A 115,343-nucleotide genomic window follows, 5' to 3' on the forward strand; every position below is an offset into this window, starting at 1 on the left:
GCCCGGCGTCGACCAGGTGCTCGGCGATGCGGACGACGGAGTGCGCGACGCCGTTGACGTCCGGGGCGAACGACTCCGTAATGATCGCGATTCGCATGCGCTCACCGTGCGGGCGGCGCGGGTGCGGCAGGCTACGCCCGGCTGACGCATCGGCGAACAGTGGCGCACAAGTTCAGATCTCGTACCGGGATCCAGGCCGGACGATCTCGATCGGGCCCGAAAAGGCCGCTGACGCGGCATCCCAGGTGTCGGCCTCGCTGCCCCACGCCGCCACCAGATGGGTGAGCAGTAGCTGGCCGACTCCGGCCTTGGTCGCCACCTCGCCCGCCTCGCGGCCAGTGAGGTGCAGGTCAGGCGGGTTGTCGACGCCGTCGATGTAGCTCGCCTCGCACAGGAACAGGTCGGCACCCATGGCCAGGCGGACCAGCGCCTCGCACGGGGCGGTGTCCGACGAGTACGTGAGCACGCTCCCGTTGCTCTCCAGGCGCACGCCGTACGTCTCGACGGGGTGGTTGACCCTGTCGACGGTCACGGTGAACGGGCCGATCGGGAACGTGCCCGGCTGCAGCCCGTAGAACGTGTAGACGTCGTCGACCGGGCCCTCTTCCTGGCTGTACGCCGCGGCGATGCGGTCGGGCGCGCCGGCTGGCGCGTACACCGGCAGGGCCGGCAGGGGGCCACTCGGGTCGTAGCGTCGCACGACGACGTACGTGCAGGCGTCGAGCATGTGGTCGCAGTGCAGGTGGGTCAGCAGGATCGCGTCCACGGCGCGCAAGCCCGCGTACCGCTGGAGGGCCGACAACGAACCGGAGCCGAAGTCGATCAGCAGACGGAAGCCGTCTTCCTCGACGAGATACGCCGAGCACGCTGATTCAGGCCCCGGAAAGCTACCGGCGCAGCCGAGCACAGTCAGTCGCATCCAGTAGCCCCGAAATCACGCACTGCTATCGAGAGTCGCTCGTCGGCGCGACCGAAGATCCGTGCCGACCAGTGTGCCACGGTGCGCAGCCTACGCCGTGACCTGCTCCCGACAGAAAGAACTGATCCAACATGTCGGCAAGGCGACATGTTCCGTGGGGATGGTGCGTTCTGCGAGACAAGTGAGGTCCACCGTTACGAGGAGTGACACGCAACAGTTGCACACAGTGTGAGCGAAGCCGACGAGATGTCCCTTGCCGAAGGTCTCGGCCTCCGGATCCAGCGCGACGCCGTACGCGAGCCGACGCCCGCCCCGACGGGCCTGGCCCGGATCTTCCGGCTGCCCGGCTGGGACGACCCGGCGCCGCCGACCACCCGACTCGCGGCGATGTGCGGGTGGGCCGCGGTGCTCGGGCTCATCGGCCTGGCGATCGCGATCCGGGGCTTCCTCGCCGTACTGGGCGGCACCGCTCCGGCCTGGTACGAGCCCGCGATGGCGGGCATCGGCGTGACCGGTATCGGGCTGACCGTGGGCGCCTTCATGTCAATCCAGCGCCGGCTGCTGCCGTGGTTCATGCTCGCGGCGGCGACCATCCCGCTGATCGCCGCCGTGATCCTAAGCGTCCGCGCCCTCTAGCCCTCCATGATCAGGGCGTCCCTCAAGCTGTTAGAGCGACTTGAGGGACGCCCTGATCATGAGAAACGCGCTAGGCCCAGAGCTGGCCTTCCAGCGCGTCTTCGGCCTCGGCCAGCGTGCCGCCGTACGCGCCCGTGGACAGGTATTTCCAGCCGCCGTCGGCCACGATGAACGCCACGTCGGCCCGCCGCCCCGCCTTGACCGCCTCGTGTGCGACGGCCAGCGCAGCGTGCAGCACCGCCCCGGTCGAGAACCCGACGAAGATGCCTTCGACCTCGACGAGCTGCCGTGTGCGCAGTACCGCGTCGCGGGTGCCGACCGAGAACCGCCGGCTCAGCACGCTCGCGTCGTACAGCTCCGGCACGTAGCCCTCGTCGATGTTGCGCAGCCCGTACACCAGCTCGCCGTATCGCGGCTCGGCCGCCACGATCTCGATGCCCTCGACCTTTTCCCGCAGGTACCGCCCGGTGCCCATGAGCGTGCCGGTGGTGCCGAGCCCGCCGACGAAGTGGGTGATCGTGGGCAGGTCACGCAGCAGCTCGGGCCCGGTCGTCTCGTAGTGGGCTCGGGCGTTCGCCTCGTTGCCGTACTGGAAGAGCATCACCCAGTCGGGGTGCTCGGCCGCGATCTGCTTGGCCGTGGCGACCGCCTGGTTCGATCCGCCCGCCGCTGGCGAGAAGATGATCTCCGCGCCGTACATGCGGAGCAGTTGAACCCGCTCGGTCGAGACGTTCTCCGGCATCACGCACACCAACCGGTACCCCCGCAGCTTCGCCACCATGGCGAGCGAGATGCCGGTGTTGCCGCTGGTGGGCTCCAAGATCGTGTCGCCGGGCCGGAGCCGGCCGGCCGCCTCGGCGGCCCGGACCATGAACAGCGCGGCCCGATCCTTGACCGACCCGGTCGGGTTGCGATCTTCGAGCTTGGCCCACAGCCGCACCGGCGGCGCCCCTTCGGGCACCACCGGTGACAGGCGTGGCAGGCCAACGAGCGGCGTGTTGCCGCATGCGTCGAGCAAGCTTTCGTACCGCGTCATCGCGGCCAACCCCTACAGGCGGTTGCCGAGCATCGCGGCGGCCGCGGCGAAGCCGAAGGCGCCACCGGCGACGGCCGGCAGGATGGTGACGGTGTCACCGTCGGACAGCTTGGCGTCCAGCGCGCCCAGGAAGCGCACGTCTTCGTCATTGACGTAGACGTTGACGAAACGGTGCAGACCGCCCTCGGGCGTCACCAGGCGACCACGCAATCCGGAGTACTTGGCGTCCAGGTCGGAGAGCAGATCGGCGAGCGACTCACCGGAGCCCTCGACGGCCTTCGCGCCGCCGGTGAAATTGCGCAGGATGGTGGGGATGCGAACCTCGATGGCCATGACAGAAAAACTCCTCGGAAAGGATCTCGACAACGGATTGGGGACTGTGAGCGCTCAGCGCGAACACTCGTAGTCGACCGTCGTCGGGCTCTGCCCGAACATGTACGTCTGAACGGCGTGCGGGTCCACGGTCGCATCAACGATCCGGACCGGCTCTTCGGTTACGGCCCCGTCCACGATGCGGAACGACCGGATCTCCTCGACGTCTGGCTCGCGGGTGGAGACCAGCACGTAATGCGCGCCGGGCTCGCCAGCGAGCGAGATGTCGGTGCGCGACGGATATGCCTCGGTGGCGGTGTGCGAGTGGTAGATCACGACCGGCTCCTCGTCACGGTCGTCCATCTCGCGCCACACGCGCAGCTGCTCCATCGAATCGAATCGATAGAACGTCGGCGACCGCTCGGCGTTTTCCATGGCGATGTGCCGGAGCGGCTGGTCGCTGCCGGCCGGGCCCGCGATCACACCGCACGCCTCATCCGGGTGGTCCCGGCGAGCGTGGGCGATGATCGCGTCAACGATCGCCCGGTCGATGGTCAGCACGGCGCCAGCCTACCTCGTGGGGGCGTCAGTCCGTGATGAGCTGTGCCTGGCGCAACAGCGCCGCGGCGGGCGGGCTGGTCGCGCGGCCGGCGGCCAGTGCCACGCAGACGCGCCACGTGTACGCGGACAGCCCGGCCAGCGGCACGGCCCTGACCTGGGTGGGGCGTTTGTGAGCGATGGGACGCGGCACCACGGCTACGCCGAGTCCCTGGCCAACGAAGTCGAGCAGGCTGTGCACGTCGTTGACCTCCACGCCCACCCGCCGCGTGATTTGCCGAGCGATGCACTCCTGCTCGGTGACCTCGCGGGCGCCGAACCCCCGGTGAAAGTCGACGAACGCCTCGCCGGCCAGGTCGTCCCAGTCGACCGAGGCGGCCTCGGCGAGCCGGTGCCCCGGGTGGCACACCAGCATCATCGGCTCGGCGGCGAGCGGGATGAGGTCGAGCTGCTCCGGTGGCTTGCCGTCGACCGCGACCAGGGCCAGGTCGAGGCGACCGGCGCGCAGCTCGGCGCACAGGTCAGCGGTGGCACCCTGGCGCAGCACGATCTCGACATCGGGGTGCCGGTTGCGGAAGTCGGCCAGCAGCTTCGCCACGTCGACCACGCCAAGGCACTGCTCGGCGCCGACCGCGAGGCTGCCCCGGAGCAGCCCTTTGACCGCGGCGACCGCCTGGCGGGCGGCGTCGGCGCTGGCCAGCGTCCGCCGGGCTTCAGCCAGCAGCGCCCGTCCGGCTTCGGTCAGCTCCACCCGTCGGGTACTGCGGACGAAGAGCGAGGCGCCCAGCTCGCGTTCCAGGCTGCGCACCGACGCGGACAGCCCGGACTGGGCGACGCGCATGCGTTCGGCTGCCCGGGTGAAGTGCTGCTCCTCGGCGACCGCTACGAAGTACTCGAGATGTCGCAACTCCACGATTCAGCAGTCTATGCGCTGAATCTGAGCACTTTCTTCTGTTGGACCGCCCTGTGGCAGCGCGCGAGGGTTGAGCCCATGAGGTTCCGCAGCATCGGAGATTTCCAGGTCAGCGCGATCGGCCTCGGCGGCATGCCGATGTCCATCGAGGGGCGCCCCGACGAGGACCGGTCCGTACGCACCATCCACGCCGCGCTGGACGCCGGCATCAACCTGATCGACACCGCCGACGCCTACCACCTGTACGCCGACGAGGTGGGGCACAACGAGTCGCTGATCGCCCGGGCGGTCGCCAGCTATGGCGGCGACTCGTCCGAGGTACTGGTCGCGACCAAGGGTGGCCACCTGCGCCCGGGCGACGGCAGCTGGACGATCGACGGCTCGCCCGAGTACATCAAGTCGGCCTGCGAGGCGTCGCTCAAGCGGTTGGGGGTCGACGCGATCGGCCTGTACCAGCACCACCGGCCCGACCCGAAGGTCCCGTACGCCGACTCGATCGGCGCGATCCGCGACCTGCTCGACGCCGGCAAGATCCGGATGGCGGGCATCTCGAACGCCAACCCGGAGCAGATCCGGCAGGCGGTCGACATTCTCGGTGGGCGCCTGGTGTCGGTACAGAACCAGTTCTCGCCCGCGTTCCGCAGCTCCGAGCCGGAGTTGGCCCTCTGCGACGAGCTCGGCATCGCCTTCCTGCCGTGGTCGCCCCTCGGCGGCATCTCGCGGGCCGGCGAGCTGGGTGGCCGGTTCGCACAGTTCGCGCTGGTGGCCGAGGGGCGCGGCGTCAGCCCACAGCGCGTCTGCCTCGCGTGGATGCTCGCGAAGTCGCCCGTGGTCGTGCCGATCCCGGGCTCCAGCCGTCCGGAGACCATCGAGGACTCCGCCGCCGCGGTCGACCTGGACCTCTCGGCCGACGAGCTAGCGAGCCTGAACTAGCGAGCCTGAACTAGGGCGTTGAGCAGGGACTCCTGCAGGTAACCGAGGTAGGCGTAGACGCTGAGCTGGAAGACGCGGCTCGACGTGGGGTCACGAAGGACCGCGTCGTCCAGCTCCTCGCCGAGGTCGGTGTCGGCCTTGATCTCCAGCCGCACCCCCATCGCCAGCCGCGCGTCGTTGAGCGCGCGCAGCCACGCCTCGGCCTCCTCACCGTCGAGCCGGACCTCCCCGCCGCCGTCGCCGGGCAGTACCGCGAGGATCGCGCCGGCCTGGTCGATCTTGCTGGTCTTGAGGTCGCCCTCGGTGTATCGCCGGAACTCCGCGGAGTTGTGCGGATCCTCCGGGTAGATGTCTGGAAAGAGCCGCTCGACGACCGGATCCTCGTGGTCAAAACCCTCGCTGAGCAGGCCGACGACCTCGGACGCGACCTTTCTCAGCACACGCACCTCGTCGGCGGCGAAGGTCGCCACGCAGTGCGTGCCATTCCGGCGGAACATGCTCACAAAAGCCCCTTCAGGCCTTGTCGACGGTGGCCCACAACCCGTACGCGTGCAGCTGCGACGCGTCGTGCTCCATGCGTTCGCGGGCACCGCTCGACACCACGGCCTTGCCCTTGTGGTGCACGTCCAGCATCAGCTTCTCAGCCTTGTCGCGGCTGTAGCCGAACAGTTTTTGGAAGACCCACGTTACATAGGACATCAGGTTGACCGGGTCGTCCCAGACGATCGTCACCCATGCCCGGTCCGCGACCGGCATCTCGTCAGTGCCCGGGGTCTCGACCGGTGCCACCTGTGGAGCTGCCATGCCCACCATCGTGCCACCGGTTTCGGGCAATCGAGGAACCATACGACTCCCGGTATGCCCCGTCGTGTGGCGAATCCTGTGATTAGATCAGCAAGATCCCATGGTCGATCGCCTCGGCGATCACGCCACCAAGCGACCGGTGAAGCATGTCGAACCGGCGCGAGACCTCCTTGAGCAGATCCAGCTCCACTCCTCGGATCGCCTGCTGCAGCCAGCTCCGGGCACGGTTCGGGTCGGAATTCGCCGGGCTGCGCCAGTGCTGGTAGCAGGCGCCGGACAGGCCGAGCCCGAGCGGCGGGAGCACCGCGTGCCCCGGGTCGGTGTCGTACGCCGCCAGGGCGGCCACGGCGCCATCACCAGTCACAGCGGCCACTCCGGCGGTACTCGTGACGAGCAGTACCCGTTCCAACTCGCCGCCGTCGTCGCTGTCGTCGACGAAGCTCCGGCGGACGGCGATCGTGACCCGGCGGCGGACGCCGGCCACCGGCGCCTCGCCCAGCACGAGCGTGAGCATCTCGTCGAGGACACGATCGGCGGCCGCGTCGCACTCGGCCACCGTGCGCAGCGACAGCGCGTGCATCTCCCGGTCGAGCGCGGCCGGCAGGCCCTCGCAGCCAGCGCCAAAGACGATGTCGTGCACGCAGCGCAGGTGGATGTTGGCCAGCTCGATCGCCAGCCGCTGCCGGACCAGGCGGGCTGAGCTCCGGCACATCCGGTCGAGCCGAGCGGCCCAGTCGGACTCGTGGGCGCTCGGCCCGACCGGGATGCGCCCCTCGGCACCGGGCAGCACCGGCGGGTTGATGCTCGCCCGGTGCAGACCCTCGACGCCCGCCCACGCCACCAGGGCGCGGCGCAGGTAGGCCGGTTCGGCGTCGACGGTGAACCAGGATGCCGCCTCGAACTCCGTCAGGCCCTCCCGCACGGCCTCCACCTCGCTGGTTGGACCGTCGACCGCGAAGAAGAGCGCCACCGGCAGGTCAGACACCGCGGCCAGTACATCGCGCTCGGCGCGATCGGGCGGCTGGTCGCCCACCGCGTAGACCAGCGCGCCGCCGCGTCGCACCACGTCGAGGAAGACGCGGGTGCCGGCGACACCGAGGGTGCGCAGGTCTGGCCCTTCGATCAGCGAGAAGTGCCGCAGCAACGGCTCGGACCTGCCCACCTCGATCCGGCGCGGTGGCCGGGCGGGCGCGGCGCTGCCGTTCGACGGCTTGACGGGGTACGGCTGGGGGTGGCGGGCGCCTGGCAGATAGGCGCGCGCCTCCACCGGCTGCCCCGGTCGTATCACGAGGTAGCTGCCGGTCGGGGTGGCGAGAACAGGAGCGTCTCGTCCCAACAGGGCGCCGATGAGCCGGCCGCGCCCAGGACCCGCGACGACGACCGCGGTCGGCTCGTCGGGCAGGGGCTCAATCAGTGTCGCGCGCATCCGAATCTTGCGCCGTTGCCGCACCCCTCCCGCTGTCGCAGACGTCATCGCCAGGGCCTCCAACTGTGCGTGCGCCCCGCCACTCGTAGCGTTACCGTGCCGGGCCATCGAACCGTACGGGAGCGGCCGCCGAAGTCGACAGGAGGACGACTACTCAGCGCCGACCACTCCGCTACTCAACTTCCACCGTTAGGCGGTCAGCGGGCTGCGGCGCCCATCGATATCCTGACCGGATGGGCCCGTGGCACTTCGTCGGCCGGGCCGATGAGCTGCGCCGTCTCATAATGGCAGCCACGAGTGGCACCGGCCGCGGCCTCATCCTCAGCGGCACCGCAGGCATCGGCAAGAGCCGTCTGCTACGCGAGGGCGTCGCGAGCCTGCCCACCGACAGGTACGCGGTGTGGACAGCCGCCGCCAACATCGCCGCCGCCGGGCTGCCGTTCGGCGGGCTCGCCCAGGTGCTGCCGGCCGATCAGCCGGCGGGAGTGTCGCCGGCAGGGCTGCTGCGCTGGGCCGTCGATGCCCTGCACCGCCAGGCCGCGGGCCGGCCGATCGTGCTCGCGGTCGACGACGCGCACCTGCTCGACGCCTCCTCCGCCACGCTCGTCTACCTGATCGCCCGCGACCAGCACGCCACCGTACTGGGCACGCTGCGCAGCGGCGAGCAGGTGCCGGTACCGATCCGCGCACTGTGGACAGACGATCTCGTCGACCACGCCGAGCTGGCTCCGCTCACCGCCGCCGACAACAAGGCGCTGCTCGCCGAGATGCTCGGCGGGCCGGTCGACTCCTCCTCGGCCGAGCGGCTGTGGCGGCTCTCCGCCGGCAATCCGCTGCTGTTGCGCGAGCTGGTCATCGCGGCTTCCGACTCGGGCGAGCTGACCCGGCTGTACGGGATGTGGCGGTGGACCGGGCAGTTCGAGCTGGCGCCCCGGCTGACCGACCTGATCGACGCCCGCATCGGCGATCTCAGCGACGAGGTGCGCGAGGTCGTCGAGCTGGTGGCGTTCGGCGAGCCGATCGGGCTGCCGCTGCTCATCCGTGCCACCGGCGACGCCGCTGTCGAGAGCGCCGAGGATCGCGGCCTGATCCGGCTGGCGCAGAGCGATCGGCGGCGCAACGTACGGCTGGCGCACCCGCTGTACGGCGAGGTGGTGCGCCAGCGCTGCCCGGCCACGCGCACCATGCGGCTCAAGGCCCGGCTCGCCGCGCTGGTCGAAGAGGCCGGTGCCCGCCGCCGCGAGGACCTGCTGCGGGTGGCCGTGTGGCGGCTCGACTCCGGCACCGCGCAAGACCCGAGGATGCTGCTGGAGGCGGCCGCGCAGGCGTTCAGCCGGTTCAACGTGCACCTGGCGGCCCGGCTGGCGCGTGCCGCCCTGGAGACCGGTGGCGGTTTCGAGGCGGGCGAGTTGCTGGCCACGATATTGATGTTCAGCGAGCAGCCCGACGCGGCGCTGTCCGTTGTGGAGTCGGTGCGCGACGAGATCGACTCGGATCAGCGGCGCAGCCGTTGGCTGACCGTGCGCGGGCTGGTCTCGTACTGGGGACTGGGCCGGGAGTCGGCAGTACACGAATTGGCGAAGGAAACGCCAACGGTGACCGACCCCGGGCACCGTGCGCGGGTCCTGGCTTTCGAGGCAATCATGCGCCTGCACCGGCGCGACAGCGCGGACGCGCTGCGGCTCTCCCGCGAGATCATCGACAGGCCCGCGGCGGCCGTGTCCGCGCGGGCGCTAGCACAGTGCGTGATCGCGCACCTCCAGGCGGCGCAGGGCAAGCTCACGCGCAGCGGCCGCGCGATCGAGGGTGTGGTGGCCGACGCGCCACAGTGGCGGGTCGAGATGCCGTACCTGCAGCTCGCCCTCGAACTCGCCCGTGGCACCCGCCTGACGATCGCCGGCGACCTGGAAGCCATCGACGCGCTGGTCGCCGACGAGTTCGCCGACCTTGCCGACGCGGGCGACTTCCGGCTCGGATCCGGATACCTCTCGGTCATCCGGGCTCAGGGCGCGCGGCTGCGCGGCCAGAGCGGCGAGGCGCTGCGCGGCAGCCTCCAGGCGTGTGCGGCGCTGGCCACCAGCCGGGTCTTCGCCGGTCTCGCGCACGCCGAGCGGGCCTACGCGGCCGCGCTGCGCGGCGAAGCGGCCGAGGCCGCCACCGCGCTCGCCGACTCCGATCGCACGCAGACCCCGGGCATGGCGGTGCTGTACCCGTGGCGCGAGCAGGCGCGCGCGTGGGTGGCCGCGTGCGCGGGCGATGTCGAGGTGGCGATCAAGCTGCTGAGCGACCTGGTCGCACGGCTGCGCGCCGACGGGTTCGCTGGGCACGAGGTGCTCGCGCTGCACGACCTGGTCCGGCTGGGCTGCGCCAACCTCCCCGTCGCATGGCAGTCCGATGCCGCGCCCTCGCTTGGGGCGGACGCTGAGGCGCAGACCGTCGCGCAGCGGCTGGCCGAGCTGACCGGGGTGGTCGACGGCCCGCTGGTCGAGCTGATGGCGCTGCACGCCCGGGCCACCGCCGACGGCGCCGAGCTGATGGCGGTGTCGAGCGCGTTCGCGCGGCGCGGGCTGCTTCTCTACGCGGCCGACGCGGCGGCGATGGCCGCGCTGCGACTGCGAACGACCAAGTCCCCCCTCGCGCCGGAGGCCAGCGCCCACCTCGGCGACCTCCTCGGCCGGTGCGACACGCTGCACACCCCGGCGCTGCGGGCCGCCCGGCCACCGCTGACCGAGCGGGAACGCGAGGTCGCCCGCCTCGCGGCGGCCGGCGTGGCCAGCAAGCAGATCGCGGAACAGCTATTCCTCTCCGCGCGCACCGTCGAAAATCACCTTCAGCGGGTGTACCGGAAGCTCGGGATCACCAACCGGAGCGAGCTGTCTCACGCCCTACAGGCGCGCGCCGAGCCATAGGCTTAGGTGCGTGACGATCGCCCTCCTCACCGACCACTACGAGCTGACGATGCTGCGCGCGGCGCTGCAGGACGGCACCGCTGACCGGCGCTGCGTCTTCGAGGTGTTCGCGCGGCGGCTGCCGACCGGCCGCCGGTACGGCGTGGTCGCCGGCACCGGCCGGCTCATGGACCTCGTGCGCGACTTCCGGTTTCCCGAGGAAGAGGTCGCCCACCTGCGCGAACGCGGCGTCGTCGACGACGAGACCGCCGCGTGGCTGTCCAGCTACCGGTTCCGCGGCGACATCGACGGATACGCCGAGGGCGAGCTGTACTTTCCCGGGTCACCGATCCTGACCGTCTCGGGCACGTTCGCGGAGTGCGTGATCCTGGAGACCCTGGTGCTGTCGGTGCTCAACCACGACTGCGCCATCGCCGCGGCCGCCGCCCGCATGGTCACCGCCGCACGCGGCCGCCCGGTGATAGAGATGGGCTCGCGGCGCACGCACGAAGAAGCCGCCGTCGCGTCGGCGCGCGCCTCCTACCTGGCCGGATTCGAGTACACGTCGAACCTGGCCGCCGGATACCGGTACGGGATACCGACAGCGGGTACCGCCGCGCACGCGTTCACGCTCCTGCACGACGACGAGCCGGCCGCGTTCGCCTCGCAGGTGGCCGCGCTCGGCAAGCAGACCACACTGCTCGTCGACACGTACGACATCAGCCAGGGCATCCGCAACGCCATCGCGGTCGCCGGGCCGGAGCTACGGGCCATCCGCCTCGACTCGGGCGACCTGTCGGTACTGGCGCAGCAGTCCCGCGAGCTGCTCAACTCGCTCGGCGCCACCGACACGAAGATCATCGTTTCCGGCGACCTCGACGAGCACGCGATCGCCGCGCTGGCCGCTGAGCCGGTCGACATGTACGGCGCGGGCACCGCCGTGGTGGTCGGCTCGGGTGCGCCCACGGCAGGGTTGGTCTACAAGCTGGTCGAGGTCGAGGGGCGGCCGGTGGTGAAGCGGTCGGAAAACAAGGCAACGGTCGGCGGCCGCAAGACCGCCATCCGCCGGCACAAGCCGACCGGCACGGCCATCGAGGAGATCGTGGTATCGCAGGGAGTGCCCGACCACAGGCTGGGTGACCGGCTGCTCCAGCACTCGTACGTGGTGGCCGGCGAGCCGGTCGCTCTGCCGACGCTGGAAGAGTCGCGCGCCCACCTGCGCGCCTGCCTGATCTCCATCCCCTGGGAGGGCCTGAAGCTCAGCGCCGGCGACCCAGCCGTCCCCGTGACAGTGGTCCCCGCCGTATAACAAGGGCCTAGCAGCTACAGGGAGCTACAGGGAGGTATCGGGTGGGACGGGCGCTGATCATCGTGGACGTGCAGAACGACTTCTGTGAGGGGGGTTCGCTCGCTGTCGAGGGTGGAGCCGGCGTGGCCGCGGGGATCTCCGCCGCGCTCGCCGCGGGCTCCTGGGACCACGTGGTCGCCACGAAGGACTACCACGTCGACCCGGGCGCGCACTTCGGCAACCCCCCGGATTTCGTCGACTCGTGGCCGGCTCACTGTGTCGTGGGCACACCTGGGTCCGACTTCCATCCCGCGCTGGCCACCGACCGGATCGAGGCGGTGTTCCACAAGGGCGAGCACGCGGCGGCGTACTCGGGCTTCGAGGGTCACGATCGCGATGGTGCCGGGCTGGCCGAGTGGCTGCGGGCACGCGATGTCACCGAGGTCGATGTGGTCGGCATCGCGACCGACTATTGCGTGAAGGCCACGGCGCTCGACGCGGCGCGGGAAGGGTTCGCCACCACGGTGCTGCTCGACCTGACGGCCGGTGTCACCCCCGCGACGGCTGAGGCCGCCCGCAGCGAGCTGCGAGCGGCCGGGGTCAGCCTCGACGGTAGTTAGCGGTCGATCTCGGTGGAGGTGTCTTCCTCGTAGGTGGCGCCTCCGCGTGACTCGCTGGTCAGCGGCTTGGCACCGCCCTCCGGCGGGCCGGCGAGCGTCTGGCCGGCGGCGAGGTGCGGGTACTTCACGTCGAACGCCGGGCGCTCCGAGCGGATACGCGGCATCCGGTCGAAGTTGCGCAGCGGCGGCGGGCAGCTCGTGGCCCACTCGAGCGAGTTGCCGTGACCCCACGGGTCGTCGACGTCGACCACCTGACCGGCCTTGTACGACTTCCACACGTTGAACAGGAACGGCAGTGTCGAGGCGCCGAGCACGAACGACCCGATCGTGGAGATCGTGTTGAGCGTGGTGAAGCCGTCGCCGGGCAGGTAGTCGGCGTACCGGCGGGGGAAGCCCTCGTTGCCCAGCCAGTGCTGCACCAGGAATGTGGTGTGGAAGCCCAGGAACGTGAGCCAGAAGTGCACCTTGCCGAGCCGGTCGTCGAGCATCCGGCCGGTCATCTTCGGGAACCAGAAGTAGATGCCGGCGAAGACCGCGAAGACGATCGTGCCGAAGAGCACGTAGTGGAAGTGGGCGACCACGAAGTACGAGTCGGAGACGTGGAAGTCGATCGGCGGGCTGGCCAGCAGCACGCCGGACAGGCCACCGAACAGGAACGTCACCAGGAAGCCGATCGAGAAGAGCATCGGCGTCTCGAACGTGATCTGGCCGCGCCACATCGTGCCGATCCAGTTGAAGAACTTCATGCCGGTCGGCACGGCGATGAGGAAGCTCAGGAAGCTGAAGAACGGCAGCAGCACCTGGCCGGTGGCGAACATGTGGTGCGCCCACACGCTCATCGACAGGGCCGCGATCGCGATCGTGGCGCCGACCAGGCCCTTGTACCCGAAGATCGGCTTGCGGCTGAAGACCGGGATGACCTCGCTGATGATGCCGAAGAACGGCAGCGCGACGATGTACACCTCGGGGTGGCCGAAGAACCAGAAGAGGTGCTGCCAGAGCAGCGGCCCGCCGGTGGCTGGGTCGTAGACGTGGGCGCCGAGGATGCGGTCGGCGGCCAGCGCGAAGAGCGCGGCGGCCAGCAGCGGGAAGACCAGGATCACCAGGAGGCTGGTGACCAGGATGTTCCACGTGAAGATCGGCATCCGGAACATGGTCATGCCGGGCGCGCGGAGCGTCAGGATCGTGGTGATCATGTTGACGCCACCGAGGATGGTGCCCAGACCCGAGATGGCCAGGCCCACGATCCACATGTTGGCGCCGACGCCCGGTGAGTGCGCGACGTCGCTCAGCGGGGTGTAGGCGAACCAGCCGAAGTCGGCCGCGCCGTTCGGCGTCAGGAAGCCGCACATGGCGAGCGTGCCGCCGAAGGCGTACATCCAGTACGCGAAGGAGTTGAGCCGCGGGAACGACACGTCGGGGGCGCCGATCTGCAGCGGCACGATGTAGTTCGCGAACGCGAACACGATCGGCGTCGCGAAGAACAGCAGCATGATCGTGCCGTGCATCGTGAACAGCTGGTTGTACTGCTCCGGGGAGAGGAACTGGAGCCCCGGACGAGCCAGCTCGGCACGCATGATCAGCGCCATCAGGCCGCCAACCATGAAGAACACGAACGACGTGACCAGGTACATGAGCCCGATCTGCTTCGCGTCCGTGGTCCGAAGCAGGCGCGCGATGGCGGAGCCCTTGACCGGCTCGTGGACCGGCCATGGCCGTGTCACGATCGGCTTCGGTGCGACGGTGGTCACGCGTGGCCTCCGAGGTGCTCGCTCTTGATCTGGTCTGCTCCGACGCAGAATAGTCCTCCCCGCAGACCCACCTACGACGGGGGCTAGTAGGGCTCGCGTCAAGCCCTAGTAAGGCTCGACCAGGCCCCGGTAGTGGTCGGCGAAGAGGCGGGCGCCACGGCGGCGAAGCAGGGGATCGCGCAGCGCGGGAGCCATGTCGCGCAGCTCGTCGCGGTCGCGGGTGCGGGCGAGCACCCATTCGGTACGCGGGCGCCGCCGCTGCTCGTACGCGCGGAGCGCCTCGGCCACGCCCGCGGCCTTGCGCAGCTCGGCGGCGAGCACGACGGCGTCTTCGAAAGCCATGGCGGCACCCTGCGCGAGCGTCGGTGAGGTCGCGTGGGCGGCGTCGCCGACCAGTACCACGGGTGGCCGCGCCCACGAGCCGATCTCGACCTCGTCGGTGAGCGCGACCTGCACCCGCTCGACGGCTTCGAGCACGGCGGGCACCGGGCCGCCGAGGCCACCGAAGACCTCGCAGAGCCGGGCCAGCGGGTCGGCGGGCGCACCCGTGCCGGGCTCCTCCGCCTGGCAGAAGAGCCGGCCGGAGCCCATCGGCATGATCGTGAACAGCGAGCGCTTGCCCAGTACGGCCGTCCAGCCGGCCACCTTCGGGCCGCCGGTGACCACGCTGCGGTACATGATCTGCCCGACCGGGCGCGCGGCGCCACCGAGCGAGGCGAGCGTGCGCACCGGTGAACGCCGGCCGTCGGCTCCTACCACCAGGTCGTACTCGGCGCTGGAGCCGTCACCGAACTCGACCTTGGCCGAGCCGTCGACGATCTCCAGCCCTTTCAACTCCGTCTCGTGGCGCACCTCGCCGCCGGCGCCGCTCAACATGACCTGGTGCAGGTCGGCACGGGGCAGCACCCGGCACTCGCCGACGTCTTGCCACAACTCGGTCAGGTCGACGTCGCACAGCTGCTGTCCACGCGCGTCGAGGAACCGCTGCCGCTCGACCACCTCGCCGTACGGCCGGACCGGTGCCTCCAGATCGAGCTCGCGAAGCGCTCGCCCGGCGTTGCCGGGCAGGTAGATGCCCGCGCCGGCCACTGTGGACGCCGGCAGCTTGTCGATCACCTCCGGACGGAAGCCGGCCAGCCGCAGCGCACGGGCAACCGATAGCCCGGCAATGCCTGCGCCGACGACCAGAATCCGTAGGGTGGTACGGAGCATGGCGTAAAGCCTCCGGAGGTATCGAACCCCCGCTCAGGGGTGAGGGCAACACGCGTCGAAGCCACGACACTACTCGGAGCAACCGGCCAAGGATAGTGCCCCAAAGTAGAGTTTCCCACCTACCGTTGCACGCGTGCGCCAGCTCCCTTGACGAGCGCCTCGACCTCCTTGAGGTTCGCCATCGACGTGTCACCGGGTGTGGTCATCGCGAGCGCACCGTGCGCGGCGCCGTATTCCACCGCTTTTTCCAGGTCTCCAGAGGTCAGCAGGCCATAGATGAGGCCGGACGCGAAGCTGTCGCCGCCGCCGACCCGATCCAGAATCTCCAGGTTTGGCCGATGAGTCGCCTCGGCGAACACGCCATCGGACCACGCGATCGCGCCCCAGTCGTTGACCGTGGCGCTGCGAACGGTACGCAGGGTCGTGGCGACCACCTTGAAGTTCGAATACTCCTTGGTGACTTCCTCAATCATGCGGCGGAAGTTGGCGACTTCCAGTTCGGACAGTGACTCGTCGGTGCCGGGCACCTCGAAGCCGAGCGAGGCGGTGAAGTCCTCCTCGTTGCCGATCATCACGTCGACGTACCGGGCGAGCCGCCGGTTGACCTCCTGCGCCCGCTCCTTGCCACCGATCGCTTTCCACAGGCTGGGCCGGTAGTTCAGGTCGTACGAGATGAGCGTGCCGTGCCGGCGCGCCGCGGCCATCGCGGCCTCGATGACGTCGGGCGTGGTCTCGGACAGCGCGGCGTAGATGCCGCCCGTGTGCAACCACCGGGCGCCCAGGGTGCCGAAGAGGTGGTCCCAGTCGACGTCGTCGGGGCGCAGCTGGCTGGCAGCGGTGTGGCCACGGTCGGACGTGCCGACGGCGCCGCGTACCCCGAAACCACGCTCGGTGAAGTTGAGCCCGTTCCGCACGGTGCGGCCGATGCCGTCGTACCCGACCCACTTCACGAACGACGTGTCCACGCCGCCCTGCAGGATCAGGTCTTCGAGCAGCCGCCCCACCTCGTTGTCCGCGAACGCGGTCACGACGGCGGTGCGCATGCCGAAGCAGCGTCGCAGCCCGCGAGCCACGTTGTACTCGCCGCCGCCCTCCCAGGCCCGGAAGCTGCGCGCGGTGCGCACGCGCCCCTCGCCCGGGTCGAGCCGGAGCATGACCTCGCCGAGCGACACCAGGTCGTACCGGCACTCGTCGGCCGGACGGATCGCGAGCGTCATAGCTCTCCCTTGGTCAGTGCGACAGCCGCGGCCGTCAGGCGGGTGACCTCGTCCCACTTCCCGGCGGCGAGCAGGTCGGGCGCCACCATCCAGGTGCCGCCGACCGCGAAGACCGCGGGCAGCGCGAGATAGTCGGGCAGGTTGGCGGTGTTGACGCCGCCGGTCGGTATGAACCGGACGTTCTTGAACGGTGCCGCCAACGCCTTGATCATCTTGGCGCCACCGACCTGCTCGGCGGGGAAGAACTTGACGATCTCCAGCCCCGCGTCGAGCGCCATCTGGATCTCGGTGGCGGTAGCCGCGCCCGGATAGACCGGTATGCCCAGCTCCTGGCAGTAGTTCACCACACGCGGGCTGAACCCGGGGCTCACCACGAACTTCGCGCCGGACGCGACAGCCGCGTCGACCTGGGTCGTGGTCAGTACCGTGCCCGCGCCGACGAGCAGGTCCGGGTTTTCCGCCATGATCCGGATGGCCTCGGCGGCGGCGTCGGTCCGGAAAGTCACCTCTACGCTGCGCAGACCGCCGGCGGTCAGGGCGGCGGCGAGCGGCTCCGCGTCGGCCGCGCTCTGCAGCACCACCACCGGCAGCAGGCGGTTCTGGCCGATTGCCTGTTCAGTATCGTGAACGCTGGTCACGTACATGACCATAATGGAAGGCATGACCGCCGTCCAACCCCCCGTGAAGTCGGCCGACCGGACCCTGGAAGTGCTCGAAGCCCTCGCGGCGTCGCGCGAGCGCCGCTCGTTGGTCGAGCTCTCCCGCGCGCTCGACATCCCCAAGAGCAGCCTGCACGGCATCCTGCGCACGATGGCCCGCCGGCACTGGGTCGAGGTCGATCCCACCGGTACCCGCTTCGGGCTCGGCGTCCGCGCGCTGGAGGTCGGCGCCGCGTACCTCGACGCCGACGACGCGGTCGGCCTGGTGTCCTCCGTACTCGACGACCTGTCCCGGCAGTTCGGCGAGGCGGTGCACCTGGGCCGGCTCGACGGTTCGAACGTGGTCTACCTCGCCAAGCGGGAGTCGGCGCACCGGCTGCGGCTGTACAGCGCGATCGGGCGGCGGCTGCCCGCGCACGCGACCGCGCTGGGCAAGGCACTGCTGGCGCACCAGCCAGGCATTTTGGACGGTCCTCTCCCGCGCTTGACACCGAACACGATCACCGACCCCGACGCCCTGCTCGTCGAGTTGGAAAAGACGCGGGAGCGCGGCTACGCCGTCGACCGGGAGGAGAACACCGAGGGCATCGTGTGCTTCGCGATGGCGGTGCCGCTCGCCGACCCGCCCACCGACGCGATCAGCCTGTCCGTGCCGGTGCCCCGCGTGGCGCCGGACAGCGAGGAACGGATCACCACCGCACTCGGCCGCTCGATGACCCAGATCCGCGCCGCGCGCAGCATGTTTTCATAAGCGTGAATATGTCTTAGCCTCATGGGAGCGCTCCCGTCATCCCACCACGTTGCAAGGAGCACCCCATGAGACGCTCGATCCGTGCGATCGCGGCGGCCGGCCTGTTACTCACAGGCACGGTCGCTGTCGTCGTAGCCGCCGGCCCGGCACAGGCCGACGTGCGCATCTGTGAGCAGTTCGGCTCCACCACGATCCAGGGCCGCTACGTGGTCCAGAACAACCGCTGGGGTTCCAACGCCGAGCAGTGCATCAACGTCACCAACACCGGCTTCTCGATCGTGAGCCAGCAGGGCAGCGCCGCCACCAACGGCGCGCCGCTGTCGTACCCGTCGGTCTTCTTCGGCTGCCACTACACCAACTGCTCACCCGGCACCAACCTGCCGCTGCAGGTCAGCCAGATCAGCAGCGCCACCAGCAGCATCAACTACGCGTACGCGGGCGGCACCTTCAACGCCTCGTACGACATCTGGCTCGACCCGACGCCCCGGCGTGACGGTGTCAACCAGCAGGAAATCATGATCTGGTTCAACCGTCAGGGCCCGATCCAGCCCATCGGCTCCGTCGTCGGCAACACCAACATCGGCGGCCGGACATGGGAGGTCTGGCGCGGCAGCAACGGCTCCAACAACGTGATCTCCTACGTGGCGCCGTCCGCGATCAGCAGCTGGAGCTTCAGCGTGCTGGACTTCATCAACGACACGCGCAACCGCGGCCTGATCAACAACTCCTGGTACCTGACCAGCATCCAGGCCGGCTTCGAACCGTGGAACGGCGGCACCGGACTCGGGGTCAACTCGTTCTCCGCGGCCGTCAACCAGGGCACCCCGCCGACCACCCCGGGCACCAGCCCGCCGCCCGCCACGACGCCGCCGCCAAGCGGCTCGGGCGCCTGCCGGGTCGCGTACACCGCGAACTCGTGGAACAACGGCTTTACCGGCAACGTCACGGTCACCAACACCGGCTCCGGCACGGTCAATGGCTGGACGCTCGGCTTCACGTTCCCCAGTGGACAGCAGATCACCAACGCGTGGAACGCGACAGTATCGCAGAGCGGTTCGTCGGTGACGGCCCGCAACGTGGGTCACAACGGCACGCTCGCGCCCGGCGCCAACACGTCCTTCGGCTTCCAGGGCACGCACGGCGGCACCAACCAGTCACCCACAGGCTGGACACTGAACGGTTCCGCCTGCACCACCTGATTCAAGTGATCAGGGCGTCCCTCAAGTCGTTAGAACAGCTTGAGGGACGCCCTGATCATGCTGCGGAACGTCGGGGTGTGCGCACAATGGAGTCATGGCCGACCGCCTCGACGAGTACCGGCGCAAGAGAGACGCGCGCCGCACCCCGGAGCCGGTGCCGTCGAAGACACCAACGGCCAGCGACGACCGCGTGTTCGTCATCCAGCAGCATCACGCCCGGCGGCTGCACTGGGACCTGCGGCTGGAGCGCGATGGCGTATTGGTCTCGTGGGCGGTGCCGCGCGGCATACCGCGCGATCCGGCCCGCAACAACCTCGCCGTGCAGACCGAGGACCACCCGATGGAGTACCTCGACTTCCACGGCGAGATCCCGGCTGGCGAGTACGGCGGCGGCCGGATGACCATCTTCGACCGGGGCACCTACGTCACCGAGAAGTGGCGTGACGGCGAAGTGATCGTCGTGCTCGACGGTGAACGGGTGTCCGGCCGGTACGTCCTCTTCCGCACCGACGGCAAGAACTGGATGATCCACCGGATGGACCCGCCCGAGCCCGGGTGGAGCCCGATGCCGGACACCGTACGGCCGATGCGGCCGGCGCCCGCCGCGCGGCTGCCCGCCGACGACGAGGCGTGGGGGTACGAGCTGGAGTGGCCGGGCGTGCGCGCGGTCGGCTACGTCTTGGGCGGCCGGCTGCGGCTGCTGTCCGGCGACGACATCGACATCACCGAGTCGTACCCGGAACTGCGCGAACTGGCCGAGGCGCTGGCGCCAACGGAGTGCCTCGTCGACGGCATGGTCGTGGCGTTCGACGGCAACGGACGGGTCAGCGCGGAGGCCCTGCACCCGCGTTCCCGAGTCACCGACGCCAGTGCGGCCCGGCGGCTGGTCGCCCGCACACCGGTGCAGTACCTGCTCTTCGACGTCCTCTGGCTGGAGGGGCGGTCGACAGTGGACCTGCCGTACGCCGAACGCCGCGAGCTACTGGCGGCCCTGGACCTGGCCGGCCGGTACTGGCAGACGCCGCCCCACTTCGAGGGAGGCGGCGACGCCGTCCGGCAGGCGAGCCGGGAGCAGGGCCTCGGCGGTGTGGTGGCGAAGCGCCTGGACTCGCCGTACCTGCCGGGCAAGCGATCCCGCACCTGGCTCAGGATTCGTTAGGCACGCCCACTTCCAACCAGTGCGCGATCGCCGCCATGTCACGGGAGCCCATGCCCACGTCGAGCGCGGCCAGCACCGCCGCCCGGTTGGCGGCCGCCTGGGGCATCACCGCCCCGACTCGCTCGGCGAGCTGGCCGATCAGGCCGAGGTCCTTTGCCACCAGGTCGAGGCTGAACGCGACCGGGGTCTGGTCAGGACGCTCGAAGGCGGCCCGCTTGTACGCCACGAACGGCGAGGCGATCGCGCTGTTGACCAGTACCTCGTAGGTGGTCTCGCGGGGCACCTCGGCCCGCTCGGCGAGCACCAGCGCCTCGGCGACCGCCTGGTTGATGGCGAGCAGCACCGTGTTGACCGCGAGCTTGACCACCGCGCCGGAGCCGAGCGGCCCGACGTGGAAGATCTGTGCGGCGAGCGTGTCGAGCACGGGGCGCACCTGGTCGAGCGCGTCTGCCGGACCGCCCACCAGAAACGTCAGCTTGCCCTGCTCGACCAGCGGCACGCTGCCCGATACCGGCCCGTCGAGCAGCGCGGCGCCGCGCTCGCCAACCAACTCGGCCACCCGGTGCACCGTTTCCGGGTCGAGCGTGCTGGTCTCCACCACGACGCTGCCGCCGCGGAGCCCCGCGGCGATGCCGTCGGGCCCGCCGTACGCGTGCAGCACCGCCGCGTCGTCGGCCAGCGACACGAGTATGGTGTCGGCCCACGCGGCCGCCTCGCGGGCGGTCTCAGCGACCGCGGCGCCCACGGCTTCGGCCTTTTCGCGGGTGCGGTTGTAGACAACCACATCGTTGCCGGCCTGCTGGAGCCGTGCTGCCATCGCGCTGCCCATCCGGCCAGCCCCGACGATCGCCACCTTCATTTCAGCAACCATCCTCCATCCACGGGCAGGTTGACCCCGTTGACCGACGAGTTGCGCAGCAAAAAGACCACCGCGTCGCGGACGTCGACCATCGTGGGTAGCCGGCCGGTGGGAGTACGGGACACGACGGCGTCGAGCGGCTTGCCGGTCCAGTACGGGCTGTCGCCGACGATGCCGGGGTGGACGCCGTTCACCCGGATCGGTGCCAGCTCGCAGGCGAGCGTGTGCACGAGGCCGGTCACGCCACCGTTCACTGTGGACACCGTGGTGGAGCCCGGATAGGGGCGCTGCAGGGCCTGCCCGCCGAACAGCACGATCGAGCTGTCGGGGTGCATCTTCGGCAGTAACGCGTGCACCACCTCGGTGTACCCGACGAGCTTGAGCGTCACGAGCCGCACCGCCCGGTCGATCGCGTAGTCGGCCGCGGTGTTGTGGTCCCGCTCGATCGCCGCGAGCACCAGGTGGTCGACCCGCTCGACGCTCGCGAGCGCGGCGGCGATGCCCTCGGGTTCGGCCAGCTCAAGGGCGGCGCCACGGGCACCGATCTCCTTGGCTATCCCTTCGGTGCGACCCGCGTCCCGACCGGTCAGCACCACGTCGTCGCCGGCACCGGCGAAATAGCGCGCCACCTCCAGCCCGATGCCGGAGGTGCCGCCGACAACCACCACACTCATGGAGCCTCCCGGTCCACAGTCTCCCGCAGGTACGTCCAGTCGCGGGCGAAACGGTAGGAATGGCGGGACGGTGGCTGCGGTGCCTGAGTCTCCAGCCAGCGCACCGGTCCGTTGCCCGCGTTGGTGAAGGAGTGCACGCAGCCCACCCCGGCGAACGCCACGTCACCCGGCTCCAGCCGGTACGTGGTGCCGTCGAACGTGGCGTCCGTCGCGCCTTCGAGGATCAGGTACGTCTCCTCGAACGGGTGGTCGTGCGGCCCAGCGACGCCGTCCGGCTCGTACTGCACCATGAACATCGTGGACAGTTCGGCGCCGAGGTCGCTGTCGACCATCATCTTCACGGTGATGCCGCTGTAGACGAGCAGCGCGGTGCGCATGCTGGCCGATACCGCGAGCAGGTCCTGGCTCTGCTTGCCCGGCTCCATGTGCGCCGGCGAGATGTGCCCGAAGGAGCGGTTGCGCGGGTCGCGTGGATCGACGGGTCGCACCGGCCCGTGCCGCAGTGGCGGGACGGCGATGGTGTCTCCGTCGAACCGCCCTCGCGGCTGCGGCGCCTGCATCCGCGCCCACCGGGCAGGCTCCGAGCCGGGGTTGCGCCACCCGTACGGCACACCGGTCGCCACGACGCCGTAGTCGCCCTCGCCGAGCAGGTACGCGCCGTCCGGGGTGTCGAGCACCGCCGAGCCGGACAGCACGTACACGCTCTCCTCGAACCAGTTGACGTGAGTCGGCACCGAGGCGCCCGGTGCCAGGGCGCAGATCGCGAACCCGGTGTGCACCGCACCCGGCACCGTCTCGTCCACGATGGACCACCGCGTGTACCCATCGCCCAACCCGACGAGGGCCTCCTCAGAGGCCCGCCGCACGACGTGCCGAGAACTCATGCCGGCTGCTTCCTGGCCGCGACGGCGGCGAGCAGGTGGTCGCGGGAGTTCTCGACGAGCCCGCGCGCCCGGTCGACATCCGCCAGCAGCTTGCCGTCGCGCTTGCGGAACTGGCCGGCCACGAGCACCGACTCCACGTTGGACACGTCGGCGCAGAGCGTCACCGCGGTGACCGCGTCGTGCACGGGCGTCACGTTGATGCCGCGGGTGTCGATGAGCACGATGTCGGCCTGCTTGCCCGGTGTCAGCGATCCGATCTTGTCTTCGAGCCCGACGACGTGCGCCCCGTTGAGGGTCGCCATCTCCAGCATCCGCTCGGCCGTGAGCAGCCCCTCGGCGGGTTCGTTGCGCTCCCAGAAGGACGCCAGCGCCCGCACCCGCTCCACGCCGAACGCGCTACGTATCTGGGTGAACATGTCGCCCGGCACGGTGGTCACCACGTCGATCGACAGGCTGGGGCGCAGGCCGTACTCCATCGACTTGACGATCGGCGGCCAGCCGTGCCCCATCTGGACCTCGACCTGAGGCGCGATGGAGATCGTGCCGCCGGTGTCGGCGACGAGTTGCCACTCCTCGTCGCTGAAGTAGCAGCAGTGGATGTACGTCGTGTCGGAACCGAGCATGTTCATCGCGTCGAGCATCTTGACCATGCCGAACCGGCCGGCCAGCCGTCCCATGCCGACGTGCACGGTGATCGGCAGCCCCAACTCGCGGGCCATCTCCCACTCGGCTTTCACCACGTCGTCGACGCAGAAGCCGGGACCGCGGGTGGCCACCGCCATCGTGAGCAGGCCGTCCGAGGACGAGAAGTACGTGTCTCGGACCCGCCGCACATCGTCCTTCGGAATCACTATCTTGCTTTCGAACCAGTAGTCGGCCAGCGCGAGGTTGGCGCTTCCGTAGGCGTACTGCGCCCGGATGCCGGCTTCCTGCAGCCCGCGTACCGCCGCGTCGGGGTGCTCGGGCGTGTTGTTGATGTGCGACCAGTCGACGAGGGTGGTGATGCCGGCGTTCAGGCATTCGAGAGAGCCGGCCAGGTTGCTCGCGTACACGTCTTCCGGCCGGTACACCGGAGCGAACGTGTCGAGCACCTCCACGAAGTAGTCGTCGAGGGTGGCGTTCGGCGCGCAGCCGCGGATCGCGGCCTCCCACGTGTGTCTGTGGGTGTCGACGAAGCCCGGAATCACGATCCGGCCGGACGCGTCGACGACCTCGGCGTCGGCGTCGATGTGCCGGTCGACGGCGACGATCCGCTCGCCCTCGATGAGGATGTCGCCCTCGGGGATCTCGCCGAGGGTCGGGTCCATGCTGAGTATGTGGCCGCCACGAAGAAGAATTCGGTCAGGCATCGTTGCCTCCTACTAGTAAGCGGAAAGCCGGCGTACCGCCTCGGTGACCTTGTCGACGGTCGGAATCACCTCGGCCTCGAGCGCGTCGGCGAACGGCAGCGGCACGCACGCCCCGGCGACGCGCTTGATCGGGGCGTCCAGCATCTCGAAGCCTTCATCGGCGACGACCGAGACGACGGTGCCGCCCCAGCCGCCCTGATACGGGTTCTCCTCCACGACCAGGAGGTGCGATGTGCGCTCCACAGAGGACAGCACGGTGCGCATGTCGAGCGGCACCAGGCAGCGCAGGTCGATCACCTCGACCGAGATGGCCTCGCCGGCGAGCTGTTCGGCGGCCTTCAGCGCCACCGGTACCGTCGAGGCCAGCCCCACGACCGTGATGTCGGTGCCTTCGCGCGCCACCGTGGCCTTGCCCAGCTCGACGACGTGGTCGTCCGGCGGGCGCGCGCCGGAGCCGGCGAGCAGCGCCTTGTGCTCGAAGAAGACCACCGGGTCGTCGCTGCGGATGGCCGACGCCATCAGGCCGATCACGTCAGCGGGCGTCGACGGTGCGGCGATCTTCAGTCCGGGTACCGTCAGCGCCCAGTTCTCCACCGCCTGCGAGTGCTGCGCGCCGAAGCCCAGCCCGCCGCCGTTGGCCGTACGGATGACGAGTGGCACGGTCACCTGCCCGCCGGTCATGTACCGCGCCTTCGGTATCTCGTTGGCCAGGTAGTCCCAGCAACAGGCGAGGAAGTCGCTGAACATGATCTCGGCGACCGGTCGCATCCCGGTCATCGCGGCACCCATCGCGGCGCCCACGATGGCCTGCTCGGAGATCGGGGTGTCCCAGATCCGCTGCGGCCCGAACTCCTTGAACAGCCCCACCGTCGTCTTGAAGACTCCTTCGGCCGCGCCGATGTCCTCGCCGAGACAGACCACAGTGGAGTCGCGCCGCATCTCCCGCGCGATACCCTCGGCGACGGCCTCGCGATAGCTGATCACGTCCGCCACGTCGCGCTCCCGTCCGCCCACACGTCGGTGAACGCCAGCTCCCGGTCGGGCTCCGGCGCGTTCTTCGCGGCGGCAACGGCCGCCTCCACGACCTGTGCCACGCGCCGGTCCCGCTCCGCGATGGTTTCCGGTGGTACGCCGGCAGCCTCCAGCCGCGCCCTGGCCACGTCGAGCGGGTCGTGCTTGAGCCACCGCTCGACCTCTTCCGCCGGGCGGTACTTGGCCGGGTCGGACCGGCTGTGTCCAAAGTGGCGGTACGTCTGCGCCTCGATCAGTGTCGGGCCATCCCCTTTGCGGGCCCGCTCGGCCGCGCGCGCCACCGCTTCGTGCACCACGGTCACGTCGTTGCCGTCGATCACCTCGCCGGGGATGTTGTATCCGCCAGCACGGTCCGCCGCCGGGTTGGGCACCGCGGTCACGTCGGCGATCGGCGTGTACTCCATGTAGAGGTTGTTTTCGCAGACGAACAGGGCCGGCAGGCGCCACACCGCGGCCAGGTTGAGCGCCTCGTGAAACGCGCCGATGTTGGTCGCGCCGTCGCCGAAGAAGGCGACGGCCACCTGGCCGGACCCCCGCAGCTTCGCGGACCACGCCGCGCCGGCCGCCATCGGCAGGTGCGCGCCGACGATGGCGTACGAGCCGAGCATCCCGGTCGACGCCTTGGTCAGGTGCATCGAGCCACCCTTGGCCTGGCACAGCCCAGTCGCCTTGCTCATCAGCTCGGCGAGGCACTCCTCGGGTGTCGCGCCGCGCGCCATCGCGTGGTGGTGCCCGCGGTACGTGGCGAAGACGTAGTCGTCGGGGCGCAGCGCCGCGCTCGCACCCACCGCCACCGCTTCGTGGCCAGCCGCCAGGTGCGTGGTGCCTTTGACGAAACCCGCCATGAAGAGGTCGTGCGCGGCCTTCTCGGTGCGCCGGATCAGCGCCATCTCCTCGTAGGCGTCGAGCAGCTCGTCAGGAGTCATTGGGCGGCCCCATTTGATGTGTTCAGGTGTGACTGCGCGTGGCGCACCGTCTTCAGTGGACCACCAGCGGCGAAGTACCGGCGCCCGGCGATCAGCAGCTCCTCGGCGGGAAACTTCGTGATCAGCTCGCAGCCGTCGGCGGTCACCACGACCTCCTCCTCGATGCGCGCCGCGGAGTACCCGTCGCCGGCTGGCCAGTACGTCTCCAGGGCGAAGACCATGCCCTCTTCGAGCACCTCCGGATGGTCCAGCGACACCAGGCGACTGAACACCGGCTTCTCCCAGATGGAGAGTCCGACGCCGTGGCCGTACTGGAGGGCGAACGCGGCCATCTCGTCGGGGAAGCCGAACTCTTCCGCACGAGGCCACACCGACACGATGTCGGCCGTCGTGGCACCCGGTTTCACGAGCGCGATGGCCCGGTCCATGTACTCCCGGCAGCGCACGTACGCGTCGCGCATCTGGGGCGAGGCGCTGCCCACCGCGAAGCACCGGTAGTAGCAGGTGCGGTAGCCGAGGTGGCTATGCAGGATGTCGAAGAACGCCGGGTCGCCAGGGCGCAGCAGGCGATCGCTGTAGACGTGCGGGTGGGGGGCGCAGCGCTCACCGGAGATGGCGTTGACGCCTTCGACGTACTCGCTGCCGAGGTCGTAGAGCACCTTGCTGACCAACCCGACGCACTCGTTCTCGCGTACTCCCGGGCGGAGGAACTCGTACAGCTCCTCGTAGGCGGCGTCGACCATCGCGCACGCCTGCGCGAGCAGGCTGATCTCGTCGCGGGTCTTGATGCGCCGCGCCTCCAGAAACACCTGCTGTCCGTCCACGATGGTCAGACCCTCGGCCTGGAGCGCCGCGAGGACCGGCATCTCGACGAGGTCGACGCCGACCGGGGCGTCGGCGAGCCCGTGCTCGCGCAGCACGGTAGCGACCTTCGTGGCCACGTCGGCGGCGATCCCCGCGTCAGGGTGGAAGGCGCCGCGCAGCGTGGAGATGCCGGCGCGGGCGCGCTCGGTGCCGTCGAGCCACGGGTTGTAGAGCTGGTGGTGCCGGGCAGCCGAGCCGAAGTCCCAGATGACCGGCTCGCCGCCGCGCGGCAGCACCGCGAAGCGGATCAGCTTGTCCATCGCCCACGTGCCGATGTGGGTCGACGTCATGTACCGGATGTTGGCGAAGTCGAAGGTGAGCAGCGCGCCCAGCTCGGACGCTTCCAGATGGGTCTTCAGGCGGGACAGGCGCTCGGTGCGCAACCGGTCGAGATCGACGCGCTCTTCCCAGTCGACGGCGTTGGTCCCGAACGTACGAATTGCCATCGCGACCTCCTGTGACGGAGGACACCAGTCAACGACATGTCAAGGACGCGTGTCAAGCGTCACTTAACAGTGAATTGTCTTGGACAAACCAGACACCAACGGCGGGCACCACGCCATCGTTGCGGTACCGGTGCGGCGTGCTCGACGGGAACGACACCGCGTCACCCGGGCCCAGGTGGTGCTCCTCGAAGCCCAGCGTCAGCGTCAACTCGCCCTCGACCAGATACCCGTACTCCACACCGGAGTGCCGCATCAGCGCGGTGCCACTCGACGATGTGCCGCCCGGCGCGTAGGTGACGAGCAGGAAGTCGAGGTGCGTGCCCGGCAGGTGGCCGAGCCGCTCCCACGTCACACCCGAGTCGAGCCGGAGGATCTCGCGCGCCGCCGGCCGCACGATCGGCCCGATCCGATGCAACACGGTCTGGGCGAGCGCGGCCGTCGTGGACCGCGGCGGTGGCGCCTCGTCGGCCGCGTCGAAAACGTCTTCGACCGAGATGCCGAGCGCCTTGGTGATCGAGTACAGCGTGCTGACCGATGGGCGGCTCTTGCCGGTCTCGATCTGGGAGATCAGGCTCGCGGAGACACCCACCGCACGGGCCAGCCCGCGCAGGCTCATCCCGCCACGCAGCCGCGCCTCGCGGATGCGCTCACCGACCGGCGGCAGATCTGACGACACGCCCGCATCGTACAGTGTCGGTGAACAGTGCATCATATATGTCGTGGCCTATCCTCCACCTTCCGCTCTTCCCACCCCTCCCAAGAAGAACAACGGTCTTCTCATCGGCTTGCTCGTAGCCGGTGCGGTGGCAGTGGTCATGCTCTCCGCCTGCGGTGTCGGCGGCTTCCTGATCTACCGCGAGTACAACGACTCCGAGGAGGCCGGCACCGACCTCGGCACCTCCGCGGAGATCGACGGTCTGGTCAACTACCGGACGTCGAATCCCGCCGCGCTTTCCCAGAGCCACGTCACCAGCCCGGTGACGTACCCCATGACCCCGCCCGCCGGCGGCCCGCACTTCGGCCAGTGGCAGAACTGCGTCGGCGACGTCTACAACGCACCCATCGTGGACGGGAACGCCGTACACAGCCTCGAACACGGCGCGGTGTGGATCACGTACCAGCCCAGCCTCGGGTCCTCCGATGTGGAGAAGCTCGCCGCCAAGGTGCGCGGGCAGGCATACATGATGATGAGCCCCTATCCCGGCCAGACCTCGCCGATCTCCCTGCAGGCGTGGGGCTACCAGGTCACCGTCGATGACGCGGACGACGACCGGATCGACGAGTTCATCCGGCGGTTCCGCCAGACCGCCACCATGGAGCCCGGCGCCACGTGTGCGTCCGGCATCACGACCACCACCGGATGAAACCTAGCCGCTAACTGATCACTAAAGAGATCACAGTCATTACAAGTGGCACAATGATTGTCTTCTCGAAGTCTTTCATGGCCGACACCTCACCCTATACTCCCTTTAAGCGTCTCGCTGACGGAGCGCTTCGCCGGCGCGGTTCGTGATCATAGCCGCCTACGCGACGGCAGATGCGAATCCGCGTCCTGGGTCGGAGGTGCGGTGTTCTACTTCTTTGTCAGTTATGCGCGGGGAAACGAAGACGACCTTGTTCGTAAGTTCTGCGCCGACCTGAGTATCGAGGTGCGCGTTCTCGCCGGCCTCCCTCGCGACGCCGAGGTCGGGTTCATCGACGCCGAGATGAGCCCCGGCACACGGTGGTCACGGCGGCTGGTCGACGCTCTCTCGACGTGCCGATCCTTCATCGCCCTGATGTCACCCCGCTACTTCTTGAGCCAGCACTGCGGCCAGGAATGGCAGATCTTCGCCGAACGATCGTTGCGGTACGAGCAAGCAACGGGAACTGATCCCTCGTTGCTGAAGCCGCTCTTCTGGGTGCCGGTTCCGCGCGGCAAGATGCACCCAGCGGCGCTTCGCATACAGTTCGCCGATCAAGAGGACGACACCTGCCTGCGGCAGATGATGCGGCTAAAACGCCACGAAGACGCGTACAAGGAATTTCTCTTCAATCTGGCGAGCCAGATCGTCAACGCAGCCGATCAACATGACATTCCCAACGGCGTCACCTATTCCGATCTCGAGTCCGTGCCGAGCGTCTTCCACCATACGCAGGCGGTCATCAACGGGGTCCCCGCCAACGAACTGATCGACGCGACGACCGTCCACTTCGTCGTGGCGGCCCCTACACGCAACGAGGCCATGGCGATTCGCGCGGAATCCACCACCTACGGCGACCGGCGGCGCGACTGGGCGCCCTACCACCCTTCGTGGCCCGATCCACTGAGCGACTACGCGATCAGCATCGCCGCGAGCCGGAACTTCCTCACGCGCGTGGCGGACCTGGAGGAACTGGGCGAGCGCGCGGCGATCGCCAGTCAGCAGAACCACATCGTCGTGCTACTGGTCGACGCGTGGATCACCCGCCTGCTCGGCCCACTTGGTCTGCTCACTGCGTACGGGGGCCGTCCCGGAGCACCACGGAACCCCACGACGGTGGTGCTGGGGCCTGCCTCGGACGGTGACGAGGAGACCCGCGACCAGTGGCCAGCGCTGTCAGAGACCTGGACGGCGACCGCCGGCGGTCTGGCACCGGCCAACGACCTGTCCCGCTGGGGGATCTCCACGTACCACGACTTCGCCCGCGACCTACCGGCGGCGCTCGAAGTAGCCATGAACCGGGTCTTCGCTAGCGGCAACGTCCGCCGTCAGCCCCTGAACACCTTCCACATCGAGCGGCCCACGCTCGACCCACCTTGATCGAGATCGCGAGGTCCACCACCTGAGGAGGCCCGGCCGTGACCGCACGCGCAACCGCCTCGCCAGCCGACTCCGCACCGGCCGGCGGCACCATCATCACCTTTTACTCGTACAAGGGTGGCACCGGGCGCACCATGGCCATGGCCAACGTCGCGTGGATTCTCGCCAGCAACGGCCTGCGCGTGCTCATTGTCGACTGGGACCTGGAGTCGCCTGGCCTTCACAAGTACTTCCACCCCTTCCTCACTGACAAAGACCTGCGCGCCTCCGCCGGTGTCATCGACATGATCCGCGGTCACGCGGAGGCGATGATGCGGCCGATACACGACACCGAGACCACGCAGTGGTTGGAGACCCACGCCGACGTGCTGTCCTACGTCCTCCCCGTGGAATGGTCCTTCCGGGACAAGGGATTCATCGAGCTGCTGCCGGCCGGCCAACAGGACAGTTCCTATACCGAGACGGTGCGGACGTTCGACTGGACGGCCTTCTATGAACGCCTGGCCGGAAACGCCTTTCTGGAGGCTTTGGCCCGCAACATGCGCGCCAACTACGACTACATCCTCATCGACAGCCGCACCGGAGTGAGCGACGCCGCGGGCATCTGCACCGTCCTACTTCCGGACTCTGTCGTGGATTGCTTCACCATGAACGCGCAGAGCATCGACGGCGCGGTCGCTATCGCTCACTCCATCGTCCGTCAGCGGGTCGAGCGACCGGTGCGGATACTGCCGGTGCCCATGCGCGTCGAGGATGCCGAACAGGTCAAGTTGGACGCCGGTCGCGATCACGCTCGGCAGAACTTCGCGCCCTTCCTGGGACGCGACCCGGAGGAGGTCAACCGGTACTGGGGTGACATCGAGATCCCCTACAAGTCCTTCTATGCCTACGAGGAGATACTCGCTCCGTTCGGCGACCGGTCACACCAGGAAGGATCGCTCCTTGCCGCGTACGAACGGCTGACCCGGATCATCACCAGGAGCCAGGTGCAGCAGGTCGACGCGATCGAAGAGCGGGTACGCCGCCGGTGGCTGGCTGCGTTCGAACGCCGCCGCACCGCCGGCGCGCTGGACATCTTCATCAGTTACGCGGCCGTCGACCGAATGTGGGCGGAATGGATCGCCGGGGAGGCGAACGACGCCGGCCTCCGAGCGAGTATGCGGGAGATCGACTCCCAGCCGTTCCCCGAGCCGGGCAACGATCCGCCGAGCTTCCTGAGCAACACCAGCCGCGCGATCGTGCTGCTCAGCGAGGATTACATCGCGTCGGTGAAGTCGGCCACGACGTGGAAGACCCTCGCGGCTCGCGAGCCCGTGGGCGGTCGCCCGTTCATCGTTCCGCTCCGTCTGGACAACGTGCGCCTGGAGGCGCCGTTCGACGAGCACATACCCATCGACCTCAGCGGACTGCACGAGCAGCGAGCCATCGACGTCGTACGCGAGGCGCTCCAGCAGCCCGTATACCCGCGATCCGCGACGCCGACCGAACCAGACGCACCGCGACGCCGCTTCCCTGCGACAGAGCCCCCACTGTGGAGCGTTCCCCAGCGCAACGGCACGTTCACGGGCCGGCGACGTGCGTTGGAGGCGCTGCGCAACCGGATGGCTGCGTCTGGCTCGATGGCGAATCCTCAGGCGCTCCACGGCCTTGGCGGCGTCGGAAAGACCCAGATCGCCCTCGAATACGCGCACCGCTTCAAGGCGGACTACGACATCGTCTGGTGGGTCTCGGCTCAGCAGACGAGCCTCGTGCGCGCCTCGCTGTCGAACCTCGCGGATGCGCTCGGTCGACGCGCGGGCGAGAGCGTGACGGAACGGATCCGGTCCGCGCTAGAGGCGCTCCGGCAAGGTGTCCCGTATCGACGCTGGCTGATCATCTTCGACAACGCGGACGATCCCGACGAGCTTCGCGAGTACGTGCCTCAGGGGCATGGCCACGTCCTGGTCACCACCCGGGACAACGCCTGGTCACGCGTGGCGCAGATGGTGGACATCGGCGTGTTCGGACGCGAGGAGAGCGTGGCTCTCCTCCAGCGCCGGATTCCCAATCTTCCCACCGCCGACGCGGAGACGGTCGCGGAGCGGCTGGGCGACCTGCCACTCGCCATCGAGCAGGCTGGTGCCTGGCTTGCAGCGACAGCGATGCCGGTGTCCCACTACCTCGAACTGCTCGAAACGCAACCCCTCCGGATGTTGGAGGAGGACCTACCGTCCGACTACCAGCAGAGCGCGGCCCAGCCATGGCTCGTCTCGCTCGACAGCCTGCGCCAGCGCAGTCCCGCCGCCGCCAAGTTGCTGGAGGTGTGCGCGTTCTTCGCTTCCGAACCAATCCCAATCTCACTGCTCTACAGTGACCGCTTCATCAGCATGCTTCTCCCGTTCGACCCCTCGTTACGCGAGCGAATGCTGATGGCCAAGGCGATCAGAGAGATCAGCCGGTACGCGCTCGCACGCGTCGACACGGGTAGACCAGCTGTTGGATCACAGCGCCGGGCGAGCGACCGGAGTGACGAGGGTGGGCAGAGTATCCAACTGCACCGTCTCATGCAGGCCGTCATCCGCGCGCGACTCAGTCCCGACGAGCGTGACGAGAACCGCAAGCACGTCCATGAGATCCTGGCAGCCGCCAATCCGGACGGCCCCGACGAGCCTGAGAACTGGCCAACCTACGCCGAGCTGTGGCCACACCTGCTGCCGTCCAAGACGCTCGACTCGGACCTGCCGGACGTCCGGCAACTCGTCTACGACATGTGTCGCTACATGTGGAAGAGCTACGACTACCCGACCAGCCAATTCCTTGCCGAGCAGGCCGTCGAGAAGTGGGAGGAGGCATTCGGCGCCGATGACCCGCTCACCCTCATGATGCGCTTCAACCTGGCCACCGCCCTTCGCCTCCAGGCCAACTACACGCCTGCCTACGAGATCGACCGGGACATCTATGCCCGGCTCGGTCGTGTCGTCGGCGAGGACCATCCATACACGCTGATGGCGGGCGGCAACCTTGCCGCCGACCTACGCGCCCGCGGTGAGTTGCACGAGGCGCACAGGCTCGATGAGGCGATCGAGGCGCGGTGGCGGGAGACCTTCGGCGACGACTATCCACGCACCCTGATCGCGGGACACAACCTCGCGGTCTCACTCCGCCTCATCGGCAACCTGCAGGACGCGCTGCGGCTTCAGGAACGGATCCTGCGACTCCGCCGCGCGGTGCACGGCGATCAGCATCCGTACACGCTGTACTCGTCCAGCAACTACGGACGGGATCTGCGCGACACGGGCGATCTGCGGGAGTCGCACCGCGTACTTGAGACTGCGTTGGAACGGCACCGGCGTGTGCTCGGCGAGGATCATCCGGAGACCCTCCGGACGGCGAAGAACCTCGCGGTGACGCTACGCAAGCTGGGCGAGTTCGAGCGGGCGCACGCACTGAGCGCCGAAACCCTGGAAGGGTCGCAAAGGCTGTTCGGTCCTCACCACCCCGACACCCTGGCGTGCGGCATGAACCTCGCCTGCGACGAAGCGGCTCTCGGCCACGACCGGAACGCACGACGACGCGCCACACCCATCGTCGACCTCTCCCGCCAGACCGGCGGCGAAAACCACTTTGCCACCTTGGCCTACGCCAACAACCTGGCGATCTTCATGCGTAAGACCGGTGACGCCGCCGGCGCACACAGCATCACGACCGATGTGATCAACCGTTTTATGGCGACGGTCGGCCACGAACATCCCTACACACTCGCTGCCCTGCTCAACAACGGCAACGACGACTACGACCTGGGCAACTATGCCGAGGCCCGGTCGTCCGACGAACGCGCCTACGCGGAGTTCACGCGGGTCCTGGGGCCCGAGCATCCGGACACGCTGGCGGCCGCCAGCAATCTCGTGGCCAGCCGCAGGGCCGATGGCGATCCGGGCGCGGCACGCGAACTGTTGGCCGGGATACTGAACACCTACGATCGCGTGCTAGGTGCGCACCACCCCAATACCATCGCCGCGCGGGAAGGTCGCCGGCTCAGCTGCGATCTGGAACCACCACCTACCTGACCCGTCAAACCGCCAGACACTCCACTGGCTCCAGCCAGGTCGCAAGCTCCAAAGGGTCGACCGTCCCGTCGCCCGTGCCGCTGAGTTCGCGATGGACCGCCATGCAGAGCTCCGGAAAGCGCAGTCGGGGGGCGTCGGGATCGCGTTGGCAGGCGAGAGCCAGCCCGATCCACGCGTCCACGCGATCGGTCGCCACGATCTCGGCCGCGTACGCCCGACGCGCCGCGGGCAGATCACCCGCCGCCAACGCAATGTCGCCAACCGTCGCGTTCTCCCCCGCGGACAGCGCGGCGAACCGCGCGGGCTCGACGATCCGCAACCGAGCCAGATCCAGGCGGGCGCTGCGCGTCAGCATCCGCCCGGCGCGCACCGTTTCCGTCGGCACCGGATCGCGAGGGCAGGGCATGCTCGCCTGCCAGGCAGACGCCAACCGCCGCACGGCGGCCGTCTCCGGCAGCCGGTTCCGTAGCTGCCAACCCACCCTGTGGTCGTCGGCGGCCTCCGCCGCCATCGCCACAGTCACGGCATCGGCTGCCTCCTGCTGCCACGGCGATTGCGCGGCCCGCATCCCAGCAAGGAATTCCAGACCCAAGGACGTGAAGCGCCCCGACGCTTCGAGGATGTCGAGCGTCCGCCACACGCGATCCCGCCAGCGTACGAACTCGACCTGGGCGAGCTGGCCGGGCCCTTCGGTCAGCAACCGCCGCTGCACCCGCCAGAAATCCACGACACCGTGGAAGGCATACGCGCCTTGCAACAAAGCGCCGAGCGGACGGGGATCGTCGCGCCAGGGCGCATAGTGCCGTGGCCGGTCGTCCCTCTCGTACAGCGGCTGTATGTCGAGCAGCCCGCCGAGCTTCGCGTGCTGGAACTCGTGCAACAAGCCCAAGGCGAGCGCACGGCCGTTGACGGGCGGCGTCAGCGACACCGCCCCGAACGCCTCCATGCTCGTGACGTTCATGCCGTGATCGGGCCGCTCGCTGTGCAGCGGGACGATCGTCGTCAGGCCCGCGGCGATCGCCTCGGCGTACGAGCGGTGGTGCTCCACCAGAATGGGCCACGCGTCGTCCAAGAGCCGCTGCCAATGGCGGATGTCATCGTCGCTCAGCCGTCCCTCGGCGCCTAGTTGGTGGCAGTCGCGAAACGGATCGACATCGTCCACGGACAGCTCGATGCGCAGATCGGTGGCGGCACAGCGCAGGCGACGGACTGCCTGCCAGCCGCCCGCACTGTGCTCGATATGTTCCGGTACGACCACGGTCCCCAGCTGAGTGCGCCCGCCGATGTGCTCCAGACTGGCGGTGTGCGCATCACCCAGGATCGCACGCCCGAGCCCCGGCAGGGTGACGCTGCCGCCGTACACCTTGACCTCGAACTTCGCGTCGACACCCGCCGTCATGGCGGCCACGAGCGCGACGCCGGCCATGTATTCGAGGCGTGCTTCCAGGCCGCCTTGGGCCTCGGATCCACCGCGGACCGCGCGCAGTGTGGCCGTCAACCACGCGCCAACATGCGGCTGGAGCAGCAGTAGGCGTACGGCGGCCGGGGACCGGCGCTCGGCCGCCACCAGCACGTCGAAGTACTCGGCGATTCTGGCCGACCGCGCAGCGGCCACCAGCTGGCCGAGCATCAGTTGTCGCCTGCTCACCTGCGCGGCGCGGAGTCTGCCCACGATCCGGCCATCGCCGAGGCCGCTGGCAAGGGCCGCGAAGTCGGCGCTATCGAGGCGATGCGTCGTTTCCGGCGTCAGGAGTTCCATCTTGGAGTCGTCCTTTGAGTACAGCGGCAAGATCGGCGTGAACGCGAGGAAGCACGTGACGAATGAGGCGACCAAGGTCAGCGCAGTAGACCGATGGATTACGGAAGCCCGTCTCCGCACGGTACCGGTGCGGATAGTAGCCGCCACCACATATCCGATGCAGCGGACAGGCCAGACAATCGTCGGAAAGTGCGTCTAGGCCGATCTGCCGGTCTTGGATCTCGGGGTGCTCCAGCACCTCGTCAAGGCTGTGGTCGAAGACGTTCATGCCGGTGTCGACAGCGCCTGGATACGTGGACCGCAGGGTGTCGATCTGCTCGTACGCGCCGTCGACGTCCACGACGACGGTCGCCACGGGGCTGAGGCCGATCGTCTCGATGCGGCTTGTGCCGCCCAGCGCTAGGCTGATTACTTCTTCGAAGAATCGAACGCGCGTTTCCCGAACTGGCGCGTCGTACCAACGATCGAAGGCGGCCACCAGCCAGTCGCCGTAGAGCGTGTCCCCCGCCGACCATCGCGGCGGAGGACTCGTCCAGTTCCCGTGCGGCAGCAGAAAGTCGATGGCGGGCGGATCATACTGGAGCAGACTGTCGAATGTAGATACCGGGTCGTTGTCCAGGTCGATGACGCTGAGGATGCCAGCGAAGTGTTCCGGACGAAGGCGCAACGAGCGCAGTGCCCGGTCCACCGCATCGAAGGAACTGCGACCGTTGGCGTACCGCCGATGCCGGTCGTTCGCCCGGCGGTCTCCGTCCAGGCTTACGCCGATGCGGATGCCTGCCTGGCACAAGCGATCGATCACGCGGTCGTCGAGCAGGACGCCGTTGGTCTGGACTGTGATGTCCACAATGGCCTGTGGTGCGACGGCGGCACGCACCCGGTCGGAAGCGCGCACAAGAGCGTCCACACCGACCATCATGGGCTCACCGCCGTGCAGCACGACCCGAAGCGGTCGCCCCGTATCGCCGACATGGTCGGCAATCCGTTCGCATACCCGATCTAGCACGCGGTCCGACATGGCCGAATTGACCTGTCGCCAAGCCGTGTCGGCCAGTTCGTACATGTAGCAGTAGTCGCAAGCCAGGTTGCACCGGGTGTGGAGCTTGAGCACGAACTCACGGAACGGCGTCCGCCGACGGTCGTGGGCTCGGACCAGTGGCACAGCTACATGGCCGAGTTCCAACCAGCGACCGCGTCCTGCGGCCGGTCAATATCTTCTAGGATCCGGCGCAGGGAATGAGCGACGACTGAACCGCCCAGCCTGGATAAGTCAGACAGACTGAGACCACTCAGATCAACCAGCTCAGGCTGGTTGTCATCAACCGTTGCATCCACCCGGGGCCCTTACTAGTCGCAAACATTAAATAGTTGTTCGCGCCGGGGCCCGCAGAGGGCCTGCGGTGGCGCCGCTTGACATTAGCACTTCAAGCCGTCGCGCGCGCCATTTTAGCACCCGATCGATGACCGCGCCACTGGGCCATTTGCACCAATGCACCCAATCGGCCGCCGAACGGGGAATAGCAGACAGGCGCCATTACAGATCACGGTCGTTCCGTTGCATACTGCTATCATCACGCCCGCATCGGATGCGACCCGGAGCGTTGCCGTGGCCCAGCCGAACGACCCGACCCAGCATCGTCCCGCCATCAACGCGCTCAGGCTCGGAATCACCGTGACGGCAGTCGTGTCCCTCCTGCTCGGCTATCTGGGACTGGACGCGTTCCTCAGCGGCTCTGATCAATACGGAAATAGGCCGATCGACCTCCTGTACTACGACGTCCAACTCTTCGTCCTGGGTGCCGACCCGCTCCAGCAACCCGGTCCCTACCCCTTGCTCCTTGAGATAGCTCGCCTGACAGCACCGCTGGCGACCATCACCGCTCTCGTGGAGGCGGCGCGGCTGCTCTTCGCCACCGAACTGCGAAGACTCCGCGCCCGGCGTGCTCGCGGTCACGTCATCGTGTGCGGCGACACCTCGCTGGCCGGAATCCTCTCCCGCCGTCTCCATGCCGCTGGCCGGCGAGTCGTTCACGTACGAGCACAAGCCGAAGCCGTCCCGCCGAGTCCGTCGTATCCATTGATCGTGGTTGGCGACGCCCGGGACGCGGGCACCCTGACCGCCGCGGGGCTGAGCCGCGCCACCGCCCTGTACGCCTGCGCGCACGAAAGCGCGACCAACATCGCCATCGGCCTGGCTGCTGGCCGTGAACGCCGCCTCCAGGGGCCGTCGCTGCCGATCTATACGCATGTGCCAGACCCGGACCTGTGCCTTACCCTGCAGGCCAGGTATCTCGGACTGCCGAATCCGCCCGGGGCTCGGCTCGACTTTTTCAACGTCGACGATCTGGCGGCCCGCAAGGTATTTCTGGAAGATCCGCTCGAGCCGGAGGTCAGGCCCCGGCAGTACATCCTGGTGGCTGGAACGACGCCGTTCGGACAAGCGCTCGCTGTGGAGGCTGCCCGCCATTGGCGACGAAGGCTCGCTCCGGATCCGAGTACCCGCCTCCGCATCGCGATCGTGGCCAGGAACGCCACCGAGACGCTCGCCAATCTCGCCCACCGCTATCCGTTTCTTCGACTCTCCTGTCGTCTCGACGCATACGACGCCGACCTCGTGGACATCCTGGCCACCGAGCTGGATGAGGCGCCCGACCGCGCCTACATCTGTTACGCCAACGAAGAACGCGCCCTGAAAGCGGCACTTACCGCAGACCGGTACTGGCGAGGACGGAAGAACTGTGTCGTAGTGCGACTGGACCAGCTCGCGGATTTCTCCGACGACGGTGGACTCGCCAGCCAGCTGCTCGACGACGGCCCTGCGCGGCTGCGGGTGTACGGCGTTCTGCGCGCCGCCTGCGATCCCGGGATGATCGCCGAAGATCTCGTGGAGCGCTTGGCTCGCGTCATCCACGACCGCTACCTGGTCGCGCGTCGCTCGCACGGCCAAGCCGACAACTCCAGCCCGTCGATCGTTTCGTGGGAACGGTTGCCGCCGGAGCTGCGGCAGACCAACCGGGCACAGGCGGAGGACATCGGGCGGAAGTTGAGGGCCATCGGTTATGTGCTCGTGCCACGGATGCGTGAGTCAGCAGATGAGGAAAGCATGAACGAGAACGAGATCGAACGGCTGGCGATGATGGAGCACGAACGGTGGTGCCTCGACCGCTTGGCGGCGGGTTGGCGCTACGGCGAGCGCCGTGATGACATCCGCAAGCTGCATCCGGCGCTTTGCGATTGGAGCAATCTCCCGCCGGACATCCGGGAGCGCAACCACGACGCCGTGCGAGAGGTACCTCTGATCCTCTCGGACGCCGGCTTCCAGCTGGTTCGGATCTGAGGAAAACCCATGGTCACGATCGGCGTCACAGGGCACGTCCATCTGAGCGAAGCCTCGGAGCAATTGATCTTCGATGCGGTGCTGGAAGCCACACGTTACTTCGCCTCCGAGAGGCCACACGGCATCACCTGCCTCGCGCGCGGCGCCGATCAAATCTTCGCCCGCGCAATGGTGGCTCTAGGCGGCACGTTCGAGGTGGTGCTGCCGGCACGCGACTATCGCCGGCGCATTATCACGGCCGAGGAACGCCAGAACTTCGATCTGTTGATGGAGCAAGCCAGCAGGGTACGCGTTATGCACGCCCGGCGGTCGGGGCGGCCCGCGTACGTCGCGGCGAGCAGGTACATGTTGAACCGATCGACAGTGCTGTTCGCCGTCTGGGATGGGCAACCGACCAAAGGCCCGGGAGACACCGCTCACGTCGTATCGCTGGCGGAGGAGCGCGGCCTGCCGGTGAAGGTGTTGTGGCCGGCTGGGGCCGGCCGCCGGTAAACGGTGAATCGCAGCTGGGTCGGGATAGCGTTGAGCCCATGGCTTTGATCCTGATCACGGGGGCTTCGGATGGATTGGGGCGCGCGCTCGCCGTAGCGCTCGCCGAGCAGGGCCACCATCTCCTCCTCCACGGACGAAACGCGGCGCGCCTGTCTGAGGTCGCCGCGCAGACCGGCGCCACGCCCATCCGGGCCGACCTGTCGTCGCTGGCAGAGGTACGGCGGCTGGCCGATGCCGTGCCGGAGGGGCTCGACGTACTCGTCAACAACGCGGGCGTCGGCTTCGGCGCGCCCGGTGCCGGCCGCGAACTCTCCGCGGACGGGTACGAGCTGCGCCTCGCCGTCAACTACCTGGCTCCGTACCTGCTGACCAAGCTGCTGCTGCCTCGCATGGCGCGCGAGACGCCGGCCCGGATCGTCAACGTGGCGTCCGTTGGCCAGCGCCCGTTCGACCTGGCCGACCCGATGCTGGAACGCGGCTACGACGGTGTCGAGGCGTACCGCCGGTCGAAGCTGGCGCTGATCGCACACACCTTCGACCTGGCCGAGGAGCTGGCGGGCACCCTGATCACGGCGAACTGCCTGCATCCCGCCTCGCTGATGCCGACGACGATGGTGCGCCAGGCCGGCTGGGGCGAGATCGACACGCTGGAGAAGGGGCTGCGGGCCACCCTCCGGCTGGTCGTAGACCGGGACCTGACCGAGGTCACCGGCCGGTACTTCGACGGCGAGCGGGAGGCACGGGCGCTCGACCAGGCGTACGACCCGGAGTTCCGCAAGCAACTGCGCGAACTCACCGAATCTCTGATAGGCAGATAGCTATGCCTAGCTTCACGCTGTCCGGTGTCGTGCTCGGCGCGCCGAAGGCCCGCGACCTCGCCGACTTCTACCACCGGCTGCTCGGCTGGCCGTTCGGCGACGACGATGACGACTGGTCGACGCTGATCCCGCCCGACGGCGGGACGAAGCTGTCGTTCCAGACCGAGGTCGGCCACGTGCCTCCGGTGTGGCCGGCCGGCCCCGACGACCAGCAGATGATGCTGCACCTCGACATCCGGGTCGACGACCTGGAGACGGCGGGCGCGCACGCGGTGTCCTGCGGTGCGGTACTGGCGCAGTTCCAGCCGCAGAAGGACGTGCGGGTGTATCTCGACCCGGCCGGCCACCCGTTCTGCCTGTTCCTCCCGGGCGCCTAGCTAGCTGGACGGCGGCTCGTCCTTGCCGGCTTCCTCCAGCTCGTCGGCTTCCTCCTTGGTGCGGTGCACCGCGTCGGTGGCGTGCTCGGGAGGTCCGTAGACGGTGTAGAGGACCAGCGGATTCGGCCCGGTGTTGACGAAGTTGTGCTTGGTGCCGGCGGGGACGGCCACCAGGTCGCCCTGCGCCACCTTCCTCGTCCTACCGCCCACACGCGCCTCTCCGACCCCACTGACGAACGTCAGGATCTGGTCGACGTCGTCGTGGACCTCCTCGCCGATCTCGCCGCCGGCCGGGATTGTCATGATCACGAGCTGGGAATGCTTGCCGGTCCACAGCACGCGGCGGAAGTCCGGGTTCTGCTCGGCGACGGTCGCGATCGTGAAGTGCTCCATGAGCCCGGTGTTACCCAGCTCCACCGCTGCTCATGCCTCGCCCACTATGGTGTAGGCGTGCCAGCACGAGGACCGCTGTGATTCACCTACCCACCGCAGCACGGGGACCACTCCGGGCACTCGCGCTGCGCCTGGTCGCCGCCATCGGACTGGTCCTCTTCATCGTCTTCGTGGTCTATCTCGACCGAGACGGATATCGTGACGGCGACGACACGAGCGGTTTGACCCTGCTCGACTGCTTCTACTACACGGTGGTGTCGCTGTCGACCACCGGTTACGGCGACATCACGCCAATCACGCCCCAGGCCCGGCTGGTAAACGTCCTCGTGGTCACGCCGGCACGAGTACTGTTTCTGATCATCCTGGTCGGCACCACACTCGAGGTGCTGACCGAGCAGTACCGGACCAACGCACGCCTCGCGCGGTGGAGAAGGCATTTGAAGGACCACGTCATCGTCTGCGGGTACGGGACGAAAGGGCGCAGCGCCGTGGGCGCACTGCGCGAGAGCGGCTTCGACGTCAAGCGCATCGTCGTGGTCGAGTCGGACCGCCCGTCGGTGCGGCGAGCCGCCGCCGACGGCCTGGTCGCCATCGAGGGATCGGCAACCCAGTCGACCGTGCTGACGGACGCGCACATCAAGGACGCCAAGGCGGTCATTGTCGCGACCGACACCGACGAGGCTTCGGTACTGGTCACCCTGACCGCGCGGCAGCTCACGGCCGGCAAGGTGCGCATCATCGCGGCGGCTCGGGAGGCGGAGAACGCACCGCTGCTCAAGCAGAGCGGCGCTCACCAGGTGATCGTCTCGTCGGCGACGGCCGGGCGCCTGCTGGGCCTCTCGACGTCGGCGCCGCCGCTCATCGACGTCGTCGAAGACCTGCTGACCCCGGGCGCGGGCATGGCGCTCGCGCTGCGCTCGGCGGCCCGCGACGAGGTGGGGCGCTCGCCGCGCGAGGTGACCGAGCCGGTCATCGCGCTGGTGCGGCTGGGCCGGATCATCTCGCTGGCCATGCCCGAAAGCGCCAAGATCGAGACTGGTGACCTGCTGGTCTACATCCGCGACGACCGCCCGAGCCCGGTGACCGCCTCAGCCTGACCCTCGGCGGCCTCGCCGGGCGCGGATGTAGTCGGCCACGACGTATCGGCTGAGGTCTTCCGCGTCGGGGGTGAAGACCCGGCCGCCTGAGCGCTTCGCCACCGCGTCGACGAACCGGCGCAGCGCCTCGTCTTCGCCGAGCATGAAGAGGTTGAGCGTGGCGCCGTACCGCGTCAGGTGGTCGACCTCCGTGATCGTCGCCTCGACCGTCTCGCGCAGGGGCGGCCAGAAGAAGACCGCCTCGCCGTCGGCTTCGAGGTGGGCGGTCGGCTCGCCGTCGGTCACCACCAGCACGACCGGCTCGGAGCCGGAGTGCTTGCGCAGGTGCCGGCCGGCCAGCTTGAGCGCGTGGTGCAGGTTGGTGCCCTGCACGTAGTCGGGCTCGACGGCGGCCAGCTCGGTCGGAGACAGCGGCATCGCGTACCGGCCAAAGCCGATGATCTGCAGCGCGTCCTGCGGAAACTTCGTGGCGACCAGATGCGACAGCGCGAGCGCGGTCTGCTTCATGGGCCCCCAGCGGCCATCGGCGGCCATCGAGAACGACAGGTCGACGCAGAGCGCCACCGCGGCTGACGCCCGACGCTCGGTCTCGACCACCTCGAAGTCGTCGACGGTCAGCTCGACCGGCACCATCTCACCGCGACGGCGTACCGCGTTGCCGACCGTTCGCACCACGTCGATCGGCTGCTCGTCGCCGTACGCCCACGCCCGCGACGCGCCGGTGATCTCGCCAGCCGCCCCCGCGTCGCGCAGGTCGTGCTCGCCGCGCCGCCGGCCGGACAGGTCGGCGAACACGGTACGCAGAGCCGTGGCACCGAGCCGGCGTAGCGCCTTGGGGCTCAGCGTCAGCCCATCGGCGCCCCGAGTCACCCAGCCCTGCCGGCGCAGCTCCCGCTCCAGCTCCTGGAGCCGGCGCACGTCGGCCGCCGCGTCACGCCCCAGGACGCGCTCGACCGACTCCACGTCGACGTCGTCGAGGGTGGCGCCCGGATGCTCCTGGCCCAGCTGGTCGAGCAGGTCGTCGAGGTCACCGATCTCCGCCAGGGCGCCCGCCGCCTCGCCGTACCCGAGCCCCTCCCGGCCGCGGACCTGAGCCCGCCGATCCCATGCCAGGTCGGGCCGGAGCGTCCGGAGGTTCGCCGTCAGGCGCGCCATCTCTCCGGCGAGGCCGGCGTTGCCGAGCGCCTGCGCCATGAGCCGCGACAGTTCCTCCTGCTGCTGCGGCGACAGGGAACGCATCAGGCGCTCGGCGGCAGCCGCCCGGCGGGCGAGCGCGTCGATCAGCTCGTCGACCGTGGCCGGTTTCTCGGGGAAGAAGTCGCCGTGCCGCCGCATGAACTCGGCGAACGTGTCGGTGGTGTCCTCGCCCCGGGCGTGCCGGTCGAGCAGGTCGTTGAGGTCGCGGAGCATCTCGGCCATCCGCTGCTGCGCGGCCGGGTCGCTGAGCCCTTCGCGGAGGCCGGCGAACCGCTGCTCCAGTACCTCGTCGCGGAGCCCGTCGAGGATCTGCTGGTACAGGGCGCGGGCCTCGTCGCTGGCCCACTCGTAGTCGGACAGCTCCTCGACGGCTCGCGCGGTAGACCGGGGCAGGTTGTCGAGGCGTGCCTCGGCGAACCGCGCGTCGTCGCCCGGGCGGCCGGACAGCTCGTCGCGCTCGGCGGCGAGCGCCTGGTCGAGCAGCGCCTGGGATCGGGTGACCGCGCCGTCGAGGTTGCCCCGGCGCATCGCCTCTCGCCGCAGCCGCCGGGCGCGGGCGGCCAGCTCGTCGAGGCCGCGACCGCCGTCGGGGCCGCGCCGGAGCAGGTTGCGCAGCGCGTCGCGCAGGCTGCCGCCGCCGAGCACCTCGGAGCCGACCCGGTCGACCGCGGCGCGCACGTCGTACGGCGGCGCGAGCGGGTCGGGCCCACCACGCCACGCGCCGTACCGGTACCGGTTCATTCCCGACTGCCGTAGAGGGTGCGGCCCTCGTCGGTCATCGCCTTGGAGAGCCGGCGGGTCAGGTGCAGGCCCTCCAGCACGAACTCGATCCCGGCCGCGGCCTGCCCGGCGTTGGGCGCGTCGTCGAAGCCCAGCCGCTCCAGCACCTTGGCCAGGCCGGGCACGGTGCCCACCTGGCGCAGCAGGTCGGCCGCACCCACCAGATCGCCGGTCTCGACGATCGCGCCGTCGGCGACCAGATCGGTGAAGCCCGACAGGTCGAGCCCGCCGAGCCTGGCCCGGAACGTCTCGGCGCTGGCCGTGCGCAGCAGGTGCGCCAGTACCTCGATCTCGCGGCCCTCTTCGCCGCTCTCGAACTCGACCTTGCCGCGCAGCGTGCTCACCACGGACGAGGTGTCGCCCACGCGCGCCACCGCCTCGCGCTCGCCGAGCAGGCCCGCGCGGCGCAGCGCGGAGGCGGCCACGGTCTCGGCGCCGGCGATCGCGAACCGTGCCGACACCCCGGAGCGGGCGTCGACCGAGGGCGAGTCGCGAACCGCGCGGGCGAACCGCGCCACCACCTCCAGGACGTGCTCGGGCACCTCGGCGACGAGCTGCGCCTCCTGGCGTACCAGAGCCAGCTCCAGATCGAGTTCGAGCGGGTAGTGAGTGCGGACCTCGGCACCGAACCGGTCCTTCAACGGCGTGATGATCCGGCCGCGGTTGGTGTAGTCCTCGGGGTTGGCGCTCGCGACGAGCAACAGGTCGAGCGGCAGCCGGAGCTGGTACCCGCGCACCTGGATGTCGCGCTCCTCCAGCACGTTGAGCAGCGACACCTGGATGCGCTCGGCGAGGTCGGGCAGCTCGTTGACGGCGAAGATGCCGCGGTTGGTGCGGGGTACGAGTCCGAAGTGGATGGTCTCCGGGTCGCCGAGGGTGCGGCCCTGTGCCACCCGGATCGGGTCGACGTCGCCGATCAGGTCGCCCACGCTGGTGTCGGGCGTGGCCAGCTTCTCGCCGTATCGCATCGAGCGGTGCAGCCAGCTCACCGGCAGCTCGTCGCCTAGCTCCTCGACCAGCCGCCGGGACGCCGGGGTGAGCGGGTGGTACGGGTGCTCGTTGAGCTCGGAGCCGGCGATCACCGGCGTCCACTCGTCCAGCAGCTCGACCAGTGAGCGGATGACCCGGGTCTTGCCCTGACCGCGCTCGCCGAGCAGGACCAGGTCGTGGCCGGCGAGCAGGGCCCGCTCGACCTCGGGCAGCACGGTGCCGTCGTATCCGACGATGCCCGGGAACCGGGGCGTGCCGTCGCGCATCCGGGCCAGCAGGTTTTCGCGCAGCTCCTGCTTGACCGTGCGGTGCTCGTGGCCGCTCGCGCGCAGCTCACCCAGGGTGCGGACCGTGTTTGGCAATGAGGTCACCGGCCAACGCTAGCTCGCTGGTGTTACGAGGCTGGTGGGCCCGCGGAAAAGCGGACCCACCAGCGGCTCTCAGACTGCCGGGATGTCGCCGGGCAGGCCCCACTGCACGTTGAACAGAGTCCGGACATACCAGACACCGTCGGACGGACGCCACACCGCGACGTCGGCCACGCCGTCTCCGTTGTAGTCACCCGGCACCGGCACGTCGCCGTTCAGCCCCCACTGCACATTCCAGAAGCCCCGGACGAACCAGGTCCCGTTCGACGGTCGCCACACGGCCACCTCAGTGAAACCGTCGCCGTTGAAGTCAGCGGGCACCGGCACGTCACCGTTCAAACCCCACTGCACATTCCACAGTCCACGGACATACCAGACACCATCCGACGGGCGCCACACCGCGACATCCGTGTACCCGTCAGCGTTGTAGTCACCCGGCACGGGCACGTCACCACTCAGACCCCATTGGACATTCCACAGTCCACGGACGTACCAGACACCGTCCGAGGGCCGCCAGACGGCGATGTCGGTGATACCGTCCCGGTTGTAGTCGCCAGGCACCGGAATGTCACCACTGAGTCCCCATTGGACGTTGAACTGGCCGCGCACGTACCAGACACCATCCGACGGACGCCACACCGCGACGTCGGTGATCCCGTCGCCGTTGTAGTCACCGGGCACCGGCACGTCGCCGTTGAGGCCCCACTGCACCGTAAACAGGTTCCGGGCGAACCACGTCCCGTTCGACGGGCGCCACACCGTCGTGTCGGTGGCACCGTCTCCGTTGAAATCACCATTGGCGTCGAGTGTCGAGTTCAGCAGCAGGTTCGGCGACCCTTGCACGTCCGTGATCAAGCCCGGAGTGGCGTTGCGCACGATCGCGTCCCGGACCTGCTGGGGGCTGGCCGTGGAGTGGCGGGTCAGGTAGAGCGCCGCGACGCCGGCCACGTGTGGAGACGCCATCGAGGTACCGCGCAGCGACCGCGTGCCGGTGTCGTTGGTGTTGATCGCGGAGATGATGTCGGTACCCGGCGCGAAGAGGTCCACGCAGGCGCCGAAGTTCGACGGGACGTCCGCGCCGCTGTACCGCGCGTCGTTGATCGTCGAGTTGGCCACCGTGATGGCCCGGGGCACCCGCGCCGGCGAGACGTTGCAGGCGTTCTGGCCCTCGTTGCCGGCCGCGACCACGACCGTGATGCCGTTGTTGATGGCCGCGTTCACCGCGTCGTCCATCGCGGTCGACGCCGGGCCACCGAGGCTCATGTTGACCACCGCGGGGCGCTGGGCGTTGGCGTTCACCCAGTTGACCGCGGCGATCACGGTGGCCGTTGGCGTCCCACCGGCACACGGGAACACCCGTACCCCGTGGATGCGGGTGTTGCGGGCGACGCCGAAGGTGGCACCGCCGACCGTGCCCGAGACGTGCGTGCCGTGGCCGATCGAGTTGCAGTCGTCGCTGCGCCCGTCGCCGACGAAGTTGGCGTCGAGGGTCGCCCGCCCGCCGAAGTCGGTGTGCGTCGTGCGCACGCCCGAGTCGATGACGTACACGCGGACGCCGGTGCCGTTCTGGTTGGCACCGTAGACGCCGTCGAGCGGCCGGTTGCGTTGGTTGATCCGGTCGACGCCCCAACTCGCGGTGGCGTCGGGATACACCATCGAGTCGGTTTCGACGTAGGCGATGGTCGAGTCACGGCGCACCTCGTCGAGCGCCGTGGCGGTGAGCTTTGCCGAGAATCCCTGCAACGCCGAGCCGTACCGGTGACCGATCTGACCACCCCGGGATCGCGCCCGCGCCTCCACGCGGCTCTTCGCCGCAGACGCCGTGCCCTGCTTGTAGACGACGATGTAGCTGCCTTCGATCACGTCCGCCGAAGCGGTCCGCAACGGTGCGCTCGGCTCGGCGGGAGCCCCGTGCGCGCCCGCTGGCAGCGCGGTCGCGGCCGCCACCATGGCGATCGCTCCGGCGGCCAAACGCCACGACAGGACTCTTCGGGTGACCGGCATTTTGCCTCCTCGTACTCGATAAGGTGCATCGAGTTACGCGAATTTTTCGCCGGAGTGCCCGCGAAAATGGACACTACTGAACACGGTCGGACAAGACTTTGTCGGCCATACGATGCTTCAAGCGAAACTCCATCAACGCGTCTCTATCCTTTTGCAGGGGCCGGGCGATGGGTGGGGCGTTGACCGAGATCGAGACACGCGATGACCTGGCGCGAGCGCTGCGGCATCTGCGCCGCCGTGAGGCGCACGAGCGGTGCCTTCCAGAGCTGACCTATCGGGAGCTTGCGACCAAGACCGGCTGGTCGGTCGGCGTGATCGGGGGCTACTTCTCCGGCAAGGTGCTCCCGTCGACCAACCGGTTCGACACGCTGGTCAGGCTGCTCGGCGCCACTCCGGCCGAGCAGGGCGCGCTGGCGACCGCCCGAGACCGGGTGGCCGACCGCGACCGGCTGGCGGTGGATGTGCCGCCCCGGCCCGCCTCGCCATCGGCGCCACGGCAACTGCCCGCCGACGTACCCGGCTTCACCGGCCGCACCGACCAACTGGCCGAGCTGGACAAGCTGCTGGACGAGCCCGGCCGCCTGGTCGCGGCGGTGTCGGGCACCGCGGGCGTTGGCAAGACCACCTTGGCCGTGCACTGGGCGCACCGGGTGGCCGATCGGTTTCCCGACGGCCAGCTCTACGTCAACCTGCGCGGATTCGACGCGGGCGGCGCGCCACTCGATCCCTCGGCCGCCCTTCGCGGGTTCCTCGTCGCACTGGGCGTACCCGTCGGGCAGATACCGGCGGACCTGGACGAGCAGACCGCGCAGTACCGCAGCCTCCTGGCCGCACGGCGCGTGCTCGTCCTGCTCGACAACGCGCACGACGCGGCCCAGGTCCGGCCGCTCCTGCCCGGTTCGCCCGGCTGCGTCGTGGTGACAACGAGCCGTAACCGGCTGACCGGCCTGGTGGTGACGGACGGCGCCCGGCCGGTACCGCTGCATCTGATGTCGGCCGACGAGGCGCGCGAGCTGATCGCGCGGCGGCTGTCCGCCGACCGCGTGGCCGCCGAGCCGGCGGCCGTGGCGGAGATCGTGGCGCGGTGCAGCGGGCTGCCGCTCGCGCTGGCCATAGCCGCGGCCAGGGCGGCGACCGACAGCGACCTGCCGCTGGCGCGCCTGGCGGCCGAGCTCGACGGAGCCAGCGATCGCCTCGACGCACTTGACGTCGGCGATGCCGCCTCAGACGTGCGCACGGTGTTCTCGTGGTCGTACCGGATGCTGCCGGAACGCACCGCGCGGCTGTTCCGCCTCCTCGGCCTGCACCCCGGGCCCGACCTCGGCGTCGCGGCGGCGGCGAGCCTGGCCGGCGTGCGCCCGGCCGCCGCCCGGGCGGCGCTCGTCGAGCTGGCGCGGGCGCATCTGATCAGCGAGACCGCGTCGGGCAGGTTCGCCTTTCACGACCTGCTCCGCGCGTACGCGGCCGAGTTGTCGCAGGCCGACGACGGCCATACCGCCCTGTCGCGCCTCCTCGACCACTACGCGCTCACGGCGTACACGGCCGCGACGCTGATCGACCCGCAACGCGAGGAGGCGCCGCCATCGACACCGGCTCCGGGCGTGGCGGTCGACGACCTCGCTGGGCGCACGGAGGCCCTGGCCTGGTTCGCGGCCGAGCATCAGGTCCTGCTCGGGGCGGTCACGCTGGCGGCGGAGCAGGGCTTTCCGGAGCACGCTTGCCAGGTCGCGTGGCGGCTCGGCGGGTTCCAGCAGCTCAACGCGCACATGCCGGAGTGGTTGGACATGCTGCGGACCGGGCTGGCAGCGGCCCAGCGCCTGGACGACCGGCTCTGGCTGGCGCGAATGCACCGGCAGCTCATCGGCGCCTACGCGTGGTCGGCCCAGTGGGAGGAGAGCGAGCGGCACGCCGGGTTGGCCATCGCCCTGTTCCGCGAGCTCGGCGACGAGGCCGGGCAGGCCCGCTGCCACCGGAGCCTGTGCCTGACCCTGGAACGCCAGCACCGGTACCGGGACGCGCTGGAGCACGCCCGCCAGAGCCGAGACCTGCTCGACGGCACCGCCGACCGGGCCGGGCTGGCGTACGCGTTCAACTCCGTCGGCTGGTACAGCGCGCTGGTCGGCGACTTCGAGTCGGCTCTCGACAACTGCTCGCAGGCGGTGCCGCTGCTCCAGGAGTGCGGCGATCCGGTCGGCGAGGCCACCACCTGGGACAGCCTGGGATACGCGCATCACCATCTGGGCCGGTACGAGGAGGCGGTGGCCTGCTACGAGCGGGCGTTGTCGACCTTCCGCGAGTACGGCGACCGGTACTACGAGGCCGATACGCTTGATCATCTCGGCGACACCTACCACGCGACGGGCGACCACCGCGCCGCCCGTACCGCATGGCGGGACGCGCTGACGATCTTCAAAGAACTACAGCGATCCGAGGCGGAGGCGGTCTCCGCCAAGCTCGTGGCCGATCGGAGGACCCCTGGTCAACCGGCTGGCCAGCAATGAAATAGCGGCGCGGGTGTAACGCCTCATCCGCCGGTTTTGCGCAACTGACCGGACACTCAGCTTGGCCAAGTACCCCTACGTATTACGCGCATTACGACTTTTCCCCACGAGGTCGGCAAATCAGCCGCTACTCGTGGCCAGCAGGAACGATCCGGTCACCGTCGGTGTTGAGAGCGCTCCCAAACGCGAACAGTCCATTACTGGCTGTTTCGCCATTGGCTACGCCGCCTTAGGTTCTCGACGATGGCGTCGCGACCCCGTGGGGGTCGCGTTGAGCTTGTTGGGGGCCCGCCATCAATCCCGTCGTTGCCGCCGGAGGGTGGACCATGACCTCTCCCACTTCTAGTGGGCCCGTGCGGGCACAGCTCCTGCGCTCACTGCTCGCTCTTGCCGTACTCGTACCGGTTGGAGTGCTCTTCGGGCAGTTGTGGCAGGAACAGTCCGATCGGCTGTCATTCGCCGCCAAGGAGCGCGACGGCATCGAGTACCTCACCACTCTGAGCCAGGTGACGACCGCGCTGACGGACGCGCAGTCCGACGCCATCGCCGGTAGCGAGATCGACCAGACCGCCCTGGCACGGGCGGTGGACGCGGCGAGCGCCGTGGACGCGCGGCTCGGCGACGACCTGCGCACGCACGACCGCTGGTCCGGACTGCGAGCGAAGATCGAAGCGCTTCCCACGGCCGCCAGCGCGGACCGGGAGGACCTCTACACGGCGTACGGCGAGGCCACCGACCTGCTGCTCGCCCTGTACGGCAAGGTCCGCGAGAACTCACAGCTCATCCGGGACCCGGAAGGCGACACGTACTTCCTCCAGGACGGCGCCGCCGAAGAGCTCCCCGAATCGGTGGTCGCCGCAGGCCGCTTCGCCGACCTCGTGGTGCTCGCCGGCAGCCGGCCGGCCGCTGAGCGCGCCCAGGCGATCGCCGAGCTGACCGGCGCCAGGCAGGGCGTACTCGACCCCGCCAGCGACCTCGCCGACGGCCTCCAGTCCGCTGTGGACAGTACGGACAGCCGGACCATGGGTGGCAACCTGTTGAGCCGCCTCGACCGCTTCCGCCGCGGCATGGACGTGCTCGCCAACTCGGCCGGCTCGCTGACCGGACGGGCCACGCTCCCCCGCGCCGACCAGCTGACCGCCGCGCGGGCGGAGGTACAGGCGGCCGCCACCGAGCTGTCCAACGCCATCCTCGCGGAACTCGACCTGCTGATCGAAGACCGGATCTCCGGCCTCAGCACCGAGCGCTGGCTTGCCGTCGGGACCCTGGCCGTGGTCGTACTCCTGGCGGCCTCACCGATGGCGTTGACGCTCGTGGACGGGCGCAGGCGACGCCGCAGACCGTTCGGCGGCGTACCGGACTCCGTGCCTTCCGAGTGGGAGCCTGCCGGTGCTGCTCGGTAGGTTACGCATCCGCGGCAAGCTCGCCGTACTCGTCACGATCCCACTCCTGCTCGTCGCGGCGCTGACCGTCCCGCTGGCCTTCAACCGGGTCGGTCTCGCCGGCCGCGCCGCCGAGACCGCCCACGCGGTCAACCTCGGCAGCGATGTCGGTGCCCTCGTCGGTGACCTGCAGCAGGAGCGACTCCTTTCGGTCGGCTTCCTGCTGGGCGTCGTCGACCAGAGCGACCTGGTGCTGCAGACCACCGCGGTGCACGACCGGATCGCCGATGTGCTCGCCGAGCATGGCGCGCACGGAGATCTCGAGGGTGACCTCATCCCGGCCATCGACTTCGTCGACGACCTGGATCCCGTGCGCGCGTCCGTGCTGGCCGGCACCGCGCGGCCGACCGAGGTGGTGACCGGGTTCAGCAAGGTCACGACGCGGCTCATCAACGCGCTCCGGCTGATCGACAGCATCGACGTGGAGAGCACCGAGGGCCGGCAGGTGGTCGCGCTGGACGCGGTACTGCGCATGAACGACCTGATCAGCGCGGGCGCCACGTACATGATCATCATGGTGGGCGAGCGCGGCAACGCGGGTGCGCTCATGTCGTACATCGCCACCTCGGCCGCGCTGCAGGCAACCGTGTCGCGCTTCGAGGGGTACGCCTCACCGGATCAGGCCGCCCTCTACGGCCTCGTGCAGCAGGCGCTCGGCCAGCGTGTCGGTGAGGTCTTCGCCGCCGGTACCGTGGCCGACCCCGCCAAGGCACTCGCGCGGTTCAACCTGGCCACGCTCTTCCCGTCGCTGGAGTCGTTCATCTCGCTGGGCCGGTTCGTCGAACGAAAGATCGTCACCGACGTCACCAACCTGGTCAACAACCAGCAGCAGACCGTCCTCGCGACCGCGTACGGTGCCATCTCGCTGGCGATCCTGGTGCTCATCGCGGTCGTGCTGATGAGCGTCGCGGTGGCCCGCGCCGTGGCCCGTCCCCTGAGCCGGCTGACCGTATCGGCCGACCGCGTGGCCACCGTCGCCGAGACCGAACTGCGGCGGGTCGCCGACGAGGACGCACACGACGACGCCGAACCGGTGCATCTCGAACCGGTCGAGGTGCACTCCAACGACGAGATCGGCGATCTGGCGCGCGCCTTCGACCGGGTACAGCTCACCGCCGCCCGCCTCGTCGAACGGCAGGTCTCCAGCCGCCGCAACGTGGCGCAGATGTTCGGGCACGTCGGCCGCCGTACGCAGAACCTGGTCGGCCGCCAGCTCGCCCTCATCGACCGCCTGGAACAGCAGGAGACCGACCCGCAGCGGCTCCAGCAGCTGTACCGGCTCGACCACGTGTCCAGCCGCCTCCGGCGGAACGCGGGCAGCCTCGTGGTGCTCTCCGGCACGGCTGAGCCGCTCGGCGGTGCCGGTGGTGGCGCCGACGAGTTCACCAGCCCGCTTCCGCTCGGCGACGTGGTCCGGCTCGCGCTCGGTGAGATCGAGGAGTTCACGCGGGTCGACGTGCAGGTACCGGACGGGCCGGCCATCACGCCCGCCGTCACCGCCGACCTCATCCTGCTGCTCGCGGAGGTGATGGAGAACGCCACCGTGTTCTCGCCGCCGCACACGCGGGTCACCGTCACCGCCTTCGCCGCCGGCCAGGGCCTGCGGCTCCAGGTCGTCGACCACGGCCTCGGCCTGACGCCGGAACGGATGGCGGAGGAGAACGACCGGCTGGCCCACCGCGAGCGGCTCGACCTGGCCCCGACCGAGGTGCTTGGCCTCTTCGTGGTCGGCCGGCTGGCCCGCAAGCACGGGTTCGGCGTGGCGCTCACCGGTACTCCTGGCGGTGGTGTGACGGTCACCGTCGACATCCGGCCGGAACTGATCGTGCACCACGCGGTGCCGGCGATGGTGCCACCCGCACCGCCGCAGCCGCCGCAGCCGGCGCGCGGGCTGGCACCGGTGCGGCAGTTGCACGCGACGGCTCCGGTCGCCGAGCTGCAGCCCGCACCCGTGGCCGCACCCGCGGGTCCCCCGCTCGACCGTGCCGTGGCCCGCGCGATCGTCGCGACCACCAACGATCAGGATCCGGCGTTCAACGTGGTCGCGCTCAACCGCGCGACCCGCACCATCGGCTCGGGGCGTTCCTGGAACGCGTTCGCGCCGTCCCGTACCCCGGCGCCGGTCCCCCCGCCGGCGCCGGCCCTACCTCCCGCACCACCGGTCGCCCCGCCGGCCGCGGCTGTCCCCACCGCTGTTCCTCTCGCACCCGTGCCGCGTCCGGCTCCCCCGCCGCCTCCGCCACCACCGGTGGCGCCGGCGCCGGTGATGCCGGACGCCATCCCAGCCGCGCCCGTGCCTGGCGGGCCGGCGGCGGCACCGGTATCGCCTGGTGCCGTGGGCTCCGCGCCCGTCGTCCCGGCGGCGCCGCGCCCCGCTCCACCGCTGTCCTCGCTACCGGCCGGGCTGCGCCAGCGGGTACCCGGCGCGCAGTTGCCGGAGGGCGTGTCGGTCGCGCCTCCCGCGACAGCACCCCCGGCGCCGTCGGGCGAGGCCGCCGCGTCGGCCCGAGCGCTGGTCGAAGAGTTCGAAGCAGGGGTACGCCGAGCGCAAGCGGCCAATGTGGACACCTCGGAGAAGCCGGCCGTGATCGAGCAGCCGGGTCCCGGTCCACGCTCCTCCTTGACCCGCCGAGTACCCGGTGCGACGCTCCCCACGTCGTTGCCACCGAGCCGACCCGCGCAAGCGCTACCCGATCAGTGGTCGCCCGATCCTGAGGCGGCCAGAGACCTGATCGAGGAGTTCGAGTCGGGCGTCGCGCGCGCCCTCCAGGAAGGACCACAGCACCCATGAGCAGCTCTCTCCAGCTCAGCGCCGAGGCACAGACGTTCAACTGGCTACTGGACTCGTTCACGTCCAGCACGGCCGGCGTACGCGAGGCGATCGCGGTCTCCTCCGACGGCCTGCTGATGGCCAAGTCGAACATCGCCGACCGGGCGAACGCCGAACGGCTCGCCGCTGTGGTCTCCGGCATGACGAGCCTCGCCGGCGGCGCGGCCAACTGGTACTCGCTGGGCGGGCTGAACCGGGTGGTGATCGACATGACCGGCGGGTATCTGCTGGTCACCTCGATCAGCGCGGGATCCGTGCTCGGCGTGATCGCCGACCGCACCGCCAGCCTCGGCACCGTCGCCTACGAGATGACCCTCTTCGCCAGCCGGGCCGGCGGCGCGCTCACCCCCCGACTGATCGCCGAACTGAAGAACGCCGCTCAGTCGTGAGACCGTCGTCGCCCGAGGATGGGCCGGCACCGGCCCGCATCCGCCCTTACCTGAGCCAGTCCGGTTTGGGACCGGCGGCCGAGGCGGCGCCCAGCGGGCTGCGGCCGTTCGTGCTCACATCCGGCCGGGTCGACGGTGTCGACCCGAACATCAGCCTGGAGACGCAGGTGACCGCGCGACCGGACGGTGCGGCCCGGGGCGGGATCGCCGTATCGAACCTCGCACCCGAACTGCGGACCATCCTCGCGCTGTGCGCCGAGCCGGTCTCGGTCGCGGAGATCTCCGCCCGTGCCCGGCTGCACCTCGGCGTGACCCGCATCCTGGTCGGCGACCTGCGCGCCGCCGGCTACCTCGACGTACACGCGCGGGACGCCGCGCGCCCATACGACCCCGAAACCATCATGCGAGTGATCCGTGGACTACGTGCCATCTCCTGAGCCGGCGCCGCCGGCCGGTTCCGCGCCCATCCCGGTGAAGATCGTGGTCGCCGGCGGCTTCGGCGTGGGCAAGACCACCACCGTGGGTTCGATCAGCGAGATTTCGCCGCTGACCACCGAGGCCGAGATGACCTCGGCCGGCGTCGGCATCGACGACCCGGGCCCGGCCACCGGCAAGACCACCACGACCGTCGCCATGGACTTCGGCTGCGTCACCATCGACCGCAGCCTCAAGCTGTACCTGTTCGGCACGCCCGGCCAGTCGCGGTTCGGCTTCATGTGGGACGACCTCGCACACGGCGCGCTGGGCGCTCTGGTCGTCGTCGACAGCGGCCGCCTCGACGACTGCTACCCGGCCGTGGACTACTTCGAGCGGCTCAAGCTGCCGTTCGTGGTGGCTGTCAACGCTTTCGACGGGCGGCTCGCGCACGATCTGGACGCGGTACGGTGGGCGCTGGCGATCGACGAGAGGATCCCGATCGTCGCGTTCGACGCCCGCAACAAGCTCTCGGTCCGCGATACTCTGCTCGTCCTGCTCGATCGCGCGTTGGCTGACGCCGTCCGCAGCCAACACGTCTAGGAGGTAGCCGGGTGCGAGGTGGACTCGACGACGCGCTGGAGCGGCTGGCCCGGCGTGATCAGCTACGCAAGCGTGTCGTGCCTTCCGACGGCTCCTCGGCCAGCAACGGCGTCTACGGCTCTCCCAGCGGCAACGGCTCGTCGGGCGGCATTGGCTCGTCGGGCGGGATCGGCGAGGTGGTCGAGGCCGTGCGGCGGATCGTCGAGCGCCACCCCGAGCTGTCGGTGACCGTGTACGGCGAAGAGGGCGAGGTCAGCGCCGAGATCCGGATCGCGCGCCGGGAAGGCGTCGTGGAGGCGACCGTCGTGGCCGCCGAGGGCCCGATCTCCGCCACCGCATCGGTGCCGGCCCCACCGCCAGCGCTTCCCGGCCCGCCCGCCTGGCCACTCGCGACGGAGAGCAACCCGGGCGCGGCCGCACGGCTCGCCGAGCTGATCCGGCAGGACCCTTCGCTGCTCACCGGCCCGGAAGAGCGCTGACCGCACTGCCCTAGCCCTTGATTGCCCTAGCCTGTACCAGTGCCGTTGATCTCGCGCTGGGTGCCGGTCCTGCTCGCCTCGCTGATCGGTGCCGCCCTCGTCGCGGCGCCCGCCCGCGCGGACTCGCCTATGCGCCTCGACGGGCAGGTCACCGACGAGGTGGGCGCCCTCGACGGCCGCGAGCCGGAGGTCACCGCCGCGCTCGACCGGCTGCGCGACGCCAACGGGCTCCAGCTCTTCGTGGTCTACGTGCGGTCGTTCGACGGTACGCCGGCGCAGGAGTGGGCCGACGAGACCGCCACCCGCAGCGATCTTGGCCAGCGCGACGCGGTACTCGCCGTCGCCACCCGCGACCGGTCCTACGCGTACGCCTTCGACGCCGGCTACCCGCTGACGGACGCGCAGCTCGACAGCGTGGCCGCGGTCGCCATCGAGCCGGCGCTGCGCGAGAACGACTGGGCCGGCGCGGCCATCGGAGCCGCCGACGGGTACCGGGCGGTGCTCGCCGGCCAGCCGGTGCGCGCCCCAGCGATCACGCCGGGCGACCCCGATCCCAACGGCGGTGGTAGCGGCAGTTTCGCTCTCGGTGCGGTGATCTGTCTGGTGATCCCCGCCGTCCTGATCGGACTGGTGGTGTGGCTGGTGATCCGCGCGCGCCGTCGCCGGCCGCAGGCCACTCCAACCGGCCCGCCGCCCGTGAGCACCGCCGAGCTGACCACGCGCGCCAACGCGCTGCTCGTCGAGCTGGACAACGACCTGCGCGCCAGCGAGCAGGAGCTGTCGCTCGCCACCGGCCGGTACGGTGCCGAGGCGACCGCCTCGTTCACGGCGGCGCTGGAGAGCGCGCGCCAGGATGTGGCCGAGGCGTTCCGGCTGCGGCTCACGCTCGACGAGACGCCCGAGCCGGACGAGCCCGCCCGGCGCGCGGCGCTCGAAGAGATCATCCGGCGGTGCGAGGCCGCCGACCAGCGGCTGGACGCGGAGTCGGAGGCGTTCGACGAGCTGCGCGGCTTGGAGTCGAGGATCGAGCCGGAGCGCCTGGAGCTGTCGGAGCGCTGTGCCGCCGCGGAGGCGAAGCTGCCCACGACGGGTACGACCATCGAGGCGCTGCGGGGCAGGTACACCGGGCCGGTGGTAGCTGGCGTGCTGGGAAACGCGGACCAGGCGCGCGAGCGGCTCGAGTTCGCCGAAACGACGCTCGCGGGCGTCCAGCTCGCTGACCCACCCCGTGCGGCGCTCGCGTTGCGGGCGGCCGAAGAGGCGGTCGCCCAGGCGGAGACGCTGATCGACACCGTGTCGCGTACACAGTCCGATCTGGACAGTGCGCGGGCAGGGATCGACGCGCTCATAGCTGAGGTGGAGTCGGAACTCGCCGCCGTCCCACCGGACGCCGGTGCCGCGGTCGCCGCCGCTCAGCAGGCGCTCGCGTCGACCCGTGCGGCGCTCGCCCAGCCCACGATGGATCCGCTGTCGGCGGTACAGGCGCTGGAGCAAGCCGACGCGGCGCTGGACCGTGCGCTCGCGGAGCAGCGCGACGCCGCCGAACGTGCCGCGCGGGCCCGCGGCATGCTCGATCACGCCCTGCCGGCGGCGCGTGCCGAGGTGTCGGCGGCCGGCAGCTTCATCGCGACCCGGCGCGGTGCGGTGGCCAGCCAGGCACGGGCCTCGCTCGGCGAAGCGCAGCGGCTGCTCGCCCGCGCGGAGGCGCTCGCCACCACCGATCCCGTGGCCGCCGTCGCCGACGCGCAGCGCGCCCAGCAGTTGGCCGCCGAAGCCGGCAGGTCGGCACAGTCCGATGTGCACAGTTGGTCCTCGGGAAGCACCAGCGACCTGCTGACGGGCATCCTGCTGGGCGGCATCATGTCCGGTGGGGGTCACCGGTCGGGTGGCGGATTCCGGGGTGGTGGATTCGGCGGCAGCGGCAGCCGGGCGCGGCGTACCGGTGGCGGGCGCTTCTGAAGGTCATCCAGACATTCGAATATTGAGTACGATGGGTGTCCATGACTGATACCCAGCGTGTAGTTCACGCCTACCCGTTCAGTCCACCCGACCGGTTCAAGCTCGATCCGTTCTACGCTGAGCTGCGCCGGCGCGAGCCACTCACCCGCGTGCGAATGCCGTACGGCGAGGAAGCCTGGTTGGCCACCCGCTATGCCGACGTGCGCACCGTGCTCGGCGACGCGCGGTTCAGCCGGGCCGCGAGCGCCGACCGCGACGAGCCCCGCATCTCTCCGCGCAAGCTCGAAGCCGGCCTCCTGCTGATGGATCCGCCCGAGCACACCCGGCTCCGTCGCCTCGTGGCAAAGGCGTTCACCGCGCGCCGCGTCGAGCAGCTCCGCCCGCGCACCCAGGAAGTCGCCAACGAGCTCGTCGACCGCATGATCGCCACCGGCCCACCCGCCGATCTGGTGCAGCATTTCGCTACGCCGCTGCCGATCACGGTCATTTGCGAGCTGCTGGGCGTGCCCGTCGAAGACCAGGACCGGTTCCACGTCTGGTCAGAAGCGGTCGTCTCCACCACCTCGCTGTCCGTCGAGCAGATCGCCGGATACATCCAGAACCTCTTCGCGTACATGCGCGGTCTCATCGCCCAACGCCGCCAGGAACCCACCGAAGACCTCATCAGCGCACTGGTACGCGTCCGCGACGAGGACAACCAGCGGCTCAGCGAAGACGAGTTGGTGCGGCTCCTCACCGGCCTGCTCGCGGCGGGACACGAAACCACCGTCACGCAGATCCCCAACTTCACGTACGTCCTGCTCACCAACCCCGACAAGCTGGCCGAGCTGCGCGCCGACCCGTCGTTGGTGCCCGCCGCCGTCGAAGAGCTGATGCGATACGTACCGCTGGGTGTGGCATCGTCGTTCGCGCGGTACGCCACCGAAGACGTCGAGCTCGGCGGCGTACTGGTGCGCGCGGGTGAGCCCGTCATCGGGTCGCTGTCGTCGGCCAACCGCGACGAAGAGGTCTTCCCCGACCCCGACTCGCTCGACTTTGGACGGTCGGCCAACCCGCACATCGGCTTCGGCCACGGCGCCCACCACTGCGTCGGCGCTCAGCTCGCTCGCATGGAGCTTCAGGTGGCCATCGACGTGCTCGTACGACGCTTCCCTGAGCTGCGGTTCGCCGTCCCGGAGGAGGAGTTGGAGTGGAAGAGCGGCATGCTCGTACGCGGGCTGAAGCGGATGCCGGTGGCGTGGTAGGCGACGATTGGCGGATCTCCGTAGACGGCGGCACCTGCATCGGCGCGGGCATCTGCGCCGGCACCGCGCCAACGGCGTTCCGCCTCGTCAATGGCGTGTCCACGCCCACACACGACACGGTCGAGGCCGACGACGCGATACGGGCCGCAGCCGAATCCTGCCCGGTCGAGGCGATCACGGTGCGAGACAGGGAAGGCACCGTGATCGCCCCCGAGCCATAGGGTCAGGCGCGCTCGATGAGGGCTCGGCGGATGAGGAACTTGCCGGGCTCGCGCACCTGCTCGAACGCGGCGTTGTTGAGCAGTACGCAGCTGCCCGAAGGCCCGGTCACCTCGACGACGATCGAGCGGTTGTTGTCCACATTGGTCACCCGCAGGCGCGTGCCGGCCGGGAACTGGTTGCTGGAAGCGGCCGGTGCGCCCGCCTCGCCGGAGAGGGTCACGGTGGATCCGGCACAGACCCGCTCGCCGTTGCCGGCCGGGGCGGCAGGAGTGGTCTCCGGTGCCTGCGGCTGTGCCGGTGCTGGTGCTGCCGGGTTGTCGGCGGCCACGGTGGCCGTACAGCCGGCGGTTGCGCGGCGTTGTTGGATGAGGTCGACGACGGCTTGGCGGTTGGCGATTCTGGCAGTGGACAGTGCGTCCGGGTTGCGCTGCTGGTCTGCGATGAAGTTGAGATTGTTGCGCAGCGCGGTATCGAGACCGGCGCACGATTCACCAGCCTGGCCCATGCCGGTGCCGACCGCCAGCGCACCACCGAGAACGACGGCCGACCCGGCGAGCAGGGCGATCCGGCGTCGACTCCAAGTAAACCGTCGCATCATCGTTAACAAACCTTTCTATCGATGTGCGAGGTGGTACGGGTCAGCTGTCCGAGCAGTTCAACGGGAGCGTTTCCACATTGTGCCGACGACCACGGTCGCGTTCAGGTCCTGGTCGCTGGCGACCTCCGGCGCGAGCCCAGCATCGGCGAACGCCTCCACGGCGTGCGGCGCCTGGCCTTCGCTGGTCTCGACGAGCAGGTGACCGCCCGGCGCCAGCCATTGTCCGGCGGCCGCGGCCACCCGCCGCAACACGTCCAACCCGTCGGGACCGCCGTCCAGCGCCACGCGCGGCTCATGGTCACGGGCTTCGGGCGGCAGCAGCGCCACCGCCTCGGTCGGCACGTACGGCACGTTGGCGACCAGAATGTCGATCCTGCCACGCAGGTCGGCGGGGAGCGGCGCGAAGAGGTCGCCCTCGTACACGCGCCCGCCGACCGAAGCGAGGTTGCGGCGCGCGCACCGCACCGCCACCGGTTCGACGTCCACGGCGTACAACTCGATGCCACCGTCACGAGCGGCGGCTACGGCGGCGCCCAGCGCGCCCGAGCCGCAGCACATGTCGACCACGACAGCCGGAGTCGGGCATCGGGCGATCGCCTGGGTGGCGAGGAACTCGGTGCGTCGACGCGGCACGAACACCCCGGGTTCGACGGCTATCCGTAGGCCATGGAACCGCACCCAGCCGAGAACATGTTCGAGCGGCTGGCCAGCGACCCTCCGATCGACCATCGCGACGAGATCGGCCGGGGTGGTGGCCGTTGACATGAGCAGGTGCGCCTCGTCTTCGGCGAAGACACAGCCGGCAGCGCGGAGCCGGGCGACGATGGCGGACTGGTGCGAAGCTGACAAGGAGTACCTTCCGGAGCGCCGGTGGGCACTCCCGGCGTCACCTCGCGGCGAAGGACCGCCCGATGGTGAGGTGGGAGCACCCGGCCTGTACTGGCGAAATGGGTCTCACCTCCTCGACGCTGGCGGGGTCGCGCCCCATTCTGCCACTCAGCGGCGGTTACTCGGCCATGGGTCCGGCAGGTGGCCCGTCTCCCAACGCGGATCCGGCCCGCCGGCGTACTGGGGCTGCTGGTCCTGCAACCCTTCGGCGCCCAGCGGGCGGTTCTCCGGCAACGCGAGCGGAGCGGGCTCGGGCGCGGTGTCCTCGGGTACCGGCCAGCGCCGCCACCGGCTGACGCTGACGATCGCCACGAGCAGTAGAGCGCCCAGCACCATCGTCATCCCGGTCCGCAGCGGCGTGGACGGGTCCGCGTCCCGGCCGCCCAGCGAAACGTTGTTCGGCAACAGGTCCATGACCGTGTCCGGCTCCACCAGCAGCGCCAGATAGCTCGCCGAGTAGAAAAGGCCGGTCGCCGTGGCGCCGAGTGGCGAGAACCGGAGGGTGGCGAGCAGACCGAGCAGCAGGCCGGCGGCGGCGAGACACGCCACGGGCCGCACGAAGTCACCGGTGTCGAACGAGCCGGCGCTGTCCTCGTTGACGAACGCCTGGATCGACCTGTCCTGCCCGTACGCCAGCAGCAACCACGTGAGCGGTGCGATGACGGCGGCGGCGATCAGGGTCCAGAGATGTCGCATGAGTCCTCGTTCTCCCTCTAGGTGATCGCTAGGCGATCGTTAGGCGACCTAGGCGATCGCGGCGATGATCGAGTCGACGATGTTCAGCGCGTTGAATCCGGAGCGGCTCACCTTGCCGTCTTCCAGCAGCTCGCTGAGGCGCGCGTCGACCTCGCGGAGCCTCTCCACTGCCTTGCTGTCCCGTCCGCCCTTGAGCCAGTTCGCCGCCCTGTCCACCTGCCTGAGCAGGTCTCGGCCGGCCGCCGCGTCCAGTTCGCCGTTGTCGACCTGGCGCCGGATGAGGCTCGCCAGGCTGGTGACCCGCTCCATCGGCGTGGCGGCGGGCGCGCTGGGAGCTGGCGCCGAGAGCGTGACCTTTGGGCTGGCCGCCGGATCGGGCAGCGTGTCCGACGGCTCCAAGCGCGCCTGGGAACTCACCGTGACCGGACCGGGGACCGGAGCGCCAGCAGGTGTCGTGCCCGCCTCTTCACCCGCCATGACCACCGCCACGGTCGCCACCGTCGCCAGGATCGCGGCGGCGGAGAGCGCGGCTATCCAGTACTGCCGCAGCGACATCGCTGCGCGCGACACCCACGCGGGCAACGCGACCCGCATCCGGTGCCGGCCGATCGGCCGGGATGACGTCCGGGGAAGCACGACCGTGGTGGGATCCGCCTCTGGCGCCGCGCGGATCGCGGCGAGCGCATCGCGTACGTCCGCGGCGCTGGCCGGCCGATCCGCCTGGCTCTTCGCGAGCATCCGCCCGATCAGATCATCAAGCTCCATCGGCACGTCACTGCGCAGCGCCCGTACCGGTACCGGTGGCCGGTCGAGCTGCTGATGGAGAACGGACATAGCGGTCTCGCCGAGAAACGGCGGCCGGCCGGTCAGCATCGCGTGCAGGACGCAGCCGAGGGCGTACAGGTCCGTGCGGGCGTCCACCGGCTCACCGGTCGCCTGCTCCGGCGCCATGTACTCGCAGGTGCCCACCGTCTCGCTGTGGCTGGTCAACGCGGCGCTGCCATCCCTCAACTGAAGCCTTGCGATGCCGAAGTCGCACACCTTCACGACACCCGCGCCGTCGACGAGCAGATTGCCCGGCTTGATGTCGCGGTGGATGACACCGGCGGCGTGCGCGGCCGCGAGCGCGTCGCTGACCTGTTCGGCGATCGCCACCGCGCGTTCGACGGGCAACTGCCCATGCACGCTCAACAGGTCGGCGACCGTGGGCCCGTCGACCAGTTCCATCGCGAGAAACCCGCCGTCATCGTCGACGCCCACGGCGTGGCTGGCCACGATGTTCGGATGATCCAGGTGCGCGACCGTTTGCGCCTCTCGCCGCAGTCGCTCGACCACCACCGGTCGCGCCGCCTGCTCAGGATCCAGCACCTTTACGGCAACTTGGTCACCGGTGTCCAGATCGACCCCGCGCCACACCGTGGCCGTACCACCACGGCCGAGCCGCTTCTCCAGCCGGTACCGTTCACCGACGATGCGGTCCGCCACGCGCCTAGATCCTTCCCTGGCCCGGTCTTCCGCCTGAAAGGGCGCACGGCGGCGCACGGGCGTTACGCCCGCGCGGTGACCTGCGACTCCTTCGGCTGCGCGAGGTCGAGGCGCGGACGGCCACGCGCCCGGATCCTGGCGAGCAGGCCGTGCCGGGGAGCGAAGCCCCAGCTCAGCAGGAAGATGCCGGTGGTGACGAGGACGATCAAACCGCCGGCGGCCAGGTTGAACCAGTACGAAAGGTAGAGGCCGGCGACCGCGGAGATCGCGGCGATGGCCGGGGCGAGCAGCATCATGGCACCGAGCCGATCGGTGAGCAGTCGAGCGCACGCGGCCGGTGTGATCAGCAGCGCCAGGACCAGGATGTTGCCGACCGCCTGGAGCGAGATGACGATCGCGATGGTGACCATGGTGTAGAGCGCCAGGTCCAGGGCGAACACGGGCAGGCCGAGGGCGCGGGCGGTCTCCCGGTCGAGGCCGACCGCGACCAACTCCTTGCGTAGACCGAGGGCGATCAGTAGCAGGGCACCACCGGCGATGGCGACGGTTACCACGTCGCGGTCGCTGATGCCCAGGATCTGTCCGAACAGGAACGACTCCAGTGAGCCGCTGTAGCCCGGCGCGGAGCTGAGCACCACGATGCCGAGGCCAAACGCGGCCGCGAACAGGACCCCGATGACGGTGTCTTCCTTCAGGCGCCGGTTCTGCGCGAAGACTCCAATGAGGACGGCGGTGAGCACACCGGCGACCGCGCCGCCGAGTACGAGGTTGGCCTGGAAGACGAACGCGATCGCGACGCCGGGAAAGACGGCGTGCGCGATGGTGTCGCCGATGAACGCGACGCCGCGCAGCACCACGTGGCTGCCGACCACACCGCACACGATTCCGGACATGACCGCGACCAGAAGCGCGCGCTGCATGAACACGTGCTGCCACGGCTCGGTGAGTAGCTCCATCATGCCGCGTCGGCCTTTCCGAGAGTGCGCGACAGCGCATCGGAGCCGCCGACACCGAACGCGCGCAGCCACACGTCGGGATCGGTGAGCTCAGCGGGCGGGGCGTCGGCGACGACGACGCCGTTGAGCAGGCAGAGCCGCCCGCAAACGGCGGCCGCGGCGGGGAGGTCGTGCGTGGTTATCACGATCGCCTTGCCCTCCTCGCCGAGTTGCCGCAGCAGATCGGTGAGCAGGCTCTGGGTGGGGTTGTCCAGGCCGGTGAACGGCTCGTCGAGCAGCATCAGCTCGGGTCGCAACGCGAGAGCGCGCGCGACGAGTACCCTCTGCCGCTGCCCGCCTGACAGCTCCCCGATCGGGCGGCGCCGCAGCTGTGCCATCCCGACCCGCTCCAGTGCCTCGGCGACCGCGATCCGGTCGGCCCGCCCAGGTGATCGCATCCACCCGATCCGCCGGGCCAGCCCGGCGAGCACCGCCTTCTCGACGTCGATCGGGAAGTCCCAGGCGAACTCGTGCCGCTGCGGCACGTACCCCACCGTGCCGCGAACCTGCGCAGGTGTACGGCCGACGAGCCGGATCTGGCCGGCGGCCAGCGGGAGCAGGCCGAGTACGGCGCGCAGCAGGGTGGTCTTGCCGGCACCGTTGGGCCCGATGAGCCCGACAAGCTCGCCAGCGGCCACCTTCAGGGTGACGTCGGTGAGCACCTGCCGGCCGGCTAGCCGTACCGCCACACCGGAGACGTCCAGCACGGTCATTCCCCCGTCCGGGATGAGGCACGGCGGCGGGTGAGCAGGCCTCCGGCGAGGATGACGAGCAGCACGGCGCCCCCACCGGCCAGCAATGGCCAGACCACAGTGGACTCCTGGACGTCGCGGGTCGCGTGGGCGGGAGTGGGGGGATTGGTGGCGAACGCCGCGGTCGCGTCACCGGCACCCACGAACACGCGCAGGGTGTCACGATCGGACACCTCTCGCCCGTCTGTGGTGGTGCCGGACATCTCCACGTCGAGCAGGTAGCTGCCCGGCGCGGTGAACACCCAGTTGCCGTGCACGTGGGTGTTCACTTCGACGCCGGTGCGTTGGGGCATCGGCTTGGCGCCGTCGAAAACGACCTGTGGCTCGCCGAAGTTTCCGTTGAGGAACAGCACGAAGTGGCCCGGGCCGGTCAGTCCGTGCAGTGTCCAGGTGGCCTCCCGGTTGACGGTCGTGGCCACCCGCGGATCCTGGGTGTTCCAGCCCGGCCAGAGCATGCCAGGCTGTTGGGCTTGCGGCAGCACCCATAGCGGTGCCCCGGTCGCGCCCAGGAATGCGAACCGTTCGTCGGCCGGTACCGTGGTGCGCGCCGCCTCCGCGACCTGGAGCACCACATCGGACAGTGGACGCCAGACCGACGGCCGCGCCGTGTCGTCGCGCAGTTGGAGGGTCCAGGCCCCGTCCACGAAGCGAGGGCCGAGGTCGACATGCCCTTCGTCCAGCACCGTCCGGCCCGTCACCGTGGGCTCATCGGGCTGGACGCTGCTGCCGACCGTCGGTGTCGGGGCGAGGGCAACCACCAGCGCGAGCAGCATCCGCATCATCACGGGCCTCCGAGGCAGTCACGCAACTCGTCCGCGTTGTGCCGCATCATGTCCACATAGGATCGCGCGTGCTCGTCGAACGAGTCGCCGTACAGCTTGCAGATCCGTACCCCTTGGTCCTTGGCGACCTGCGTGAGCACCGCGGCCCGGTTGGCCAGGTGCGGCTCCACGAACACCGCGGGCACGCGCAGGTTTCGGATCGTCTCGGTGAGCTTGGTGACCTGCGCGGCACTGGGCTCCTGGGCGGGGTTGGGCACCACGAAGCCAGCCACCGTCATGTCGTACGCCTTGGCCAGGTACCCGAACGCGTCATGCGTCGTGATCAGCTGGCGCCGGTCAGCGGGGATCCGTCCGATCTGCCCGCGCACGTACTCGTCCAGCTCGTCCAATGTGGCCAGGTACCGCCGTGCGTTGTCCCGGTACGTGGCGGCGCTGTCCGGGTCGGCCTTGACCAGCGCGTCCCGGATCAGCTGGGCGTACGCCTTGGCGTTGCGCACGTCCTCCCACAGGTGCGGGTCGATCTCGCCGTGCACGTGCTTGCCCAGTACCGCCTGCGGGAGCTGGTGGATCCGGGTGCCGGGCGCGCCGATGAAGCCGAACCGCGGATCGTCGGGCACGGTCTCGATCGCCTTGTTCGGCACGTCGATGACCACGTCACCGGCCGGCAGCGAAGCCTGCTTCCGGGCGGCGTCCCCGGAGGCACTCGCGACGTCGCTGTAGGCGTAGATCTGGCCGCTGTCGAGGTCCACTGCGATGTCGGTGTGCCCGTCGCCCAGGATGGTGGCTCCACTGCGGACACTGTGCGGGTCGACGCCCACCGCGAACGTGAACGTGCCCTCCCCCGCCGGTTCGGATACGCCACCGCCGGTACGCAGCGCGGCGCGCAGTGTCAGCCGGTAGATCCCGGGCTTGCTGAACGCCCAGTTGACGTGGGTGTGCGCCGCCGGCGGCAGGCTGACGCTGTCTTTGGCGTCCAGGCCATCGGCGGAGTTGACGTACACCTCCGGCTCACCGAGCGTCTGGGTCAGGTAGACGGCCAGGTGACCGGGGCCGTCAAGCGCGGTTGCCGACAGCAGGATGTCCGAGGACCGGGTGGCGCCGCGCTGCTCGCCGTCGCCACGCACCGCCAGCCCGAGCCAGAGCACGTCCAGCCCGATGTTCTCCACCAACGGAATCACGGTGGCGCCGTACGACTCGGACACCTCGGCGAGGGAGACGTTCGACGCGCCGTCCTTGATGTTCGTGTCGATCGTCTTGATCAGCCCGTGCGGCTCCAGCAGCAGATGGTTGGTGAACGTGACGTCCGCTTTGGACACCTTGACCGCGTCCCCAGGGTTCGGCTCGTACGAATGCGGGTCGCCACCGGACGGCACGATCGAGTCCACCGTGACCTTGTCGCCGCCGACCTGGCGTACCAGGTCGGCGAGGATCTCGGTCGTGGTCACCACCCGCAGCCCGCCGTCACCGGCACCAGCGGCCCGGTCGCATCCCGCGCCGATCAGCAGGGTGACGGCCAGCGCCGCTGACAGGTGCCGCCTCACGACGACCTCCGGCGCCGGTAGGTCAGGGCCACCACGATGCCGCCCGCCAGAAGCAGGCCGGCACCGGCTGTCACCGGCCCCACCAGTGAGGTACCGGTCAACGCCAGCGGCCCGCCGCAACTGTTGCCGGTGTACGTGTACACGCGGCTGCTGACACGCCGCGCCAGTCCGTTGGGGTCGGTGCCGCCCACCGCGAACGTCACCGTGCTGGTGTCGCTGACCGACCGTCCATTCGCGAGGGTGGCACGGTGTGTAAAGGTCAGTTTGTAGGCGCCTTCCCTGGTGAATGCCCAGTTGCCATGCGCGTGCGTGCCGGTCGAGATGGTGTATCGGTCGGGCAGTCCGTCGCCGCTGTTGAAGACGACCCGCGGCTGACCGAACGTCTCGAACAGGTAGATCACCAGCTTGCCGGGACCTTCCACTTTGTCCAGTGACCAGGTGAGGGAGCCACCACGGAGCTGCGCGGCCTGGATCTCCTCGGTGTTCCATCCCAGCCACAGCAGGTTCGAGTTCTGGGTCTGCGGTATCTGCCAGATCCGTGCCCCGGTCGCGCCGAGGAAGCCGAAGTTCCCCGCCGGCACGGCGGTGGCACCGCCCGGCTTCAGGTGCAGGACGACGTCGGCCGGGTCACGCCAGCTGGCGCGGCCAGCCACGGTGCCGTCCTTGATCTGCGCGACGAGGTTGCCGTCGACAAGCCGGGCGGCGTAGTCGACGTGGCCCTGTGCGAGCACGGCGGCGTTGGTGGTGGACGTGCTGGTCGAGGTGTGCGTCGTTGGTGTGCAGTTCGGCGACGGGCTGGTCGCCGGCGAAGTGGTCGTACTCGAAGGGGCTGTACTCGACGGCGCCGCGCTCGTCCTCGAAGGTGCCACGGTGGTACGCGAAGGGGCCGCTGTCGCTGGCGCGGAAGCGGTGGGAGTCGGCGTCGGACTCGACGAGGGCGTGCCCGTTCCCGCTACCACGAGGGTGATCGGCGGCGACGTCGACGGCGTGTGGTCGTTGGCATAGGTCGGCGTGTACCGCGCCGTCAGCGGGTGCGAGCCGCCGGCCAGCGCGGACGTGGTCAGCACCGCCTGGCCCGCGGTGACCGCCGTGAAGCCGAGCGATGCGGTGCCGTCGAAGAACTCCACCCAACCGGCCGCGGTGACCGGAGACACCGCCGCGGTGAGCGTGACCTTGTCACCGACGGAAGGTTCTGTCGGGTTCACCGACAGCGTGACCTGGGCCTGCTCCGGCGCCACGTCTCCGACGTACCAGGTGTAGGTGGCGCGTGCCGGCGCCAGCGGGGTGCCGTTCGCGGTACTCGCCCGCGCCTCGAAGGTGAGCTGGTACCTGCCCAGCGCGGAGAACGCCCAGTTGGCATGGGTGTGCGAGGAGACCGACTGGCGCAGCGTGCGGATGTTGGCGTCGGTGCCGCTGAACATCCGCACCGGCATGCCGGCCACGTCGTTCCCGAAAATCTCCACCCGACCCGGCCCGGTGACGTCGACCAGGCTGAGGTCGACGGCGTCGCCGGCCAGGACGCCGGGCAGGATGGACTCGGTATCCCATCCGGCGAACACCAGCTCATCCGCCTCGGTCTGCGGAGCGATCCACACTGGATCGCCCGGGCCGCCGAGGAACGCGAACTCCGGCATGTCAGGCACCGAAAACCGGGAGACCTGGTCGATGTCCTTGAGCTGGAAGAGCACGTCGGGCGGTTCGTAGAGGTCGTACGGCAACTCGCCACCGCGACTGCGCATCCGCAGCGCGCCATCGGCGTACTCGACGTGGATGACGTCGGTGTGCACGTCGTTGAGCACCGTCCGAAGTCCGCTGTCCGGCGGTGCACCGGCGGCGCCGCCCGCCACCACCAGCGGTGCCGCGGCCACCGCTGCCAGCAGACCCAGCAGTGCCGCGACCCATCGCCGCCGTCTCGCATATCGCATGAGAAGCTCCCCGCCCACAATTTGAACATGATTATCGTTAGCTTCTTCTACTCTGTCCAGTCCGGCATATCCGGCGAAACCGAGCGGTCCTATGTGGACGTTGACAGCTAGATGAAAATCGTTATCGTTTCGATCTAGCCGGTCGACGGCTCACAGAGACCCAGGAGGATCTACATGCGTGCGAGAGCCACGCTGCTGACCGCGGCCACCGCGGTTGCCACCGCCGCCACCTTGGCCTGGGCGGCACCCGCCCAGGCCGGATCGCTGGTGGTGCTGTCACAGGGACACGTCGACATCGTCGATGTCGCTTACGAAGACGGCGCATTCGAAATCGCCGTACACGACGAGACCGTGGAGCCGGGCGTCGAGCGCGACCCCGACGACGTGCTCTTCTGGGCCAAGCCGGAGTCGGCCGTCACGGTGCCCGACGACACCCGGTACGCGTTCCTCGGCAGCCCAGGCGCTTCCGTCTACGTCCTGCCGGAGGTCGAGAACGAGACCCTGCTCTTCCCCGGCCTCGCGACCGAGGAACTGGAGCCGGGCGTCTTCGCGGGCGACACCGTGCAGATCCGGTTCAAGAAGGTGATCGGCCCGGACGGGGTCAGCCTCTTCACCACCGACCCCGCCGGCAACCCCGTCGTCCTGGTGGACAGCGAAGACGGCCTGCCAGACAGCATCACGCTGGCGACGGGCACGCACATGCACGAGAACTGGGCTTTCGAGAAGCCCGGCTACTACCTCATCAAGGTCGACGTGACCGGCGTACTGGCCGGCACGGGAGCGACCGTCACCTCGGAGCCGGCCTGGCTCAGGTTCAAGGTCGGGAGCTGACACCCATGCGTAGATTCACCAGCCGGCTGCTCACCACGGCGGCGGCCGCCACCGCGGTCGTTGTCGGATTCACGACCGCACCGGCACACGCGGCCACCATCTCCACCGGCCACATCGACGCGCTCGACGTCGACCTGTCCGGCACCACCGTCACGCTCGACATCAAGACGTACGGCACCGGGGCTGACGATGACGTCTCTCCGGCCGGCAACACCATCCAACTCACCCCGCTCACCGACTACGACCTCGTCGTACCGAGCAGCCCGTCCTCGTGGGCGTGTGTCGGCACAGCCGGATCCACCGTCTATGTCGCACCGGCCTCGGTGAGCGGAAGCGACACTCGGGTCTGGCCCGGCTGGAACGCCGAAGACGTGGCCAGCGGCAACCGCCCGGTCACGTTGGAGCTGGTCAGCGTCTCCGGACCCGGCCACGTCACGCTCTACACCACCTCCGGCTTTCCCGCCGCTCCCACCGTCACGTTGAGCAACAGCACGGCCAGCGGTTGCGCGAAGTCCACCGCGGCCGTCGGCAGCGGAACCCCGCACGGGCACGCCAATTGGGCATTCTCCGCCGCCGGGGATTACACGCTGACCTTCAAAGCCACCGTCACCGGCGGTTACACCTCAGGCAACGTCGCCTACACCTTCAAGATCGGACCCTGACGCCTCGGTCCCTGGCCGGCCCGGGCTGCCGGCCAGGGACAGGTAACAGAACCTGCGTGTGGCCTGTGTTTTCGGTGATCCGCGTGCGATCATGCCCACACCCCCACGCGCCGAATTTGCGCTGACCGGTGATGCCGCCAGGCGCGAACAAGGCGCGTAACGCTTTCCCTTGGAGGGGATCGGATGCGCCAAAAGAAGTGGCTGCGGGCCGGATTCGCGGCCGCTCTTGCCGTGCCGCTAGTGGTGGTGTCCGGGGCCAGCCCCGGTGCCGCCGCCCCGAGCGGCGATCTCAGCGTGAAGCAGAGTCTCCAACCGACCGACCGCGTGTCCGCCGCGAAGGCGCCCACCAGCCGGCTGGCCCAGACCGACCCGACGCTGCTGAGCCGTACCGAGTCCACACGAATCCCGGTTCTGGTCAAGATGGACTACGACCCGGTCGCCACATACAGCGGCGGCATCGCCGGTCTGGCCGCGACGAGCCCCGGCGAGACCGGTCGCAAGCTCGGCCGCGGCGCCACTGAGCAGGCGTACGAAAAGCACATCGCGCGACGCGAGCAGGAGATCGTCGCCGACCTCACCAAGGCCGTGCCCAGCACCACCGTGCGGCAGCGGCTGCGCACCGTGTACGGCGGCGTGTCGGCCATCGTGCCGGCCAACAAGGTCGGCGACCTGCTGAAGGTCGACGGCGTGGTCGCGGTGCAGAAGGACGAGCTGCGGCAGCCGCTGACCGACTCCAGCGCCGCGTTCATCGGTGCCACCAGCACGTACGGCGCGCTGGGCGGCGCGAAGAACGCGGGTGCCGGAATCATCATCGGTGTCATCGACACCGGCGCCTGGCCGGAGCACCCCTCGTTCGCCGACAAGGGCAACCTGAACGCCCCGCCGGCCAAGGCCGACGGCACGCCGCGCAAGTGCGACTTCGGCGACAACCCGCTGACGTCGCAGAACGACGTGTTCGCGTGCAACAACAAGCTCATCGGCGGCGCGCCGTTCCTGGACACGTACCTCGCCCTCAACGGCGGCGAGGACTACGTGTCCGCGCGCGACAGCGGCGGCCACGGTACCCACACGGCGTCGACCGCGGCGGGCAACGTACTCGAATCGGCGCCGGTCTTCGGCGTGGAGCGCGGTCCGGTCCAGGGCATCGCGCCGGGCGCGTGGCTGTCGGTCTACAAGGCCCTCGGCGAGCAGGGCGGATACTCCTCCGACCTCTCGGCCGCGATCGGGCAGGCGGTACTCGACGGCGTCGACGTCATCAACTACTCGATCTCGGGTGGCAGCAGCCCGTTCACCGACCCGGCAGAACTGGCGTTCCTCGACGCGTACGCGGCCGGCGTCTTCGTCTCCGCGTCCGCGGGCAACTCCGGGCCCGGCTCGGCGACCACCGACCACGTCTCGCCGTGGGTCACCACCGTCGCCGCCTCGACACAGACCCGCGAGTTCAACTCCACGCTGACCCTCCACGCCGGTGCCGACACGCTGACCCTCAAGGGCGCCTCGATCACCGCTGGCGTCACCGCGGAGACCCCGGTCGTGATGGCCGAGTCGGCAGCCGGCTACGCGGCCCTGTGCAACGCTCCCGCACCGGCCGGTACCTTCACCGGCAAGATCGTCGCCTGTCAGCGGGGTGGCAACGCCCGCGTCGACAAGGGCTACAACGTCAAGCAGGGCGGCGCGGTCGGCATGGTGCTCTACAACCCCACGCTGGCCGACATCGAGACCGACAACCACTGGCTGCCCGCGGTGCACCTGGCCGACGGCACCCAGTTCAAGGCGTTCATGGCCGCTCACACCGGCGTCACGGGCACGTTCACCGCAGGCCAGAAGGAGAACGGGCAGGCCGACGTGATGGCCGCCTTCTCCTCGCGTGGACCGGGTGGGTTCGGCATCAAGCCGGACATCACGGGCCCTGGTGTGCAGATCCTGGCGGGTAACTCCCCGACCCCGGACGCGATCGAGAACGGCCCGCCCGGCGAGTACTTCCAGGCGATCGCCGGTACGTCGATGTCGGCACCGCACATCGCCGGCGCGGCGGTACTGCTCAAGGCCCTGCACCCCGGCTGGAGCCCCGGACAGATCAAGTCGGCGATGATGACCACGGCCTTCCAGGACGTAGTCAAGGAAGACCTGACCACGCCGGCCGACCCGTTCGACTACGGCAGTGGCCGCATCGACCTGAAGAAGGCCCAGAAGCCGGGCCTGACCTTCGACGAGTCGGCGGAACGGATGCTGGCCCTCGGCAACGACCCGGTCAACGCGGTGCACCTGAACCTGCCGTCGATCAACGCGCCGACCATGCCCGGCCGGCTCACCACGGTCCGCACCGCGAAGAACGTGACCAGCGGCAGCCAGACGTACCGCGTACACGTCAAGGCACCGGCCGGCAGCAAGATCACTGTTACGCCGAACGTTTTCACGCTGGGCGCCGGCAAGTCCAAGAACCTGACGATCACGATCACCTCGACGACCGCGAGCGGTCAGCAGTTCGGTCAGGTGATCCTCGACCCGACCCAGGCCAACCTGCCGACGCTGCACCTGCCGGTGGCCTTCGTGCCGCAGCAGGGCGACGTCACGCTGGCCAGCGACTGCGCCCCGGCGCAGCTGACGCTGGGCGGCACGGCCGACTGCACGATCACGGCGACCAACGAGTCGTCCGGTGACGCCGTGGTCGACCTGGAGACCACCGTCAACCAGAACCTCAAGGTCTCCGGCGTCGAGGGCGCGACCGCCGCCGGCCAGCGCCGCGTGGTGAAGAACGACGTGCCGCTCGCCGGCTCCAGGGCAGGCGTGCCGTCGCTCGACCCGGGCACCATCGCCGGGTACCTCCCGCTGGCCGACTTCGGTGTCGCGCCGTCGCCAATCGGCGATGAAGAGATCATCAACTTCAACGTGCCGGCGTTCGTCTACGGTGGACAGACGTACACCAGGATCGGTGTCGACTCCAACGGGTACGCGGTCGTCGGCGGCGGCACGTCGGAGGACAACAACTGCTGCGAGCTGACCCAGATCCCGGACCCGGCACGGCCGAACAACGTTCTGGCGCCGTTCTGGACCGACCTGGACGGCTCCAACGACCACGGCATCCTGGCCACCGTCCTCAGCGACGGGGTCAGCGACTGGCTGGTCGTGGAGTGGCAGGTCGACGTCTGGGGTACCGACTCCAACCGGCACTTCCAGCTCTGGATCGGGCTCAACGGCGAAGAGGACATCGTCTTCGCCTACGACCCGGACGCCCTGCCCGCCGCTCCCGGCGCGCAGGCACTGATCGTCGGCGCCGAAAACGTCGACGGCAGCGGCGGCGAGCAGCTCCCGGCCGGCACCCTGCCGACCGAAGACCTGCGCATCACCAGCAGCGCTCCCACACCGGGCGCCAAGGTATCGTACGTCGTCCAGGTCACCGGGGTCGGCCTTGGCAAGGGCGTGGTCACCAGCGAAATGACCGCGACCACGGTCCCCGGCGTCACGGTGGTGAGCTCGGAGCTGCCGATCAGGGTCCGCTCTGGCGGCACCGTCCAGTAACACCCAACGGAACCATCTGAGCGCCGTGACCGGTATCCCGGTCACGGCGCTCACCCGTTCAGGCGGTCTGACTCGCGACCATAAAGATCAACGCCCTGGCCTAGGGAGAAGAACTCCCGACCAGGGCGTTACTCGTGCTTACGGTTTGGGTGGAGCCGAGGGGACTCGAACCCCTGACCCCCACACTGCCAGTGTGGTGCGCTACCAGCTGCGCCACGGCCCCAAAACATCCCCGGTCTCCCGGGCACCCGCGCAATATTACACATCCCGCGGTCGCCGGTCACATCCGAGGGTCAGTTGAGCGCTACGTCGGGCGGGAAGTGGGCGACCGCCGCCAGGATGCCGCCCTGCCGGCGCAGCACCATGGACCAGAGGTCCTCCGGCCGCTCGACGAAGGCGTCTCCCGGCAGGGCGTCGAAGACGAACCATGAGCCGCTGGAGATCTCGTCTTCCAACTGCCCGGCGGACCAGCCCGAGTACCCGGCGAACACCCGGATGCCGACCAGGCTGTCCTGGAGCGTCTCCGGGTCGACAGACAGGTCGACCGTGCCCACCGAACCGGACACCGGGTGGAACCCGCGCGCCTTGCGGGCCTCGGGGCGCATCCGGGCCAGGCAGATCGCCGACTCGGGCTGCACCGGGCCACCCTCGAAGAGCACCGCGGGCTCGCGCGCCATCGTGCCCCAGTTGCCCAGCACCTCGGAGACCGGCACTTCGGTCGCCCGGTTGAGCACAACGCCCAGCGCGCCGCCCGCCTCGTGGGCAACGAGCAGGACGACGGTGCGGTCGAAGTTTGGATCCTTCAGGGCGGGGGTCGCGACCAGTAGCTGCCCGGTCATCGACTCCATCGACCGCCCCCCGATTCGCTGCCCCTCTCCGTACATAGCGCCCCGCTACCCGTGCGCGCCTAGTGTCCGGAGCTGATTACCCTCTGGGTCGGTGCGATCGGTGCCGACCATGCGCGCAGTGAACGCCATGCACGCACGATAGCCTGCGGCAAGGGCCATGGTTAAGGTCTCAATCGTGAGCCCTCACGCAGAGTTTGCCGTCATCGGCGGGTCCGGCCTCTACGCCTTACTGGACGGCGCCACCGAGCACGTGGTCGAGACGCCCTACGGGGCACCGTCCGACGCGATCACGATCGCCGAGGTGGGCGGCCGATCGGTGGCGTTCCTGCCGCGCCACGGGCGAGACCACCGGCACCCACCGCACCTCATCCCGTACCGGGCCAACCTGTGGGCGCTGCGGTCGCTCGGGGTACGCCAGATTCTGGCGCCGTGCGCGGTCGGCGGGTTGCGGTCCGACCTGGGGCCGGGCAGCTTCGTCGTACCGGATCAGCTCATCGATCGCACCAGCAGCCGCGTGCAAACGTACTACGACCGGGGCGCCGTCCACGTCTCGTTCGCCGACCCGTACTGCCCCGTGGGCCGCTCGACGGTGCTCGCGACGGCGAGCGGGCACGGGATCGAGGCGGAGAGCCGCGGCACGATGGTCGTCATCGAAGGCCCGCGCTTCTCCACCCGGGCGGAGTCACGTTGGTACGCCAGCATGGGCGGCACTGTCGTCAATATGACTGGGCACCCGGAGGCGGTGCTCGCCCGCGAGCTCGCCCTCTGTTACACGGCGATCGCTCTGGTGACCGACCTGGATGCCGGAGTCGAGGGCGGGCACAGCGTCACGCAGGACGAGGTCTTCCGGGTCTTCGGGGAAAACACGGAGCGCCTCCGCGCGGTACTCCTGGACACGCTGGCGGCGCTCCCGCAAGAGCGCGACTGCCCGTGCCCGTCGGTGCTGGACGGGATCAAGCTGCCGATCGAGCTGCCCTAGGACCGCTCAGGTCTCGCCACCGATGTCGGTCTCGTATGCCTCGTAGACCAGGTCGGCGCCGCGCTGCCGGTGCCGGCTGAGATCGCGCAGCAGGTCGCTCGCCCACGCGCGCAGGTCGTCGACCGTGGTCTCCAGGGCATCGACCCGCCGCTGCAGGGCGCCGAGGGCGGCGGCCACTGCCGCGTGCTCATGCACGAGTACCCGCACCGCGCGTGCCAGCCGCGGCGAGTGGTCGAGCAGTTCGGCGTACAGCCCGTCGGCGCCCTCGGTCACCACGATGTGCTCGGCGAAGGCCCCGCGCAGCGCGTGCAACCGGCTGCTCACGCGCGCCCGCCACCCCGGGTCGCCCGCCGGCGCGGCGAGTGCCTGCTCGAAGCCGTGAATGCTCTCCAGGAGGGTCGCGCGGTGCCGCCTCGCGATCGCCAGCGATGTGGCGTCGACCGCGGCCGGGTGCTGAACAGGTCCTGCCACCACGTTGCACCTCCCGCCGCGAGCTATTAGCCGATGGTCGCGGCTGGGAGCGCGGAGTGTCCAGCCCTCGCGCGAGGGTTGTGGCTGGTGGGGCTGATGAGGCGGTGGTGCGCCTAAACGCTGCCGGCGATGGTGCCGATCACCTCGTCGAGGTCGACGTCGCGCAGGCCGGTGCCGGCGTTCGAAGCCGAGTGCAGGGTGTTGCTCCAGGAGTCGGCTATCGCCGTCCACGGCTGGAGATCCGGCGCGAAGATGAGCAGCCGCTTGGCGCCGCTGTCCATGACGGCCGAGTTCCCGCGGCCACGCCCCCACATCGCGGCGAGCTCGTCCATGTCCTTGGGCATGCCGCGCGGGTACCGCATCCGGGTCGAGCCGACGCCCAACTCGTGTGCCGACGCGTCGGTAAACAGGACGATCACGTGGCGGCGCCGCTCGTACTCGCGCTCCCACGGCGATTTGATGGCGAGGGCGAGCGCTTCGAGGCCCGACTCGGGCAGGTCACCGCCGCCGTCCGCGCGCAGCCCCTTGACGAACCGCTCGAACTGCTTGGCCTCCTGCGGGATCCGCCAGAACTTGGACAGCTCCACGGGGTTGCCAGGATCGGCTTCGAAGTCCCGGTACGCCACGACGCGGATCCGTAGCTGGCCGACCGCCTTCTCCCTGGCGGCCATCGCGTCGACGAGTCGCTTGTGGAACGACAGGGCACCCTTCTTCACGGTGTCGATGACGGGTGACATGCTGCCCGTCACGTCGATGCAGAGGACGATGTCGACGGCGTACGCGGATTCGGATTCGGACACTGCGCCTCCCCTAGATCGCGGTGCCCTCATTGTGCGATCCCCACGCTAGGGAGCTTGGAGTCAAGATCAGGATCGAGCTTTGGGCTGCCGCGACGCCCGTCGCGGTCCCTGCCCGTTGCTCCCGCAGCCTCACCCGCCGCGATTCACGATCAACCCCCGCATTGCGCAGGTTGTCTAGGCGCCAGGCCAGCCACGGGAAGCTCGCCAGACCTAGATGGCAATGACCGGCGGATCGTCGCCGAGCGCGACGTACCGGTCCGGCTCCGCCGTGAGGACCTCGCAGTCAAAGTCGAGCGCCGCCAGCAGCGCCTCGGCGGTGTCCAGATCGTCGACCACTCGCATCGTTGCCGCGACGGCTGACCAGCGGGTCCATTCCGTCTCGACCGGTTCGAACGCGGGGTGCTTCGTCAGCAGCTCGACCCAAGCCTGGTCAACCCTGGATGCGGCCGTCGCGAGGACGGCGAGCGGAACGGTGAAAGCGGCGTCGTTCTCGGTGACCTGCGTCAACGGCTCGCCGACGTGCTCGCTGCCGTTCGCGTAGGCGAGAACAGCGGATGTGTCGAGAACCAGATGGATGGCCTTCATGCCGCGCGTGGTGGGACGCCGAGACGATTGCGCAGGGCCGCGAAGTATTCGGGCGTGTGGCGAGAGCGCGATTCGGCCAGCCTCTCACCAGCACGCTCTACGCCACGCCGGCTCAACGTGACCCCACGCTCGTCCGTGAAGGTGGTCTCGTCTCGTGCGTCGCTGGCCTGCTCGTGCTGGCGGCGATTCATGGCCCGATTCTACCGCCGCAGGCGGCCACGCGCGGACCCGTGAAAGCGGAGGGCGGTGCGACCGTGGTGGTCGCACCGCCCTCTGACTGGTGGAGGTGCCGGGAATCGAACCCGGGTCCTTCGACGCCTTGTCAGGGCTTCTCCGAGCGCAGCTCGCTATGCCTCTACTCGGCCCCTCCGATCACGCGAGCGAGTCGGTGTGACGGGCCCAGTCGCTGATTAATCTCGCCGCACAAGCCCCGCGACCGGGCTCGATTGGCCAGCCTTCTAGCTGATGCCGGTTAACTGGGTCGAAGGCGATCCCAGACCGACAGACTTGCTACTCGCCTCAGGCGGCGAGAGCGAAGTCAGCGCGATTGTTCTTGGCGCTTATTGGTTTCCGACGAACGATTCTCGAGACGACGTCGGCTTCCTCGGCTCGCTTCCCCTGTCGCAACGGACGAAGTCGAAACCAGTCACCCCCTAGCTGATCACTACCTTGCGCCAAGCTTAACGCCCCGCGCCACCGGTTTCATCCCGCCGCCACGCCACAGGGCTCGCCGCCCACCTGGCAGCTGTCGGGGCCCTTCTCGCCGAGCCGCGCATCGCCCGCCACCTCGAACTCGAAGGCCAGCGAAGCGCCTGCCCGCACGTCCGAGCCGGTGAACGTCACGGTAGTACCCTGCTGCTTGAAGGTGGCACCCGTGGCGTCCGTCACAGTGGCGCCTTCCCGGAGGGTGATCGTCACCTGCCAGCCCTTGGCGGCGGCGTTGCCGGTGTTCCTGAGGGTCACCTCGCCGCGGTAGCCAAGGAAGCGGGTGGACACGGTCTCGTACTGGGCGCCCAGGTCGGCCGCCGGCGCCGGCCCGGTGGTGCTCGACTCGGCGCGGCTGGTCGGCGACGCGTGCGGTGTCGGCGACGGGGTGGCTGCCGCCTCGGCACGGCCGACGCCGGCACTGGCCGGGGCCGCGGGGGCGGCGCTGGAGGACTCCTCGGCGGTGGGCGTGGGGGCCGCGACCGGGTCGTCCTTGCCGGGCCGTACGAACATGATCAGTGTTGCGCCACTGGCCACGGCGAGCACGGCGAGTACGGCCACGAGGGTCCGCCGGCCGCGACGGCGGCGTGGCGCGACGGTCGGGGCCAGGACGGTGGGCTCGTTGACTGCGCCCGCGGCGGGCTCGGCGTCGGGATCGGGGGCGGCGGCCAGATCGACCTCGCCGAACGCCAGCCAGTCCAGCGCGGCCGGCAGCCGCTCGCCCAGTACCGACTCCCAGGCTTCTCGCAGAGCCTCGCGGTGCGCGTCGTCCCACTCGCCGTACACGCAGGTCTGCCGAAGCAGCAACTGGCAGCCGTTGGACGTCTCCGACAGCTCCCACGTCAGTCGGGTGTGCAGGTCTTCATTGCCCCAGAGCATGGCGACCCGGCGCGGCTCGTCGACCCCGGTCACCTCCAGCTCCGACACCGGGTCGAATCCGGGCAGGTCAAGCCACTGGGCCAGCAGCCGGTCTTCGGTCAACGCCCGCCACACGCGCTCGGGCGGATGCTCAAGGTCGACATCTAACCGGATTTCACTCACTCGGGTGACCTTACAGACCCGCGCAAGTACTGCCGTCTATCTCGCAACTGGCCGGTTCTTTGGGGCCTAGAAGGCTAAGAGTCACGTCGAAAACGATCCGCTCGGACGAGCCCGCCGGCAGCGCGGGACCGCTGAAGATCACGGCGTCGCCGTCGCGTTTCGGTGCCGGGCCCTCGACGCCACTGACCAGATCGAGCCCCTGCACGACCAGGGTGACCGTCCACGGTTCCGACGAAACGCCGCCACTGTTGGCGACGTCGACGCTCCCCCGGTATCCCAGCAGCGTCGTCGAGACCGTGGCGTAGCTGGCCGCCAGGGCCGCCGCCGCGGGCGGGGTCGTCCGGGGTGCGGGTGCCGTCGGGGCGCCGCTCGCCGAACGGGACGGGGTCGGGCCGGTGGTGGGCGTCCGGCGCGGCGGCGCGCTCGTGCCGGACGGCGAGCGGTTGCCGGCGGTCGTCGCCGCGGGCAGGGCCGCGCCGGATGTCATCTGCGCCGCCGCCGGCTCGCTCGTGCGCGACGGCAGGTTCGCCACGACGACCGCCGCGGTCGCGACGAGCAGGGCCGCGGCGAGCACCGCGAGCACCTGCCGCCGCCGGTCCGGAGGCTCCGGAGCGTCGGTCACGCTTGGCGGTGGCGGCACCGCGATGTCCGCGCCTGTCGCAAGGCCATCGAGTACCGCGGCCAGCCGCACCCCGAAGAGCCGGCGGTACGTGGCGATGAGCTGCCGCCGCCGGGCTGTGCCCCGGATGCCGAGGAACCCGGACTGCGTCACCAGCAGCCGGGAGCCGCCCGGTGTCTCCGACAGCTCCCAGGTGACCCGCGCGTGCATCTGCTCGCCGCGCCAGCGCATCGACAGCCGGCGCCCCTCGGTCACCTCGATCAGCTCGCCACGCACGGTGCCGTCGAAGCCGGGCAGCGTCTCCGGCAGCAGCTCGAATGTGGACCCCGCGCTCGGCTCCAGGTCGGTCAGCATGAACCACCGGGAGAGCAGTTTGCGGTCGGTCAGCGCCCGCCACACCAGCTCTGGCTGGTGCTGGTACTGGACGCTGATCCGGATCTCGGTCACCGCGGCGCCCGGAGGGGGGTCACTCCATCCCCTTGCCGCGGCGCCCCATTGCCCGCGTCATCTCGCGGTCCGCGTCGCGCTTCGCGAGGTCCTGCCGCTTGTCGTACGCCTTCTTGCCCTTCGCCAGCGCGACCTCGACCTTCGCCCAACCGTCGGAGAAGTACACCGACAGCGGGACGAGCGTCAGGCCGCCTTCGCGCAGCTTGCCGATCAGGCGGTCGATCTCCATCTTGTTGAGCAGGAGCTTGCGGGTGCGGCGGGGCTCGTGGTTGGTCCACGTGCCCTGGGTGTACTCCGGGATGTGCATGCCGTAGAGATACAGCTCGCCGGCCTTCTCCTGAGCGAACGCGTCGACGAGCGACGCCCGGCCCGCCCGCAGCGACTTGACCTCGGTGCCGGTCAGCGCCATACCCGCCTCGTACGTGTCGAGGATGGTGTAGTCGTGGCGCGCTTTGCGGTTTGACGCGACGACTTTGCGACCCTTTTCTCTCGGCACCGCGCAAGCCTAGCGTGTCAGCACAGGCAACCCGGGAGCCAGCTCAGTGGTTGCACCGGGCGGCCGGAGAGGCGCACCTCGAAGTGGAGGTGGTACCCCGTCGACGCACCGGTCGTGCCCACCCGGCCGATGACCTGCCCGCGCCGCACCCACTGCCCCGCCGACACGAGGATTCGGGACTGGTGGGCGTAGCAGGTGCTCAGCCCGCTGCCGCGGTAGCTGCCGTGGCTGACGCACGTGTAGTTGCCGTACCCGCCGTTCCAGCCGGCACGGATGACCCGCCCGTCGGCGGCGGCGTAGATGGGTTGGCCGCCGCCGGCGGCGATGTCGACCCCGGCGTGCAGCTGCCACACCCGGTAGTACGGGTCGTAGCGCATGCCGAAGTCGCTGGACTTCCAGCCCTGCACCGGCATCAGGAATCTCGCGCCGGGCCGCACCACCGGCCTGCCTCCGCCCGGTTTGGTGACCTTCTGCTGGTCTTCCCAGGCACGCAGCTCCCGCTCGATCCGGGCCGCTTCCGCCTTGGCCTCCTCGTACTTGGCGAGGCTCGCGTCGCGCTCCTGCTCGGCGATCTCCAACGCCTCGGTGCGCTGGGTGGCCAGCGTGGCGACGTAGGCGACCGCCGCCTCCGCCTCGGCCTGCGCCGCCCGCGCCTCGGCGAGCGCACCTTCGGCCGCCAGCCGCGCCGCCTCGGCCTCGCGCTGGGCCAGTACGGCGTCGTTCTGCGCCTGCTTGGCGGCCCGGCGAGCCTGCGTGAACCCGTCCAGCGCCACCTTCTCGGCGCCGATGATGCGCTCGAAGTACCCGTACCGCTCAGCGGCCTCGATGGGCGTTCGCGCGTTGATCAGCAGGTTGAGGATGACGATGTCGCTGCCCTTGTACGCCGACGACACGAAGTCGCCGACCCGCCGGCGGGCTTGCTCGACGCGCTTCTCCGACTCGGCGTACCGCTGCTGCGCTCCCTTGACGGCGGCAGCGGCCGCCTTGGCACGGCGCCGTGCGGTGTTGGCGGCGACCTCCGCGGCGGCGACCAGCCCGCGGGACTCGGCCACCCGGTCCTGCGCCCCGGGCAGCGCGGCGTTGGCGGCCGCGAGCCGCATCGCGGCGCCCTGCGCCCGGGCCGTGGCGCCCTCCAGGATCGAGGCGGCCGCGGCCACCTCGGCGTCGATCCGCTTCTTGTCGTCGCGCGGGTCGGCTCTGCGAGCTGGCGCTCGCTCCGCTCGCGCAGGCCCCGCCGCCCATGAGGCGCCGCCTTCCCTCGCGCCGCGCATCGACTTCGTCGGCGCGTCGCTCAGTCCAGGCGCCGCCGGCGCCGGGGCCGCGGGGGCGGCGGGCACGACCAGCACTGCGACCACGAAGGCCGCAAACCAGGCACGATGGGGTCTCACGGGCAACTCCCCTCATTCGCACCTTTTACCGTACCCCCGTCACAGTAGCCTCAATCACATAAAACGGAACACCGCTCCCCACCCGTTCGGGCGGAGAGCGGCGTTCGAAAGATGCGCCCGAGGGCGTCAAACTCGCAGGTAGAAGCGGAGCGTGACCCAGGCGGTGACGGCGCTGACCAGGCCACCGACGCCTGCCATCAGCGGGAACATCAGGAGCACGTCGCCCCAGCTCAGCCGCGTCAGCAGGTCGGTCAGGTCTCTCAGCGATCCGTCCAGGAGGAAGCCCTTGAAGGCGGCCAGCCCAGCGAAGGCGATGATCGAGCCGATGAGCCCGGCGACCACGGCCTCAAGCACGAACGGAGCCTGGATGAACCAGTTCGACGCGCCGACGAGCTTCATGACCGCGACCTCGCGCCGTTTGCTGTACGCGGCGACCTGGATCGTGTTGCCGACCAGCAGCAGTGCCGCGATGGCCATGACCGAGGCGGCGGCCAGTGCCATGTTCTGCACGGACCCGAGGATGTTGAAGATCTTGTCGAGCAACCGTCTCTGATCGACGATCGTCTCGATGCCCTCGGTGTTCTCGTACTTGTCGAAGATCTGCTTGAACTGCTCAGGATCCTTGAGCCGCACCCGGAAGGACTCGGGGAGCTGACCCTCCTTGACCGCGTTGACCAGGTCGGGAGCATCGGCGTACATGGTCTTGAACTTCTCGTACGCCTGCTGCTTGGACTCGTAGATGACCTCCCGGACCAGCGGGTCGCCCTTGAGCTGCGTCTCCAGCTCGGACCGCTGCGCGTCGGTCACCTCCGCGTCGAGGAAGATCGCCACCTCGATGTTCTTGTAATAGAACGTCTTCATGCTGTCGACCTGCATGTACATCAGGCCGCTTGCGCCCAGCATGGCCAACGAGACGGCCATGGTAATGATCATGGCGATGGTCATCGTGACGTTTCGCCACAGCCCGACCATCACCTCGGACAGGACGTATTTAAGCCGCTGCATCGGGGGATTTCCTTCGCTGGGGTTCGGTCGGGTGGCTAGCCGTAGACGCCGCGTGCCTGGTCGCGGACGATCCGGCCACTCTCGATCTCAACGACCCGCCGGCGCATCTGGTTGACGATGTTGGAGTCGTGCGTGACCATCACGACGGTCGTGCCCGTCCGGTTGATCCGGTCCAGCAGCCGCATGATCTCGATCGACGTGTCGGGGTCGAGGTTTCCGGTGGGCTCGTCGGCCAGCAGGATCAGCGGCCGGTTGACGAACGCCCGCGCGACCGCCACGCGCTGCTGCTCACCACCGGAGAGCTCGTGAGGGTACCGGTGCTCCTTGCCGCCGAGACCGACGAGCTCCAGCACCTCGGGCACCACGCGCCGGGCGACCGCCTTGGTCTTGCCGATGACCTCGAGGGCGAAGGCCACGTTCTCGTAGGCGGTGCGGTTGGGCAGCAGGCGGAAGTCTTGGAAGACGCAACCGATCGAGCGGCGGAAGTGGGGGATCTTCCAGGAGCGCATCGATGTGATCTCGCGACCGTTGACGACGACCTTGCCCTGGTTGGGCGTGACCTCGTGCAGCAGCAGCTTGATGATCGTGGACTTGCCGGAGCCGGAGGGGCCGATGAAGAAGACGAACTCGCCCTTCTCGATCCCGCACGAGACCTGGTCCAGCGACGGCCTTGACGCCTTGGGATACGTCTTCGTGACGTTCTCGAGCTGAATCACGGGTCGAGAGTCTACGCGGTGTAACTAAATAGCCAAGTCCGGCCCGGAGCAGTTTGCGCACCTTGCCGGAAATTCGGCGCAGGCTGTGACGTACTCAGGCCGCCTCGTCCGCGAGCTCCCGCTGCTTGCGCCAGCGGATGCCCGCCTCGATGAAGTCGTCGATCTCGCCGTCGAAGACGGAGGACGGATTGCCGGTCTCCTCCTCGGTGCGCAAATCCTTCACCATCTGATACGGGTGCAGGACGTAGGAGCGCATCTGGTCACCCCAGGAGCCGGCCGCGTCGGTCTTCAGGCCCTCCATCTTGGCCTGCTCCTCCTGGCGCTTGCGCTCCAGCAGGCGAGCCTGGAGCACCCGCAGCGCGGACGCTTTGTTTTGCAGCTGGGACTTCTCGTTCTGGCAGGTGACCACGATGCCGGTGGGGACGTGTGTGATCCGTACCGCCGAGTCGGTCGTGTTCACGCTCTGTCCACCTGGCCCGGACGAACGGTAGACGTCGACCCGGATCTCGTTTTCCGGGATGTCGATGTGGTCGGTCTGCTCCACGACCGGAAGCACCTCGACACCCGCGAAGCTCGTCTGCCGGCGCCCCTGGTTGTCGAACGGGCTGATCCGCACCAGCCGGTGCGTACCCGACTCGACACTCAGCGTGCCGTACGCGTACGGCGCCTTGACCGCGAAGGTGGCCGACTTGAGGCCGGCCTCTTCCGCGTATGACGTGTCGTACACCTCGGTCTGATATCCGTGCCGCTCCGCCCAGCGCAGATACATGCGCAGGAGCATTTCGGCGAAGTCGGCCGCGTCGACGCCGCCCGCGCCGGCTCGGATGGCCACGAGCGCCTCCCGGGAGTCGTACTCCCCGGAGAGCAGCGTGCGCACCTCGAGCTCGTCGATCGCCTTGCGCAGGCCGATCACCTCGGTGCCAACCTCGGCGAAGGCGCTGGGGTCGCCTTCCGCCTCGGCCAGCTCGAGCAGCACGTGCGCGTCGTCGAGCCGCTGGCGCAGCCCTTCGAGCCTCGCGATCTCGCCGTTGGCGTACGACAACTGCGAAGTGACCTGCTGCGCCCGCGCCTGGTCGTCCCACAGGTCCGGCGCGGACGCCGCCTCTTCGAGCTGGACCTGGTGCCGGCGCAACTTGTCAAGATCGAGAACTGACTCGATGTTGCGCAGGGTGGCGTCGAGGGCCTTGAGCTCTTCGGCGAAGTCGGCAGCGGTCACAACCGTCAAGCGTACGCGTTATCCGGTGGGTGCTGTCTTCAGCCACGACAAAGCGGCCTTGTGATAGGCCACCGCGAACTCGAGCGCCGCCGAGCCGTAGTTGTCACCCTCCTTCTTGACGTCCTTCGCCTGATCGCGAGCCGCCGCGAGCGCCTGGGTGTGGTACTCGTTGGCGCTGGCGTAGAGATCCTTCAACTGGGCCGCGGAGTGCTGGTCGCCGAAGGCCACGCGGAGCGCGATCGGGTTGCGCACGGCATCCCGGCCCGGCGACTCGGCGAGCCAGCGGGTGAACGCCCGCTTCCCGGAAGCGGTGATCGCGTACGGCTGGCTGGACCGCGGTCCCGGCTTACCCAAGCGGACGTATCCCGCATCGGCCAACGCCGGCAATTCGCGGTAGACCTGACTCCGGGTCATCGACCAGAACGGCCCGAGGCGACGCTCGGCGGCGGCCATCAACTGACCACCTGTCATTGGTCCTTCGTGGAGCAGCCCGAGGAGGGCTGCGGCGGTCGGGTTGATTGCTGTTTCTGCCATGCCCTCCACGCTGCCACTTTGTAGCCTTCGCGTCCAGGATTTCGCGTGATCCGCAGGGCGATCTGCTCCACTGTGCACTGTCCGTGCCCGACAGTCCGATGAAGACCCACTACCACCAGTGATCAGCGAGGCACGAGTGGTGGTGCCGTGGGCATCGGGTCGCCTATGCCAGGCCAGCCGCGTGTGTCCGGTGTGGCCAGTGGCACCGGGGTGGCGGTTGTTGCCTCCGGTGCCGGCGAGGTGATTCTGGCCGCCGGCACGGCTCCCGTGACGCGCCCACCGCTCGCCACGGCGAGGCCGCCGAGGAAGGCGAGCACGACGAGAGCCGCCGCGCCGCCTCCGCCCGCCACGATGAAGCGCCCTCGGCGCGGGCGCGGCGAAGCCGGGTCGGACTGCTCGCGGCGGGACGGCCACGGGCTCGCTGTGCCGTACGCCGGATCGAGGTGCTGCGGGCCGACTCCGGCGATCGGGATGGCGACCATCCGGCCGGCGTACGCGGACGCGGGCGACACGGGCGCGGCGTTGAGCGGCACCCAGGTGACCTTCGCCACGGCGGCCGCCGGGCCGGTGGGCCGGGGCCACCACGTGATCTGGTCGGGGCTGAGCGGCGGCAGGGCGGGCGCGCCCTCCAGAGCCGGTTCGATGCCACGCAGCCGGGCACCGATCAGCTTCGCCTCCGGCCGCCGCTCCGGATCGGCCGCGAGGCACTCCTCGATGATCGGCCAAAGCACCGGCGGCAGCCCGGGCGGCGGGACCGGGGTGCAGGTGCCGTGGCGGCGGAGCACCTGGAGCGGATCGCCGCCCCGAAACGGACTCCGGCCGCAGACGAGCTCATAAAGCACCACTCCGAGCGCGTACACGTCGGCCGCGGGGCTGGGCGGCGCGCCCTCGACCACCTCCGGCGGCACGTACTCGGGCGTGGCGTGGATCGCGGTGGGCGGCGGGTCGGACATCCGGCGCGCCACGCCGAAGTCGATCAGGCGCACCGCCTGCCCGTCGGCGGGCACCAGCAGGTTGCCGGGCTTGATGTCGCCGTGCACGACGCCCTGGGCGTGCAGGTACGAAAGCGCGTCGGCGACCTGGGCCACCACGTTGGCGGCGATCGAGGGCGGCACCGGGCCGTCCCGGCGAAGCCGGCGGCGCAGGTCTTCCCCGTCGATCAGGTCGAGCACGAGCGCCTGCACGTCGCCCTCGCCGACGTAGTCGCGCGGCCGGACCACGCTCGGGTGATCCAAATCACGTAGGATCTCGGCTTCGGCACGGAAGGCCTCGGCCAGGCTGGCCTGCTCGGCCGCCTCGGGGCGCAGCAGCTTGATCGCGACCGGCTCATCACTGTGCGTATCGACACCACACCAGACAGTGCCGATCGCGCCGCGCGCGATCTCCCTACCTAGCCGGTACCGGCCGGCCAGCGCCTCCATGTCAATGACGGTAGGCCGAGGTCGGGGCTTCGCGGTTCCGCCTGTCGGGTGGTTGGCACGAACAAGGGACTAGCGTTCCCAAACACGCTACGAGAGGCTGATTGCTCGTGGCTTCCCCCCTGGTCCGATGGCTCGCGACACTCGACGCCGGCGAGCTCGAAGCGATCCTCACCAGACGCCCCGACACGATGGCCGCACCGGCGGTCACGAGCCTCGCCGAGCTCGCCGGCCGGCTCCAGGACGGCGAGTCGGTCTCGGTCGCGATCGGCACGCTGCCCCGTCCGGCCCTCCAGCTCATCGAGGTCATGCAGGCGTTCGGGCCACCTGCGGTCGGCGCCGACCAGCTCGCCGCGGCGGTGGGGCGGGCGCCGGACGATCCCGAGCTCGCCGCGACCCTGCGGGTGCTGGCCCAGCGCGCTCTGATGTGGCCGGACGGCGACACCCTGCGGATGGCGGGGCCGCTGTGGACGGCTTTCGAGTACCCGCTGAACCTCGGGGCGCCCGTCAAGCGGCTCCTGGAGGGGTACCCCATGAGCGAGCTGCACGAGGTCGCCATCGCACTCGGGTTGCCCGGTGGGCGTACAAGACAAAAGACCTGGACCGAGGTGTGCGCCGCGCTCGCTGACGGCGAGCGGGTGGCCGCTCTGGTCGCGTCGGCGCCCGACGGCGCGCGCGAGCTGCTGACGGCGATCGCGTGGCGCGGACCGCTCGTGGCGATGCCCGCCTACGACCGGCCGACGACCGGGCCGCTCGCGTGGGCGCTGCGCCACGGCCTGCTGTTCTCCGACGGCTGGCAGCACGCGCAGATGCCGGGCGAGGTGGGCATGGCGATACGCGGACCGGGCTGGCGCGCACCGTTCGAGCCGCAGCCGCCGACGGTGCGGCTGGCTCCGGCGCCGGCGGACGCCGTCGCGCGCGAGGCCGCCGCGGCGGCCAGCGCGGCGGTCGAGCAGGCCGCGGCGGTGTTCGGCGCGGCGCCCGTCGCGCTGCTCAAGTCGGGTGGCGTCGGCACCCGCGAGCTGCGGCGGCTGGCCAAGTCGGCCGGCTGCGGCGAGTCGCAGGTCCGGCTGTGGCTGGAGCTCGGGTACGCCGCCGGCCTCCTCGGGATGGCGGAGGCGCAGGTACTGCCGACCAACGCGTACGACACGTGGTGTGCCGCGAGCCCGGCGGCTCGTCTCCAGCCGCTGCTGCGCGCCTGGTCACTGCTGCCCGCCGCCCCGCTGGTGGCCGACGCCGGCCCGACACTCATGCGCGACGAGGTAGGGCTGGCCGCCTACGACCTGCGCCCGGCCCTGCTCGACGCGCTGGCCGACCTCCCCGACGGTCAGGGCGCGGGCGACGGTCTCGCCGAGATGCTGGGCTGGCGGTCGCCGCTGCTTGCCGACCCGGAGGAGCCCCTGCTGGACGCGCTGTGGGAGGAGGCGCGGCTGGTCGGCGCCGTCGCGCACGGCGCGCTGACGCCGCTCGGCCGAGCCCTGGTCGACGACGATCAGGCCGGCCTCGCCGGTGCCGCCGAGGAGCTGCTGCCGCCCGCGGTGTCCGAGGCGCTGTTTCAGAACGACCTCACCGCGGTGGTGCCCGGTGCGCCGGCCGCCGCGCTCGCCGACCTGCTCGACGACACCGCCACCCGGGAGTCGCGCGGTGGCGCCATCACGTGGCGCTTCTCGGCCGCTTCGGTGCGCACCGCGCTGGACGCCGGCCGCACGCCCGAGGCGCTCGTCGACGCGCTGCGTTCGGTCGCGGTGGGCGGTGCGCTGCCGCAGGTGCTGGAGTACCTGGTGGCAGACGTCGGCCGGCAGCACGGGCGGCTGCGGGCGCGCGAGGTCAGCTGCGTGCTGTACGCCGACGACCCCGCGCTGGTGGCGGAGGTGGCCGGGGCACGGGCGCTGCGTCCGCTGGGGCTCACGGTGCTGGCCCCGACCGTCCTCACGAGCACCCGCCCGCTCGGGGAGACGCTCGCGGCGCTCCGGTCGGCCGGGTACGCGCCGATCGGCGAGGACGCGTCGGGAGCGGCTGCGATCGAGCGGCCCGCCCGGCGGCGTGCTCCCGCGCCGCGGCGCCGGCCATCACGGGCCGCGGCCTTGACAATCAAGCCCGCCGAGCTGGCCGCCCTGATCGCGGCGCCCTAGCCCATGTGGGGGTAGGTGTGGTCGGTCGGCGGGACGAACGTCTCCTTGATGGTGCGCGGCGACGTCCAGCGGACCAGGTTGTGCCAGGAGCCGGCCTTGTCGTTGGTGCCGCTCGCCCTGGCGCCGCCGAACGGCTGCTGCCCGACCACCGCGCCGGTCGGCTTGTCGTTGACGTAGAAGTTGCCGGCGGCGTACCGGAGCGCCTGCGACGCCCAGTCGACGACCCGGCGGTCGGTCGCGAAGACCGCACCGGTCAACGCGTACGGCGCGGCCCGCTCCGCCTGCGCCACCACGTCTTCGAAGCGCGCGTCGTCGTACACGTGCACACCGAGGATCGGTCCAAAGTACTCAGTCGTGAAGACCTCGTGCTCCGGGTCCTCGCACTGCACCACGGTCGGGCGCACGAAGTATCCCTCGCTGTCGTCGGCGGTGCCGCCGGCGATCACGGTGCACGAGTCGGCGTTCTTGATGCGGTCGAGCGCGGCGGCGTGCTTGGCGAACGCCCGCGCGTCGATGACCGCGCCACCGAAGTTGGTGAAGTCGGTGACGTCGCCGTAGGCGAGGGAGTCGGCGACCGCCGCCAGCTTGTCGCGCACCCCGGCGTCCCAGAGCGAGCGCGGCACGTACGCCCGCGAGGCGGCCGAGCACTTCTGGCCCTGGTACTCGAACGCACCCCGCACGAGCGCGGTCACGAGCGCGTCCGGCTCGGCGCTGGCGTGCGCCACGACGAAGTCCTTGCCGCCCGTCTCGCCGACCAGCCGCGGGTACGTCCGGTAGTCCGCGATGCGCTGCCCGACGGCCTGCCACAGCGTCTGGAACGTCTTGGTGGAACCGGTGAAGTGGATGCCCGCCAGGTCGGGGTCGACCAGCGCCACCTCGGAGACCGCGAGCCCGTCGCCCGTGACCATGTTGATGACACCGGGCGGCAGGCCGGCCGCCTCGAAGAGCCGCATCGTGAAGTGCGCCGAGAACTGTTGGGTCGGCGACGGCTTCCACACCACCGTGTTACCCATCAGGGCCGGCGCGGCGGGCAGGTTGGCGGCGATCGCGGTGAAGTTGAACGGGGTGACCGCGTAGACGAAACCCTCCAACGGCCGGTGGTCGAAGCGGTTCCACATGCCCGGCGATGACACGGGCTGCTCGGCGAGGAGCTTGTGTCCGAAGTAGACATTGAAGCGCAGGAAGTCGATCAGCTCGCAGGCGGCGTCGATCTCGGCCTGGTACACCGTTTTCGACTGGCCGAGCATCGTGGCGCCGTTGAGAGTGTCGCGCCACGGGCCAGCGAGCAGATCGGCGGCGCGGAGGAAGACGGCGGCACGGTCCTCGTAGGACAACGCGCGCCACATCGGAGCGGCTTTCTTCGCGGCGGCCACCGCCGCGGCCGCGTCGGACGTCGTCGCGTTGTGCGTGACGCCGAGCACGTGCTGGTGCCGATGCGGCTGCACCACGTCGATCGGGGCGCCGCCAGCCATCCGCTGCTCGCCGTCGATGGTCATGGTCAGGTCGAGCCGGTCGGCGGCCAGCTCGGTCAGACGGCCCTGCAGGCTTTCACGCTCGGCACTGCCCGGTGTGTAGTTTCGGACCGGCTCGTTGCGCGGCGGGGGTACGGCGGAAACGGCGTCCATCTGCGGCTCCTGTAGGAACTTGATCTCTACTGCGTAGGCGGTAGCCTCGCATGCCATCCTCGCACGCGGCGTACCCTGGGGCGGTGCGTGCCGAGCCTTCCCCCACCCCCGTCCGGCCCGCCTCGCCGCCGGCTCCGTCGGAAGAAGCCGCGCCCGGGGCGCCGGTACTGGCGGTGCTGGCGCTGGTGTGGCTCGCCGCGATGATGTGGTCGGCGCATCGCGTCATCGTCAGCGGCGAGGGCACCCTGGCGATCACGTCGGCCGCCCTGGCACTGCCGAGCGTGATCTCGGCCGGCATCGTGGCCGGTGCGGGGGTCAGCTTGGCGGTCGCCCATCTGCTGCGGCGGGGCGGCACCGTCCGGTTCGTCGCGGCGCTCGGCGCTGGCCTGCTCACCGGGCTGGGCGCGGCGCTGGCCGTGGTGTCCAGCTACGGCGGGGGCGAGGCCAGCGCCATCCTCGCCGGCACGGTCGCGGCGGCGATCACCGTCGGCGGCGCGGTCGCCGGAGTACGGGCGCGCTCGGTGGTCGGCGCGGTGGTCACCGCCGGCCTCGTCGTCTTCGCCGTCGGGCTGGTGCTCGACAACTTCAAAGACAACCTGATCTCGCTCTATGGGGCCGGTGACGACGCCTCGTCGCGGCTGAGCGCCGCCGGCTGGGCCGCGCTGACCATCGCGGTGATCAGCGGCGTCGTGGCCGGCCTGGTGGCGTACTTCTACCTTCGCTGGACCCGGCGACGGGCGGGGGCGCAGGCGCTGCGCTGGCCCGCGTACGCGATCGCCGGGGCCGGTCCCGGGCTCGCGCTGATGGTCGCCGAGGTGATCGTCCGGACCCTCGGCAGCCGGGTGCTGTCGCTCGCCGGCGAGGTGAGCGAGGCCGACGGCACGGTCCAGCGGATGCTCGACGAGTCGCGGGTGAACTACGCGCTCGTCGTGCTCTTCGTGGGGGCGATCTCGGCGATCGTCGCGTTCGGCCGGTCGCTGCCCTCCGCTAAGTAAGGGTGTCGAGCTCGCTCACGTCGTACCACTCCAGCTCGTGGTCTTCGGCGCCGTCGACCGTGAACTGGGCATCCGGGTCACCCGCCAGCGCCTCTTCGACCACACCGACAGCGGCTGCCACGTCGTCGGCCGCGCCGGCACTGTCGACGTGGATCGCGGCCACCGAGCGCAGCTCGATCGGGGCGGTGACGCGTACGGCGCTGGAGCCCAGCTCCCCGTCTTCCCGGTGCACCAGGGCAGCCGGCACGTCGGCGGAGACCACGACGCGACGCCGGGGCGCGTCCAGGTCGTGCCGGAGCAGGCGCAAAGCTCCCTGTGCGGCGCGGGTGAACGCGACGTACTCCAACTCCTCCTCGTCACCCTCGGCGTACCACTCGCGGAGCGCTGGCGTGACCGCGTGCCCCTCGACAGCGCCGAGCTGCCCCGAGGCGCGCAGCGCCGCGAGCATGGGCACGGTGGCCGGCACGTACACCCGGATGAGCTGATCTGGCACGCCCCAGTTCCTACACCCTTCTGGTGATCAACCGTCGACCGGGGCCGGTCACCCGCTGGATCCTGGCGCAATCGATGGCAAACTGAAGCAGTGACCCCCCGCTTCCTGCTGTTGTCGGACGTCGCAGCCGAGCTGAACGTCACCGACTCGCAGGTCTATCACATGGTCCGCAGCGGAGAGCTGCCCGCGATCAAGATCGGTGGCCGGGGCCAGTGGCGCGTCGAGCGCGCCAAGCTGGAGGAGTACATCCAGCGCAAGTACGACGAGACGGCTGAATGGGTGCGCGGGAACCCGCTCGTCGACTGATTAGCGCCCAATTTCCGTGTAACACATTGACGGGCGCCACATTGCGGTCTTACAACGGAGGCTATCGAAGGCAATCGTAGGCAAACGCAAGATCGGGGTGAGTTGCTTGATCGCCACGACCCGTCCGCCCATCCGGCTGCGCCCCGTTCCCGCGCTCGACCCGCCGTTCGAAGACGAGATCGGCCATGAGCCCTGGCACGCCCAGCTCGCGCTCCAGTTCGACATCACGGGCCGCCAGCGGGCAGCGCGGCCCCCGGTGCTCGTCCCGGGCACCGGAGCAGCCGCGGCGGCCGCCTCCGCCCTCGACACCGCGGCGACCGAGACGCCGGTGCCGGTCGCGTCGGCCACGCCCGAGGCGAGGCAGGCCACGAAGCGGTTCCTCGACATGAGCTTGGAGATCCTCAACGGCTACCGGCCGACGGGCCACATCCGGTCGCTGACCGTTCCCGGCTGTGCCGAGGCCGTCATCGCGCAGTTCGCCGCCGGCCTCGACAAGGCCGCCGCCCTGCGCGGCGGCCAGCCACCACACGTCACCAAGCGCCCGAGCGCCTTCGTCCGGGCCCGCCGCCTGCACATCTGCGAGCCGTGCCCGGGCGTGGTCGAGGCGGCCGCCGCCCTCGGCCTGGCCGGCCGCACGTGGGCGATGGCTTTCCGGTTGGAACGGCGGCGCGGCACGTGGCTCTGCACCGCCGTTCGCACGGTGTGACTTACCCCGGGGCTGTGCTGGTTGGCGCTCGCTCCGCTCACGCGGGCCCCGGGGTCCTTGGAGGCGGTGCCTTCCCTCGCGCCGCGCACCGACTGCGTCGGCGCGTCGCTCAGTCCAGGCACCACCGACCCCGGGGCGCTCACCTGCGCAGGTGGCGGTGTGCGCCCCGGTTTCCGCTATCCGCCGCTAGGGGCGCCGTGGCAGCGCTTGTACTTCTTCCCTGAGCCGCACGGGCACGGCGCGTTGCGGGACGGGCCGGCGCTCGCGGCCGCACCCTGGCTCGGCGACGGACGCCGGCCACCGGGCTCCGCGGCCGGGCCACCGAGACCCAACGCCGGTGCCTGCTCCTGCTGCATGGCCACCCCACCCGCGCCGGCCTCGCCGTCGATGGTGGGTGCCGAGTACTGGAGCGGCTGCTGCGGACGCTGCCGCCCGAGGCCCTTCGCCTTGATCTCGACGGTGGCGTCGTCGGGCATCGGCAGCGGCGCCGGGCCACCCGGCTGTACGGGCGGTGGCGACGCCGGCGCCTCTTCGACCTGAACCTCCAGGTTGAAGAGGAACCCGACGGTCTCCTCCTTGATGCCGTCCATCATCGTGGCGAACATCGCGTAGCCCTCGCGCTGGTACTCGACCAGCGGGTCACGCTGCGCGTAGGCACGCAAGCCGACGCCCTCCTGGAGGTAGTCCATCTCGTACAGGTGCTCGCGCCACTTCCGGTCGATCACCTGGAGCAGGACCATGCGCTCGAGCTGGCGCATCGCCTCGGAGCCGAGCTCTTCCTCGCGCCGCGCGTACGCCCCGTGCGCGTCTTCCTTGAGCTGAGCGGTCAGGAAGTCGGCATCGAGATTGTTCAGCTCGCCGCCGGCCTCTTCCACGAGGTCGTCGACGGTGATGGCGACCGGGTACAGCTGCTTGAGGCTGGCCATGAGCTGATCGAGGTCCCAGTCTTCGGCGTACCCCTCGGCGGTGGCCCCGCCGACGTATGCCTCGACGACGTCGTTGATCATGTGCTCGACCTGCTCGTGCAGGTCTTCGCCATCGAGCACCCGCTTGCGCTCGGCGTAGACGACCATGCGCTGCTTGTTGAGCACCTCGTCGTACTTGAGCACGTTCTTACGGATCTCGGCGTTCTGGCCTTCGATCTGGGCCTGGGCGCTCTTGATCTGGCGAGTGACCATCTTGGACTCGATGGGCACGTCTTCGGGGATGTTGAGCCGCTCCATGACCGCTTCGACGGCGCCGGCCCGGAACCGCTTCATCAGCTCGTCCTGCAGCGACAGGTAGAAGCGCGACTCACCCGGGTCGCCCTGCCGGCCGGAGCGGCCGCGGAGCTGGTTGTCGATCCGCCGCGAGTCGTGCCGCTCGGTGCCCAGCACGTACAGGCCACCGGCCTCGGCGACCTCTTCGGCCTCGGCGTCGCAGGCGTCCTTCCACCGGGGAAGGATCTCCTCGAGCGCCTTGTAGTAGTCGTCTTCGTGCTCGTCCGGGTCGAGGCCGCGCTGGCGCAGCTCGTTCTTGGCGAGGAACTCGGCGTTGCCGCCGAGCAGGATGTCGGTGCCGCGGCCGGCCATGTTGGTAGCGACGGTGACCGCGCCCCTGCGCCCGGCCTGCGCGACGATTTCCGCCTCTTTCTGGTGGAACTTCGCGTTGAGCACGGAGTGCGGGATGCCGCGGCGGCGCAGCATCTGCGAGAGGATCTCCGAGTTTTCCACCGAAACCGTGCCGACGAGGATCGGCTGGCCGGCGTTGTGCCGCTCGACGATGTCTTCGACCACGGCGTTGAACTTGGCCTTCTCGGTCTTGTAGATGACGTCGGAGCGGTCGAGCCGGATCATCGGCCGGTGCGTGGGGATCGAGACCACACCGACGCTGTAGACCTTGTTGAACTCGCCGGCCTCGGTCTGGGCGGTACCGGTCATGCCGGACAGCTTGTCGTAGAGGCGGAAGTAGTTCTGCAGCGTGATCGTGGCGAGCGTCTGGTTTTCCTGCTTGATCTCGACGCCTTCTTTGGCCTCGATCGCCTGGTGCATGCCCTCGTTGTACCGCCGGCCGTGCAGGATGCGGCCGGTGAACTCGTCGACGATCAGGACCTCGCCGTCGCTGACGATGTAGTCCTTGTCTTTCTTGTAGAGCTCTTTGGCCTTGATGGCGTTGTTGAGGTAACCGACGAGCGGGGTGTTGACCGACTCGTACAGGTTGTCGATGCCCAGCCGGTCTTCGACCTTGGCGACGCCGCGCTCGGTGATGGCGACGGTGCGCTTCGCGTAGTCGACCTCGTAGTCGCCCTCGCCGTCCTTGCCCGCCTGCAGCCGGGCCACGACCGCCGAGAACTCGCCGTACCAGCGGGCCGAGTGCTCGGCGGGGCCGGAGATGATCAGCGGCGTGCGGGCCTCGTCGATGAGGATCGAGTCGACCTCGTCGACGATCGCGAAGTTGTGACCCCGCTGCACCAGCTCCTCGGCCGACCACGCCATGTTGTCGCGCAGGTAGTCGAAGCCGAACTCGTTGTTGGTGCCGTACGTGATGTCGCACTCGTACGCGGCGCGGTGCTCGGCGGAGGGCCGGTTCGGCAGGATCACGCCGACGGTGAGCCCGAGGAACCGGTGGATGCGCCCCATCCAGTCGGCGTCGCGCTGTGCCAGGTAGTCGTTGACCGTCACGATGTGCACGCCATTGCCGGAAAGCGCATTCAGGTACGCCGGGAGCATGGAGGTGAGGGTCTTGCCCTCACCCGTCTTCATCTCGGCGATGTTGCCGAAGTGAAGCGCGGCGCCACCCATGATCTGCACGTCGTAGGCCCGCTGGCCAAGCACGCGAGCGGCGGCCTCACGAGCGGTCGCGAACGCCTCCGGCAGCAGGTCGTCGAGGCTCTCGCCATCGGCGAGCCGCTCCCGGAAGTGCTCGGTCTGCTCGCGCAGCTCGGCGTCGGTGAGATCTGTGTAGTTGTCCTCTATCGAGTTGACCGCGGCAGCGATCGCCTTCAGCCGGCGTACCATTCGGCCTTCGCCAGCACGAAGGACCTTTTCCAAAATCGACACGGGTCAACGCTCCCCTTGGACAGTCTGCCGAACCATCGTAGGCGCACCGTGAGGGAAACTGTCAGCCGCGCCTCCGCCCGACCGTGCCGAAGCGGACATTTCACCTGGGGCGAGCACCGAAACAGGTTACGCCAGTCGCGAACGATCCGGCACCATTACCCAGTGAGCCTAAAGCGGAATCCAGGTCAGGCACCGACGTGGGCAGCCACGGCTCCTAGCAGGATCCGATGGTGACCGGCCAAGAGATCACGGCGCCCGGTCTCGTGCTCCGGCAATGGCGAGCCGACGACGCGGACGCGGTTTACCAGGCCTGCCAGGACCCAGACATCCAGCTCTGGACCCGCGTACCGTCGCCGTACGAGCGCGAACACGCCCGGTACTTCGTCAGCGAGCTCGCCCCGTCGGCATGGGCCAACGGCACCGGCGCGCCGTTCGCGGTGACCGATGCGAGCACCGGCGAGTTGCTCGGCTCCTGCGGGCTGGTATCGATCGAACACCAGTTGGCCTCGGCCGAGGTCGGCTACTGGACGGCGCCGTGGGCACGCGGTCGGGGCGTGGCGGTCGGTGCGACCCGCGCGGTCTGCCGGTGGGCGTTCGAGTCGCTCGACATGCGCCGCGTGCTCTGGCAGGCGGCGGTGGGCAACCACGCGTCCCGCCTGGTCGCCCTGCGGGCCGGATTCCGGCTGGAGGGCGAGCTGCGCCTGGCCGACGGCAACCCGCTGGGCGGCCACGCCGGCTGGGTGGGCTCGCTGATGCCGGGCGACCCGGTCGAGGTGGAGGTCGGCGGGCTGACCGCCCGCCGGGCCAAGGTGTTCGGTGGCCCCCAGCCGGCTCTGCCGGCGAAGGGGGCGACGCTTCGCCGGCCCGACGAGCGCGACATCGACGCGATGGTCGCCGCGTGCTCCGATCCGGACGCGGTGCGCTACACCGGCGTCCCGGACCCGTACGAGCGAGGGGACGCGGAGGAGTTCGCGTGCCGGCTCGCCCCGCTCAGCTGGGCGCGTGGCGCGGGTGCGATCTTCGCGATCAGGGATACGGCCGACGCCTGGGTGGGCAACATCGACGTACGGATCTCCGCCGACGACCCGCTGGTCGGCGAGGTGGGATTCCTCGTCGCTCCCGAGGCTCGCGGCCGCGGTTACGCCACGGCGGCGCTGCGCGCGGTGTGCGAGTGGGCGTTCGCCGACCTCGGGCTCGCCCGCGTGAAGTGGCGCGCCCAGGTCGGCAACGTGGCGTCGCGGCGGGTCGCGGAGAAGGCCGGGTTCACGATGGAGGGCCTGCTCCGCGGCGACATCGTCCAACGCGGCCAGCGCCGCGACGCGTGGATCGCCGGCCTGATCCCGGGGGATCCCCTGTGACAGGCGCGGCGCCGGTACACGGCGATGGCGTGCTGCTGCGCCGGTTCACCGATGCCGACATCGACGACCTGGTGGCCGGCTGCAACGACCCGCTGACCGCGCGGTTCATGCCGGGCCTCCCCCAGCCCTACAGTGCCGCCGACGCGCTCTGGTGGATCAGCCAGGGTGCGCCGGCGGCGTGGGCGTCGGGCGGCGCGGCGTTCGCGGTCGCCGATCCGGCCACCGGCCGTCTCATCGGTGGTGCCGGTCTCGGCCGGCTGGTGCCGGAACGGACCCAGGGCGAGATCGGGTACTGGGTGGCGCCGTGGGCGCGCCGCCGCGGGGTCGCCACCGCCGCCGCGACCGCGCTCACGCGCTGGGCGTTCGCCCGCGGCTTCGGGCGGCTGGAGCTGCTGACCGACCTCGCCAACGCGCCGAGCCAGCGGGTCGCCCTTGCCGCCGGGTTCCAGCGCGAGGGGGTACGCCGGGGAGCCGCCCTGCGGCGCGACGGCCACCGCGACGACCTCGTGGTCTGGAGCCGGCTGGCCAATGACCCGCCGGGCCAGGTCCCGCGCCTGCTGCCCGACCCGCCGGCGAGCGGGCTCTCGGACGGGGTGGTCACGCTGCGGCCCCTCGGACCGGGCGACGGCGAGTTCCTGCACACGTTGCTGGCCACACCGGACGTGACGGCCACCAGCCTGCCGCCCATCGCACCGGACCGCGGCGAGACGGAGCTGCGGTGCGCCCGCGCCGAGGGACGCTGGCTCGCCGGTGAGCGGGCCGACTTCGTGATCGTCCACGCGCCGGCCGGCGCCGCGACCGGAAACATCGGCCTGTACTACGACGAGCCGCGCAGCGGTCAGGCGGTGATCGGATACGCGATGCTGGCGCCTTGGCGCGGGCGCGGACTTCCCACGCGCGCCGTGCGGCTGCTGGCCGGGTGGGCGTTCGCCGAGGCGGGGATCGACCGCCTCACCGCCGGCACGCGACCGGGAAACGTCGCGTCTCAGCGGGTGCTGGAGAAGGCCGGGTTCCGCCGCGAGGGGTATCTGCGCGGCCGGCTGCCGGGCCTCCCCGGCACCCGCGTCGACGACGTGGCCTACGGCCTGCTGGCCGCGGACCTCGCGTTGGTTCAGACAGCGAGCGAGAGGATGCCGTAGTCGTAGCCCTTGCGCCGATACACGACGCTGGGCCGGCCCGATTCCTTGTCGAGGAACAAGTAGAAGTCGTGCCCGACGAGCTCCATCTGGAACAGAGCGTCGTCGATGGTCATCGGCTCACCCGTGTGTTCCTTCTCCCGCACGATGTGCCAGGGCTGGTCGTCGTACTCCTCCTCGATGACCGGTGCGGGAGAACGGCTCCCGTTGACCGATGGAGTACCCGGAAGCTCGGTCGGCAGGCCCGCCGTCGCCGCGGCGACGGAGACGGGTGCGCGCCGGCCGCGATGGACGCGGCGCCGGTCGGCGGCGCGGCGCAGCCGGGTGTCGAGCTTCGAGATCGCGACGTCGAGCGCGGCGTAGAAGTCCTGCGCACAGGCTTCCGCGCGAACCACCGGCCCGCGGGAGAACACCGTGATCTCTACGCGCTGGCAGTGGTCGGACTGTCGCGGGTTTCGTTCGTGGAATAGTTCGACGTCGACGCGGATGAGCTTGTGGTCGTAGCGCTCAATCTTTGCGAGTTTTTCGGACACATGAACTCGGTAGTGATCGGGCACTTCGACGTTGCGCCCCTTGACGACGATGTCCACGCGTGACCTCCCCCACGATTGTTCTGTGGTGATGTCACCGGCCCGTTGCCGATGACACTGAAGGAATCACTCCTCCTCTCGGCATCGGGCGTCCGAAGGTACGAGCCGCCCTTACGGGGTTGAACCCGTGGTCATACCCCGGTGAAGTCGACGCTAACTCGTGTTCGGCCGCTCGTCACCCCTCCAGGCAAGACCGGTTCGAGAAGAATCGCCCAGGCCGCACGAACGGGTGAAAAGGATATCTAGCCGGCCTGCCTCAACTGTGTCGCTGCGAGTACAGCGCCTGCACGGACCGTCACACCGGCGGTGGTCAACCGTCCCGAAATGGCCGCGAGTGTCGCTCCTGTCGTCAAAATGTCGTCGACCACGACCACCGCGCGACCGCGGGCGGCTCGCCGCAATGCCGGCGCCCGTCCAGGCGCCATCTGGAAGGCGTCCGCCGACGCCGCGAGCCGCTCGGCGCGGTCCAGTTCCGCGGAGTCGGCGCGCGGCCGCGCCCGCAGCGGGCGCGCCACCTCCGCCGGCCAGCCCGCGCGGCGCAGGCTCGCCGCCGCGTTCGCGGCAAGGCGGCGCATGTGATCGCCATGCCGGCTCCGCGCCGCCCTCGCGGTGTCCGGCACCGGCACAAGGAGTACGCGGACAGGGGCCCCGCCCAGCCGGTGGGCGACCACGTCGGCGAGCAGGGCACCGAGAGGCACCGCCAACCCGTGCCGCCCCCGCTCCTTGTACGCGAGCAGAGCCTCCCGCAGCACCCCGGCGTACGGGCCCAGCGCACCGCAGGGCGGCAGGCCCGCAGGTGCCGGAGTCGGACGTGCGGGGCCGGGCCGGAGCGCCGTCAGCTCGCCCGCACAGGCGTCGCACGCCCCGTACCGCAGCGGCACCCGCTCGGCACCGCAGCCGGCACACCCGGCGGGCAGCACCAGATCGGCGACAGCGGTCCAGACGCCCACGGCGGTCAGTTCAGATAGAAGGGAGCGGTGGCAGAGCCCGGCGCCGCGTTCGAAGGACCGTTTACGACCTCGTTCGCCTCGATCACACCGTCTTGGTCCGGGCCCTGGCTGTCGTACCCCTTGCCGCCGGCGACGTACATCACGCTCTGGTTGTCGGTGGGGCTCCGGGGATAGTCGACCAGGTACGTCACCTGGGCCTCACCCCGCTCGTAGAGGACCTCCTCAGCCACGCCGTCGATCGTGACCGTGCCGATGGCGCTCCGGCCGCCACGCAGCCACGCGGCGGTGAGCTGGCCGTCGTCGTGCCAGGCCACCTCGGTGAACTGCTGGAGCGAGGTCGGCACCGCGCGGGCCGCCTGCACCTCGACCGACTGATCGTCACGGCCGATCGCGGCGACGTACAGCCGCCCGCCCGCCACCACCGCGATCCGCCGGCCATCCGGTGCGGCGCTGACCGCGCTGACCGCGCCACCAACGCCCGGCAGGCTGACCTGGGTGAGTGCGCCCCCATCCAGCCCGAACCGGTACAGCTTGCCGCCCACCACGACGAGCCCCGTGTCGAGCGGCGCCTTCAGCCACACCGGCCGCCCGATCGCCTCCCGCACCGTGTCGACCGGGGTGAACCCGCGCGGCCGGTCTCCGCCGGTCGTACCGACGAGCAGCCGCTGCCCAGCCCCCTGCTTCACGACGAGCGCGGCGGCCGTCACGCCCGAGCCGCTGGCGAGCGCCGCGAGAAGGATGTCGTGGTTCACCGCGTTGGTGATGATCGCGGGCAGCGGGTCGCGGCCACCGTTGGGAGAGCTGTTGAGCCGATAGATCCGGCCTCCGTAGATCGCGAACCGCTCGGGTGTCTCGGCCGATGTGTACGCCGGGTTCGCGTCGAGGAACGCCTGGTCTTCGGTGATCACGCGCGGCGACTGCCCCTCGATCCGCAGCTCCAGGTCTTTGCGCATCGACGACGGCAGTGACCACATGAGCTGCCTGCCCAGCTCGACCGGGTCGTAGTCCTGCGCACCCGCCTCGGCGGACAGGCTGATCTCCAGCCGATCGCCGGTATCGGGCACCGTGCCCGTGCGCTGGGTGCCGGCCGGCAGCCGCCGTACCGCCGCTCCCAACAGCTCGGACGGGCCGGCGATCAGCCGGTCGAGGATCTCGGTGGGCTGGCCCGCGGGCGAGACCGCCCGCGGCATGTACCGGGGGTCGGGCACCAGCCCGGTGCGCTCGACGTTCCAGAAGTAGATGTTCTGCCGCTCGTAGTAGATGCTGAGCGCGGCGACGTCGAGCAGCAGCACGTCGGGTGGCGTCGTGACGAACCAGCCGGGTTTGCCCTCGACCTCGCCGACCTTGATCGTGTACGTCGTCGCGGTCTGCGTCGGCGGGTTCACCTGCCCGTCGCCGTCGAGCATGCCGACCTGATCGACCTGAAGCGTGGCCGTCGCGGTGCCGTCACCGTTGTCGGCCACCGTGCGCGTGCGCACCCGCACCAGGTTGAGCGACGGCTCCTCCTGCGTCGCCTTGAAGCCGCTGCGAACCGCGGGCGCCAGATAGAGGCTCACCCGGGCGTGGGCATCGCGTGCCTCACCGGCGGCGGCCTGGAGGTAGTTGTCGACGAACTGGTCCTTCGAGGCGGCCGCCTCGCGCGGTGGCGGATCGGCACTGGCGCCCTCGGTGGCGAACCCGGGAGACGGGCCCGGCCCGTCGACGCGCACCGGTGTCTCGTCGGGGATCCCACAGCCGGCCATCCCGACGCCAGCGGCCACCACCACGGCAAGTACCGCCCGCAGTCTCACGCTGTCACCTCCGCCTGCGGCACCAGGCGCAGCGGCGACGAGGTGAGCCGGTCACCGGCCCGTACCGGCACCGTAAGCCGGAACTGCGCGCCCTGGCCCGGCGCGCCCCACGCCTCCAGCCAGCCGCCGTGCAGCCGCGCGTCTTCCAGGCTGATCGACAGCCCGAGCCCCGTGCCGCCCGTCTGCCGCGCCCGCGAGGGGTCGGCTCGCCAGAACCGGTTGAAGACCAACTTCTCCTCGCCCGGCCGCAGGCCGACGCCGTGGTCGCGAACCGTCACCGCGACGGCGGAGTCGTCGACGCCCAGCGTCACGACGACGGGCCGGCCCTCCCCGTGCTCGACCGCGTTGCCCACCAGGTTGCGCAGCACGCGCTCGACCCGGCGAGGGTCGACCTCGGCGATCACCGGCGTGTCGGGCAGGCGCAGGTCGACCGCCACACCGGCCCGGTCGGCCACGCCAGCGAGCCGGTCGACGACCCGGCGCACCACCGGTACGAGGTCGGTGGGCTCGGCGTCGAGCATCGCGAACCCAGCGTCGAACCGGCTGATCTCCAGCAGGTCGGTGAGCAGGCTCTCGAACCGGTCGAGCTCGGCCTGCAGCAGCTCGGCCGAGCGGGCGACGGCCGGATCGAAGTCGTCGCGCCCGGCGAAGATCAGGTCGGCCGCCATCCGGACCGTGGTCAGGGGCGTGCGCAGCTCGTGCGACACGTCGGAGGTGAACCTGCGCTGCAACCGCGACATCTCCTCCAGCCGCACGATCTGGCGCTGGAGGTTCGTCGCCATCTGGTTGAACGCCGCGGCGAGCTGGGCGAGGTCGTCTTCGCCGTTGACCGCCATGCGCTGGTCGAGCAGGCCGGCGGAGAGCCGCTGGGCGGTGCGGGCGGCCACCCGTACCGGGTTGACCACCAGCCGGGTCACGAGCGCGGCCAGCACGCCGAGCAGCACCACCAGCGCCACGCCGGTGAAGAGCACCATCGTGCGGATCTGGTTGGCCGTCTGGTCTTCGGTCGTCAGGGGCACGATCCGGTACAGCTCGACCTGGCCGAAGTCGGTGGGCACCCGGGAGCCGTAGACGAGGTACTTCGTCGGGCCACCACCGAGGTCCGCGGTGCGGATCTGCCGGGCGACCTGGCCCTGATAGGCCACCTCGTCTTCGAGCTGATCGCCGATCAGGGGGCTGACGTCGACGCCGCGCGGGGCCGCGGTCTTGAGGTTGCTGTGCCTGACCGCCGTCAGCGCCACGAAGCCGCCCTGCTCGGGGCCGCCTCCTGACAGGTACGAGGCGGTCGCGTTGAGCGTCACCTGGATCTCGCGGTTGTACCTGACCGGGTAGATGCTGAGCTGGTCAGCGGCGTACTGGACATCGTCGTGGAGCTGCGATTTCACCTCTGCCTCGGTGCCGTGGAGCAGGATGTTGGTGCTCTGCGTGGCCACGAGGTACGAGAAGCCGCCCACCAGCAGGCTGGAGGCGACCAGCGTGATGGTGACGACCCGGAAGTGCAGCGACCGCCGCCACGTGCCGTGCACCGGCGCGGCGAACGCGGCACCCCGCTGGGCGGCCTTCCGCCAGGCGCGGTGGGCAGCGACCAGCGCGCGCTTGCCGAGAGCGGAGGCCTTGCCGAGCGCGGATGCGGAGGGTGCCGAGAGTGCCACAGTCGGCCCCAGGCTATCCGGTGCCCGCCTTGTAGCCCACGCCCCGGACGGTCAGGATGATCTCCGGACGCTCCGGGTCGGGCTCGATCTTGGCCCGCAGCCGCTGGACGTGCACGTTGACCAGCCGGGTGTCGGCGGCGTGGCGGTATCCCCACACCTGCTCCAGCAGCACCTCGCGGGTGAACACCTGGCGCGGCTTGCGGGCCAGCGCGACCAGCAGGTCGAACTCCAGCGGAGTCAGCTTGACCTCGTCGCCGTCACGGCTCACGGTGTGCGCCGGCACGTCGATGTTGATCTGGTTACCGGGCGGGCCGATGGTCAACATCTCGGGCGCGGCGTCCTCGCCACGACGCAGCCGGGCCCGCATCCGGGCGACCAGCTCCTTGGGCTTGAACGGCTTGACCACGTAGTCGTCGGCACCGGACTCCAGGCCCAGCACGACGTCGACGGTGTCGCTCTTGGCCGTCAGCATGACGATCGGCACGCCGGACTCGGTGCGGATCGACCGGCACACGTCGATGCCGCTCATTCCAGGCAACATCAGGTCAAGGAGGACTATGTCGGGACGGTTCTCCCGGAACGCGGCCAACGCCCGCTCGCCATCGGCTACGAAAGAGGGCAGGAAGCCCTCGCTGCGCAACACGATGCCGAGCATCTCGGCGAGTGCGGGATCGTCATCGACCACCAGAACCCGTGCCCTCATGTGTTCAATATTCCACCTCGCCTCAGATCCGTGTGACCGGCTCCACGGGCGGTTTACCTGCGCATACGACAAATCGGACGATCAACATCGGTCGTCAGGGTGGCCGGGGCGGACCGATTGGCCACACCGTGCCAGGATGGCGCAGTGCTGCCGCTGCGTCCCCTCACCGTCGGCGAGCTCCTCGACGCCGCGGTGACGTTGCTGCGGGCGCACGGCCGGGTGCTGCTGCCCGTGGCGGCGGTGCTCGCCGCGGCCGAGCAGCTGGTGCTCGCGCCCTTCCGGGAGTCGGCCGACGCGCAGCCGCCCGCCTACCTGCCCGACTCCGACCTCCTCGGCTGGTACTGGCTGCTGCTCGCCGTGGGCGCCGCCACCGAAATGACCATCATCGTGCTGCTCGGCGGGCTCACGTCGCGGGCCGCGGCGGCCTCGATGCTCGGGCAGCCGCTCCCCGCCCGCCGGCTGCTCGACCCGCGCGGCGCCCGGTGGGGACGGGTCGCGCTGGTCGCGGGGGTGGCGGGCGCGACCATGTTCGCGGCGGCGCTCGCCGGACCGGCCTGGTTCGCCGTGTACGCCCTGCTGGGCCTGGCCGCCCCTGCCGTCGTACTCGATCGCCTCGGACCGGGACGGGCGCTGATGCGCAGCGCGGGCCTGGCGTGCCGTGCGGGCCTGCGGGCCGGTGTGGTGCGGATCCTCGGTTACCTGGCCTGGCTGGCGATCCGGGTGGCGCTCGGCTTCGGCGCGGTGGCCGCGCTCGACGCGCTCAGCCTCGACCGGCCGCAGTGGACGGGCCTGCTCAGCGCCGCCGCCTGGCTGCTGGTCAACACGCTCGCCTACCCGACGCTCGCCTGCCTCGACGCCGTGTTGCACCTGGAGACCCGGATGCGCACCGAAGGGCTCGACATCCTGCTCTCCCGGGCCCGCCACCACGGCCGGTTGGCCCCTGACCTGCTCGTGCTGGCCCGATGAGCCGGTGGTGGACCGAGTCGGTGGCGGCGCTGGGCGACGTCATCCCGCTCCCGCTGGCCGCGCTGCTTCTGGTGCTGATCGCGGGGCTGGTCGCGGCCGGCTGGTACTGGTGGCCGGCGTGGGTGCCGCGCCGGCGGCCGGCCTGGCTCCGGTGGCCGCGCCTGCGCATGCCACGCCTGCGGTGGCCCAGATTCCGCTGGCCCAGCTGGTCCTGGCGCCGCCGCGAGAGCGCGCCAGATACGGCCACCGGCAAGGCGCCCGCAGGCCCCGACGAGCTTCCCGACATGCCCGCGGCGGCGTTCGTCTCGCTGGCCGATCGGCTCGCCTCGCAGGGCCGGTACGCCGAGGCCGTGCGCGAGCGGCTGCGCGCGATGGTCCGCGAACTGGTCGACCGGCGCGTCGTCGAGCACCGTCCAGGGTGGACCGTCACCGAGCTGGCCGGCGCGGCTGGCAGAGCCCGGCCCGCGGTCGACGAGCCGCTGCGCGCGGCCGGTGGCGTCTTCTCCGACCTGTGGTACGGCCAGCTTCCCGCCACGTCCCAGCACGACGCGCGCATGCGTGAGCTGGCCGACCAACTGCGGCGGGCGCTCTGATGCGGATGCGGTGGCTCCGGATGGCTGTCCCCCTCGGCATCGCCGCGCTGCTGTTGACGGTGACCGGGATCACGTACGCCGTCGAGCAGCCCGACCCGACCGACGCCGACTTCCTCAGTCCGGCCAGCGAGGCGCCGATCGGTGGCCGCGCACTCGCCGACGCGCTACGTGCCGAGGGCGTCGACGTGCACCGGACGACCAGCACCCTGGACGCGATCGGTGCCGCGTACGAGGGAGACGCCACGCTCTTCGTACCCGTGCCCGGCGTCTCGCACCCGGACTACCTGCGGATGTTGGAGTCCCTGCCGGCGAGCACCAGGATCGTGCTCGTCGACCCGCCCGCGCGCACCCTCGACACCATCGCGGCCCCGGTCGCGGCCACCGGACGCCGGTGGGCGGCCAAGGCGACCGAACCGGGCTGCGCGCTCGACGAGGCCCGCCGCGCCGGCACGGCAGCGGCGCTGCGCCAGCGATACGAGGCGGACGGCGAGCGGTGCTACGACGCCGGCCTGGTCCGCACCCGGTGGTCAGCGGCCGAGTTGGTGGTGATCGGAGCGAACGAGCCGTTCCGCAACGACCGCGCCGGCGAGCACGGCAACCGCGCGCTCGCGGTTGGCCTGCTGGCTACGAAGTCCACAGTGGTCTGGCTCGACCTGCACGAGCTCGAAGAGCCGCCAGCGCAGCCGGTCGACCCGCCCGGCAGCGAGGAGCCCGAGCGAGAGTCCTCAGAGGACCCTTCGGGCGAGGGCGTCGTCGGAGGCGATCCGGGATCGGGCGAGAGCGGGGAAGGGCGGTCCGGCAACGGCTCCGGACAGTCCGAAGGGGACGGTGACAACGGGGCCGCGCCACCGAGCGAGGGGCGGAACCCGCTCTGGGACGCCTTCCCGGACTGGTTCTGGGCGATCCTCGTCCAGCTCGCTCTGGCCGCCCTTGTCGTAGCGGTCTGGCGGGCGCGGCGGCTCGGACCACCGGTCAGCGAGCCGCTGCCGGCGACGGTACGGGGCGCCGAGACGGTGCTCGGCCGCGGCCGGCTGTACCGCCGGGCCAAGGCGCGCGGGCCCACCGCAGACATCCTGCGAGAGGCGGCACGGCAGCGCACAGCCGCGCTGCTCCGGCTTGAGCCGGACGACGACGGCGAGGCGCTGGCCTCGGCGATCGCGGCGCACACCGGCCGGCCCAGGGACGACGTGGACGACCTGCTGTACGGTGCCTCCCCGGAGACCGACGAGGAGCTGGTCGCGCTGGCCGCAGACCTCGACGCGCTGGCACACGAGGTCGGCGCGCCACCCGTGAGGACCGACGAAGGAGAGCAGCGGTGACCCAACCCGCCGACGCCGACCACGCCCGGGCGGCCCTGCACCGGCTGCGCGCCGAGGTGGCCAAGGCCGTGGTCGGGCAGGACGCCATCGTGAGCGGCCTGGTGATCGCGTTGCTGTGCCGCGGCCATGTGCTCCTCGAAGGCGTACCGGGTGTCGCCAAGACCCTGATGGTGCGCACCCTCGCCGCCGCGCTCGACCTGGACGCCAAGCGCCTCCAGTTCACGCCCGACCTGATGCCCGGCGACGTCACCGGCTCGCTGGTGTACGACCCGCACAGTGCGGCGTTCGAGTTCCGGTCCGGGCCGGTGTTCACCAACCTGCTCCTCGCCGACGAGATCAACCGCACGCCGCCGAAGACCCAGTCGGCGCTGCTGGAGGTCATGGAGGAGCGGCAGGTGTCGGTCGAGGGCACGCCGCGCCCGCTCCCCGAGCCGTTCATCGTGGCCGCCACCCAGAACCCGATCGAGTACGAGGGCACGTATCCGCTCCCCGAGGCGCAACTCGACCGGTTCCTCATCAAGCTGACCGTGCCGCTGCCCGGCCGCGACGAGGAGATCGGGGTGCTGCGCGCACACCACAACGGATTCGATCCGCGCGATCTCAAGGCGGCCGGCGTGCAGCGGGTCGCCAGCGCGGCGGACCTGGCCGCGGGCCGGGCGGCCGTGCAGCGCGTGGGCGTCGCCGACGCCGTGCTCGGGTACGTCGTCGACCTGTGCCGCGCCACCCGCACGTCGCCGTCGCTGGAGTTGGGCGCCTCACCGCGCGGCGCGACCGCGCTGCTGGGCACCGCCAAGGCGTGGGCCTGGCTGGCCGGACGCGAGTACGTGACGCCCGACGACATCAAGGCGGTCGCGCGGGCCACCCTCCGGCACCGCGTCCGGCTGCGCCCGGAGGCCGAGCTGGAGGGCGTGACGCCGGACGCGGTACTCGACGCTGTGCTCGCCACCGTGCCAACGCCGCGGTAATGCTCACCGGCCGGACCGCCGCGCTCCTCGCGCTCAGCACCGTCACGCTCCCGCTGTGGCCGTCGCCGTGGTGGGGCGTCGTGGTGCTCACCGCCGCGGTCCTGGCGCTCGCGGCGGTCGACACCGCGCTCGCCGCGCCGCTGCGCGCCGTGCGGCTGAGCCGCGACGGAGCACGTGCGGTCCGGCTGGGCGAGACCGCCACGGTCACGCTGGGGGTCCACAACGACTCCCCACGCGTCCTCCGTGCGCAGGTCCGGGATTCCTGGGTACCGTCAGCCGGCGCGCCTTCGCGGGTGCACCGGGTCCTCGTCGAGCCGCACGCGTCAGCCGCGCTGGAGACCACGCTGACGCCGACCCGGCGCGGCGACCGCCCAGCGGTGCGGGTGAGCCTGCGCTCGTACGGTCCGATGGGGCTGGCGTTCCGGCAGCGGGCCGGCCGCCCCGCCACACCCGCCTGGCGCCTGCGGGTGCTGCCGCGCTTCGACTCTCGGCGCTTCCTGCCCGAAAAGACGGCCCGGCTGCGCACGCTCGAAGGCGCCCAGGTGACCCGGGGACGCGGCCAGGGCACCGAGTTCGACGCGCTGCGTGAGTATGTGATCGGAGACGACGTCCGGTCGATCGACTGGCGGGCCAGCGCACGCCGGTCCGACGTGCTCGTGCGCACGTGGCGACCCGAGCGCGACCGCCGTGTCGTGTGCGTACTCGACACCGGGCGCACATCGGCTGTACGCGTGGGCGACGAACCGCGACTCGACGCGTCGATCGACGCCGCCCTGCTACTCGCGGCGCTCGCCTCGCGGGCCGGCGACCAGGTGGACCTGCTCGCGGTCGACACGGTGGTGCGCGCCACCGTCTCCGGCGGCCGCCACGTCCTGCTTCCCCGCCTCGTCAACGCGCTCGCGCCACTCCAACCGTCCCTTGTGGAGACAGACTTCGAGTTGGTGGTCGGCGAGGTGCTGCGGCGCGAGCGGAAGCGGGCACTGGTGGTGCTTTTCACCGCGCTGGAACCGGGCGCGCTCGGCGAGGGGCTGCTGCCGGTGCTGCCCCGGCTGGCGGCCCGGCACCGGGTGATCGTGGCGGCGGTGCACGACCCGCTGCTGGAACGGATGGCCGAACCGTCCGGCGACCCGTACTTGTCAGCCGCCGCCATCCGCACCCTCGGCGAACGGGACCGGGTGCGGTCGGCGCTGACCCGCAACGGGGTAACGGTGCTCGACGCACCGCTCGACGTCTTCCCATCCCGCCTCTGCGACGCGTATCTGACTTTGAAGCAGGCTGGCCGCCTCTGACAGGGCGATGCGGCCAGCCGCCCGCATCGGGTGGCTGGCCGCAGTGGTCCCGCGGTTTACCGGCGTGGGCAGTGCTGCCAGTTGAAGTGGTAGACGGTCTGGATGCTGCCGTCGGTGGAGTCCATCGAGAGGAAGCTGGTGGTCGTGGCCGTGTTGGACGTGCCGGCGCTGACTCGCAGCTCAGTGTTGATGTTGAGATTTCGCATGGCGCCGCACGGATGGTAGACGAGCGAGGCGATGTCGGTCTGGTCGCTGGCGAACCAGTTGTCCTCGAACGGCCCACGGAACGGGTGGTTCACGAAGGCCGTCTGGCTCATGCCCTGGAAGTAGTACCGGGCACTCTGTGTGGCGGTCGCACCGGTCGCCAGCGACGCGAAGCCGCGGTAGTCGGCCTTGGCGATCGCGTAGGTGAAGCCGGCAGGCACGTGCACGGCCACGTTGAGCTGGCAGTTCTTGCGGAAGTCGGTCGGACGGGAACCGACGCCGACCTGCGCCAGATAGTTGCTGTACGTGACGGTGAAGGCGGTGTTGTCCGGCGAGACGGCCACCGCGGCGGTGCCCGCCGGGCAGCCGTTGCCAAGGACGGTCACGACGTCGATAACGATTCTGTCATTCGGTGGCGGCACCGGATCGTCGAGCCACCCGACAGCAGACGCTGGTGAAGCGACCAGCAAGGCAGGGGCAAGCAATGCGAATACGGCGGCACCAGCAATCATCACCCTACGCATGGAACTCCCTTTCCGATGCAGATGGGATGGTGCGCGCGCTCGGCCATATTATGGCCGGTGATAGAGAGAGGTCAATGCAGTCTTTTTGTGGGCGAGATCTTGTCAGTTTTGGGTAGGACGAGTTGACCAATTGACGTCCTTGTATTTGATTTTTAACACCGCTACGCTTCGCCCGGGGAACAGCAATGTCGATCAAATGACGGCGAGTACGCGACCCGAGGGGAACCCCATGACTGTCCTGCCGACCACCGTGAGACGTCCCGTCCTCGTAGCCCTGACCACCGTCCTCGCCCTTTCGCTGGCCGGGCCGGCACTGTCGCCGGCCTACGCCAGCGCCGCCGAGGAGAGCGCGCCACCCAGCGAGAAGATCACCCTCGACGTGGTCACCGTCAACGGTTCCGGCTGCCCAGCGGGCACGGCGTCGGTGTCGGTGCTGCCCGACAACACCGGCTTCCGGATCACGTATCGAGACTTCATCGCGCAGGCCGGCGGCGACGCGAAGCCCACCGACTTCCGCAAGAACTGCCAGGTCAACCTGTTGGTCCACATCCCGCAGGGCTACACGTTCGCGGTCGCGCGGGCAGACTACGTGGGCCGCGCCCGCCTCGAAGCCGGCGCCGTCGGCCTCCAGCGGACCAACTACTACTTCCAGGGCTCCTCTGCCAACAATCACGTCGACCATTCATTCGACGGACCACTGCGGTCGCTTTGGCACACCATTGACGCGACACCCGTGGAGGAACTCATCTACTCCCCGTGTGGCGCGACCCGCAACCTGAACATCAACACCGAATTGCGGGTCGACGAGGGCACCGTCAACCCGACGAAAATAAGCTCCCTTTCACTCCGGTCGAGTGAAGGAAACGTGGAAACAATCGTCCAGTTCCAGTGGAAGACCTGCTGACGTTCCCCGGCTGAAAGCAAGGCGTCCTTCTCACGACGTGAGGGACGCCTTGCTTTGTTTGGAAGCTTTCCTACCCAGGACTACGACGTACGTCAGGAACGCGAGCCAGACCGCCGCGCCGATGCCGACCCGGAAGACCGCGGGCAACGGCGAAGGCGTCACGAACGCCTCGATCAGCCCCGCCACCGCGAACAATCCGATCAGCCCCACCGCCACCAACATCCCGGAGCGGCCCGCGTCGGCGACGGCCCGCCCTCGGCTGCGGTGCGGACCGGGCGCGATCCACGCCCAGCCGATCCGCAGGCCCACACCGGCCGCCACGTAGATCCCCGTCAGCTCAAGCAATCCATGCGGCAGGATCAGCCCGAAGAAGAGGTCGCCGCGGTCGTACGAGAGCATCACCCCGCCGACCACGCCGATGTTGAGCGCGTTGTTCCACAGCAGCCACAACACCGGCACGATGAGCACCCCCGCGGCGAGGCACTGCGCCGCCAGCCAGGCGTTGTGCGTCCACAGGTGGAAGGCGAAGGTCGCCGGCATGAACTCGCTGTAGTAGCCCGCGAACTCCGACTCCACCAGCTCGCGGGCGGCGTCTTCACCGATGAACGCGGCAGCGCTCTCCGGATGCCCGGACACCCACCACATGAGAAAGCCGGTCACGGCCGTGAAGGCCAGGGCCGCGCCGGTACACCACGGCAGCGCCCGGTACACGGCCAGCGGGAAGCCGGCCGTGAAGAACCGGCCCACCTCGCGCCACGACACCCCGGTGCCGCCCGTGATGGCGGCGCGGGCGCTCAGTACCAGCCGGGAGAGGCGGGCCACCAGAGCCGGGTCGGGCGACCGGCTACGCACCACGGAAAGATGGGTCGCCGCCCGCTGATAGAGGGCCACCAGCTCGTCCGCTTCGGACACGGACAGCTTGCGCCCACGCGACAGCTGCTCCAGCCGCCGCCACTCGGCGTCGTGCTCGGCGACGTACGCGTCGAGATCCACGCCGCACATGGTGTTCACTGGTCGGGTGAACGCGCAAGGGGGGTCGGCGAGCCGTCCCGTCGACGGTCTCGTCAACGGGGAGGCCGTCGAGCTGGAGGTGCGGGTCGCGCGGGTCGGTTCCAGAGTGCTCGCGCTGCTCGTCGACATCGCCGTCCAGGCGGGAATCGCCCTGGTCCTGGCCATCATCGGCGGCGCCGTCATCACCACCGTGCGCGCCGATGCCGCCCTCGAAGGCGCGCTGCTCACCGTCGGCATCGTGCTGGTGCTGGTCGGCTACCCGGTGATATGCGAGACGTTGAGCGGCGGCCGCACCGTCGGCAAGCTCGCGGTGGGGCTGAGGGTGGTCCGCGACGACGGCGGTCCTGTCCGGTTCCGCCACGCGCTGACCCGATCCCTGGTCAGCGTCGCCGTCGAGTGGCCCGGCCTGGTACTGCCGCTCGTCACCTGGATCGCGAGCCTCGCCACGATGCTGAGCAACCCGCGCGGCAAGCGCCTCGGCGACCTGGCCGCCGGCACGATGGTCATCCACGAGCGCACCCCGGCCTCGTGGGGCTGGGTGCCCGGCATGCCGCTGCCGCTCGCGAGTTGGGCGGCCACACTCGACCTGACCGGGCTCGACGACGACCTGGCGCTGGCGGTACGGCACTTCCTGGCGCGCGGGCACGGGCTGGCCGAGCCCGAGCGCAGCCGCCTCGGCCAGGCGCTCGCCACCGAGGTGGCGGCCGCCACGACGCCCCCGCCACCGCCGGGCGTGCCCGGGTGGGCCTACCTCGCGGCGGTACTGGCCGAACGGCACCGCCGGGCGGCGCACCGGCTGGCACGGGCCCGCGCGGTCACAGCGACGCTCTGGCCGGGCCTGACGGGCCCACCGCGACGCGTCCCGGCCGCGCCCCGCCCCGGCGAGCCGGGCGGCGCACCCACTCCGTCCCCGTGGAGCGCCCCGGACTCATCGGAGACCCCCACGCCTGCCGCCGTCTGGGCCAGCCACCAGTGGCCCACGCCGCCGTGGCTCAATCCCGCGGCGGATCAGGCGGACTGGACCGGCCTGCGTCCACCGCCGGTGGCCAGTACCCTCAGGCGCTCCGCACCCGAGCCCCACGAACCGGCCTAAGACACAGCTCAACCGGTTCCGAGCACCCGTCTGAGGGCAGTCAATTGGTGCTCTCACATCAAAGTTGCGCCGCTGCCCTGTAATGGTTTCTGGCGGGCATGCGCTACAAACGTGACGCGGAGAAGGCCCGCTAGCAGGCTCCACCTAGTTCCGGGGGTGAGGAAAGAGTGCAAAGGCGACCGGCGACGGCACTTCTTAGTCCGCTCAAGGTCAATCTAGGCATCCTGGCAACATCAATCCTATTGATCTTGGCCGTAGCACTGATCGTCGCCTCGCCACTCGCGCTACGTTTCCTGGACAGCGAGGAGCACGACTGGGAACGCCTGAGTCTCATCGGGCAGTCATATGGAGCCATCTCAGCAGTTCTCGCAGCCGCGGCCGTTATTGCGGTCGCTATGACGCTAGGTTTACAACAAAGGCAGATGCGCGATGCACGACGAATGGCTATCCGACAGTTTCAGACCGATCTCTTGGCCATGGCGATCAACGATCCAGATCTACTGCAAGCCTGGGGACAATTTCCTCGACCAGAAGGAGTCGAGCCCAGGCTGACGGTCTACACCAATCTTGTCCTGAATTACTTCATACTGCTGCATCAGACGGGCGCCGCAAATATAGATGAGATCCGAATGCATCTGAGGTTCATGGCTACCAGCGAGTGGGTTCGCAGCTACTGGCAGAGCACCGAGGATGTATGGCGGACGGGCTATCCGAGCAAGAAAGGCGGGATCATCGCCGTCTTCTCGGAGGAGCTGGGAACCTCACCGCAGGCGGCCCAACAAGAACCGCCTGCGGCATAGGCTACCCGCAGGCCACCTAGTTATGGACCTTCATGCGCAGAGAATCCACGAAGGACTGCCATGATTTGGTCGAAAACTGCAGAATGGGTCCTTCCGCATCCTTAGAGTCGCGTAAAGCGACGCAATCTTCGAGCCTCGCCACCTCGACACACTGGCCATTTCCGGCACTGCGCGTGCTCTTCACCCAAGGCACGTCACGCAGATTCCGCCCAAACATGGAACTATCGGATCCTCTCAAGATTAAATCAGATATCGCCTTGTGCTACGGCTTGAATAAATTCCACGGACTGCCTCGGAGTAAGCGATGCAGTCCGCAACGATTCGAAGCTCATCCAGTAGCTTCGAAGTTCGTCTGCGCGGCTTCGAAAGACACCGCCAGTCATTCCCTCGGAATAGACGAGCGGATGGTCGGAATCTCCC

The 115,343-nt window shown here is 69.9% G+C and carries 106 protein-coding genes, 1 tRNA gene and 1 other RNA gene (2 of these 108 only partly in view); 44 read left to right on the top strand and 64 right to left on the bottom strand.

The window, feature by feature from the left end; all coding sequences use genetic code 11:
• Together QMG73_RS05415 and QMG73_RS05420 are read right to left on the bottom strand one after the other, a co-directional pair.
• Window positions 1-97, bottom strand: the 5' portion of a protein-coding gene (locus QMG73_RS05415; RefSeq protein WP_281892834.1) for a glycosyltransferase family 4 protein. The gene continues 1,046 nt to the left of window position 1, outside the view; 97 of the gene's 1,143 nt are visible here — the first part of the coding sequence; it begins with the start codon at window positions 95-97; its stop codon lies off the left edge, out of view.
• 75 nt (window positions 98-172) lie between these two features.
• Window positions 173-919, bottom strand: a complete 747-nt coding sequence (locus QMG73_RS05420; protein WP_281892835.1) for an MBL fold metallo-hydrolase — start codon at window positions 917-919, stop codon at window positions 173-175.
• A 228-nt stretch (window positions 920-1,147) separates the two neighbouring features.
• Here QMG73_RS05420 and QMG73_RS05425 point away from each other — a divergent pair, with 228 nt between their 5' ends.
• Window positions 1,148-1,555: a hypothetical protein gene (locus tag QMG73_RS05425; RefSeq protein WP_281892837.1), complete on the top strand. Its 408-nt coding sequence runs from the start codon at window positions 1,148-1,150 to the stop codon at window positions 1,553-1,555.
• A 70-nt stretch (window positions 1,556-1,625) separates the two neighbouring features.
• Here the strand turns inward: QMG73_RS05425 and QMG73_RS05430 are convergent, their stop codons facing one another.
• Genes QMG73_RS05430 through QMG73_RS05445 form a run of 4 tightly spaced genes read right to left on the bottom strand, consistent with a single transcriptional unit; the run spans window position 1,626 to window position 4,374 of the window.
• Window positions 1,626-2,591: a PLP-dependent cysteine synthase family protein gene (locus tag QMG73_RS05430; protein WP_281892839.1), complete on the bottom strand. Its 966-nt coding sequence runs from the start codon at window positions 2,589-2,591 to the stop codon at window positions 1,626-1,628.
• Between the two features lie 12 nt (window positions 2,592-2,603).
• On the bottom strand, window positions 2,604-2,924 hold the full coding sequence (locus QMG73_RS05435; RefSeq protein WP_281892841.1) for a MoaD/ThiS family protein: 321 nt from the start codon (window positions 2,922-2,924) through the stop codon (window positions 2,604-2,606).
• 54 nt (window positions 2,925-2,978) lie between these two features.
• Entirely contained in the window at window positions 2,979-3,464 is a 486-nt protein-coding gene (locus QMG73_RS05440; protein WP_281892842.1) for a M67 family metallopeptidase, read from the bottom strand.
• 25 nt (window positions 3,465-3,489) lie between these two features.
• A complete protein-coding gene (locus QMG73_RS05445) occupies window positions 3,490-4,374 on the bottom strand; it encodes a LysR family transcriptional regulator (protein WP_281892843.1) in 885 nt (294 codons plus the stop codon).
• A 78-nt stretch (window positions 4,375-4,452) separates the two neighbouring features.
• Between QMG73_RS05445 and QMG73_RS05450 the strand changes: the two genes are divergently transcribed.
• Window positions 4,453-5,307, top strand: a complete 855-nt coding sequence (locus QMG73_RS05450; protein ID WP_281892845.1) for an aldo/keto reductase — start codon at window positions 4,453-4,455, stop codon at window positions 5,305-5,307.
• On the opposite strand, the gene QMG73_RS05455 is transcribed toward QMG73_RS05450, so the two are convergent.
• The 3 genes from QMG73_RS05455 to QMG73_RS05465 all read right to left on the bottom strand — a co-directional run bounded on the left by QMG73_RS05455 (window position 5,304) and on the right by QMG73_RS05465 (window position 7,585).
• A complete protein-coding gene (locus tag QMG73_RS05455) occupies window positions 5,304-5,804 on the bottom strand; it encodes a DUF2017 domain-containing protein (RefSeq protein ID WP_281892847.1) in 501 nt (166 codons plus the stop codon). The genes QMG73_RS05450 and QMG73_RS05455 overlap by 4 nt on opposite strands.
• Before the next feature lie 16 nt (window positions 5,805-5,820).
• Entirely contained in the window at window positions 5,821-6,111 is a 291-nt protein-coding gene (gene clpS, locus QMG73_RS05460; protein ID WP_265251493.1) for an ATP-dependent Clp protease adapter ClpS, read from the bottom strand.
• Between the two features lie 82 nt (window positions 6,112-6,193).
• The gene (locus QMG73_RS05465; RefSeq protein WP_281892850.1) at window positions 6,194-7,585 is read right to left on the bottom strand and encodes a hypothetical protein; all 1,392 of its coding nucleotides are present in this window, start codon (window positions 7,583-7,585) and stop codon (window positions 6,194-6,196) included.
• A 185-nt stretch (window positions 7,586-7,770) separates the two neighbouring features.
• On the opposite strand from QMG73_RS05465, the gene QMG73_RS05470 reads away from it, so the two are divergent.
• Genes QMG73_RS05470 through QMG73_RS05480 form a run of 3 tightly spaced genes read left to right on the top strand, consistent with a single transcriptional unit; the run spans window position 7,771 to window position 12,333 of the window.
• The gene (locus tag QMG73_RS05470; RefSeq protein ID WP_281892851.1) at window positions 7,771-10,446 is read left to right on the top strand and encodes a helix-turn-helix transcriptional regulator; all 2,676 of its coding nucleotides are present in this window, start codon (window positions 7,771-7,773) and stop codon (window positions 10,444-10,446) included.
• A gap of 10 nt (window positions 10,447-10,456) precedes the next feature.
• Window positions 10,457-11,734 (top strand): nicotinate phosphoribosyltransferase, encoded by a 1,278-nt coding sequence (locus QMG73_RS05475; protein ID WP_281892852.1) that lies wholly within the window; start codon window positions 10,457-10,459, stop codon window positions 11,732-11,734.
• A 41-nt stretch (window positions 11,735-11,775) separates the two neighbouring features.
• The gene (locus QMG73_RS05480) at window positions 11,776-12,333 is read left to right on the top strand and encodes a nicotinamidase (protein WP_281892853.1); all 558 of its coding nucleotides are present in this window, start codon (window positions 11,776-11,778) and stop codon (window positions 12,331-12,333) included.
• Here the strand turns inward: QMG73_RS05480 and ctaD are convergent.
• From ctaD to eda, 4 genes are all read right to left on the bottom strand, one after another.
• Entirely contained in the window at window positions 12,330-14,084 is a 1,755-nt protein-coding gene (ctaD, locus tag QMG73_RS05485; RefSeq protein WP_281892854.1) for an aa3-type cytochrome oxidase subunit I, read from the bottom strand. The two genes, QMG73_RS05480 and ctaD, sit on opposite strands and share 4 nt — an antisense overlap.
• A gap of 105 nt (window positions 14,085-14,189) precedes the next feature.
• A complete protein-coding gene (locus QMG73_RS05490; RefSeq protein ID WP_281892855.1) occupies window positions 14,190-15,296 on the bottom strand; it encodes an FAD-dependent oxidoreductase in 1,107 nt (368 codons plus the stop codon).
• A 119-nt stretch (window positions 15,297-15,415) separates the two neighbouring features.
• Window positions 15,416-16,513: a sugar kinase gene (locus tag QMG73_RS05495; protein ID WP_281892856.1), complete on the bottom strand. Its 1,098-nt coding sequence runs from the start codon at window positions 16,511-16,513 to the stop codon at window positions 15,416-15,418.
• Entirely contained in the window at window positions 16,510-17,151 is a 642-nt protein-coding gene (eda, locus tag QMG73_RS05500) for a bifunctional 4-hydroxy-2-oxoglutarate aldolase/2-dehydro-3-deoxy-phosphogluconate aldolase (protein ID WP_281892857.1), read from the bottom strand. The genes QMG73_RS05495 and eda overlap by 4 nt, the downstream gene beginning before the upstream one ends.
• A gap of 22 nt (window positions 17,152-17,173) precedes the next feature.
• On the opposite strand from eda, the gene QMG73_RS05505 reads away from it, so the two are divergent.
• The 3 genes from QMG73_RS05505 to QMG73_RS05515 all read left to right on the top strand — a co-directional run bounded on the left by QMG73_RS05505 (window position 17,174) and on the right by QMG73_RS05515 (window position 20,281).
• Window positions 17,174-17,923, top strand: a complete 750-nt coding sequence (locus tag QMG73_RS05505) for an IclR family transcriptional regulator (protein WP_281892858.1) — start codon at window positions 17,174-17,176, stop codon at window positions 17,921-17,923.
• 65 nt (window positions 17,924-17,988) lie between these two features.
• Window positions 17,989-19,122 carry a GH12 family glycosyl hydrolase domain-containing protein gene (locus QMG73_RS05510; protein WP_281892859.1) on the top strand — a complete coding sequence of 378 codons (1,134 nt, stop codon included), beginning with the start codon at window positions 17,989-17,991 and terminating at the stop codon, window positions 19,120-19,122.
• Between the two features lie 94 nt (window positions 19,123-19,216).
• Entirely contained in the window at window positions 19,217-20,281 is a 1,065-nt protein-coding gene (locus QMG73_RS05515; protein WP_281892860.1) for a DNA polymerase ligase N-terminal domain-containing protein, read from the top strand.
• On the opposite strand, the gene QMG73_RS05520 is transcribed toward QMG73_RS05515, so the two are convergent.
• Genes QMG73_RS05520 through QMG73_RS05555 form a run of 8 tightly spaced genes read right to left on the bottom strand, consistent with a single transcriptional unit; the run spans window position 20,268 to window position 27,991 of the window.
• Window positions 20,268-21,140, bottom strand: a complete 873-nt coding sequence (locus QMG73_RS05520) for an NAD(P)-dependent oxidoreductase (protein WP_281892861.1) — start codon at window positions 21,138-21,140, stop codon at window positions 20,268-20,270. The two genes, QMG73_RS05515 and QMG73_RS05520, sit on opposite strands and share 14 nt — an antisense overlap.
• Window positions 21,137-21,814: an SDR family NAD(P)-dependent oxidoreductase gene (locus QMG73_RS05525; protein WP_281892862.1), complete on the bottom strand. Its 678-nt coding sequence runs from the start codon at window positions 21,812-21,814 to the stop codon at window positions 21,137-21,139. The genes QMG73_RS05520 and QMG73_RS05525 overlap by 4 nt, the downstream gene beginning before the upstream one ends.
• Window positions 21,811-22,698 (bottom strand): cupin domain-containing protein, encoded by an 888-nt coding sequence (locus tag QMG73_RS05530; protein ID WP_281892864.1) that lies wholly within the window; start codon window positions 22,696-22,698, stop codon window positions 21,811-21,813. Before QMG73_RS05530 ends, QMG73_RS05525 begins: the two co-directional genes overlap by 4 nt.
• Window positions 22,695-24,047, bottom strand: a complete 1,353-nt coding sequence (locus QMG73_RS05535) for an amidohydrolase family protein (RefSeq protein WP_281892865.1) — start codon at window positions 24,045-24,047, stop codon at window positions 22,695-22,697. The genes QMG73_RS05530 and QMG73_RS05535 overlap by 4 nt, the downstream gene beginning before the upstream one ends.
• A gap of 12 nt (window positions 24,048-24,059) precedes the next feature.
• Window positions 24,060-25,040, bottom strand: coding sequence for an alpha-ketoacid dehydrogenase subunit beta (locus QMG73_RS05540; protein WP_281892867.1), 981 nt, complete (start codon window positions 25,038-25,040; stop codon window positions 24,060-24,062).
• Window positions 25,028-26,005 carry a thiamine pyrophosphate-dependent dehydrogenase E1 component subunit alpha gene (locus tag QMG73_RS05545; RefSeq protein WP_281892868.1) on the bottom strand — a complete coding sequence of 326 codons (978 nt, stop codon included), beginning with the start codon at window positions 26,003-26,005 and terminating at the stop codon, window positions 25,028-25,030. Before QMG73_RS05545 ends, QMG73_RS05540 begins: the two co-directional genes overlap by 13 nt.
• On the bottom strand, window positions 26,002-27,315 hold the full coding sequence (locus QMG73_RS05550) for a M24 family metallopeptidase (RefSeq protein WP_281892869.1): 1,314 nt from the start codon (window positions 27,313-27,315) through the stop codon (window positions 26,002-26,004). The genes QMG73_RS05545 and QMG73_RS05550 overlap by 4 nt, the downstream gene beginning before the upstream one ends.
• Before the next feature lie 52 nt (window positions 27,316-27,367).
• Window positions 27,368-27,991: a helix-turn-helix domain-containing protein gene (locus QMG73_RS05555; RefSeq protein WP_281892870.1), complete on the bottom strand. Its 624-nt coding sequence runs from the start codon at window positions 27,989-27,991 to the stop codon at window positions 27,368-27,370.
• Window positions 27,992-28,034: 43 nt separating this feature from the next.
• Between QMG73_RS05555 and QMG73_RS05560 the strand changes: the two genes are divergently transcribed.
• The 3 genes from QMG73_RS05560 to fxsT are packed head-to-tail and all read left to right on the top strand — an operon-like array spanning window position 28,035 to window position 34,144.
• Entirely contained in the window at window positions 28,035-28,679 is a 645-nt protein-coding gene (locus tag QMG73_RS05560; protein ID WP_281892871.1) for a DUF3105 domain-containing protein, read from the top strand.
• Window positions 28,680-28,736: 57 nt separating this feature from the next.
• Entirely contained in the window at window positions 28,737-30,098 is a 1,362-nt protein-coding gene (locus QMG73_RS05565) for a TIR-like protein FxsC (RefSeq protein ID WP_281892872.1), read from the top strand.
• A 38-nt stretch (window positions 30,099-30,136) separates the two neighbouring features.
• Entirely contained in the window at window positions 30,137-34,144 is a 4,008-nt protein-coding gene (gene fxsT / locus QMG73_RS05570) for an FxSxx-COOH system tetratricopeptide repeat protein (RefSeq protein ID WP_281892873.1), read from the top strand.
• Window positions 34,145-34,148: 4 nt separating this feature from the next.
• Here fxsT and QMG73_RS05575 read toward each other — a convergent pair whose 3' ends face one another.
• The 3 genes from QMG73_RS05575 to fxsA are packed head-to-tail and all read right to left on the bottom strand — an operon-like array spanning window position 34,149 to window position 37,238.
• A complete protein-coding gene (locus QMG73_RS05575) occupies window positions 34,149-35,903 on the bottom strand; it encodes an HEXXH motif domain-containing protein (protein WP_281892874.1) in 1,755 nt (584 codons plus the stop codon).
• A complete protein-coding gene (locus QMG73_RS05580; protein WP_281892875.1) occupies window positions 35,863-37,014 on the bottom strand; it encodes an FxsB family cyclophane-forming radical SAM/SPASM peptide maturase in 1,152 nt (383 codons plus the stop codon). The genes QMG73_RS05575 and QMG73_RS05580 overlap by 41 nt, the downstream gene beginning before the upstream one ends.
• Window positions 37,015-37,067: 53 nt before the next feature.
• Window positions 37,068-37,238 carry an FxSxx-COOH cyclophane-containing RiPP peptide gene (gene fxsA, locus QMG73_RS46300; RefSeq protein ID WP_407676748.1) on the bottom strand — a complete coding sequence of 57 codons (171 nt, stop codon included), beginning with the start codon at window positions 37,236-37,238 and terminating at the stop codon, window positions 37,068-37,070.
• A gap of 271 nt (window positions 37,239-37,509) precedes the next feature.
• On the opposite strand from fxsA, the gene QMG73_RS05585 reads away from it, so the two are divergent.
• From QMG73_RS05585 to QMG73_RS05600, 4 genes are read left to right on the top strand one after another with little or no spacing between them, the layout of a single operon-like run.
• A complete protein-coding gene (locus QMG73_RS05585; protein WP_281892876.1) occupies window positions 37,510-39,240 on the top strand; it encodes a RyR domain-containing protein in 1,731 nt (576 codons plus the stop codon).
• Between the two features lie 9 nt (window positions 39,241-39,249).
• The gene (locus QMG73_RS05590) at window positions 39,250-39,732 is read left to right on the top strand and encodes a hypothetical protein (protein ID WP_281892877.1); all 483 of its coding nucleotides are present in this window, start codon (window positions 39,250-39,252) and stop codon (window positions 39,730-39,732) included.
• Between the two features lie 38 nt (window positions 39,733-39,770).
• Window positions 39,771-40,550: an SDR family NAD(P)-dependent oxidoreductase gene (locus tag QMG73_RS05595; protein WP_281892878.1), complete on the top strand. Its 780-nt coding sequence runs from the start codon at window positions 39,771-39,773 to the stop codon at window positions 40,548-40,550.
• 2 nt (window positions 40,551-40,552) lie between these two features.
• The gene (locus QMG73_RS05600; protein ID WP_281892879.1) at window positions 40,553-40,927 is read left to right on the top strand and encodes a VOC family protein; all 375 of its coding nucleotides are present in this window, start codon (window positions 40,553-40,555) and stop codon (window positions 40,925-40,927) included.
• On the opposite strand, the gene QMG73_RS05605 is transcribed toward QMG73_RS05600, so the two are convergent.
• Window positions 40,928-41,320, bottom strand: a complete 393-nt coding sequence (locus QMG73_RS05605; RefSeq protein ID WP_281893055.1) for a cupin domain-containing protein — start codon at window positions 41,318-41,320, stop codon at window positions 40,928-40,930.
• A gap of 77 nt (window positions 41,321-41,397) precedes the next feature.
• Between QMG73_RS05605 and QMG73_RS05610 the strand changes: the two genes are divergently transcribed.
• Window positions 41,398-42,417 (top strand): potassium channel family protein, encoded by a 1,020-nt coding sequence (locus QMG73_RS05610; RefSeq protein WP_281892880.1) that lies wholly within the window; start codon window positions 41,398-41,400, stop codon window positions 42,415-42,417.
• On the opposite strand, the gene QMG73_RS05615 is transcribed toward QMG73_RS05610, so the two are convergent.
• From QMG73_RS05615 to QMG73_RS05625, 3 genes are all read right to left on the bottom strand, one after another.
• Complete coding sequence (locus QMG73_RS05615; RefSeq protein ID WP_281892882.1) at window positions 42,409-44,355, bottom strand: vWA domain-containing protein; 1,947 nt, start codon at window positions 44,353-44,355, stop codon at window positions 42,409-42,411. The genes QMG73_RS05610 and QMG73_RS05615 overlap by 9 nt on opposite strands.
• Entirely contained in the window at window positions 44,352-45,755 is a 1,404-nt protein-coding gene (locus QMG73_RS05620) for a sigma 54-interacting transcriptional regulator (RefSeq protein WP_281892883.1), read from the bottom strand. Before QMG73_RS05620 ends, QMG73_RS05615 begins: the two co-directional genes overlap by 4 nt.
• Window positions 45,756-45,824: 69 nt before the next feature.
• Window positions 45,825-47,756 carry a S8 family serine peptidase gene (locus tag QMG73_RS05625; RefSeq protein WP_281892884.1) on the bottom strand — a complete coding sequence of 644 codons (1,932 nt, stop codon included), beginning with the start codon at window positions 47,754-47,756 and terminating at the stop codon, window positions 45,825-45,827.
• Between the two features lie 179 nt (window positions 47,757-47,935).
• Between QMG73_RS05625 and QMG73_RS05630 the strand changes: the two genes are divergently transcribed.
• The 10 genes from QMG73_RS05630 (at window position 47,936) to QMG73_RS05675 (ending at window position 59,838) form a co-directional block, all read left to right on the top strand.
• Complete coding sequence (locus QMG73_RS05630) at window positions 47,936-50,257, top strand: tetratricopeptide repeat protein (protein ID WP_281892885.1); 2,322 nt, start codon at window positions 47,936-47,938, stop codon at window positions 50,255-50,257.
• 353 nt (window positions 50,258-50,610) lie between these two features.
• The gene (locus QMG73_RS05635; RefSeq protein WP_281892886.1) at window positions 50,611-51,660 is read left to right on the top strand and encodes a hypothetical protein; all 1,050 of its coding nucleotides are present in this window, start codon (window positions 50,611-50,613) and stop codon (window positions 51,658-51,660) included.
• Entirely contained in the window at window positions 51,647-54,490 is a 2,844-nt protein-coding gene (locus QMG73_RS05640) for a nitrate- and nitrite sensing domain-containing protein (RefSeq protein ID WP_281892887.1), read from the top strand. The genes QMG73_RS05635 and QMG73_RS05640 overlap by 14 nt, the downstream gene beginning before the upstream one ends.
• A complete protein-coding gene (locus QMG73_RS05645; RefSeq protein WP_281892889.1) occupies window positions 54,487-54,918 on the top strand; it encodes a roadblock/LC7 domain-containing protein in 432 nt (143 codons plus the stop codon). Before QMG73_RS05640 ends, QMG73_RS05645 begins: the two co-directional genes overlap by 4 nt.
• Window positions 54,915-55,355, top strand: a complete 441-nt coding sequence (locus tag QMG73_RS05650) for a DUF742 domain-containing protein (protein WP_281892890.1) — start codon at window positions 54,915-54,917, stop codon at window positions 55,353-55,355. The genes QMG73_RS05645 and QMG73_RS05650 overlap by 4 nt, the downstream gene beginning before the upstream one ends.
• Complete coding sequence (locus QMG73_RS05655) at window positions 55,333-55,935, top strand: GTP-binding protein (RefSeq protein WP_281892891.1); 603 nt, start codon at window positions 55,333-55,335, stop codon at window positions 55,933-55,935. The genes QMG73_RS05650 and QMG73_RS05655 overlap by 23 nt, the downstream gene beginning before the upstream one ends.
• Before the next feature lie 11 nt (window positions 55,936-55,946).
• Window positions 55,947-56,414 carry a hypothetical protein gene (locus QMG73_RS05660; RefSeq protein WP_281892892.1) on the top strand — a complete coding sequence of 156 codons (468 nt, stop codon included), beginning with the start codon at window positions 55,947-55,949 and terminating at the stop codon, window positions 56,412-56,414.
• Between the two features lie 39 nt (window positions 56,415-56,453).
• The gene (locus tag QMG73_RS05665; RefSeq protein ID WP_281892893.1) at window positions 56,454-58,373 is read left to right on the top strand and encodes a TPM domain-containing protein; all 1,920 of its coding nucleotides are present in this window, start codon (window positions 56,454-56,456) and stop codon (window positions 58,371-58,373) included.
• Between the two features lie 41 nt (window positions 58,374-58,414).
• Window positions 58,415-59,617: a cytochrome P450 gene (locus tag QMG73_RS05670; RefSeq protein WP_281892894.1), complete on the top strand. Its 1,203-nt coding sequence runs from the start codon at window positions 58,415-58,417 to the stop codon at window positions 59,615-59,617.
• On the top strand, window positions 59,611-59,838 hold the full coding sequence (locus QMG73_RS05675) for a ferredoxin (RefSeq protein ID WP_281892895.1): 228 nt from the start codon (window positions 59,611-59,613) through the stop codon (window positions 59,836-59,838). The genes QMG73_RS05670 and QMG73_RS05675 overlap by 7 nt, the downstream gene beginning before the upstream one ends.
• Before the next feature lie 2 nt (window positions 59,839-59,840).
• Here the strand turns inward: QMG73_RS05675 and QMG73_RS05680 are convergent, their stop codons facing one another.
• From QMG73_RS05680 to QMG73_RS05720, 9 genes are all read right to left on the bottom strand, one after another.
• Window positions 59,841-60,437 (bottom strand): RlpA-like double-psi beta-barrel domain-containing protein, encoded by a 597-nt coding sequence (locus QMG73_RS05680; RefSeq protein ID WP_281892896.1) that lies wholly within the window; start codon window positions 60,435-60,437, stop codon window positions 59,841-59,843.
• A 57-nt stretch (window positions 60,438-60,494) separates the two neighbouring features.
• Window positions 60,495-61,286 (bottom strand): putative protein N(5)-glutamine methyltransferase, encoded by a 792-nt coding sequence (locus tag QMG73_RS05685; RefSeq protein WP_281892897.1) that lies wholly within the window; start codon window positions 61,284-61,286, stop codon window positions 60,495-60,497.
• A 147-nt stretch (window positions 61,287-61,433) separates the two neighbouring features.
• A complete protein-coding gene (locus tag QMG73_RS05690) occupies window positions 61,434-62,021 on the bottom strand; it encodes a hypothetical protein (protein ID WP_281892898.1) in 588 nt (195 codons plus the stop codon).
• Between the two features lie 48 nt (window positions 62,022-62,069).
• Window positions 62,070-63,506 (bottom strand): serine/threonine-protein kinase, encoded by a 1,437-nt coding sequence (locus QMG73_RS05695; protein WP_281892899.1) that lies wholly within the window; start codon window positions 63,504-63,506, stop codon window positions 62,070-62,072.
• Between the two features lie 62 nt (window positions 63,507-63,568).
• Window positions 63,569-64,465: an anchored repeat-type ABC transporter permease subunit gene (locus tag QMG73_RS05700; RefSeq protein ID WP_281892900.1), complete on the bottom strand. Its 897-nt coding sequence runs from the start codon at window positions 64,463-64,465 to the stop codon at window positions 63,569-63,571.
• Window positions 64,462-65,214, bottom strand: a complete 753-nt coding sequence (locus QMG73_RS05705) for an anchored repeat-type ABC transporter ATP-binding subunit (RefSeq protein ID WP_281892901.1) — start codon at window positions 65,212-65,214, stop codon at window positions 64,462-64,464. The genes QMG73_RS05700 and QMG73_RS05705 overlap by 4 nt, the downstream gene beginning before the upstream one ends.
• Window positions 65,211-66,035 carry a TIGR03773 family transporter-associated surface protein gene (locus tag QMG73_RS05710; protein ID WP_281892902.1) on the bottom strand — a complete coding sequence of 275 codons (825 nt, stop codon included), beginning with the start codon at window positions 66,033-66,035 and terminating at the stop codon, window positions 65,211-65,213. The genes QMG73_RS05705 and QMG73_RS05710 overlap by 4 nt, the downstream gene beginning before the upstream one ends.
• Window positions 66,035-67,576, bottom strand: a complete 1,542-nt coding sequence (locus QMG73_RS05715) for an anchored repeat ABC transporter, substrate-binding protein (protein ID WP_281892903.1) — start codon at window positions 67,574-67,576, stop codon at window positions 66,035-66,037. The genes QMG73_RS05710 and QMG73_RS05715 overlap by 1 nt, the downstream gene beginning before the upstream one ends.
• Complete coding sequence (locus tag QMG73_RS05720; RefSeq protein WP_281892904.1) at window positions 67,573-69,501, bottom strand: TIGR03773 family transporter-associated surface protein; 1,929 nt, start codon at window positions 69,499-69,501, stop codon at window positions 67,573-67,575. The genes QMG73_RS05715 and QMG73_RS05720 overlap by 4 nt, the downstream gene beginning before the upstream one ends.
• Before the next feature lie 174 nt (window positions 69,502-69,675).
• Between QMG73_RS05720 and QMG73_RS05725 the strand changes: the two genes are divergently transcribed.
• The 3 genes from QMG73_RS05725 to QMG73_RS05735 all read left to right on the top strand — a co-directional run bounded on the left by QMG73_RS05725 (window position 69,676) and on the right by QMG73_RS05735 (window position 74,513).
• Window positions 69,676-70,332 (top strand): choice-of-anchor M domain-containing protein, encoded by a 657-nt coding sequence (locus tag QMG73_RS05725; RefSeq protein WP_281892905.1) that lies wholly within the window; start codon window positions 69,676-69,678, stop codon window positions 70,330-70,332.
• 5 nt (window positions 70,333-70,337) lie between these two features.
• Window positions 70,338-70,994: a choice-of-anchor M domain-containing protein gene (locus QMG73_RS05730; RefSeq protein ID WP_281892906.1), complete on the top strand. Its 657-nt coding sequence runs from the start codon at window positions 70,338-70,340 to the stop codon at window positions 70,992-70,994.
• Between the two features lie 183 nt (window positions 70,995-71,177).
• On the top strand, window positions 71,178-74,513 hold the full coding sequence (locus QMG73_RS05735; RefSeq protein WP_281892907.1) for a S8 family serine peptidase: 3,336 nt from the start codon (window positions 71,178-71,180) through the stop codon (window positions 74,511-74,513).
• Window positions 74,514-74,663: 150 nt separating this feature from the next.
• On the opposite strand, the gene QMG73_RS05740 is transcribed toward QMG73_RS05735, so the two are convergent.
• Together QMG73_RS05740 and QMG73_RS05745 are read right to left on the bottom strand one after the other, a co-directional pair.
• A tRNA-Ala gene (locus QMG73_RS05740) sits at window positions 74,664-74,736 on the bottom strand.
• A gap of 70 nt (window positions 74,737-74,806) precedes the next feature.
• Window positions 74,807-75,397 (bottom strand): YqgE/AlgH family protein, encoded by a 591-nt coding sequence (locus QMG73_RS05745; protein WP_281892908.1) that lies wholly within the window; start codon window positions 75,395-75,397, stop codon window positions 74,807-74,809.
• Between the two features lie 139 nt (window positions 75,398-75,536).
• Here QMG73_RS05745 and QMG73_RS05750 point away from each other — a divergent pair, with 139 nt between their 5' ends.
• Window positions 75,537-76,340, top strand: coding sequence for an S-methyl-5'-thioadenosine phosphorylase (locus tag QMG73_RS05750; RefSeq protein WP_281892909.1), 804 nt, complete (start codon window positions 75,537-75,539; stop codon window positions 76,338-76,340).
• 6 nt (window positions 76,341-76,346) lie between these two features.
• On the opposite strand, the gene QMG73_RS05755 is transcribed toward QMG73_RS05750, so the two are convergent.
• The 13 genes from QMG73_RS05755 to QMG73_RS05815 all read right to left on the bottom strand — a co-directional run bounded on the left by QMG73_RS05755 (window position 76,347) and on the right by QMG73_RS05815 (window position 87,784).
• Window positions 76,347-76,811 (bottom strand): hemerythrin domain-containing protein, encoded by a 465-nt coding sequence (locus QMG73_RS05755; protein ID WP_281892910.1) that lies wholly within the window; start codon window positions 76,809-76,811, stop codon window positions 76,347-76,349.
• A gap of 113 nt (window positions 76,812-76,924) precedes the next feature.
• The gene (locus QMG73_RS05760; RefSeq protein WP_281892911.1) at window positions 76,925-77,611 is read right to left on the bottom strand and encodes a vWA domain-containing protein; all 687 of its coding nucleotides are present in this window, start codon (window positions 77,609-77,611) and stop codon (window positions 76,925-76,927) included.
• A gap of 210 nt (window positions 77,612-77,821) precedes the next feature.
• Window positions 77,822-78,196, bottom strand: a complete 375-nt coding sequence (locus QMG73_RS05765; RefSeq protein ID WP_281892912.1) for a hypothetical protein — start codon at window positions 78,194-78,196, stop codon at window positions 77,822-77,824.
• Window positions 78,197-78,474: 278 nt separating this feature from the next.
• Window positions 78,475-78,850: a transfer-messenger RNA gene (gene ssrA, locus QMG73_RS05770) on the bottom strand.
• Between the two features lie 48 nt (window positions 78,851-78,898).
• Complete coding sequence (locus QMG73_RS05775; RefSeq protein WP_281892913.1) at window positions 78,899-79,942, bottom strand: SRPBCC domain-containing protein; 1,044 nt, start codon at window positions 79,940-79,942, stop codon at window positions 78,899-78,901.
• Window positions 79,943-79,952: 10 nt separating this feature from the next.
• The gene (locus QMG73_RS05780; RefSeq protein ID WP_281892914.1) at window positions 79,953-81,008 is read right to left on the bottom strand and encodes an SRPBCC domain-containing protein; all 1,056 of its coding nucleotides are present in this window, start codon (window positions 81,006-81,008) and stop codon (window positions 79,953-79,955) included.
• Between the two features lie 19 nt (window positions 81,009-81,027).
• Entirely contained in the window at window positions 81,028-81,504 is a 477-nt protein-coding gene (smpB, locus tag QMG73_RS05785; RefSeq protein WP_281892915.1) for an SsrA-binding protein SmpB, read from the bottom strand.
• A 17-nt stretch (window positions 81,505-81,521) separates the two neighbouring features.
• Window positions 81,522-82,892, bottom strand: coding sequence for a M23 family metallopeptidase (locus QMG73_RS05790; RefSeq protein ID WP_281892916.1), 1,371 nt, complete (start codon window positions 82,890-82,892; stop codon window positions 81,522-81,524).
• A gap of 126 nt (window positions 82,893-83,018) precedes the next feature.
• Window positions 83,019-83,897, bottom strand: coding sequence for a permease-like cell division protein FtsX (gene ftsX / locus QMG73_RS05795; RefSeq protein ID WP_281892917.1), 879 nt, complete (start codon window positions 83,895-83,897; stop codon window positions 83,019-83,021).
• Between the two features lie 35 nt (window positions 83,898-83,932).
• A complete protein-coding gene (gene ftsE, locus QMG73_RS05800; protein WP_281892918.1) occupies window positions 83,933-84,613 on the bottom strand; it encodes a cell division ATP-binding protein FtsE in 681 nt (226 codons plus the stop codon).
• 94 nt (window positions 84,614-84,707) lie between these two features.
• On the bottom strand, window positions 84,708-85,829 hold the full coding sequence (gene prfB / locus QMG73_RS05805; RefSeq protein WP_281892919.1) for a peptide chain release factor 2: 1,122 nt from the start codon (window positions 85,827-85,829) through the stop codon (window positions 84,708-84,710).
• Window positions 85,830-85,847: 18 nt separating this feature from the next.
• Window positions 85,848-86,363 (bottom strand): helix-turn-helix transcriptional regulator, encoded by a 516-nt coding sequence (locus tag QMG73_RS05810; protein ID WP_281892921.1) that lies wholly within the window; start codon window positions 86,361-86,363, stop codon window positions 85,848-85,850.
• Between the two features lie 122 nt (window positions 86,364-86,485).
• Window positions 86,486-87,784, bottom strand: coding sequence for a serine/threonine-protein kinase (locus QMG73_RS05815; protein ID WP_281892922.1), 1,299 nt, complete (start codon window positions 87,782-87,784; stop codon window positions 86,486-86,488).
• Between the two features lie 107 nt (window positions 87,785-87,891).
• Between QMG73_RS05815 and QMG73_RS05820 the strand changes: the two genes are divergently transcribed.
• Window positions 87,892-89,913, top strand: coding sequence for a helicase-associated domain-containing protein (locus tag QMG73_RS05820; protein WP_281892923.1), 2,022 nt, complete (start codon window positions 87,892-87,894; stop codon window positions 89,911-89,913).
• On the opposite strand, the gene pruA is transcribed toward QMG73_RS05820, so the two are convergent.
• Complete coding sequence (gene pruA / locus QMG73_RS05825; RefSeq protein WP_281892925.1) at window positions 89,910-91,538, bottom strand: L-glutamate gamma-semialdehyde dehydrogenase; 1,629 nt, start codon at window positions 91,536-91,538, stop codon at window positions 89,910-89,912. The genes QMG73_RS05820 and pruA overlap by 4 nt on opposite strands.
• A gap of 83 nt (window positions 91,539-91,621) precedes the next feature.
• Between pruA and QMG73_RS05830 the strand changes: the two genes are divergently transcribed.
• On the top strand, window positions 91,622-92,533 hold the full coding sequence (locus QMG73_RS05830) for an excinuclease ABC subunit UvrC (RefSeq protein ID WP_281892926.1): 912 nt from the start codon (window positions 91,622-91,624) through the stop codon (window positions 92,531-92,533).
• Here the strand turns inward: QMG73_RS05830 and QMG73_RS05835 are convergent.
• The gene (locus tag QMG73_RS05835; protein ID WP_281892928.1) at window positions 92,526-93,026 is read right to left on the bottom strand and encodes a DUF6912 family protein; all 501 of its coding nucleotides are present in this window, start codon (window positions 93,024-93,026) and stop codon (window positions 92,526-92,528) included. The two genes, QMG73_RS05830 and QMG73_RS05835, sit on opposite strands and share 8 nt — an antisense overlap.
• 90 nt (window positions 93,027-93,116) lie before the next feature.
• On the opposite strand from QMG73_RS05835, the gene QMG73_RS05840 reads away from it, so the two are divergent.
• Together QMG73_RS05840 and QMG73_RS05845 are read left to right on the top strand one after the other, a co-directional pair.
• Complete coding sequence (locus QMG73_RS05840) at window positions 93,117-93,332, top strand: helix-turn-helix domain-containing protein (RefSeq protein ID WP_281892929.1); 216 nt, start codon at window positions 93,117-93,119, stop codon at window positions 93,330-93,332.
• A 106-nt stretch (window positions 93,333-93,438) separates the two neighbouring features.
• Entirely contained in the window at window positions 93,439-94,038 is a 600-nt protein-coding gene (locus QMG73_RS05845) for an Rv3235 family protein (RefSeq protein ID WP_281892930.1), read from the top strand.
• Between the two features lie 176 nt (window positions 94,039-94,214).
• Here QMG73_RS05845 and secA read toward each other — a convergent pair whose 3' ends face one another.
• Window positions 94,215-97,076 (bottom strand): preprotein translocase subunit SecA, encoded by a 2,862-nt coding sequence (gene secA, locus QMG73_RS05850; protein ID WP_281892931.1) that lies wholly within the window; start codon window positions 97,074-97,076, stop codon window positions 94,215-94,217.
• 227 nt (window positions 97,077-97,303) lie between these two features.
• On the opposite strand from secA, the gene QMG73_RS05855 reads away from it, so the two are divergent.
• A complete protein-coding gene (locus QMG73_RS05855) occupies window positions 97,304-98,434 on the top strand; it encodes a GNAT family N-acetyltransferase (protein WP_281892933.1) in 1,131 nt (376 codons plus the stop codon).
• Window positions 98,431-99,573 carry a GNAT family N-acetyltransferase gene (locus QMG73_RS05860; protein ID WP_281892934.1) on the top strand — a complete coding sequence of 381 codons (1,143 nt, stop codon included), beginning with the start codon at window positions 98,431-98,433 and terminating at the stop codon, window positions 99,571-99,573. The genes QMG73_RS05855 and QMG73_RS05860 overlap by 4 nt, the downstream gene beginning before the upstream one ends.
• Here the strand turns inward: QMG73_RS05860 and hpf are convergent.
• From hpf to mtrA, 5 genes are all read right to left on the bottom strand, one after another.
• On the bottom strand, window positions 99,546-100,160 hold the full coding sequence (gene hpf, locus QMG73_RS05865; protein WP_281892935.1) for a ribosome hibernation-promoting factor, HPF/YfiA family: 615 nt from the start codon (window positions 100,158-100,160) through the stop codon (window positions 99,546-99,548). The two genes, QMG73_RS05860 and hpf, sit on opposite strands and share 28 nt — an antisense overlap.
• 242 nt (window positions 100,161-100,402) lie before the next feature.
• A complete protein-coding gene (locus QMG73_RS05870; RefSeq protein WP_407676749.1) occupies window positions 100,403-101,110 on the bottom strand; it encodes a ComF family protein in 708 nt (235 codons plus the stop codon).
• A gap of 5 nt (window positions 101,111-101,115) precedes the next feature.
• A complete protein-coding gene (locus QMG73_RS05875; RefSeq protein WP_281892936.1) occupies window positions 101,116-102,900 on the bottom strand; it encodes an LpqB family beta-propeller domain-containing protein in 1,785 nt (594 codons plus the stop codon).
• A complete protein-coding gene (gene mtrB, locus QMG73_RS05880) occupies window positions 102,897-104,552 on the bottom strand; it encodes an MtrAB system histidine kinase MtrB (protein ID WP_407676750.1) in 1,656 nt (551 codons plus the stop codon). The genes QMG73_RS05875 and mtrB overlap by 4 nt, the downstream gene beginning before the upstream one ends.
• A 13-nt stretch (window positions 104,553-104,565) precedes the next feature.
• Complete coding sequence (gene mtrA, locus QMG73_RS05885) at window positions 104,566-105,255, bottom strand: MtrAB system response regulator MtrA (protein WP_265250953.1); 690 nt, start codon at window positions 105,253-105,255, stop codon at window positions 104,566-104,568.
• 144 nt (window positions 105,256-105,399) lie between these two features.
• On the opposite strand from mtrA, the gene QMG73_RS05890 reads away from it, so the two are divergent.
• Genes QMG73_RS05890 through QMG73_RS05910 form a run of 5 tightly spaced genes read left to right on the top strand, consistent with a single transcriptional unit; the run spans window position 105,400 to window position 110,387 of the window.
• Entirely contained in the window at window positions 105,400-106,221 is an 822-nt protein-coding gene (locus QMG73_RS05890; protein WP_281892938.1) for a hypothetical protein, read from the top strand.
• On the top strand, window positions 106,218-106,814 hold the full coding sequence (locus tag QMG73_RS05895; protein WP_281892940.1) for a DUF4129 domain-containing protein: 597 nt from the start codon (window positions 106,218-106,220) through the stop codon (window positions 106,812-106,814). The genes QMG73_RS05890 and QMG73_RS05895 overlap by 4 nt, the downstream gene beginning before the upstream one ends.
• Window positions 106,815-106,834: 20 nt before the next feature.
• Window positions 106,835-108,133: a DUF4350 domain-containing protein gene (locus QMG73_RS05900; RefSeq protein WP_281892941.1), complete on the top strand. Its 1,299-nt coding sequence runs from the start codon at window positions 106,835-106,837 to the stop codon at window positions 108,131-108,133.
• On the top strand, window positions 108,130-109,098 hold the full coding sequence (locus QMG73_RS05905) for an AAA family ATPase (RefSeq protein ID WP_281892942.1): 969 nt from the start codon (window positions 108,130-108,132) through the stop codon (window positions 109,096-109,098). The genes QMG73_RS05900 and QMG73_RS05905 overlap by 4 nt, the downstream gene beginning before the upstream one ends.
• Window positions 109,098-110,387: a DUF58 domain-containing protein gene (locus QMG73_RS05910; RefSeq protein ID WP_281892943.1), complete on the top strand. Its 1,290-nt coding sequence runs from the start codon at window positions 109,098-109,100 to the stop codon at window positions 110,385-110,387. Before QMG73_RS05905 ends, QMG73_RS05910 begins: the two co-directional genes overlap by 1 nt.
• A 56-nt stretch (window positions 110,388-110,443) precedes the next feature.
• On the opposite strand, the gene QMG73_RS05915 is transcribed toward QMG73_RS05910, so the two are convergent.
• Window positions 110,444-111,115, bottom strand: coding sequence for a DUF4360 domain-containing protein (locus QMG73_RS05915; RefSeq protein WP_281892944.1), 672 nt, complete (start codon window positions 111,113-111,115; stop codon window positions 110,444-110,446).
• Between the two features lie 229 nt (window positions 111,116-111,344).
• On the opposite strand from QMG73_RS05915, the gene QMG73_RS05920 reads away from it, so the two are divergent.
• The gene (locus QMG73_RS05920; protein WP_281892945.1) at window positions 111,345-112,019 is read left to right on the top strand and encodes a DUF4360 domain-containing protein; all 675 of its coding nucleotides are present in this window, start codon (window positions 111,345-111,347) and stop codon (window positions 112,017-112,019) included.
• A 30-nt stretch (window positions 112,020-112,049) separates the two neighbouring features.
• On the opposite strand, the gene QMG73_RS05925 is transcribed toward QMG73_RS05920, so the two are convergent.
• Window positions 112,050-113,012: a stage II sporulation protein M gene (locus QMG73_RS05925; protein WP_281892946.1), complete on the bottom strand. Its 963-nt coding sequence runs from the start codon at window positions 113,010-113,012 to the stop codon at window positions 112,050-112,052.
• Between the two features lie 25 nt (window positions 113,013-113,037).
• Between QMG73_RS05925 and QMG73_RS05930 the strand changes: the two genes are divergently transcribed.
• Both QMG73_RS05930 and QMG73_RS05935 read left to right on the top strand, forming a co-directional pair.
• Window positions 113,038-114,123: an RDD family protein gene (locus QMG73_RS05930; protein WP_281892947.1), complete on the top strand. Its 1,086-nt coding sequence runs from the start codon at window positions 113,038-113,040 to the stop codon at window positions 114,121-114,123.
• A gap of 248 nt (window positions 114,124-114,371) precedes the next feature.
• Complete coding sequence (locus QMG73_RS05935) at window positions 114,372-114,923, top strand: DUF6082 family protein (RefSeq protein WP_281892948.1); 552 nt, start codon at window positions 114,372-114,374, stop codon at window positions 114,921-114,923.
• A 16-nt stretch (window positions 114,924-114,939) separates the two neighbouring features.
• Here QMG73_RS05935 and QMG73_RS05940 read toward each other — a convergent pair whose 3' ends face one another.
• Window positions 114,940-115,140: a DUF397 domain-containing protein gene (locus tag QMG73_RS05940; protein WP_281892950.1), complete on the bottom strand. Its 201-nt coding sequence runs from the start codon at window positions 115,138-115,140 to the stop codon at window positions 114,940-114,942.
• A 28-nt stretch (window positions 115,141-115,168) separates the two neighbouring features.
• Window positions 115,169-115,343: the 3' portion of a helix-turn-helix domain-containing protein gene (locus QMG73_RS05945; protein ID WP_281892952.1), read on the bottom strand. It continues 680 nt past the right edge of the window; the window shows 175 of its 855 coding nt (coding positions 681-855); its start codon lies beyond the right edge, outside the window; the stop codon is at window positions 115,169-115,171.

Source organism: Phytohabitans aurantiacus (assembly GCF_027923225.1).
GTDB lineage: Bacteria > Actinomycetota > Actinomycetes > Mycobacteriales > Micromonosporaceae > Phytohabitans > Phytohabitans aurantiacus.

Bases quoted from the DNA above. Each gene is read 5' to 3' on its own strand.
- QMG73_RS05420 (WP_281892835.1), bottom strand. From the start codon at position 919: ATGCGACTGACTGTGCTCGGCTGCGCCGGTAGCTTTCCGGGGCCTGAA.
- QMG73_RS05430 (WP_281892839.1), bottom strand. From the start codon at position 2,591: ATGACGCGGTACGAAAGCTTGCTCGACGCATGCGGCAACACGCCGCTC.
- QMG73_RS05435 (WP_281892841.1), bottom strand. From the start codon at position 2,924: ATGGCCATCGAGGTTCGCATCCCCACCATCCTGCGCAATTTCACCGGC.
- QMG73_RS05450 (WP_281892845.1), top strand. From the start codon at position 4,453: ATGAGGTTCCGCAGCATCGGAGATTTCCAGGTCAGCGCGATCGGCCTC.
- QMG73_RS05455 (WP_281892847.1), bottom strand. From the start codon at position 5,804: ATGTTCCGCCGGAATGGCACGCACTGCGTGGCGACCTTCGCCGCCGAC.
- clpS (WP_265251493.1), bottom strand. From the start codon at position 6,111: ATGGCAGCTCCACAGGTGGCACCGGTCGAGACCCCGGGCACTGACGAG.
- QMG73_RS05465 (WP_281892850.1), bottom strand. From the start codon at position 7,585: ATGACGTCTGCGACAGCGGGAGGGGTGCGGCAACGGCGCAAGATTCGG.
- QMG73_RS05470 (WP_281892851.1), top strand. From the start codon at position 7,771: ATGGGCCCGTGGCACTTCGTCGGCCGGGCCGATGAGCTGCGCCGTCTC.
- QMG73_RS05490 (WP_281892855.1), bottom strand. From the start codon at position 15,296: ATGCTCCGTACCACCCTACGGATTCTGGTCGTCGGCGCAGGCATTGCC.
- QMG73_RS05495 (WP_281892856.1), bottom strand. From the start codon at position 16,513: ATGACGCTCGCGATCCGTCCGGCCGACGAGTGCCGGTACGACCTGGTG.
- QMG73_RS05505 (WP_281892858.1), top strand. From the start codon at position 17,174: ATGACCGCCGTCCAACCCCCCGTGAAGTCGGCCGACCGGACCCTGGAA.
- QMG73_RS05510 (WP_281892859.1), top strand. From the start codon at position 17,989: ATGAGACGCTCGATCCGTGCGATCGCGGCGGCCGGCCTGTTACTCACA.
- QMG73_RS05515 (WP_281892860.1), top strand. From the start codon at position 19,217: ATGGCCGACCGCCTCGACGAGTACCGGCGCAAGAGAGACGCGCGCCGC.
- QMG73_RS05520 (WP_281892861.1), bottom strand. From the start codon at position 21,140: ATGAAGGTGGCGATCGTCGGGGCTGGCCGGATGGGCAGCGCGATGGCA.
- QMG73_RS05525 (WP_281892862.1), bottom strand. From the start codon at position 21,814: ATGAGTGTGGTGGTTGTCGGCGGCACCTCCGGCATCGGGCTGGAGGTG.
- QMG73_RS05530 (WP_281892864.1), bottom strand. From the start codon at position 22,698: ATGAGTTCTCGGCACGTCGTGCGGCGGGCCTCTGAGGAGGCCCTCGTC.
- QMG73_RS05535 (WP_281892865.1), bottom strand. From the start codon at position 24,047: ATGCCTGACCGAATTCTTCTTCGTGGCGGCCACATACTCAGCATGGAC.
- QMG73_RS05545 (WP_281892868.1), bottom strand. From the start codon at position 26,005: ATGACTCCTGACGAGCTGCTCGACGCCTACGAGGAGATGGCGCTGATC.
- QMG73_RS05550 (WP_281892869.1), bottom strand. From the start codon at position 27,315: ATGGCAATTCGTACGTTCGGGACCAACGCCGTCGACTGGGAAGAGCGC.
- QMG73_RS05575 (WP_281892874.1), bottom strand. From the start codon at position 35,903: ATGGAACTCCTGACGCCGGAAACGACGCATCGCCTCGATAGCGCCGAC.
- QMG73_RS05590 (WP_281892877.1), top strand. From the start codon at position 39,250: ATGGTCACGATCGGCGTCACAGGGCACGTCCATCTGAGCGAAGCCTCG.
- QMG73_RS05595 (WP_281892878.1), top strand. From the start codon at position 39,771: ATGGCTTTGATCCTGATCACGGGGGCTTCGGATGGATTGGGGCGCGCG.
- QMG73_RS05600 (WP_281892879.1), top strand. From the start codon at position 40,553: ATGCCTAGCTTCACGCTGTCCGGTGTCGTGCTCGGCGCGCCGAAGGCC.
- QMG73_RS05605 (WP_281893055.1), bottom strand. From the start codon at position 41,320: ATGGAGCACTTCACGATCGCGACCGTCGCCGAGCAGAACCCGGACTTC.
- QMG73_RS05615 (WP_281892882.1), bottom strand. From the start codon at position 44,355: ATGAACCGGTACCGGTACGGCGCGTGGCGTGGTGGGCCCGACCCGCTC.
- QMG73_RS05625 (WP_281892884.1), bottom strand. From the start codon at position 47,756: ATGCCGGTCACCCGAAGAGTCCTGTCGTGGCGTTTGGCCGCCGGAGCG.
- QMG73_RS05645 (WP_281892889.1), top strand. From the start codon at position 54,487: ATGAGCAGCTCTCTCCAGCTCAGCGCCGAGGCACAGACGTTCAACTGG.
- QMG73_RS05670 (WP_281892894.1), top strand. From the start codon at position 58,415: ATGACTGATACCCAGCGTGTAGTTCACGCCTACCCGTTCAGTCCACCC.
- QMG73_RS05680 (WP_281892896.1), bottom strand. From the start codon at position 60,437: ATGATGCGACGGTTTACTTGGAGTCGACGCCGGATCGCCCTGCTCGCC.
- QMG73_RS05690 (WP_281892898.1), bottom strand. From the start codon at position 62,021: ATGCGACATCTCTGGACCCTGATCGCCGCCGCCGTCATCGCACCGCTC.
- QMG73_RS05700 (WP_281892900.1), bottom strand. From the start codon at position 64,465: ATGATGGAGCTACTCACCGAGCCGTGGCAGCACGTGTTCATGCAGCGC.
- QMG73_RS05705 (WP_281892901.1), bottom strand. From the start codon at position 65,214: ATGACCGTGCTGGACGTCTCCGGTGTGGCGGTACGGCTAGCCGGCCGG.
- QMG73_RS05710 (WP_281892902.1), bottom strand. From the start codon at position 66,035: ATGATGCGGATGCTGCTCGCGCTGGTGGTTGCCCTCGCCCCGACACCG.
- QMG73_RS05720 (WP_281892904.1), bottom strand. From the start codon at position 69,501: ATGCGATATGCGAGACGGCGGCGATGGGTCGCGGCACTGCTGGGTCTG.
- QMG73_RS05725 (WP_281892905.1), top strand. From the start codon at position 69,676: ATGCGTGCGAGAGCCACGCTGCTGACCGCGGCCACCGCGGTTGCCACC.
- QMG73_RS05730 (WP_281892906.1), top strand. From the start codon at position 70,338: ATGCGTAGATTCACCAGCCGGCTGCTCACCACGGCGGCGGCCGCCACC.
- QMG73_RS05735 (WP_281892907.1), top strand. From the start codon at position 71,178: ATGCGCCAAAAGAAGTGGCTGCGGGCCGGATTCGCGGCCGCTCTTGCC.
- QMG73_RS05745 (WP_281892908.1), bottom strand. From the start codon at position 75,397: ATGTACGGAGAGGGGCAGCGAATCGGGGGGCGGTCGATGGAGTCGATG.
- QMG73_RS05765 (WP_281892912.1), bottom strand. From the start codon at position 78,196: ATGAAGGCCATCCATCTGGTTCTCGACACATCCGCTGTTCTCGCCTAC.
- ftsX (WP_281892917.1), bottom strand. From the start codon at position 83,897: ATGCAGCGGCTTAAATACGTCCTGTCCGAGGTGATGGTCGGGCTGTGG.
- QMG73_RS05810 (WP_281892921.1), bottom strand. From the start codon at position 86,363: ATGGCAGAAACAGCAATCAACCCGACCGCCGCAGCCCTCCTCGGGCTG.
- QMG73_RS05815 (WP_281892922.1), bottom strand. From the start codon at position 87,784: ATGGAGGCGCTGGCCGGCCGGTACCGGCTAGGTAGGGAGATCGCGCGC.
- pruA (WP_281892925.1), bottom strand. From the start codon at position 91,538: ATGGACGCCGTTTCCGCCGTACCCCCGCCGCGCAACGAGCCGGTCCGA.
- QMG73_RS05855 (WP_281892933.1), top strand. From the start codon at position 97,304: ATGGTGACCGGCCAAGAGATCACGGCGCCCGGTCTCGTGCTCCGGCAA.
- mtrA (WP_265250953.1), bottom strand. From the start codon at position 105,255: ATGAGGGCACGGGTTCTGGTGGTCGATGACGATCCCGCACTCGCCGAG.
- QMG73_RS05895 (WP_281892940.1), top strand. From the start codon at position 106,218: ATGAGCCGGTGGTGGACCGAGTCGGTGGCGGCGCTGGGCGACGTCATC.
- QMG73_RS05900 (WP_281892941.1), top strand. From the start codon at position 106,835: ATGGCTGTCCCCCTCGGCATCGCCGCGCTGCTGTTGACGGTGACCGGG.
- QMG73_RS05910 (WP_281892943.1), top strand. From the start codon at position 109,098: ATGCTCACCGGCCGGACCGCCGCGCTCCTCGCGCTCAGCACCGTCACG.
- QMG73_RS05915 (WP_281892944.1), bottom strand. From the start codon at position 111,115: ATGCGTAGGGTGATGATTGCTGGTGCCGCCGTATTCGCATTGCTTGCC.
- QMG73_RS05920 (WP_281892945.1), top strand. From the start codon at position 111,345: ATGACTGTCCTGCCGACCACCGTGAGACGTCCCGTCCTCGTAGCCCTG.
- QMG73_RS05940 (WP_281892950.1), bottom strand. From the start codon at position 115,140: ATGTTTGGGCGGAATCTGCGTGACGTGCCTTGGGTGAAGAGCACGCGC.